A 108938-nucleotide genomic window follows, 5' to 3' on the forward strand; every position below is an offset into this window, starting at 1 on the left:
GCGCGGCCGCCGCGTACGCGACGAAGGAGCAAGCGGCGGTCGCGCAAACGCGAGCCACAATGGGGCCGCGAACACGCCGCGACGCAGTCGCGGCAAAACCAACACAGTAGGCTGTGGCCGTGTCGAGACGAGCCGATGGCAGGGCGGACGATGAGCTCCGCGAGGTCCGGATCACCCGTGGTTTCACCACGCATCCAGCTGGTTCGGTGCTGGTGGAGTTCGGGCAGACGCGGGTGATGTGCACCGCGAGCGTCACCGAGGGGGTGCCGCCGTGGCGGCGTGACTCGGGGTTGGGCTGGCTCACCGCCGAGTACGCGATGTTGCCCGCCGCGACGCACACTCGCAGCGGGCGGGAATCGGTGAAGGGCCGGATCGGCGGACGGACCCAGGAGATCAGTCGTCTGATCGGCCGCTCGTTGCGCGCCTGTATCGACCTCGCCGCGATCGGGGAGAACACCATCGCGATCGATTGCGATGTGCTCCAGGCCGACGGCGGTACCAGGACGGCCGCCATCACCGGTGCCTATGTGGCGCTGGCGGATGCCGTGAGCTATCTCGGCGCGGCGGGCGCGCTGGCCGATCCGCAGCCGATCTCCTGTGCGATCGCCGCGGTGAGCGTCGGCGTGGTCGACGGCCGGGTGCGGGTGGATCTGCCCTACGAGGAGGACTCGCGCGCCGAGGTCGACATGAACGTGGTCGCCACCGATACCGGAACGCTGGTGGAGATCCAGGGCACCGGCGAGGGCGCTACCTTCCCGCGCTCCACGCTGGACAAGTTGCTCGATGCCGCGCTCGCGTCCTGCGAGCAGTTGTTCGTCGTGCAGAAAGAGGCGCTGGCGCTGCCGTATCCCGGGGTGCTTCCCGAGCCCGCCGAGTCGAAGAGGAAGTGATGACCCGCCGTCTGCTGGTGGCCAGCCGCAACACCAAGAAACTGAACGAACTGCGCCGCATCCTCGACGAGGCCGGCATCGCCGGCATCGAGATCGTCGGATTGAACGATGTTCCCCCGTACGACGAGGCGCCCGAGACCGGCGCGACGTTCGAGGAGAACGCGCTGGCCAAGGCGCGCGATGGCGCCGCGGCCACCGGATTGGCCTGTGTCGCGGACGATTCCGGTATCGAGGTGGACGCGTTGAACGGCATGCCGGGTGTGCTGTCGGCGCGCTGGTCGGGCAAGCACGGCGACGACGCGGCGAACAACGCGCTGCTGCTGGCGCAGCTGTCGGATGTGCCGGACGAGCGGCGCGGCGGGCGGTTCGTGTCCACCTGCGCGCTGGTGGTGCCCGGCGGCGCGGAGACCGTGGTGCGCGGCGAATGGCCCGGCTCGATCGGGCGGAAGCCGGTGGGCGACGGCGGTTTCGGCTACGACCCGCTGTTCGTCCCGGAAGGCGGCGATGTCACCGCGGCCCAGTTGACGCCCGCCCAGAAGGACGCGATGTCGCATCGCGGGCGGGCGCTGGCCCAGTTGACGCCCGCGCTGGCGGCGCTCGCCGAAGGCTGACGCCTCAGACGCCGAAGGTCTGCTTGACCTGCTTGGCGTTGACGTGTTCGACGAAGAACGACAGCAACGGGATGGTGCCCGCGAGCAGGGTGCCGACGGTGCGCAGGACCGGCCAGCGGACCTTGACCGCGAGGTCGGCGGTGACCAGCAGGTAGACGAAGTACACCCAGCCGTGCACGACCGCGATCCAGCTGGGGGTGGCCACGTCGAAGCCGTACTTGGCGATCATCTCACCGGTGAGCAGCAGCAACCAGAGGCCGGTGATCCAGGCCAGCGCCCGATAGCGCAGCAGCGCCGGACCGATCTTGGCGGCGTTCCGGGCCGGGGCCGGGGCAGCGGTGGTCTCGGTGGAATTCTCGCTGGTGGTCAACCGGCGCTCCTCTCACGGGTGTGCATGCCTGCCGTGCGGACCTGTTCTTCGATGTCGTCGGCGTGCAGCGCGGCGAGGTATCGGTTGTACTCGGCGAGCACGGGGTCCTCATCCCGGACGGCCTTCGGGCGCTCGGGCAGCAGTCCCGCCGGGAGTTCGGTCGGCGCGATCGGCTTCGCGGCGCGCCTGGCGGTGGGTGAATCGCGCCGCGAAGCCGCGGCGGACTCGTTCTTTTCCTCTGATTCGCCTGCCTCGCGTTCCAGCCGCACGAACCGGAAGTAGGCGAAGACGGCGAAACCCGCGAACAGGGGCCACTGCAGCGCGTAGCCGAGATTCTGTGCGGTGCCGGTCGCGGACTCGTACCGTTCCCACTGCCACCAGGCCAGCCCCAGGCAGCCCAGCGCGGCGACGATCACCAGCGCGATGAGGGCCGGGCGGTTGTGTGCCGAGCGGCGGGGTGAGGCGGACACGGCTTCTACGGTACCCGTTCTACTACGCGGGCCGTAGAACAAGGTACGCCGTCCGGCGCCTGCTGTGACCACGGTCATCGCGGTGACGAACGGTGCGGAGCGGACCGGCGCTCGGGGCGGTGTCGGATGCCGAGACGAGCGGCCGCGCGCCCGCTGCCGGATGTGGCTTTTGATGTGGCAGCGGGCCGCTACGAATCACGCAGTCCAGTCGTCACGAGTGGTGCCGCTCGCCGCCATGTGGCAACGCGCATCGGGCGTCCGCTCCGGTGTTGCTCCGCTCAGAACGAGTAGGTGACGCCGGTCTTGCGCTCCGACTCGGCCCACAGCCGCTGCCACAGGTCCTTGTTCTGCGACAGGCGGGTGGACGACGAGGGTTTCACCGGGCCCTGGCTGCCGAAGAGCCGGGTCGGGCCCCAGTAGGTCTCGGGATCGGCGTCCGGCATGGTGGCGGCGAACAATGTCGAGTGCGCGGCCTTGGCGGGCGAGTGCCCGATCAGGCGGATGAACGGCTTGGAGATGTGGTCGAGCGGGGTCTCGGTGTGCGCGAAGAGGTCGGTGGCCGAGACACCGGGGTGCACCGCGTAGGAGCGCTTGCGCGAGCCGGATTCGCGCAGCCTGCGCTGGAGTTCGCGGGCGAACATCAGATTGCACAGCTTGGCCTGCGCATAGGCGAGATTGCGCTGATAGCGACGCTTTTCGTAGTCGAGGTCGTCGATCCAGAGCTTCGGCGTCTGCTTGTGCGCGATGCTGGAGAGGGTGACCACCCGATCGGTGATCCGGTCCAGCAGCAGGCCGGTGAGCGCGAAGTGCCCGAGGTGATTGACGCCCCACTGGGTCTCGAAGCCGTCTTTGGTCCGCGAGAACGGGATGTTCATCAGGCCGGCGTTGTTGACCAGGACGTCGAATTCGCCGCTGTCGTCGGCGAACTTGCGCACCGAGGACAGATCGGCCAGGTCCAGTTCCGCCACGCGGACATCGCCGTCGATGCCCGCGGCGACCTCCTTCGCCTTGACCGCGTTGCGGCAGGCCATGATCACGGTCGCGCCCTTGGACGCCAGGACTTTCGTGGTGACGGCGCCCAAGCCGCCGTTCGCGCCGGTGATGACAAAGGTGCGTCCCGTCTGGTCCGGGATCTCAGCTGGTTTCCACGCCATGCGCCAACCTTACTCTGGAGTAAGTTTCCGGGGAAGATATCGGCATCGATCGTCTCAGACGCAAGAGCTCGTGTCGCGGAACGCGCCCGCGACACGAGCTGTCGGCGGGGTCGTTCAGCGGCCGCTGCCGATGGGTTGCCCGAAGGCGGCCGCGAGTACGGCGCCCACCGTGTCGCTCCACACCTGCCAGGTGGCGGGGTCCAACGTCATCGAGCCGACATCGGTGATGGTGACGCCGTCGGCCACCGGCACGCCCGCGAAGCGGTCCTTCAGCCACAGCAGTGCGCGCGGCGCCGCGATCGGGTCGAGGGTCAGGTGCTCGCTGAAGTGGTCGCGGATGTACTCGACCCGCGCGCCCGGGTCAGCGGCATAGGTTCCGACGAGCTCGTTGACCGGTCCGACCGGGATCAACCAGTCGGCATTGGCCTGGTACATCAGCATCGGCATGTCCGGCACGGCCTTGCCGAGCTTCGTCTTGTTCAGCACGTCGTTGACGGCGGGGTCGGTGAAGGGGTTCTTCGCCAGCATTCCGAGGTTGTCGGCGAACGGGAACAGCGCGGCCTGGTAACTCGCGCAGAGTTGTTCCTTGCCCGCGATCATGAGCTTGCCCAGGCCGTTCGCGTTCTCGTCGAGAAATTTCCGCAGTTCGGGATATTCGCGCGAGACGCCGAGCGCGCCCGCGAAGATCAGCCCGGCGGAGAGATTGCCGTTGGCCATCCGCAACGCGGCCGAGAGGTCGGCGGGGATGCCGCCCTCCGCGGTGCCGACCACGTTCAGTTCGGGTGCGTAGTCGCGCTTCAGTTCGGCCGCCCAGCCGGTGGCGATCGCGCCGCCGGAGTACCCCATCATCCCGACCCTGGTCCCGGACCCGGACAGTTGCATCGGTGCGAAGTTCTCCGCGGCGCGAATGGCGTCGAGCGTGATGCGGCCCGCCAAAGGTCCTGCGGCGTAAGCCGAGTCGGGCCCTTGGTGGTCGGGGATCACCGCGGCCCAGCCTTGGGCCAGCGCAGCCTGCACCTCGAGGAACTGGGCGGCCACCAGGGTGGAGCCGGTCAAGGTCGCGGGGATGGAACCCATCTGGAGTTGATACGACGGCATGCAGTAGTTGCCGGTCGAGTCTTCGGCGATCTGGTAGGAGAACAGCGGCCGGTCGGCGACGTAGCCGCGCGGCTTGATCACCGTGGCCACGGCGGGGATGGCCTCGCCGCGGGAGTTGCTGGAGCGGAAGGACAACTGCCAGGCGTCCACGTTCACCGGGAGCAGCGACAGGTTCGCCAGATTGACCTGGCGTGCGGCGATGATCTGGCCGGGGGCCAGGTCGGTGTAGGTCTGCGCGGGCGGGCGATAGAACGCCGGGTCGAAGCCCGGCGGCAGCGGCGGAAGGGGGAACGGCAGTGCGGGCTGGACCACCGGATCGTCCGGCGCGGGCTCGGCGGCTGCCGAGGCGGGGAGGAAGGGCAGTCCCACCGCCACCGCGGCGAGCGCCGCGAGCAGCTTCGGTGCGTGCTTGCGGGAAATGACCACGCGAGAACCTCTTCGTTCGGTGAGCCACATTTGTGAGCCCCATCGGTTTCAGACTGGACCCGAGTATGCGGCGTCATGATCCGGATCACAAGTACGAATCGGGCGGCGGCCGAGGCATGCGGGGTAGTTCGTGGTCGCCGTGATTTCGCTACGGTGAGAGATATGACGGCGACAGTGGGCAGGCAATACGGCGGGCGTGCCGTCGTGGAGCGGAAAGCCGAGCGGCGTCAGCGGTTCCTCGACGCGGCCACCCGGATCTTCGCCGAGCGCGGTTACGCCGATTGCTCGCTGGCCGACGTGTGCGCCGCCGCGGGTCTGTCCAAGCGTCAGTTCTACGAGGAGTTCCAGACCAGGGAGGACGTTCTGGTCGCCGCGTACGACCGGATCCAGGACGAGGCCGCCGCGGCCGTGGTCGCGCGGATGGACGCGCTCGATCCGCGGTTCGACCTGCGCGCCGCGATGACCGCCGTGGTAACCGCCTATCTCGAATCGATCGGCGCCGATCCCTACCGCGCCAAGGTCGCCTTCATCGAGGTGGTCGGCGTGAGCGAACGGATGGAGCGGCACCGCCGCGAACGCAGGCACGCGTGGGCTTCCGTGCTGGAAACCCACGTGGTGCCGGTGGTTGCTCCCGGTTCGCGGGTGCGCGGCACGCCGGGGTGGGGGGCGAGCGCCTTGATCGGCGCGATCAACGGGCTGGCGCACGAGTGGGTGCTCGCCGACCCGCGTCCGTCGGTGGCCGAACTCGTCGATCTGCTCGTCCCCATCGCGATGTCGCTCATCGAGCGGCCGGAGGAAGCGCCGGAGGGCGAACCCGGCTGATTCGCTGCCGTGTCGCTGGATATCCATCGAAGCGGCAAAAGCCCATACTGGGCTGATGGCCGGTTCGGTTGCTGTCGCCGCGGACCCTGTTGCCCCGATGGGCAGGGCCAAGACCAACATCGTGTTCGGCACCATCGTGCTCGGCATGCTCATGGCGGCGCTGGACCAGACCATCGTGTCCACCGCGCTGCCCACCATCGTCGCCGACCTCGGCGGGGCGGGGCACATGGCGTGGGTGGTCACCTCGTACCTGCTCGCCGAGGCGGTGGCGACCGCCCTCGCCGGGAAGCTCGGCGATCTGTTCGGCCGCAAGCTGGTGTTCCAGATCAGTGCGGTGATCTTCATCGTCGGCTCGATGGTCGCCGGCCTGGCGAACGGCATGCTGGTGCTGGTCCTCGCCCGCGGGATCCAGGGCTTCGGCGCGGGCGGACTGATGGTCACGTCGATGGCGCTGATCGCCGACATCATCCCGTTGCGGCAGCGGGGCAAGTACCAGGGCGCGCTGGGCGCGGTATTCGGCGTGACCACGGTGATCGGCCCGACATTGGGTGGCCTGTTCACCGACCACGCCAGCTGGCGCTGGTGCTTCTACGTCAACGTGCCGGTCGCGGTGGTGATGATCGCGTTGGCGGCCCGCACCATCCCACGGGTGCGCGCGGCGGCCAGGCCGATCATCGATTACCTCGGCATCGGCTTGGTGGCGCTGGGCGTCTCCTGCCTGATCCTCGGCCTGGAATGGGGCGGGCAGCAGTACGCGTGGGGCTCGCCTACGATCATCGGTCTGTTCGCCGCGGCGGTTTTCCTGCTCGCCACGTTCGTCGGGGTCGAGTTGCGAGCAGCGGAACCGATGCTGCCGATGGGGTTGTTCCGCAGCCGGGTGTTCACGGTGTGCTCGATCCTCAGTTTCATCGTCGGCTTCGCCATGCTCGGGTCGATGACCTACCTGCCCGCGTATCTGCAATACGTCGACGGCGTTTCGGCCACCATGTCGGGTGTTCGCACGCTGCCGCTGGTGGTGGGCCTGTTCACCACCTCGATCCTGTCCGGGCAGGTGGTCGGCAAGACCGGCCGCTACCGATACTTCCCGATCGCGGGCACATTGGTCATGGCGCTCGGTCTGTATTTGATGTCGACGATGGGCCGCACCACCGGCACATTGCTGGAGTCGCTGTACATGCTGATCCTCGGCCTGGGGATCGGACTGGCGATGCAGGTGCTCACCATCGTCGTGCAGAACACCGTGCCCTACGCCCAGCTGGGTACCGCGACCTCCGGTGTCACGTTCTTCCGCACGCTCGGTAGCGCCTTCGGAACGGCCATCTTCGGCACGCTCTACAGCAACCAGATCGGCCCCAACCTCGCCGCCGCGCTGGCTCAGGTGCGCGTGGTGCCACCCGGGGTCGCGGCGGACCCGCAGGCGTTGCGCGCGTTGCCCGCCGAACAGTCGGCGCCGATCATCGATGCGTACGCGGACTCGATCGATTACGTGTTCTTCTGGGTCGTTCCGATCGTGCTGGCCGGATTCGTGGTCGCGTGGTTCCTGCCCGAGGTGCCGCTGCGTGACAGCGCGCGGGCGGGGGCGGGCGATGTGGGCGAAGGGTTCTCGGTGCCCGACTCGCCCGATCGGCTGGTGCAGCTGGAACGCGCCATCGCGGGCACCATGCACCGAGCGGGGGCGGAGGATCCGATCGGCGCGCGCATCCTCGCCGACGCGGACAGCGACCTCACACGCGGTGAGGCATGGGCGCTCGGCCAGGTGTATCTGCGCGACCGGGTGCGCGGTGACGCCACGCTGGCCGGAATCGCCTGGGCGCACCGAGTGCCCCAGGAGGTGATCGAGCCGATCTACGACCAGGTCGGCGCGGAAGGCTATCTGGCGCGCGAGGGACAACGCTTGCGGCTCACCGATTCCGGTGCGGCCGAGATGGATCGGATCAAGGCGGCCTGGCGGCGCTGGCTCGACACCAGGCTCGACGACTGGAACGAGGCCGACCCGGCCGATCGCGCACTGCTGGATCAGGCGCTGACGAACATCGCCACGAAGTTGCTGGAGGACCACGCGCGCGAGCAGGAAACGGTGCCCGCCTGACCGCTCTTGCGGCCAATTGCTCGTAGACGTATATTCGTAGACGAGTAAGGAGGTGCCGCGATGAAGAAACGCAAGGTCGACAACCTGCTGGCGCTCGCGGTGCTGTCCGTGATCGTCGAGCGCCCGATGCACCGCTACGAAATCGCCCAGACCCTGCGTGACCGGGGCAAGGACCACGACATGGCGATCAAATGGGGTTCGCTCTACACGGTCGTGCAGAACATGGCCAAGGTCGGGTTCCTCGAAGTCGTCGGCAGTGAGCGGGCTGGCGCCCGTCCCGAGCGAGTCATCTATCGGATCACCGACGCGGGCCGCGCCGAGATGGCCGATTGGACCAGGGAACTGCTGTCGACGCCGGAACCGGAACCGCACCGGTTCGTCGCGGGGCTGTCGATTCTCGCGGTGCTTCCCCCTGCCGAGGTGGCCGAACTGCTCGGCACTCGCCTGGAAGCGCTGGATCGAACCATCGAGACCGTCCGTCGCGAACTCGGCGAGCTCGCGAGCACGCTACCGCGGCTGTTCCTCATCGAGTCCGAGTTCGGACTGGCGATGCTGGAAGCCGAGGCGGCGTGGACGCGCTCGCTGCGCGCGGAGCTGACCGAGGGCACCTTCCCCGGACTGGCGCAATGGCGCGAGTGGCATGAGCGCGGCACGCTGCCGTCGGAGGTCGCCGAAATGGTGGAGAGGGGGATGGCCGAGGACTAGCCGAGAAACCGGACCCGGCGAAGGTGCGGCAACACCGCCGCCGGGCCCGATCGAACAGTCTCGAACCGCGCCCGCGAACGCGCACCCGGCTACAAGGCTGGCAACCACAGGATAACCGGGTGGGTGGCGCGTGTGTCGGTCCGGGAACCGAAACCCGTATCGCACGAATCCTGGAGACACCCATGTCCACAACACGTACCGCCCTGGTGATCGGTGGCGGCATCGCCGGCCCCGTCGTCGCGACGGCCCTGCGCAAAGCGGGCATCGACGCCCGCGTCTACGAGGCCTATCCCGGCCCTTCCTATGGCATCGGCAGCGGACTCGCGCTAGCGCCGAACGGCGTCGCCGCGCTCGACATCATCGGGGCGGGCGACCCGGTCCGCGCCATCGCGCTGCCGGTCCGCAACATGAACATGTCCATCGGCGCGAAGGTGCTGGCGATGCCCGGCATCCCCGATATGCCGCCGCTGCAACTGGTCGATCGCAGCGAGCTGCACCAAACGCTGCACCGGCACGCGGTCGCGGCGGGCGTTCCGTTCGAGTACGACAAGCGCCTGGTCGATGTGCGCGAGGACGCGTCGGGCATCACCGCCCAGTTCGCGGACGGCAGCACGGCCACCGCCGACGTGCTGATCGGCGCGGACGGCATCCGCTCGCGGGTACGCACGCTGATCGACCCGAAGGCGCCCGGCCCCGACTACACCGGCATGCTCGGCTTCGGCGCGACCACCGAGTGCGACGCCGACATCCCCCCGGACACCATGACCTTCGCGTTCGGCAAGCGGGCCTACTACCTGTACTGGCCGCTCGGGGATGGGCGGGTGGCATGGGGAGCGAACCTGCCGCACAAGGAGTATCTGTCGCTCACCGCGGCGCGGGCGGTGCCGAGCGCGCACTGGTTGCGGATCTTGCGCGAGGCCTACGGCGACGACACCCCTGGCGGCGAGCTCGCTCGGCGCACCACCGAGGAGCAGTTGGAGGTGGTCGGCGCGCTGCACATCATGCCGCCGGTGCCGCACTGGTATCGCGGGCGGATGGTGCTGGTGGGCGATGCGGTGCACGCTCCGTCCAACAGCTCCGGTCAGGGCGCGTCGCTGGCGATCGAGAGCGCCGTGCAGCTGGCTCGCTGTCTGCGTGATCTGCCCGCCCCGGAGGCGTTCGCGGTGTACGAGCGCTTGCGGCGCGAGCGGGTGGAAGGCGTCGCGGCCCGCGCGGCGAAGATCAATCACAGCAAGACGCCGGGGCCGGTGGGGCGCAAGGTGATGCAGTTGCTCATGCCGGTCATGGCCAAGACCGTGATGAAACCGGAGAAGACCATGGGACCGGAGCAGCGCTACCGGATCGACTGGGACGCTCCCGCCGACCACGAGCTCGCGTCGGTCTGAGTCGGCCGGAGGTCCCGCGGGTCCGAACGACCCCGCGGGACCTCCGGTGCAGCTATCGGCGGCAGAATAGACTTGCGCGGTGAGCGATAGAGATTCCGATGGAAATCTAGATCTGAACCAGTTGCGCACCTTCCTGGCCGTGCACCGGGCCGGTTCGATCACAGCCGGGGCGCGGCTGGTCGGCTTGTCCCAGCCGACCGTGACCGGCCAATTGCAGGCGTTGGAGAAGCGGCTCGGCGCGCGACTGTTCGACCGATTGCCGCGCGGCGTCGCGCCGACCGCGGCGGCGACCGAGCTGGCGGAGCGCATCGCCGCGCCGCTGGACGCGCTGGACACCGTGGCGGGTCCGGTCCACCGCGCCGAACCCACGCCACAGCCCGCCGTTCGTCTCGCCGGGCCCGCGGAGTTCCTCGCGGTGCACGGGCTGCCCGCGCTGGCGCCACTGGTCGAGCGAGGGGTCCGACTGGCGGTCCACGCGGGGCTGACCGACGACTTGCTCGGCGGGCTGCGGGCCGGGCACTTCGACCTGGTGGTGTCGACGGTCCGGCCCAGAGGCCGGACGGTGGTCGCCGAACCGCTGGGCGACGAGGAGTTCGTGCTCGTCGCCGGGCCGCAGATCGCCGCGCGCGTCGACGGCGACCTGTTGCGGGCCAAAGGTCCGGTCGCGTTGTCCGATGTTCCGCTGGTCAGCTACGCCCCGGATCTGCCGATCCTGCGCCGGTATTGGCGGCACGTCTTCGGCGTCCGGCTCGCCGCCGAGGCCGCGGTGGTCGTCGCGGACCTGCGCGCGGTCGCCGCGGCGGTCGCGGCGGGTGCGGGGATCAGTGTGCTGCCGCGGTATCTCTGTGCGGCCGAACTGGCTTCGGGATCGCTCGTCGCGCTGTTGGAACCGGAGGACCCGCCGATCAACACGGCATTCCTGGTGCGTCGGCCCGGACCCGCTGTTCGCCCGCACGTCGAGCTGGTCCGTCAGCGGCTGACCGCCGCGGCGCGGCACTGGTGAGCGCAGGCCCGCTCAGTATCGCGCCGCGCGGTCGCGCAGAATTCGCGCGGTCCGCTCGTCGCCGGGCAGGAACGCCTCCAATTGCAACTCGGCGAGCGTGACGTCCACCGCGGTGGCGAACGAGGTGAGCGTGGTGATCAAACGCAATTCCCCTTCGGCGCAGCGCAGGCGCAGCGGCACCGCGAAACCGAGATGGTCCGGTCCGGGCTCGGTCTGCGGAAGATAGGTCTCCAGTTCGTCGATCAACTCGTCCAAGCCGGGATCGGGGCTGCGGGCCATCCGGTTGCGCAGCGCCTCGGTGACGTGCCGTCCCCATTCCGGCAGGTTGACCACGCGGGCGGCCAGGCCCTCCGGGTGCAGCGCGAGCCGCAGCACGTTGACCGGCGGTTCCAACAGCCACGGCGCGGCGCCCTCGGTGAGCACCTCGAAGGCCGCGTTGGCGGCGAGCAGGATGCCGTGCGGCCGGACCACCAGCGCAGGGTAGGGCAGGTGGCCGTCCAGGATCGCCCGCAACGCCTCCAGTATCGGCGCCAATTCCGCGGTGTCGAGCGCCGATTCGGGGAAGACCGGCGCGTAGCCCGCGGCGAGCAGTAGTCCGTTCCGCTCACGCAGCGACAGCTCCAATGATTCGGCCAGCCGCACCACCATGGTGCGTCCCGGTCGTGAGCGGCCCTGCTCCAGGAAGCTGAGATGACGCTGCGTGGTGTCGGCGCGGATCGCGAGATCCAGCTGGCTGACCCGCCGCAGCGTGCGCCAATGCTTGAGCTGCCGGGCGAACCCGGTGGACTCGGCCGCCATCGTCATGGCAGCAGTATCGGGCGTCGGGCGGCGGGCTCGCCATACCTTGCGGGGAATCGCACAGGCTCCGAACGACGGCGAGACTCCGTCCCATGAGCAATCAATTCGATGAGCGGGAACTCTCCCGATTCGCCGAGCGCTACATCGCGCTGTGGAACGAATCCGACGCGGAGACCAGGCACAAGCGGATCCGGGAACTGTGGTCCGAGGACGGCGCCCAGGTACTGGTGGACCCGCCGCAGGAGATGCGGGAGGCGCTGGCCCGACTGTCCTTCCCGATCCCGACCGTGGAGATCCGCGGCTACGAAGCGCTGGACCGGCGCGTGGATCGCGCCTACGAGGAATTCGTCGCCCCCGGTGAGCACGTGTTCGTACCCGAGGGGCAGGCGGTTCGCCTTTCACTGAACCTGATCGGCCTGACCTGGCACATGGTGACGAAGACCGACGGGGCGGTCGTCGGCGGCGGATACGACGTCATCGCGCTCGACGACGCGGGCCGGATCCGGTGGGACCACCAATACATCGGCGTCGCGTGATGCGGGCCGTCGCCTACCATCTCGACCCGGCGCGCGGGGCGGACGCGCTGACCGTCGCGCCGCAGGAGGTGCCAGAGCCGGGGCCACGCCAAGTGGTGATCCGGATGCTGGCGGCGTCACTGAATCGTCGCGATCTGATGTTGCTGGACGGAACGTATCCGCTGCCCGCGACCCCGGGCGTCGTCCCGCTCAGCGACGGTGTCGGCGAGGTGATCGCCGTGGGCGAGGAAGTGACGCGCGCCGCGGTCGGCGACCGGGTGACCGCCTCCTACTTCGTCCGCTGGATCGACGGTCCACAGCGCCAAGCGCACGTGGTCGAGCAGTACGGCGCCACCTATCCCGGCATGCTCGCCACGTACGCGGTGCTGGAGGAGGATTCGGTGGTGCACGTGCCCGACCATCTCAGCGATGTGGAGGCCGCCACGCTGACCTGCGCCGGAGTGGTGGCGTGGGCGGCGCTGACCACGCCGCTGCCGGTGCTGCCCGGCGAGACCGTCTTGACCGTCGGCAGTGGATCGGTGGCCCTTTTCGGTGTGCAGCACGCGAAAATGCTGGACGCTCAGGTCATTTCGGTGACCTCGAGCGCGCGAAAGGCCGAGCGGCTGCGCGCGCTGGGAGCCGACGAGGTGATCGATCGGAGCCGGACACCGGACTGGGAGCTGGCCGTGCTGGACCGCACCGGAGGCGACGGCGTGGAACACATCCTCGACGCGGTGGGTATGCCGACCCTGGCGAAATCCGTGCGGTCGGGCGGATACAACGCGCGGATCACGATGATCGGCGCGATGCCCGCCACCGACGCGCCCGTAGGCAACCCGTTCGGGACGTCGTATCTGTCCATCCGCCGCATCGCGGTGGGCAGCCGGACGCAGTTCGAGGCGATGAACCGAGCGATCACCGCCCACGGGATGCGTCCTGTCATCGACCGCGTGTTCGCGTTCGAGGAAGCCGAGGCGGCCTACCGGTACTTCCGCACCGGAGACCCCTTCGGGAAGGTGGTGATCGAGTTTCCCTAGGACTCAGGGGCAGGCGGTGAGAATCCGCGTCATGGCGTCCTTTTCGGCCGCGGTGACCCAGAGTTGGTAGGCCGTCTTCACCTGGATCTGCCTGGTCACGTAGGCGCAGTGGTAACCCTTGTTCGGCGGCAGCCAATCGGCCGCGTCGGAGTCGCTCTTGGACTGGTTGGTCGGACCGTCCACGGCCTGCAGGTTCAGCGGGTCGTTGGCCAGGTCGCGGCGGCGTTCGGCGGAAAGCTTCTGTGCGCCTTTCTGCCACGCGTCCGAGAGCGCGACGACATGGTCGATCTGCACGTCGTCGGAGGACTTCGTGCCGCGCTTGAAGTCGATGGTCTTTCCGGTGTAGAAGTCGGCGAGCGTTCCGGTCGCGACGATGCACTTGCCCGACTTGAACGTCACGTCGGTCATGTCCCGCTGGAGGATGTCGTTGCGGGTGTCGCAGCCGTTGTTACCGCCGGGCACCGAGACGTTGTCGGACCAGGGCGGCCCGAATTCGTCACGGCTGTATCCGGTCTTGGGCGCACGGTCGGCCACGCGCAGCGCGTTCAACAGCCCGAGCGCGTCCCGCGAGGGAATCGGGGCGGGCGCGTCGGCGCAGGCCCGTCCGCCGGAACCGCAGCCCGACGCGGTCGACCGGCCGGGCGGAACGGTTGTGCAGGAGACCAGTCCGATGGAAGTCGCCACCATGATGCCGATCAGAGCCAGCCGTTGCACTGTGGACTTCATCGAACTTCCTAACGCCGAATCCACTTGAAACTGTAACCGGCGAAAAGGTATCCAGTGACCGGGTTCGCGCAACCGAGCGGCGCGTATGAGATTCGGCACAGCCGGCCGGTAACGGGCCGTGCGCCAGAGCTGCCGAGCCGGAGAACGGGGCCGCCCCCGAATCGCCGTGCCGGCGCCGATTCGGGGGCGGTGATCACGAGGAGGCCGGTGGAGCCGCGCGGTTGTGCGGATGGTTGTCCACTCCGAAACCCGCACTGGGACGACACCACGGGGCTGATGAGGGGGAGGTCCCGAGGTGTCGAGCCGCGCCTGCTCCGGACTCACTCGTGATGATCAGGGGTGATCGATGTCCGGCGGGCGCCGGTGACCAGGGAAGCCGTTTCCCGTTGCCGCACGCATCCGCTCCGTCTCGATCACGCTTCGTTCTACGTATCAAGACAGTAGATAGATGCCGTGCGAATTGGCAAGTTCGTTCGGACGGTTCGAAAAGTTTCTCAGCCGATCTTCAGTTTCGACCATATATCTACTGCATGAGTACGGATGTGTCCGAGAGTTGACGCCCTCGCGACGACCGGTTCGACAGGCCTGTGACGATGCTCACTTCATATCCGGTCACAGGCGGTGTGATTCGTGTGTCCAAACGGGTGCAGGCGAAAAGCCGGACCCGAAAGGACCACATCATGCCCACCGTCGACGTCATCGACTCGTTCATCAACTACCGCGATACCGGTGCGGGAGAGATCCCCGTCGTGTTCCTGCACGGCAATCCGACCTCCTCACATCTGTGGCGCAACGTCATTCCGCACGTGGCCGACCGGAGCAGGGTGCTGGCGCCGGACCTGATCGGCATGGGGGAGTCGGGCAAGCCGGACAGCGCCTACCGTTTCACCGATCACGCCGCCTACCTCGACGCCTGGTTCGACGCGCTCGGGCTGGACCGGGTGGTGCTGGTCGGACACGACTGGGGCGGCGCGCTGGGCATGGACTGGGCCGCGCGGCATCCCGGCCGCGTGCGCGGGATCGCGCTGATCGAAACGTTCCTGCGGCCGATGCGCTTCGACGAGCTGCCTCCGCTCGGGGCCGAGCTGTTCCGGAAGTTCCGCTCCGCGGAAGGGGAGCGGATGATCCTGGAGCAGAACATCTTCATCGAGTTCAACCTGCCGAAGGGCGTCGCCGACCTGTCGCCCGAGGACCACGACGTGTACCGGGCGCCGTATCCGACTCCGGCCTCGCGCAAGCCGCTGCTGGCGTGGCCGCGGGAGTTCCCGCTGGACGGCGAGCCCGCAGACGTGGTCGCCCTGGTGCGGCACTACGACGACTGGGCGGCCGCGACGCCCGAGGTGCCCAAGTTGCTGATGGCGTTGGAGAACGGCGTCGGGCTGGGATCGGCGGAGGCGATCGACTGGGCGGCGAGCACCTTCGCGGGCGCCGAGGTCGTCGCGATCCCTCCGGCGGGCCACCACGCGCCGGAGGATCGGCCGGACGAGATCGGCCGGGCGGTCGCGCAGTGGCTCGACCGGCACGCCTTGGTCGGTGCCGCCGCTCGCGCGTGATCTCGGCCGCGCTGTGATCCGGCAGTGCTTGCGCCGACCGCGGCGCGGGCCGAATGATGGCCGGATGAGCACGGAGCACGAGCGAGTGGCGGCGGACGAGAAGGCCATGGTCGCCCGCGCGGTCGCGGGCGACCGGGACGCCGTCGCCGAGGTGGTGCGCCTGTTGCAGGATCCGCTGTACCGGCTGGCGCTGCGCATGGTCTGGCGGCCCGCGGAGGCCGAGGACGCGACGCAGGAGATCATGGTGCGCGTCCTCGATCATCTGCACACCTGGCGCGGCGAGGCGAAGCTGCTCACCTGGGCCTACCGCATCGGCGTCAACCACCTGCTGAATCTGCGGCGGCAGACCCCGCAGGAGGCCGCGGAACTGAGCTTGGACGCCTACCGGGACGGGCTGGCCGACGGACTGTCGGAGGCGGACTATCGCGGACCGGAAGCGGTGCTTCTGACTGCCGAGGTGCGGCTCACCTGTAGTCAAGGCATGTTGCAATGCCTGGCCCGGGACGAACGGATCGCCTTCGTGCTCGGCGATGTGTTCGAGCTGAACTCCACCGAGGCCGCCTGGATCCTCGACATCACCCCCACCGCCTATCGAAAGCGGTTGGAGCGCGCCAAGAAACGGCTCGGGAACTTCCTGAACTCGACCTGCGGCCTGGTCGACCCGGCGGCGTTCTGCCGCTGCTCGCGCCGCGTGGACAAAGCTCTGGCGCTGGGACGGGTCGACCGGAGCCGTGCGGTGTACGCGCGCCATCCGGTCAGCGCGGGCGGGCGCACCGCGGCCGAGGCCGAACGGCAGATGATCCGGCTGCACGACGCGGCGTCGGTGCTGCGCGCGCATCCCGACTACGCCGCGCCGCAGGCGAAGATGGACGCGATCGCGGGGCTGCTCGGTTCGGGGCGTTTCCCCATGCTCGAGGAGACGTGAACCCGCCGCGTCGGTGATCAGCCCGGTGCTTCCGCGTCGGGTGAACCGGTGCCGGGCGGGGTTCCTCGTAGTTCCGTTGCCAGGCGTGTGATCTGTGCGGGGCCGACCCGGCAGCAGCCGCCGATGATCCGTGCGCCTCGGGCGAACCAGTCCCTGGCTTGTCCTGCGGTGAACCGGGTGGGGCCGGTCCAACGGTGGCGCGCGGCATCCCAGTCCTCACCGCTGTTCGGGTAGGCGACCACGGGCTTGCCGGTTCCGGCGGCGAGTTCGACCGCGGCGGCGACATCGGCGGGCGCGCAGCAGTTCACGCCGATCGCGACGATCGAGTCCGAGCCCGTGGCCACCGCGAAGGCGTCGGCGAGCGGTTGCCCGGCTCTGGTGCGCGCTCCGTCGACGGTGTAGCTCAGCCATGCGGGCACGCCGAGGTCGTTCACCAGGTCGACCAGCGCTTCGGCTTCGTCGACGTCGGGAACGGTCTCCATGGCCAGCAGGTCGGCGCCCGCCTCCGCGAGCACCTCCATGCGCGGTCGGTGCCAGGCCCGCAGTTCGGCTACGGTGCGCCCGTAGCGGCCACGGTATTCCGATCCGTCCGCCAGCGTGGCGCCGTAGGGGCCGATCGAGGCGGCGACCCAGCGGCGCCGATCAGCGGCCTCGGCGTCGCACGCGGCACGGGCCAGCGCCACGCCGCGTCGCCACAGCTCCACCGTCTGCGCCCTGGTCAGCCCGCGCGCGGCGAAGCCCTCGAAAGAAGCCTGGTAGGTGGCGGTGGTCGCGATGTCGGCGCCCGCCCGGAAATAAGCTTCGTGCACGGACCGGATCGCGGCGGGATCGTCCACGAGCAGGCGGGCCGACCACAACGCGTCGGAGAGGTCGTGGCCGCGCGCCTCCAGCTCGGTGGCCAGTCCACCGTCCGAGATCAGTGCCCCCGCCGCAGGGTCGAACAGCACGGCTCCACTGTAGGACGCGGATTCACTCGTCGTCGGTGGGCTGGGCGGTCGGGGGTACCCCGGTGTCGAGGAAACGGATGAGCCGCTCGATGCGCGCGGTGTGATCGGCACAGCGCTCCAAGTGGTGTCCCAGCAGTGCGTTGTCGATCGCGACTTCGGTGGACGGCTGGGACGCGGGGTCGCGCAGCGCGGAACGCAGTTGCCGGTGCAGCGTTTCCATCGAATGGTCCGCAGGCGTCTCCTCCTCCGGCAGCGGATGCCGACCGGCGACCGCTCGCCCGGCCAAAGCCGTACGCTCGGCCGCCAGCTTGCCCATCGCGGCGAGGATGTCCAGGATGGGTTGCTCGGCAGCGTGTCCGGGGTGACTCTGGTACACCTTGTCGGCGACCCGGCTGGCGAGCCAGCCGATGCGGGACAGCTCACCGGCGATCTGGATCGCGGTCACCACGTGCCGCAGGTCGCGGGCCACCGGAGCCTGTAGCGCCAGTAACACCACGGTGCGCGCCTCGCATGCGCCGTACATCTTCTGCAACTGCTCGTCGAGCGCGAAGACCTCGTAGGTCGCGGTGAGGTCGGCGTCGACGAGCGCGTCGGTGACACGCTCGACGGCGTCGTGGGCCAGCGTGCACATCAGCGTCAGATCATTGGTCAACGCGATGAGCTCGGCAGTGAACTGGGTGCGCACCGCCAAATTCTCACCTATCGACCGGGGCGGGGTCGATTCCTTGCCGGATGTTCTTCGGTAACGACATCGCCTCGACATGCCGTCGCGGACGGGAACGCGGGACCACGCGCGATCGCTTCGCCAGGAGGACGACGGGAAAACATAGTTCAAGCGGTGCTTTTCGCGGCCGGAACACGCTATGGCGGATCGGATGCACCGGCGCGCGCGACGGCGGGCGGCACTCGCGCACGCACGCATGCCGGCTGGGGCAGCGGAGGAGATGCATTGCCCGACCGGGCATCTATGCCGCGCATCACATTGCGCTGTTGCGGCGCATGGCGACTCGCGTGGTTGCTCACCGCGTGCCCTGTCCAGCTCGGTGCGGCGGCACGGACGGTCGATACTGCGCGACGCGATGGGCGGGCGTTTGCGTCCCGGTTCCTGTGGCTGCCGCGGTCCGCCGCGCGCGGGTCCGTGCCCTGGTCAACGCGCGAATCGCGCACGCGGCGAAGCCTGCCGACGGGTGCGCCCGGTGTTACGGTCGCGGCATGCCGAACTTGCGCGATATCCAGCATCGTGTGGTGACGACGTTCCAGCGCCGACTGGGCAATCCGATCCTCAGTACGCTGCCCGGGCAGACTCTGTTGGAGACCACCGGCCGGGTGAGCGGGCAGCCGCGGATCACTCCGATCGGCGGACGGAAGATCGGCCGGGAATTCTGGCTGGTCTCCGAGTTCGGCGAGCGATCCCAGTATGTGCGAAACATCAAGGCGAACAATCGAGTCCGGCTGCGGCTGCACGGCCGCTGGCACGCGGGCACCGCCCACCTGCTGCCCGACGACGACCCGCGTGCCCGGTTGGCGGCCCTGCCGCGCGCCAACAGCGCGGCCGTCCGGTTGGTCGGCACCGACCTGCTCACGCTGCGCATCGATCTGGACGACTGAACCCGCGGCGGGGCGGGGACATTGGTCGCCTGACCTGGATGCGAGCAATTTGCTGGGACCATGGTGGGCATGATCCGTCTGTTGATCGCCCGTTGGACCGTGCTCGTACCATTGCTCGCCGTTGTCGCCCTCGCGGTCACCTGGGGCCGAAGTCTGCCCGGTGTCGCGGTGACGGTTGTGGTGGTGGCGTTGATCGGGGCGGTGCTCTCGGCGGTTCATCACGCGGAGGTGGTGGCGCGCCGGGTGGGTGAGCCGTTCGGCTCGCTGGTGCTGGCCATCGCGGTGACCGTGATCGAAGTCGCGCTCATTCTCACGCTGATGACCCAGGGCGGTGACAAGACCGCGACCTTGGCCCGCGACACGGTCTTCGCCGCGGCGATGATCACCTGCAACGGCATCCTCGGTCTCTGCCTGCTGGTGGGGGCGTTGCGCAGGCGCGTGGCGGTGTTCAACGCCGAAGGCACCGGTGCGGCGCTGGCCACCGTCGCGACGCTGGCGACGCTCAGCCTCGTGTTGCCGACCTTCACCACGAGCAAACCCGGCCCGGAGTTCTCGCCCGCGCAGCTGGCCTTCGCCGCGGTGGCCTCGCTCGCGCTGTACGGCTTGTTCGTGATGGTGCAGACCGTGCGTCATCCGGACGACTTCCTGCCGGTGGAGGCGGACGGCGTCGTCGCCGAGGACGACGAGCGTGTCGAGCCGCCTACCGCGCGCGACGCCGTCACCAGCCTCGGTCTGCTGCTGGTCGCCCTGGTCTGCGTGGTCGGGCTGGCGAAGGTGGTCTCGCCCGCCGTGGAATCGGCGGTCCAGTCGGCGGGGCTGCCGCAATCGGCGGTCGGCGTGGTGATCGCGTTGCTGGTGCTGCTGCCCGAGACGATCGCCGCGGTGCGGGCCGCGCGCCGCGACCAGGTGCAGATCGGTCTCAATCTGGCGCTGGGTTCGGCCATGGCGAGCATCGGCCTCACCATTCCGGCGATCGCCGTGGCCAGCATCTGGCTGGAGGACCCCTTGGTGCTCGGCTTGGGGGCCACGCAGATGGTGCTGCTGGCGCTGACCGTCGTGGTCGGTGGGTTGACGATCGTTCCGGGACGGGCGACGCTGCTGCAGGGCGGCGTCCACCTGGCGGTGTTCGCCGCCTTCGTCGGCCTCGCCGCCAGCCCTTAGCGGACGGCTCAGACGAGCGCCTCGACGCGGGCACCGCCGAATTGGTGCGGCTCCGGCGGTGCGAACACGGGGGCGACACCCCGCCTTCGGTGGCCGCGAGCCGCGCGCTCAGTGTGGGTGCTGAGCCGCGTACCTGGCTCGTTCCAGCGCTCGGCGCTGCGCGCGCTGCGGATTCTCCAGATCCGCGGGCAAGCCGTGCTTCGCGAGCCGATGCGCGCGGTTCATCGGCATGAAAGCGATCGTGTAGAACAGGGCCAGCAGCAGCGCCAGCAGGACCATCGCGCCGCGCAGCCACAGCTCGCCGGGGAAGAGCAGGAACACCGCGAACAGCGGTGTGAACGGCACCATTCCGCGCAGCACGTGCCGGGTGGCGGCGAACCTGCCGGTCAGGTCGTCGCGCACCCACTCACGCATCGAATCGGGCAGGCGGCGGCCGAAGGCGTAGCCGATCCACTGGATCGGACCTGGCCGTCGTTGCTGTCGGGTCATGACCGGGCTCCTGGGTTCGAGGACGGGGCGTGGGGCTCGGCGAGTACCGACCGGCGGGCCGCCTCGTTCACCCGGGTGAGGACATCGCGCAACTGCTCGAGGTCGGCCAGGGTCACGCCGAGGCGTTGGACGACGGCGGGCGGTATCCGCTCGGCCTTCGCGCGCAGTTCGGCTCCGGCCGGGGTCAGGTTCACCACGAGGTTGCGCTCGTCTCGGCTGTCGCGTTCGCGACTGATCAGCCCGGCGGCTTCGAGGCGTTTGAGCAGCGGGGACAGTGTGGGGGAGTCGAGCTGGATGGCCTCGGCGATCGCTTTCACCGACATCGGCGCCTCGCCCCAGAGCGCCAGCATCACCAGATACTGCGGGTGGGTGAGCCCGAGCGGTTCGAGCAGCGGCCGGTAGACGGCCAGCACCGCGCGATTGGCCACGGCCAGCGCGAAGCACACCTGCCGGTCCAGGCGCAGCGGATCCTCGATCTCGGTCTCCATCGGTCCTCCTTGTCTTCCCCTAAATTAGCGCATGAATAGTTAGTGCGTTAATCAATGTGGGCGACATCTCGGCGCGAGATACCGGCTTCGGGGCCGTCGCTGGATACCGTGAATCCATGCACCACGACGCGGGTCCGCTACGCATCGAGGAACTCGACGCGGTTCGTGGCTTCGCGCTGTGCGGCATGCTGGTGGTGAACATCTGGCGGCTCACCGACATCCCGGCGACGGACGAATCGGGCGTGGTGCTACCGATCCGGCACACGCTGTCGGTGGTGTTCGAGGGACGGTTCTTCCCGATCTTCTCGTTCCTGTTCGGGATCGGCTTCGCACTGCTGCTGGACAGTGCCGAGGAACGGAGCGAGCGCCCGCGACTGGTCCTGATCCGCCGCTTGCTCGCGCTCGGGCTGATCGGCCTGGTCCATCAGCAGTTCCAGCCGGGTGAGGCGCTGCTGCCGTACGCGCTGGCCGGGCTGGCGATCCTGCTGCCCGCCTCGGCGCTGCCGAATTGGGCGGTGCTGCTGGCGGGACTGGTAGGAACATTCGGCGTAGCGCTGGCCCTCGGCGGCGGGCTGGCCCTCGCGCCGGGGTTGTTCCTGCTCGGCCTGGCCACCGCGCGCGCCGGGATCGTGGACACACTCGATGAGCGGGGCTGGCAGATCGCCGCGGTCTTCGCCCTCGCCGTGCCCGCCGCGATAGTGGCGGGCAGGTGGCAATACCGCACACCGTATCTGGAGCTGTGGTCCACTCCCGCGGTGGCTGTCGCGGGTCTACTGGGCGCTCTGGCCTATGTCACCGGGCTGCTGCTGTTGCTGCGCATCGAGCCGGGCCAGGTACTGGCGGAGGTGTTGCGGCCGCTGGGTCGCCTGGCTTTGACCAACTACGTCGGCGCCACCGCGCTGATCTTGCTCGCGGCACCGCGTCTCGGCCTGTCCGGCTCCGGGAGCTACGCGGCGGTGCTCGGGTTGGCGGTCGGGATCATCGCGGTGCAAGCGGTGTGCAGTGCCGTGTGGTTGCGGTTGTTCGAGTACGGCCCGCTGGAATGGGTGTGGCGCTGCGTCACCTGGTGGACGGTGGTGCCGATCCGGCGGACGCGCGTGCCGAGCCGCCCGTACTGAGTTCAGCGCGGGGCCGCCGGGTCGCCGGTGTTCTCCAGCTCGGCCAGGGTCGCCGAAACCAATGGCCCCGTATCGAATTGGACGGCGACCTCGACCAGCCAGGCCGACTCGGCGGCCAGCGTGGGTCGACTCGGTTCACGGAACGACTGGTCGTCGCCGGTGGGCGGCAGACCGAGCCGGTGCGCCCGTAGCGCCGCGGCGATGCGGGCGGCCTCGATCGCGGCGGCTCTGCTGCGATCCGGGATCGCCAGTTCGGTCGCCAAGCGCTCGGCGATCGCCACCGCTTCGGCGGACAGATGCGGTCGCAACCGCAACAGCCAGTCCCGTATCTCGATCACCCTGCGGTACACCCGATCTCGTGCCGCCGTGCCGCGCCGGTCCGGCAAATGCGCCAGTTCCGGATCCACCTCGCGCAGGGCCAGCCACAACGGGCGCAGCCGCGGCAGCGCCCGCAGCCGGGCGGTGGTGTGCAGCAGCCACGGCGCCAACGAGGGGCACAGGTAGCCGATCAGCATGACGGTGGCGCCCAGGCTCGCGAACGCGGGCGCGATATCGGTGTTGAGGCGGCGCAGATCGATACCGAACCACGCCGCGCCGATCGCGATCACCTTGCCCACGCTGTAGCCGAGCGCGACGGCACTGCCGAGCGCGATCAGTCGCAGGCCGCGGCGCAACCAGATTCGATCGACCTCGCCCATCCACCGGCGGCACAACACGATGATGCGGATCAGCGCCGCCGAGTAGACGGTGAGGTAGACGCCGAGGAACGCCACCGCCAGCGGGACTTTCGCGTAGTGGTCGTCGAAGTCGGTGGGATGACTCTCGTCGTGCACCGGCGCCGTCGTGAACAGCGCCGCCAGCACGACGGGCACGAGCAACGGCAGGACGAGCACGCGCCGTGCCGCGCTCGCGTCCGGTTCCCGCTCCGCCACCATGAACCCGGTCCAGACCACCTGGGTGAGCACCGCGCCCGCGATGGCCCCGTACACCACCAGGGACGCCAGGTTGGGCACGCCGGAGACGTCATCGATCCAGGTATAGGTGCGCGGCACAGCCGCTTCGAACCCGATGCCCGCCGCGAGGATGGCGAACGCGACCGCCCAGCGCGCGGGATTGCCCGGGTTGCGCAGGGCCAGACCGGTTCGCCACAGGAACGCCGCGAAGGCGAAGACGCCCACGCCGCCGTACACCAGCGCGAACCACATGCTCAGCCCTGCCCCGGCCCCAGCGCGTCCAGCAGTCGGCGCGCGGCGACCGGCGCGGAATCGGGCAGGACCCATTCCTCCCGTGCCGTCCACTGCGTGATGTGGTGCGTCATCAGCATATTCGCGATGTGTTCGGCCTCGCGTTCCTGTGGCTGCGCGTAGCCGGTGCGCCCGAGCATGCGCCGCACGACCGCGGGGTCGATGTTCGGCGCGAGCAGCCGCACGGCTTCCGCGCCGCGCACGTCGACGGTGCGGTGCCCGGCGAGCAGATGGCCGAGCTCGTGACAGACGATGTGATCCTGATGCATCTTGGAGGTGTTGCGCTGATAGGCGATGAAATCGATCGCGTCGGTGACCAGCAGGCCGCCGGACAGGCCGGTGACCGGGAAGCTCTCCGGGCGCAGCCGCAGGGGACGGGCGCGCCGCTCGGCGACGGCCTCGGCCAGCTCGGCGACGGTGCACCGGCCGGGCAGGCCCATGGCGCGCAGCTCCCGGCGCAGCCAGCGACGATCCAGCACCGGCTGGTCACCTCCGTCCTTGCTCCACGCCGCGATCCGCATCGCTCACCCGTTGTGCTCGTTCTCGATGCGCCGCAGGATGTCCAGCATCGCCAGCACCGATTCAGCGCGGACCGTACCCTGTTGCAGCCCGTCGCGCAGCACCAGTTCGAGGACCTCGTGTTCGGCATTTCCCTTGAGCGCGTTGATCAATGCCAATTCGCTGCCGCGCGATGCCGCCAGTCGCGGGTCGGTGAACGGATCCAGGCTGTCGAGCCCGAAGTAGCCGCGCAACACCTCCAGCGTCTCGTAGGACGGGTTCACCGCCTGCCCGGTGCGCAGCTTCCAGAGGTAGTTGGCGGACAGGCGCGTTCCGGTGGTGCGGTGGATGTCTTCGGCGAGCGCTCGGTGGGTGATCTCCTGCGGCCGCCCATCTTTGCCTGTGGGCGGGTGCATTCCGTTGATGAGTGTGTTGAGAGCCCGCGTAAACGGGTGTAAGCCGTCCCCCATGTCAGCGTGTCTCCTGTGGTTGACAGGGTCTGTGGCGTAGATCATACTCGTCCCTGCTCCGCCAGCACATGCCGGTGTGGTCGCCCCCGAAGGGGCGCCGACCACGAGAGGCCCGGCATCCCAGAGCGGTAGCAGGTGGGGCGATCATCGTCGCTCGCCCCATCTCATCGGAGCCGCACCGGTAGCGCCAGTGGTCCGCGATGGCGGAAACCGGAGCGCCAGTCGATCTCTCGTTCGTCCACCGCGAGCGCCGCATCCGGCCATCGGGTGAGGACGTGCTCGAGAGCGGCCGCGGTGACGGTGCGTACCAGCGCGTTCCCCAAGCAGGCGTGCATGCCGTAGCCGAGCGCGAGCTGGTCCGCGCGGTCCCTGGTGAGGTCCGGTTCCGCTGGGCGCGAGAAGATCTCGGGATCGTGGTTGGCCGATGCCAGACACAGCAGTACCGTCTGTCCCGCGGCGATCGTCGTGTCGCCGATGACCAGGTCGGTGGTCGCGAAGCGCGGTCCGGCCAGCACCTGCGGGGAGAGGTGCCGCAGCAGCTCGTCCACGGCTGATTGCTTGTCGCCGAGGGCGTACCACGTCTGCCGCAGGCCCCGACGGCCGAGCAAGGTGAGCACCGAACCGGCGATCAGATCGGCGAGCACTTCGTACCAGACGAACAGCAGATAGAACAGCAGTCCGGTCAGCTCCGCACCGGTCGGCGACCCGCAGGCCTGGTATGCGCCTACCCAGCGCCCTAGCGCGGTGTCGGAGCGCGGTGCCCGCGCGGTGGCGTCCGCGATGATCCCGAGCATGGTGGCTAGGGTGTCGCGGGCGCGCGGTGGTGCGGCCGACGGCAATAGCGTCGAATTCGCCCAGCCGCGAAGGCGTTCGGCAGTGTGGTCGTCGAGGCCGAGTAGTTCGCCCAGCACGGCGGCGGGAAGCGGCACGGCGAGACGCTCGACGAGATCGACGGTCTCGCCCGAATCATCCCCGTGCAGTAGCGAATCCACCAAGCGGGGCGCGCGGTCGGTCCACTCGGCCAATCGGCGTGGCGACAACTCGGAGGTCACCAGACTGCGCAGGCGTGCGTGGTCGGCCGGCGCGGCACTGAGCATCGCGTCCAGTGGTGGCGGCACCGAGAAGCCCCGGTAGTCGTCTCCCACGGCATACCGGACCCGGGTGGACAGCCGCTCATCCAGCAGTCCGGCCCGTACGTCGCGGTATCGCGTCACCAGCCAGGCCGGTGGCCCATCGGGCGTGCGAACGCGGTGAACGCCCCCTTCGATGCGCAGTCGCTCGAGCGTGGGCCACGGGTTGCGGGCGAAGTCGGAGTCGAACACATCCGTCACTCGGCCATCATCCCGCACCGTGTCCTGGGGACGGTGGCTGCCGAGGGCTGCCGGTGCCCGCGGCGGGCCGATCAGGAGGCGGCGGCTCCGGTCTGCCGGATCGCGTCGAGGACTTCACCGTAGGTCAGCGTGGTCGAGTTCACGAGCGCGCGCTCCGAGGCCACGTCGATGTCGACGGAATCGATACCGTTGACGCCGCGCAGTGACGATTCGATCGCGGACGCGGACTCCCGGGTAACGTTGTGCAGAGTAACCGTGTACGTCATGTAATTCGCATTGACCGATCGCGCTCGCTCAAACTTTCCGTTCCGTCCCGTTTGATCGTGGGGACCCCGGGAATAGCGGAGTTGTCAAACGACTCGACGCAACAGGGATTGCCATGATCATCATCATCGGGCTCATCGCCTTGATCGCGGCCGTGATTATCGGAGTAGCCGCGGTAGTGGGCAACACCGGCCCCGCTCAGCAACTGACGAGCGATTTCGCGGTATTCGACTATCACTTCCACGGTTCCACCGGAGCACTGTTCGGTTACGGAGTAACGCTCGGTGCGATCGGGGCGTTCGGACTGGCCCTCGTCCTATCCGGCGCCTGGCGGGTCACCCGCCGTGGCATGGCCGCGCGTCGTGAACTCGCACAGTCCCGTCGCGAGATGGCGGCGGTGCGGCGCGATCTGGCCGCAGGAACTACCGCGCCGGTGGAACGCACTTCGCAGGAGCCGGCTTGGCGGCGGTGGTTGCGCACACGCGGTTCGGGTACTGCCCGCACTGATCGCGGCGCCACGGTATCGACCTCGAAACCCGTGACCGCGAAATAATTGAGAAGAAAAGGAATACGACAATGATCATTCTCGGCCTCATCCTCCTGGTCTTGGGTTGGCTGCTCGGAATCGGGCTGCTCACCACGGCGGGCATCATCGTGCTGATCATCGGGCTCGTGCTGCTGGTGGCCGGTTCGGTGGGCCGTCCGGTGGGTGGCCGCCGCTGGTACTACTAGGGATTCCGCATGAAGTTCGAAGATCGCCTCGCGCATCAAGTGCAAGCGACCAGGGGCAGCGTGAAGAAATTCGTCGGCCGAGCGACCGGCAACTCCCGGCTGGAGGCCGAGGGGCGGCGGGAGCAGGCCCGCGGCAATCTGAGACGCGCCGCGGACAAGGTGCGGCACGCGTTCAAGCGCTGACCGCGCACCGCTCGACCGGTGCCGGGCGAAGGCCGATGGCCTCCGCCCGGCACCGTCGTGTTCTCGCGAAGGGAACGCCCGGATTCTCGTGTGCGCGTCATACTCCGGCGATTCCGGCGAGTTGTCCGATGCCGTAGGTGACGGCCATCGCCAGCGCGCCGCCGAGCACCACCCGGACCACCGCCCGGCCACGGGCACTTCCCCCCAACCGGGCGCTGACCGACCCCGTGAGCGCGAGCGCGGCGAGCACGGCCGCGAATGTCACCGGAATCCGCGCGTCGACCGGCGGGAGAAGGATGGCCAGCAACGGCAGCAGCGCGCCGAGGGTGAAGGCCACCGCCGAGGACGACGCCGCCAGCCAGGGGTTGGTCAGCTCGGCGGGATTCAGGCCGAGTTCGGCCTCCGCGTGCGCGGTGAAGGCGTCGTGCGCGGTGAGTTCCTCGGCGACCTTGCGCGCCGTTTCGGGCGTCAGCCCTTTTGCCTGGTAGATCCCGGTGAGCTCGATCAGCTCGTAGTCCGGCTCGTCGCGCAGCTCCCTGCGCTCTTTCGCCAGCAGGGCCCGCTCGGAATCGCGCTGAGTGCTGACCGAGACGTATTCGCCCACCGCCATGGAGATCGCGCCCGCCGTCAGACCCGCGATGCCCGCGGTGAACAAGGCCCGTGTATCGGTGGTGGCCGCCGCGACGCCGACGACCAGACCCGCGGTGGACACGATCCCGTCGTTCGCGCCGAGCACACCGGCGCGCAGCCAATTGAGTTTGGACGCGAAGCCGTTGCCGTGCGGTTCGTGCGGATGTGCGCCGGAGGCGTCGGTCGTGCGATCCATGAAACGCAACCCTAATCACCACCGTGCGACGCGGGCGGGAACCGCACAGCTCGAACGGCTAAGCGCGGGATCGGCGGGGGACCGCCAACGGATGCGGCGGCATCGTGCGGTGGATGATCTGGAGGATCAGCAGGAACAGCACCGAGAGTCCGGCGGTGGTGAAATCCCCGACCAGAACAGCCAGTACGGCGAACGCGCCGAACACCGGGAACTCCAGTACCGCGCACCAGCGCAGGATCCGCAGCCGCCTGGCGTTGGCGGCCAGCCGTTGCACACCGTCGTCGATGATGGTCAGCGCCGTCTCGTAGCGCACCATGCCGTCGCCGACCTGGACGAACATGTGCACGGCTTGGTCGCGGCTGAGCTCGCCGAGCCAAGCCCGGTCGATCAGCCGCTTGCCCTCCTCGGCGACCTCCTTGATAACCGCGTCCATGCGGCCCCCTTCCCAGTCGTTCGGAGAGTCTAGCGGCCGAATCGCGCCTTCCCAGTGACGATTCAAGCGGGCGGGAAGACGTAGACGCGCTCCGGCGCCATCCGCGCGATCACCCGCCGCGCCTCCGGTTCCGGTGGCGGCGTCGCGCCGCCCATGTACTTGGCCTACATCGCGGTGAGCAGGGTCTTGTCCGGGTCGTCGGTGAGCTCCACCCGGCCGCGCACCTCCGCGTAGCGGCCGTCGATCAGGGTGCGCACGATGTCATCGAGTTGCATCGGAAGTCTCCTCGGTCGGTGCGGAATCACGGTGATTCCCGAAATGCGGACTTCCGCCGCGATCGGAAGGAATCGCCGAGAGCCTCTACCGGATCGCCACGAACGCGTGCCTGACCGCGCTCGAGCACCACGGTCGGCGCGTGCTGCCGTCCGGACTCGGCGCCGCGGGCACGGACCCGTCGGCGCGGCCCGTGGCCGCGGCGGCCGTCCGGTGGCTCGAGCCGCTGCCGGACACCCTGGTGACGCCGGAGTCGGCGGACCCGGCGGGTGTCGCGGTGGCTCGCGACAGCCTGCGCCTGGCGCTGATCGCCTGTCTGCAACACCTGAACGGCAGGCAGCGCGCGGTGCTGTTGTTGCGCGACGTGCTCGGTATGCCCGCGGCCGAAGTCGCCGGAGTGCTCGATACCAGCACGGCGGCGGTGAAGAGCACGTTGCAGCGCGTGCGAGCCCGGTTGACTGAGGTCTCGGCGGCGGCCGAGCAGGCGGTGCCGCCGAGCGAGCCGGGGCAGCGCGCGCTGCTCGAGGAGTATCTGACGGCCTTCCTGCGCGCCGACCCGGCCGCCATCGAACGCCTGCTGCACCGGGACGCGGTGCTGGAGATGCCGCCGTCGGCCACCTGGTTCTCGGGTAAGCGGACGTGCGTCGCCTACCTGGCCGAGCACGTCCTCCAGGGGCAGTGTCGCGATACCGACCGCCTCCAGCGCCCCGGCGAGCCGCCCGGCCTCGTGCCGCGTCCGGGTGATTACGGCGATATCCGGCAACGGCTTTGCGCATCCGCGAATACCGTCGACCAGCGCGGCCTCCAGGTACTGATCCGGTCCGCGCCAGATCCGCACCACGCCGTCGGGCAGGGTGACGTCGGCATCGCGCAGCGCCACGACGGTCTTCCCGGTGCCCGCAGGGCCGGTCAGCCGGGCGGGACCGGTGTAGTTGCGCGCGACCAGGATCTCCTGTTCGGGATCCAGGAAGGTCATCCAGTGCTGGAACGGCCTCTGCAACGCCGTATTCCGCTGCGGCGCGAGCACCTCCGACCGATCGAGCAGGGCGGGATCCGGTGCGCCCTGCGCCGCTTCCTCGAACTCCAGCAAGTCGTATTCGCGGGCCGACTGGTGGGCGACGGTGTTCGCGATGGCTTGTGCCCGGGTGGGTCGCAAGTGCCGCTGTCGTGCGCGGATCACCCGATCGAGCTCGCCCGGCCCGGCCACGGCGAACCGGCCGTCCACGCGCACCCCGGTGCCGGCCGGCACGAGCAGGACGAGCTGCACGTCATGGGGGACCAGCTTCTCGCGCCCGAACTGCAATCGGCCGAACCGCGCCTCGACATCGCGGCGGATCTCGTCGAGTTCGGCCGGGACGCCCTCGGCGAAGCGCAACGCGAAAAGTCTTGTCCCGCAGACCAGCAACGCATGGGCGTGCGCGGCGGGCAGGTCCACCGGGTCGCGGTGGACGAGCAGGTATCGGCCCGGTTCGGCCAGCGCCTCGGCGAGAAATGTGCGCTGGTGCGATGTCAGGCCGGGGATGCGGGTCAGCGTGTCCGTGACACGTGAAAGCCAGGCGTTCATGGAGTCCCCCTTCCGGTGCACACCTACCCCGTCTTCGACGGTAAAGACACCGCGTCGAGGAGGGAATGCGCTGAGGGCTTTCCGGGACAACCGTTATCGAAAAGGGCGGATCGGACACCGGACCGTTGTCGGCCTGTCACCCGAAAGTGTTGTGCTGCTGTGTTCTTCCGTCGGATTCCACGCGGCGCAGGGTGGTCGGCGTTGTGCCCCACCATCTTCGGGCGCATCGGGTGAAGGTCGCTTGTTCCGACAGCCCGATCAGCGAGGCGACCTGACTCATCGGCATATCCGTCGTGGTCAGATAACGCCGGGCCGCGTCCCGGCGGACCTCGTCCAGGATCGCGGCGAACGAGGTGTGCTCGGCGGCGAGCCGTCGTTGCAAGGTGCGCGGGTGCACGGTGAGCAGCCGTGCCACCGCGCCTATCTCGGGCGCGGACGTACCGAGCAGCTGCTGGACGGCGGCGCGCACCTGCGGGGCGAGCGCCGCCGCCGCGTCACCGGACTGCTCCGCGAGGAAGGCCATCGCCAGCCGGTGCAGGTTCTCGTCACCGCCGGTCAGCGGCCTGCCCGCCAGGCTGCGCGGCATACGTAGCGCCGCGAAGGGCCGCTCGACCCGCACCGGTGCGCCGAAGAACTCCTCGTAACCGGCGAGCGCGGCCTCGGGCCGATAGGGCAGCTCCACCGAGCGCAACCCGTATCGGTCGCCCACCAAGCGCTGAATGGTGCGATGCACGAACGCCAAGCCCAGGTCGGTGCCCTGGACGGGGGTGGGAAGTCCCGGCCGCACGCCGTAGCGCAGCGCGATCACGCCGCGATCCCCGTAGGGGTCCGGTTCCAGCGTCAGGCTCAGCGACCGCGCGTGCAGGAACAGGTACCGCGCCGTGGACTCGAGCACGTCGGCCAGCGACGGCGAATTCCGGATGGCCAGCGCCAGCGGGCCGAGCATGTCCAGATCCTGCCGCTGGGAGATCCGCAGACCCAAGTCGGGGCAGCGCAGCTGCTGCGCGGCCAGTTCCAGGACGGCCGCGACGCGCTCGTCCGGCACGAGCAGATCGTCGGCGTCCAAGGCGGCCACCGGCAGACCGCACGCCGTGGCCAGCGCCTCCGCGTCGCCACCGAGTTCGGCCACGGTCGCGCGGAAACCGCGCAGCCCTGCGGATCGAATCACCGACATGTCGTCGAGAATCAAATAGTTGTCGCGCAAAGTCAAGATAGCGACCCCGTCAGGCTCGCACACTGGACACATGACGCAGACCGACGCAGCACCGGAACACCTCGATGTCGTGATCGTCGGCGCGGGACTATCCGGTATCGGCGCTGCCTACCGATTGCAGACCGAGTGCCGTGGCAAGACCTACGCCATCCTCGAGGCCCGCGACACGCTGGGCGGCACCTGGGACCTGTTCCGCTACCCGGGCATCCGCTCGGACTCCGACATGTTCACCCTCGGCTACCCGTTCAAGCCGTGGCGGGACGCCAAGTCGATCGCGGACGGTCCCTCGATCCTGCGCTACATCACCGAGACCGCGACCGAGAACGGCATCGACCGGCACATCCGCCTCCGCACCAAGGTCCTCGCGGCCGATTGGGACAGCGGCGCCGCGCGCTGGACGCTGACGCTCGAGCAGCGCGACGCGACCGGCTCCACCGAGACGCGCACGCTGACCTGCGGCTTCCTCTACGCCTGCGCCGGGTACTACAACTACGACCAGCCGCACGCACCGGAATTCCCCGGCATCGCGTCGTTCGCGGGCGAGGTGGTGCACCCGCAGTTCTGGCCCGAGGACATCGACTATCGCGGTAAGCGCGTCGTCGTGATCGGCAGCGGCGCGACCGCGGTCACCCTGGTCCCGGCGATGGCGGAGCAGGCGGAGCTGGTGACGATGCTGCAACGCTCGCCGACCTGGATCAGCGCCGTCCCGGGGCGGGACAAAGTGGCCGACAAGATCCGCGAGCTGCTGCCGCCGCGGCCCGCGCATCGCCTGATCCGAACCAAGAACATCCTGTTCGGCATCGGCTTCTACCAGTACTGCCGTCGCCGGCCGGAGGCGGCGCGCAAGCTGCTCACCGGCCTCACCACGCGCATCCTGAAGGACGAACAGGCCGTCGCCGAGCACTTCACGCCCAGCTACAACCCCTGGGACCAGCGTCTGTGCGCGGTCCCGGACGCGGACTTCTTCAAAGCCATGAAGAAGGGCAAGGCCGAGGTCGTCACCGATCACATCGACAGCTTCGTGCCGGAGGGCATCCGGCTGAAGTCCGGCCGGGTGCTGGAGGCGGACGTCGTGATCACCGCGACCGGGCTGCAACTGCTCGCCTTCGGCGGCATCGCGCCCAGTGTCGACGGCGTGCGGGTCGACTTGTCCGAGCAGTTCGTCTGGCAGGGAGCCATGCTCACCGGCGTCCCCAACTTCGCCGTGTGCATCGGGTACACCAACGCGTCGTGGACGTTGCGCGCCGACCTCACCTCTCGGCTGGTCTGCAAGGTGCTCAACCACATGGAGCGCAAGGGTTACGCCTCCGTGGTGCCAGAGCCACGGGGCACGCTCGAGGAGCACCCGCTGCTGGATCTGGCCTCCGGTTACGTCCAGCGCTCCATCGGCGACTTTCCCCGGCAAGGTGGCCGTCATCCGTGGAAGGTGCGCCAGAACTACCTGCTCGACTCGGCGACCACGCTGCGCACCGACTTGGACAAGACGCTCACCGCGACGCCGAAATCGGCCGTCCGGCGGCCGGTGCCCGTCGCCTGACCCGTAACGGAGGAGCGGGGTCAGCGCGCCCGGAGTACGACGATGCCCGGTGTCGACCGCACGTACTCGGCGAAGGGTGAGTCCACCACCTCGGCGTTGCCCGCGAGCGAGGACGCGTTGCGGAAGACCGGACCGGTGTCGGTCATGACGAAGATGCCGACGTGGGTGACGTCCAGCCCCGGTTGGTCGGCATAGGCGCCGATGTAGTCGCCGGTGCGCAGCCCGCTCACGACGTCCCGGCCGACGGCGGCGCTGGGAATGTAGGTGATCGCGCGATCGACCACGGGCAGCCCCGGAAGATAGGCGCCGCCGTCGGCTTTCGCGTTGAGGTGTTCGGTGACGGTCACCGCAGCGGTGCTCAACGTCGCCGTGATGTCGGTGGCCGCGACGTCGGGAACGTTCGACCAGTCGGTGAAGAAGTGCTTGCGCTGCTGGAAGTCCACGCGGCCGCCCGCGTAGCGCGTGCGGATCAGGTTCGTCGTGAACTGCTCGCGGTCGGTGGAGCGGGTGAGCGCCTCGACGTAATCGAGGAAGGTGAAGCAGTCCACCCGGCGCAAGTCGATGACCAGCTGTTCGGGCTGGGTCGCCGATCCGACGAGCATGTTCGCACCGTAGGGCGTGCCGAGGAACCGGCGCGACAGCAGCTCGATCAGTTCCGCCTTGCTCGCCGAGGCGGGCGCCTGAGCGCGCAGCGACAGCAATTCGTCGAGCTTTCTCGCGGTGACGTCGTCGAGGCGCACGGTCTCCGGAGCGCCGAGTGCCACGGTCGGTGTGGACACCGCGGCGCAGACCAGCGCCACGAGGACGAGCAATACACGAGCGATGGTGCGCAAGACGCCTCCAGCGGAGTGGGCTGGCCGATCCGTACACGACAGCGACACCCACGGTAGGTGATGAGGGTCGGCAAGACCTAGCGCCGTCCAAACACCCCTTCTGGTGGACTGAACGCCGGGTCACGAGGTGGTGGCCCCACGTCCCCACCGAAAGGGTTATCCGACATGACGAGAATCGTGCGAGCCGCCTTCGCTCTGGGCGGTCTGCTCGCCGCGGGCGCGCTGCTGGTTCCGGCGACCGCCTCCGCGCAGCCGCAGCCGGGCGGACTGCTGGAGACGACGTGCAGCTTCGCCCAGATCGATGCCGCCGTCCATGCCCAGTTCCCCGACGCCGCCGCCCGGCTCGACGCGCACCCGGACCGGAAGGCGAAACTCCAGGAATTACTCAGTCTCCCGGTCGAGCAGCGCAAGCAGCGCGCCAAGGAATTCCTGGACAAGCACCCGGAGGCCAAGGCCAGGTTCGAGGAGCGCCGCAACTCGCCGGAGGCGCAGCAGCACCGCGAGAAGCTGCGCGTCATCGCCGACACCTGCCACAACTACTGAGCACGCTGCGGGCGAGGTGTCGGGCTCGCCCGCACCTCGCTACGCCCGCGCGCGGGGGAGGTCGACGGTGACCGCCAGACCGCCCTCCGGGCGGGCCGTCGCGTGAACGGCGCCGCCGTGGGCCTGTGCGACCGAGCGCACGATCGACAAGCCGAGCCCGGCGCCGCGGGTATCGGAATCGGCCGAGCGTTCGGCGGTGGCGAGTCTGCGGAACGGTTCGAAGAGACTGTCGACTTCGAACGCGGGCACCGGGGGACCGCTGTTCGCGACGGTGAGCACCGCGCGCTCGCCTGCCGTCCTGGTCCGGATGCTCACCCAGCCGTTGACGGGCAGGTTGTAGCGCACGGCGTTGTCGAGCAGATTGTGGACGAGGCGTTCCAGCAAGAGCGGATCTCCCTGCACGGGCGCGGCTTCGAGATCGGCGGTGATCTCGGCCCCCGGCCGCTCGGCCCTGGTCCCTACCGCGTCGGCGGCGAGGTCGGCGAGGTCGGCGCGGCAGTGTTCGGTCAGCCGCTGTTCGCTGGTGGCCAGCACCAGGAGGCCGTCGATGAGCCGTTCGTGACGGCGGTTGACCTCGAGGAGCGTGGCGCCGAGCCTGCGGGTGGAGTCGGGAACCTCGGGGTCTTCCAACGCCACCTCGATCAGGGTCCGGTTGATGGTCAGCGGTGTGCGCAGTTCGTGAGAGGCGTTCGCCACGAATCGGCGCTGTCCGTCGAAGGCCCGGTCCAGGCGCTCCAGCATCGCGTCGAAGGTGTCGGCCAGATCCTTGATCTCGTCCTGCGGACCGTCGAGGGCGATGCGCTCGTGCAGGCTGGTGTCGGCCACGCGCCGCGCGGTCGCGGTGATCCGCTGCAAGGGATGCAGGGCGCGTCCGGCCAGCAACCAGCCGAATCCGCCCGCGGCGATCCCCACCGCGCCCAGGGATACCAGCGACCACACCAGCATGGCGCGCAAAGTATCCCGCCGATTCCGCTGGGCTTGCTCGCCGAGCGCCTTGAACAGTTCCGCGGACACCGGAGCATGGTTGCGCTCCGCCCGCTCGAGGAGATACTCCCGCACCACTTGCTGCGCACCGCCGCCGGGCCGTCGCTCCAGCGACTGATTCAGATAGAAGTACATCAACGCGATCAGTACCGCGCCGGCCAGGAAGAACGCCGTCGCGTACAGCAGCGTGAGCCGCAGCCGGATCGTGCGCCCGCTCATCGGATCCGGTATCCCACGCCGGGCTCGGTCTCGATCAGCCGCGGGTCGCCCAGCTTCCGCCGCACGTTCATGATCGTGTACCGCACCACGCCGGTGAACGGGTCGATGTGCTCGTCCCATGCCTTCTCCAGCAGCTGCTCGGCCGAGACGACGCCGCCGTCCGCGCGCAGCAGTTCGGCCAGCACCGCGAATTCCTTCCGCGAAAGGGTGAGCGGTTCACCGTTCCTGGTGACGGCGAACCGGTGCTGGTCGAGCCGGATGCCGGACCGCTCCAGTACCGGGGGAGCAGCGCTGCGGGCTCGCCGCCCGAGCGCTTGGATCCGGGCGACCAGTTCGGCGAAGGCGAACGGCTTGGTCAGATAGTCGTCGGCGCCCAGCCCCAGACCGGTTACCCGCTCCGCCACCGCGCTCGCGGCCGTCAGCATCAGGATCCGGGCGGAGCCGCCGGACTCGACCAGCGTGCCGCACACCTCGTCACCGGAGACGCCGGGCAGATCCCGGTCGAGTACCACCACGTCGTAGTCGTGCACGCCGGTACGTTCCAGCGCCGCGGCGCCGTCGTACACCACGTCGACCGCCATGGCATGCCTGCGCAACCCGTCGGCGATCGCGTCGGCCAGCAATCTCTCGTCCTCGACAACAAGCACCCGCACCCCGCCATCGTGCCCTCTCCCGCTGTTGGGTGGACGTTAGTCCGGCCACGGCGAGCAGATCTGGGTAGGCTCGCGGACGAACCGGCGCACCCGAATCCCAGGAGAGACAAGCCATGGCAGGCGACTGGAACACCCAGATCATCGAGGAATTTCGCGCCAACCAGGGCAAGGTCGGCGGCCCCTTCGCCGGTCGCGAATTGCTGTTGCTGACCAGCACCGGCGCGAAGTCGGGTCGCCCGCGCACCAATCCGCTCGCGTTCGTTCGCGACGGCGACGACATCGTGGTGATCGCCTCCAAAGCGGGCGCTCCGACCAATCCCGACTGGTTCCACAACGTGCGGGCGAACCCGGAGGTCACGCTCGAGATCGGCACCGAGACCCTGGCGGCGACCGCGACTCCGGTCACCGAAGGCGCGGAGCGCGACCGTCTCTACGCCGCGATGGTCGAGGTGATGCCCGGCTTCGCCGAATACCAGGAGAAGACCGACCGGGTGATTCCCGTCGTCAAGCTGACGCCGCACTGAGCGGAGCTGGGGCGGTGCCGTTCCCGGTCGTGGCCGAACGGAAGCGTCAGCCTGCCGCGATTCCGGTGATCAGCGTTTGATCCGTGCCGGTACGGGTCGTGATGAACTGCGTGAAGGTGTTCGCCTCCTCGCCGGGAAACTGCTGCGTCAAGCGGACTTCCCACCGTGCCTGGCCGTCGGGGCCGTCCCCGGCCCGGGAAATCTGCACGCAGTATCGGGTGCCCGCAGGTACCTGATTGATGCCGCGCTGGATCTGATCGGCGGGCGAAACCGCCGCGTCGGGGGCGACCACCGCGCGAGCTCGGTACCCGGATCGTTCGGCGTAGTAGGCGTACTCGAAGGCGAAGATGGCGTCGGGGCCGTTGCCGGTGCCGCCCGGATCGGTGCCGGAGACGACGTCGGCGGTGCGTTTCTGCTCGCATCCCGGCGTGGCGATGGCCCACGGCGGCCTGACCCGTGAGGTGGACGTCGAGGTGGTCGGCGCGGGTCCGGCCGCGCGCGGCGGTGACGTCGCCGCCGCTGTGCGCGAATTCGCCTCGGAGCCATAGATCATGGCCAGGCCGATCGAGACGGTGGAGATCACGATGGCGAGCACGATCAAGACGGTCAGCGAGCGGTTGCCGCGTTGCTGTTCGGTGCGCCGCGGGTGGCGCACCGGGGTGCCGGGATGGATGCCGGATCGGTTGACGATGGCGGGCGCCGTGACGTGGCCGTCCTCGGGCTCGGCCCGCACCGGCTCGGCGGGTGCGCTGCGCTGCTGCGGGGCAACGGGTTGCGGCGGTCGCGCGTCGGCGGGCGCGGGTTCGAGCCATTGCTCCCACTCGCCGAGGCGCGGCCGGGTGTCTTGCCGCTCCGGCGGGCGCGGTGGCTCCGGCGCCTCGTACTGCGGCTCACGACGACGAACCTGCTTGCGCCGACCGGGCGAACGACGTCGTTTGGACGGCTTTCCTGCCGGAATGCGCAGCATCGGCAGGCCCGTGTCGAACGGATTGGCCTGGCTCGCGCCCTGACTGGGATGCTCCCGGTCAGGGGGCGTCATCGTCGAATTCGCCCAGCACCGGTACGACCGCTGTCACGGCGGACGGGATGGTCACGCCGAGTTGTCCGTCGCGCGGCTTGTGCTCCTGGTTTTCGCCGCCCGGCGGCGGAGCGGGCGGTACCACCATGCCGCCGGTCGGGCCGGGATGAGCGGGATGGTCCGGGCTGCTCGCGGGCGCGGGCGGCGCGGAGTCGACGGCGGGCGGCGCGACCGCGGGCGCGGGCCTGCTCTCCGGCTTCGGCGCATCCGCTCGCGCGGCGGGCGACGAATTGCCGGGCGGGATCGGCGAACCCGGGCCGCTGGTCGACGACTTGTGCTCCGGCGATCCGCCGAAGTCGAACAACTTCGAGGAATTCTTCGAGTCGTCGCCTGTCGTGCCGGAGTTGGTGGTGGAGCCGGGGTTGATCAGTTCCGGGATCGCCTTGTCCGCGGCCGCGGCAACGGTGTCGATGCCGTGGATGCCGACTTCGGCGATCTTGTCGATGATGTGCGTGCCGATGTCGACGCCCGCGTTGATGGCCGTGGTGCCGAGGTCCACCCCTGCGGAGATGAGCTGCTGCTGCAATTGCAGTTGCGCGACCATGGCCGGGTCCATGGGCTGTGTGGTAGCGGGTGTCGTAGTGCCGGGCACGACTTGCCCGGTGCTACCGGGATAGACGGCTCGACCCTGGCTGACGCCGGACGGCGTGGTGACCGTGAGCGGTCCCATGTCGTCGAGTTTCCTGGTGTGGTCGTCCATTTCGGTGCGCGCGGCCGTCACGGTGGTGAGCGCGTCGCGCAGCGCCTGGGTGGCGCGGGTGATGACGGCGTCGGTCTCCGGTGCGGAGGTCGCGTTGTCCAGGATCTCCCGCGCGTCGCGCCGGAAGTCGGCGATGATCTGGTCGACGCGCCGCGCCGCGCGCCCGGAGGTGGCGTGCGCGTCGGCGAGAACGGACAGGTAGGCCGGACCTCGGTCGGAGATGTCGCCGATCTGTGTCTGCGTGGTGCGCATCGCGGGCACCGCGCTGTCGGCGGCCTGGGAGGTCCAGGTCGATTCCAGTGCGTGCAGCCCTTCGCGGTGTGGGCCTTCGGTGCCGGCCGCCTGGGTGGAGGCGGCCGAGAGCGCCCCGGTCGCGGCGGCGCTCGGCACGCCGACACCGGTGCCGAGTGCGGAGCGCAGCGTCAGCAGTGGCTTGACCAGCGCGGCGACGATCGGCGGATCGACGCCGGGTTCGGTACTCACCGGCCTGGTGGTCTCGGCGACGGGCTGGGTGGTGTGGGCGCGTTTGCGCAGTCCCATCAGGCTTCTCATGCCGGTGCCTCCCCGGACCGCGTAATCGCGCTCGCCGTCGCGGCGTCGACATCCTGCGCGTTCTCGCTGTAACCGCGCAGCACCCGGCCGTATGCGCTGACCAGCTGTCCGGCCGTCGACAACGCTTCGGCGTGTGCGGACACGGCCGCGGAGAAGCGCGCCGCGAATTCCGCGCCGACGACGCCGAGATCGGCGGCCAGCCGTTCCTGATCCACCGCGCCGGAGGCGACCGTGGCCGCCGACGCCAATTGTTCGGACACCGCGTCCGCGATCGCGGTGTAGGCGGCCACCGCCGCCGGGTCGAGCCTGAGCGTATCCACTGTTCCCCTCCCGGATCCCAGTCTGTCGCTACCGCGCCATGATTCACCGCCAAGGGTACTGTGCCGGAGCCCCGCCATGCGCCTGTTCCTCGGTGGTCGGTTTCGCGCGTAGGCCAACGCTTTCGCGTGTCCGACCCTCCGCGCGGCGCGGGCGCGATCTCGAAGCGTCCGCGGGCGCCTCGTGGCGCGGCGGCCGACATCCCTGTTCACGAGCCATCCTGTGTCCCCTCGCCGATCCGGCCGCGGTGGCGTCCACCTGAGCGAACGCGCGCGTGTCGAGATTGTTATTCGGAACAACAAATTAGCTGTTGTGCACTGCGTCACAGTCCAATATGTTGCTGTGAACAACATTTGATCCACTCCGACCGGCCGGGGCATCGTCCCGGCCGGTGATGAAAGGCCCACTTATGCGTAAGGGCATCTTCAGCGCCGCCGCGCTGTCGTTCGCGCTCCTGGCCGCCACGCTCACCGCGTGCGGCGACTCCGGGGACTCCGGCGGCAAAACCCAGATCGGCGTGATCCTTCCGGACAGCAAGACCTCCGCCCGCTGGGAGACGGCGGACCGCAAGTACCTGCAACAGGCGTTCGAAGCCGCGGGCGTCAAGGCCGATATCCAGAACGCCCAGGGCGACAAGAACGCCTTCCAGACCATCGCCGACCAGATGATCACCAACGGCGTCTCGGTACTGGTGATGACCAACCTGGACAGCGGCACCGGCAAAGCGGTGATCCAGAAGGCGAAGTCGCAGGGCGTCACCGTGATCGACTACGACCGGCTCACCTTGGGCGGCGGCGCCCAGTATTACGTCTCCTTCGACAATGTGAAGGTCGGCAGCCTGCTCGGTGAGGGAGTAGCGCAGTGCCTGACCGATCGCAACGCGGTGCGCCCGGTGGTCGCGTACCTGAACGGCGGACCGACCGACAACAACGCCGCCCTGCTGAAGGTCGGCTACGACGGTGTGCTGAAGCCACGATTCGACGCGGGCCAGTACGTCAAGGGCCCCGATCAGGCTGTCCCGGGGTGGGACAACACGACAGCGGGCACCATCTTCGAGCAGATGCTCACCGGCAGGCCGGATATCGGAGGCGTCGTCGCGGCCAACGACGGATTGGCCAACGCCGCGATCGCGGTGCTGAAGAAGCAGAAGCTCAACGGTCAGGTGCCGGTCAGCGGGCAGGACGCCACGGTGCAGGGACTGCAGAATGTGCTGGCGGGCGACCAGTGCATGACCGTCTACAAGGCGATCCGGAAAGAGGCCGACGCGACCGCGAAACTGGCGGTGGGCCTGGTGAAGGGGGAACCGGGCACGACCAACGGCACCGTGCGCGATCCGGAGGCGAACGCCGAGGTGCCGTCGGTGCTGCTGGAACCGAAGGTCATCTACCCACGCAATGTCAAGGACGTGGTGGCCGACGGCTACGTCACCAGAACCGAGTTGTGCACCGGCGAGTTCGCGAAACTCTGCGCGGACAACGGGATCTGATATCGCACGCCCCTTCCGCGGTTCGATGAGGGGATTGCGGAAGGGGCTCCATTCTTCGGAGGAGCCAACCCATGTCCGAACTGCCGGTCATCGAATTACGCGGAGTAGAGAAAAGTTTCGGCCCGGTCCACGTCCTGCACCAGGTCACCTTCAGCGCTTTCCCCGGCGAAGTGACCGCACTTGTCGGCGACAACGGCGCGGGCAAGTCCACGCTGGTCAAATGTATCGGCGGTACCCATCCGATCGACGCGGGCGAGTTCCTCTTCGAGGGCGCGCCGGTGCAGGTGCACAGCCCGCGCGACGCGGCGGCGCTCGGCATCGAGATCGTCTACCAGGACCTCGCGCTGTGCGACAACCTCGACATCGTCCAGAACATGTTCCTCGGCCGGGAACGCAAGCGCGGTCTCGTGCTCGACGAATACGCGATGGAGGAACTGGCCGAGAAGACGTTGGCGAGCCTGTCGGTGCGCACCGTCATGTCGGTCCGGCAGCAGGTCGCCAGCCTGTCCGGCGGCCAGCGCCAGACGGTGGCCATCGCGAAAGCCGTGCTGTGGAACAGCAAAGTGGTGATTCTGGACGAGCCGACGGCCGCGCTGGGCGTCGCGCAGACCCAGCAGGTGCTCGAACTGGTCCGCAAGCTCGCCGACCAGGGCCTGGCGGTGGTGCTGATCTCGCACAACATGAACGACGTCTTCGCGGTGTCCGACCGGATCGCCGCGCTCTATCTCGGCCGGATGGCCGCCCAGGTACGAACCTCCGACGTGACGCACGCGCAGGTCGTCGAATTGATCACGGCAGGCCGTAGCGGCGCGCTCGGCCTCGAGGCGAGCGGAGCGACCCGATGACCGCGGTGACCACCGAGCGGCGACCGGTGGCGGCGCCGGTGACCGACCTGATGAGCGACTACGTCGGCCGCGTGCGCGGCGGCGACATGGGGGCGTTGCCCTCGGTGATCGCGCTCGTCGTCCTGTCGGCCGTCTTCTGGGCGGCGCGCCCGGTCTTCATGTCCGAGGCGAATTTCGCCAATCTGTTCACGCAGGGCGCGGGGATCGCGGTGATCGCGATGGGGTTGATCTTCGTGCTGCTGCTGGGGGAGATCGACCTGTCGGCCGGGTTCACCAGCGGAGTCTGCGCGGCCGTGCTCGCGGTGCTGCTCACCGACGAAGGGTGGCCGTGGTATTCGGCGGTGCTGGTCTCGTTGCTCACCGGGATGGTGATCGGACTGGTGATCGGCACGGTCGTGGTGAAGATCGGGATCCCGTCGTTCGTGGTGACGCTGGCGGCTTTCCTGGCGTTGCAGGGCGTGGCGCTGAAGATCATGGACAACGGCCGCAACATCTCCATCCGCGACGAGACGATCGTCGCCATCGCGAACAAGAACGTGCCGCCCTTGCTCGGCTGGGCGCTGTACGCGGCACTGGTCGCGGGTTTCGCCCTCGTGCAGTACCGGAAGTGGCGGGCGCGCACGAAACTCGGGCTCACCGGCACGACGGCGCGGGTGGTCGTGGTGCGAGTCGTGCTGCTGGCGCTCGTGGCCGGCGCGGCGGTGCTGGTGCTCAACGGCGAGCGCAGCCGCAATCCCGCGGTGCACTCGCTGACGGGGATGCCCATCGTGGTGCCGATGATCGCCGCGCTGTTGCTGCTGTGGACGTTCGTGCTGGACCGCACCGCGTTCGGGCGGCACGTCTACGCCGTCGGCGGCAACGCGGAGGCCGCCCGGCGCGCGGGCATCGCGGTGGATCGAGTGAAGATCACCGCCTTCGTGCTGTGTTCGACGATGGCGGCGGTGGGCGGACTGATCGCGGCCTCGCGCGCCAACTCCGTCGACCCGAACACCGGCGGCAGCGACGTGCTGCTCACCGCGGTCGGCGCGGCGGTGATCGGCGGCACCAGTCTCTTCGGCGGCCGCGGGCGGATGCTGGACGCGGTGCTCGGCGCCGCGGTGGTCGCCGTGATCAACAACGGCATGGGGCTGATGGGCTACAGCGCGGGCACGAAATTCGTTGTGACAGGATTTGTGCTGCTCTTGGCGGCCGGAGTGGACGCCCTCTCCCGTAAGCGTGCGCTCCCGCGGCGATGAATCCCAGCCCTGTGACGAAAGCCCGGTGAATGCGAGCAGCACCTTCGCCCGATGAGATCCGCACGCGCAACCTCGCCGCGCTGCTGCGGCACGTCCACCGTGACGGGGCGGTGTCGCGTGCCACGCTCGCCGAGCGAATGGGATTGAATCGCAGCACGATTCTCGCCCTCACCACGGATCTGGCGGCGGCGGGCCTGGTCAGCGAGGAATTGCCGGGCCAGACCGGACGGGCGGGCAGGCCGTCGCTGGTGGTGCGTCCGCAGGCCGAGCGGGTCTACGTCGTCGCTCTGGACGTCGGCGCGGACCGGCTCGCCGCCGCGCGTGTCGGGCTGGGCGGGTCGGTGCTCGAGCGCACCGCGACCGCCCGTCCCGGCGGCGCGTTCGACCCGGACGACGTGATCGCCGCGCTGGCGGCGATGGCGCGGGAGATGATCGCGGCGGCCGCTCCGGACGCTCGGTGCGTCGGCGTCGGGGTCGCGTTCTGCGGCATGGTCCGCGAGGCGGACGGCGTCGTGCGGTACGGGCCGAATCTCGGCTGGGTGGATGTCGCGTTCGGCGCCGAGCTGACGCGGGAACTCGCACTCGGCCTCCGCGTCGCGGTCGGCAACAACGCCAACCTCGGCGCGCTGGCCGAACGCGAACGCGGTGTGGGCGAAGGCTTGGCGAACCTGATCTACCTGCACGGTGACGTCGGCATCGGCGGCGGCATCATCATGAACGGCGAATTGCTCGGCGGGGAAGGCGGTTACGGCGGGGAAGTCGGGCACATGATCGTGAATCCCGGCGGGCGGCCGTGCGCCTGCGGTTCCCGCGGCTGCCTCGAGGCCGAAGCGGGTGAACTCGGGTTGATCGCGGCGGCGGGACGGACCGATCCGGCGGGGCAGGCGGCGGTCGACGCGATCGTCGACTCCGCCGCCCGCGGCGACGCGGTGGCCCGCGACGCGCTGCACCAGGTCGGTGAATGGCTCGGCTACGGCGTCGCCAATCTGGTGAACATCTTCAATCCGTCGATGGTGGTGTTCGGTGGCGTGCTGCGGGAGATCTATCTGGCCTCGGCGGCCCAGGTGCGCAGCCGCGTCGCGGTGAACGGCCTGCAAGCCGTCCGCGAACGGGTCAGGTTGCGCACCAGCGCGCTCGCGGGCGACGCGACCTTGATCGGAGCCGCCGAACTGGCCTTCACCGACGTGCTCACCGATCCGTTGCAGACCTTGTCCCGCAAGCAGGCCGCGCGCGCTTGACGGGTTCAGGCGGCGCCCGCCGCGCTGAACTCCGACAGGTGGGTGGTGAGCAGTCGTACCCGCACCCGCTGCTCCTCGGTGGTTTCCTCGGGATGATGGATCTCTATGCTCAGCCGGTCGTCGAAGGTGCTGATGATGATGGTGCCGCTCGGCTGCTGGAGCCGGTGCCCGGTCTTGTCGGGCTTGCCGAGCATGATCGAGCGGAAGTCGGTGATCCGCAACTCGTCCGGCACCCTGGGCCTGCGCACGCGTCCCCAATTGGTGGCCAGCACGATTCCCGGTGCGCGCGGCGGGGGACCGGCGGCGATCTCGGGTATGTGCAGCGGGGTCTGCTGCACGATGCCGGTGTCCAGTCCGGCGCGCAGCGTGTCGCTGATGCCGCGGGCCAGTTCGACCAGCGTCGTGCCGGTCCGGAGCGCGGGGATGAAATTCGCGAAGCCGAGCACGTTGGTGCCTTCGGTCATCCCGATCGGCGGGGACACCCGGGTACGCAGGTCGACCGAGTAGGTGTAGGCCAGCTCGGTCAGCGGCAATCCGCGCAGCTCGGCCTCGGTGAGCAGGATCGCGGCCGAGGCGAGGCCGTTGATCGTGGTGTTCTCCCGGTGCCCGAGTTCGATCAGCGCGGCGGTCTGCTGCCGGGTCAGTCTGCAGCGCGCGGTGCGCGGGACGAGGTAGTCGGGATCGTCCGGGCCGGAGTAGCTTCGAGCGACGCCCACCGGGCGGTGCGGCATGACCGGTGTGTCGATCTTCCGCACGCCGCGCTCGCGCAGCAGGTCCTCCACCGAGCGCGGGAAGCCGTGCGGCGGCAGTTCGGCGGATCGCCTCCCGGTGCGGTCGGTGTAGCAGGACCACAGCTCGTCGAGCACGGCCAGCGAATGGTAGGCATCCGCGACGCTGTGGTGGGTCACCAACGTGATTCCGGCGGTATCGCCGTCCCGGACCACACACAGCGAGGAGAGCGCCCTGCGCTGGTCGAGCCTGGCTCCGGTGAGCAACCGCTCGGGATCGCCCGCGGCGACCGTCAGCTCCGGTGTGGCGCCGGGCGATTCGAGCAGCAGGTGGCCGCCGCGGCCGTCCGCCTCGAGGCGGGCGCCGAGGATCGGACGAGAGCGGACCACGGCTTCGAACGCCGCCGACAGCGCGGCGATATCCAACCGACCCGCCACCCGAATCGAGTAGCCGACGAGGACTTCGCTGTTGGCGAAGATCGCCTCGCTCGGCGCCAGCGGGCGGATGACGGTTGCTGCGGTCATGTCGCTTCCTTCACCTGAGCCTGTCCCGAGGCTAGTCCGAAGCCCGGACGCACCAGGCTTTTTCGGCAGCATCGTCTGGTTCATGTATCGGGCGATCATGGGCCGCTGTTTCGTGTCGTTGCCACAACGCCACCTCGTCCGGATCCGGTCGTCCGGCCCCGCAGCTCGTGGTTAGCCAGCGGCTCCTAGAGTGATACTCTAGAGTCCTGCTCTAGAGGAGGCTGTCATGACCGAACTCGTCACCTACCGGCTGGACGGCGGCGTCGCCACGATCACGCTGGACGACGGTAAGGCGAACGTGATGTCCGAGAACATGCTCGGCGCCATCGCCGCCGCCCTGGACCGGGCCGAGGCGGACCGGGCGGTCGTCCTGTTGACCGGCCGCGCGCGCGTGTTCTCCGCCGGCTACGACCTGGCGACGTTCTCCCGATCCGCCGACGACATCCGCCGCACCTTGCGTGCCGGCGGCAACCTGGTACACCGGCTGCTCGGGTTCCCGTATCCCGTCGTGGCGGCATGCCCTGGGCACGCCATCGCCCAAGGCGCGTTCACGTTGCTGGCCACGGACGTACGGTTCGGCGTAGCGGGGGATTTCAAGCTGGGTCTCAACGAGGTCGTGATCGGGCTGACCATTCCGCACTACGGTGTGGAGCTGGCGCGGCACCGGCTCACCGCGCCGGGCTTCGACCGGGCGGCGAACACCGGGATCCTGGTCGCGCCCGAAGAAGCCAGAGAACTGGGCTTTCTCGACGTGCTCACCACCGATGCCGACGACCTGCGCACGCGCGCGACGGCCGAAGCGCACCGGTTGGCCGGAATCGACTTCGCGGCGCACACGGGTACGAAGCTGCGTGTGCGCGCGCAGGTGCTCGCCGCGGTCCGTTCCGGCATCGATGCCGAGTTCGGCGGGTAGCCTGCCGTGCGCACCCGCGAGCGCATTTTGGCCGAAGCCACGGAACAGCTCCTGGCCAAAGGGTATGCGTCGTTCACAGTGGCTGGTGTGCGGGATCGGCTCGGTTTGTCCAGCGGCAGCATGTTCCACGCGTTCGGTTCGAAAGCCGAATTGGCCGCCGCGGTCTATGTCTCCGGGATGCTCGACTACCAGCGGACGATGCTGGCGTGCCTCGACGCGCCGGATGTCGGCGCCGAGCAAGCGATCCGCGCGATGCTCGCGGCCCATCTCGGCTGGGTGGAAGACCATCGCGACCTGGCCCGGTTCCTGTTCGCCACCTTGCCGGACGAGGTGGCCGGCTTCGCGGAAACCGAACTCGCCCAGCACAATCGGGTCTTCTTCGATGCGCTGGAACGCCGGTACCGAGAGCTGATCGGAACCGCGGAGCCGGGCGGCGGCTATCCGATGGCCCATGCGATCTGCGCCGGACCGGCGCAGGAGTACTGCAGGCAATGGGTGCGCGGACGTGTCGCGGCGCGGCCGCGCACGCTGACGGCGACCTTTCAAGAGGCCGCCATCGCCGCCCTCGCCACGCTGACTCGCTAGGCGGCGGCGCGCCGTAGGCGAACCGGCGCAGCGGGTTCGGGTGGCGATGCGACGAACACCGCGATTCCTACGGCTCCGGCCGAGTGGCGCGTCCCGCCGCGGCGCGCCCGAGATGTGCAGCCGTCGATGACACCGGTCCGCCGGGTCGGTCTCGCGTGCAGTCGGACCGCGCGGGGCGGCGCGGAGTCAGGAGCATCGGCGCCCGGTCGATGCGCGGCGAAGCGGTTGCGGAACGGCGACGGGTGATCAACAGTGGTTGTCGAGTTACGGTGCGGCGACGGGAGGCCACCATGGACCGTACGGACGTCGTTGTCGTCGGTGCGGGATATGCCGGGCTGTGCGCGGCACGGGCGTTGCGAGCGGCCGGCCGGGATGTCGTCGTCCTGGAGGCGAGCGATCGCGTCGGCGGTCGCACCCGGACCGCGCGGGTCGGCGCCGGATGGGCCGTCGACCTCGGCGGCCAGTGGATCTCGGGCGCGCACACGCGATTCGCCACGCTGGCCGAAGAGTACGGCGCCGCGACCTACCCACCGCCAGAAGGAGTCGACCTGCTGGTCGAGGGCGTGGTCCGGCGGCCCTTCACCGGAGCCCGCCCACCGCTTCCGACGTTCGTCCTCGTCGTGCTCGCCCAGGCGATGTGGCGGCTGGAACGGATGGCCGCACGGGTGGATCTCACGCGGCCATGGGCCACACCGGGCGCCGATCGGCTGGACGCGATGACGGCGGCCACCTGGTTGCGCCGGAACCTGCCGGAGCGGCGGGCGCGGAACCTGGCCGAGGTGATGATCGGCGAGGAGTTGTGCGTGGACGTCGGCAGCATCTCGATGCTCGGTCTGCTCACCACGATCCGTTCGGCGGGCGGCGTCGAGGCGGGGGTCGCCGCCGAGACGGTGAACCGCCTGTTCGTCGACGGCGCCGACGGGCCCGCGTTGGCCATCGCCGCCGAACTGGGGGATGCGGTGCGCCTCGGCGCGCCGGTGACACGTATCCGCAGGCAGGCGGATGGTGTCGGGGTGAGTGCCGACTCCGGTGACGTGCACGCCGAGCACGTGATCGTGGCGGTGCCGCCCACCCTCGCCGGACGTATCACCTACGATCCGCCGCTGCCCGCCGCGCGCGACCAATTGACCCAGCGCATGCCGATGGGCTCGGTGCTGAAAGCGTTCGCCGTCTACGAGCGGCCGTTCTGGCGGGACGACCTGCTCACCGGCCAATCGCTGAACCTGCACGATCCGGTGCCGGTCACCTTCGACGCGACCCGGCCCGGCGGTCCGGGCGTACTCGGCGCGCTGGTGCCCGGCCGGGCCGCTCAGCGGCTGGCCGCCCTGCCCCCGGCCGAGCGACGCGCCATGATCATCGGTTCGCTCGTCCGTGCCTTCGGGCATGCCGCCCGCGAGCCGATCGAGTGGCACGAGAAGGTCTGGGCGGACGATCCGTACACGCGCGGCGGCTACGGGGCCTTCTTCCCCCCGGGCGTCCTGACCACCGCGGGCTCCGCGCTGCGCGACCCTGTCGGTGCGATCCACTGGGCCGGAAGCGAAACCGCGACGGAGTGGTCGGGCTACATCGAGGGAGCGATCCGCTCGGGCGAGCGCGCGGCCGCCGAAGTGCTCGCGGCGGATCGCTCCACGGCCACGGCGTGATTGCCATAGTGTTGCTGGAACGCTGGCTCTGACCCAGTCGAGGGATCACAATGGAGAGGTGTTCCAGCGGATCGTGGTGGGTTACGACGATTCACCGGGCGCCAGGGCCGCCCTGACGATGGCGCTCGAGTTGGCGACGGTGCACCACGCCACGCTCACGGTCGTCGCGGTCGAGGAGTACCTGCCGCACTACGGACCGGTGGTCGGCGAGATCGAGGACGAACGCTCGATCGGCGAGTTGACCTGCCGCCGCTGGCTCACCACGGCCGCCGAGGCCGCCGAACGGCACGGCATAGCGGTGCGGGCCGAGGTGCGCGCGGGTCAGGCCGCGCGCGAACTGGCCACGGCCGCAGCCGATCACGATGCCGACCTGCTGGTGCTCGGGCGCACCGGGCACTCGGGCATCTGGGGGCGGTTCATGGGCAGCACCGCGGAGAAGGCCGCCCGGCACGTCGGTTGCTCGGTTCTCGTCGCGCACGACGGCGACGGAGGGGCCGAGCGCCGATGAGTGCGGCGGCGTGGTGACCGGCGGTGGCGCCGCCGCGGACGGTCGGGTAGAAGATCTGCGTGGCGGGTGAACTGACCGAGGAACCGACCGGCATCGCCGATCGCGCGCGTGGCCGCGCTCGCCGGTGGGAATTCTGGCGTACCCACGGCCCGGTATCGGTCGTCGTCGCCTTCGGCGGGGCGCTCGGCGCGCTCGCCCGCTACGGCCTTTCGCAGGGGTTGCCCGCTCGCCCCGGGCATTTTCCGCTGGCCACCTTCGTCACGAATGTCGCGGGATGTTTCGCGATCGGAGTGCTCATGGTCGCGGTAACCGAAATCTGGGCTGCTCATCGGTTGCTGCGCCCCTTTCTCGGAGTGGGTGTGCTGGGCGGGTTCACCACCTTCTCCACCTACGTCAACGAGATCCGCGCCCTACTGCGGCCCGGCACGATCGTCGTCGCGGCCGGTTATCTGGCGGGCACGCTGATCTGCGCCCTGTCGGCGACCCTCGCCGCCATGTGGCTCACCAGGGCGGGATACGAACGCCTGCGACGCGCGCGAAAGGCGGCTCGATGACGGTGTTGCTGGTCCTGGTGGGCGGCGCGATCGGCGCACCGCTGCGGTATCTCATCGATCGCGTGGTGCAGGATCGCCGCGACAGCCTGTTCCCGTGGGGCACCTTCATGGTCAACCTGCTCGGGTGTCTCGTCCTCGGCGCCCTCAGCGGAGCGGGATCGGCGCTGTCCTCGCCGCTTTTCCTGCTGCTGGGGACTGGGTTCTGCGGAGCGCTGACCACGTACAGCACGTTCAGCTACGAAACCGTGCGCCTGGCCGAGCGGGCCGCGTATTTCTACGCGGCGATGAACGTGGTCGTCAGTGTCTCCGCGGGGTTGGTCGCCACCGTGTCGACTTATGCGTTGGTGCACGCCCTGTTCGGGTGAGGCGTTCCGTCGATTACCTCTGCGACGTGATCCAGCTCACTTGGCTCCTCTGTCGCGCGCCCCTGGTGGTGGGTTAAGCTGACGGAACAGATGCAGATATGCGCATACATCAGGTGTGGGAAGGGCTGGGTCGATGGGACACGAACACGGTCACGCGCACGGGCACGCGCTCTCCGGTCAGGCCGATCGCCGGTGGCTGACCATCGCGCTGGCCCTCATCGTCGGCTTCATGTCGGTCGAGGTCGTGATCGGTCTGCTGGCCAACTCGCTGGCCCTGCTGTCCGACGCGGCGCACATGCTCACCGACGCCGCGTCCATTGTCCTCGCGCTCGTCGCGATCCGGCTCGCGGCGCGTCCGGCGAACGGGAAGTACACCTATGGCTACAAACGCGCCGAGATCCTGTCGGCGCAGGCCAACGGCGTCACGTTGCTCGTGCTGGCGGGCTGGCTCACCTACGAGGCCGTGCGCCGCCTGCTGGAGCCGCCCGAGGTGACCGGCGGGCTCGTGCTTGCGACCGCGCTGGCCGGTGTGGTGGTCAACATCGCGGCCACCTGGGCGATCAGCAAGGCCGATCGCGCCAGCCTCAACGTGGAAGGCGCCTTCCAGCATGTGCTCAACGACCTGTACGGATTCATCGCCACCGCCGTGGCCGGCCTTGTCGTGCTGACCACCGGCTTCGCGAGGGCGGACGCTATCGCCACGCTCATCGTCGTCGCGCTGATGGTCAAGGCGGGGCTCGGGCTGGTGCGCGAATCCGGCCGGATCTTCCTGGAGGCCGCTCCCGCGGGCGTCGATCCGGACGCGTTGGGGCGCGGGGTGGTGGGCATCGATGGCGTCGACGAGGTGCACGATCTGCACGTCTGGCAGATCACCTCCGGTGACATCGCGCTGTCGGCGCATGTGCTGGTCCGGCCGGGCGCCGACTGCCACGGCCTGCGCCAGCGGATCGAGCACCTGCTCGACCACGACTACGGCATCACCCACACCACGTTGCAGGTCGACCACTCCCATGCCGTTGCCTCCTCGCCCGAGGTGGACGCGCAGCGCCTGCTGCCGGTGCTGGAGGACCACTGCGACGACGCCCACGGCCCGGTGCACCGCGACCGTCCGTCGTCCGCGGCGAATGTCGTCTGACGCACCGACCGCCACGCGCACGAACGGCGCGAAGATCGGATGGCTCAGCGATCCAGGCGGGGGAACGGCCGTTCGGCCTCGATCAGGTAGGCCAGTTCCAGCAGGGTGCGCTCGTTGCCGCGGGTGGCGGCGAACTGTACGCCGATCGGCAGTCCGGCGTCGGTCAGGCCCGCCGGAACCGTGATCGCCGGCGTTCCCGTGATGTTGTTGATCGGCGTGAAACAGACGTAGGCGCGCAACCGCTCGATGAGTTCGTCGAACGGCACGGTCGGGCTGAGATAGCCGAGCTCCGGCGTGGTGTGACCGAGCGTGGGGAGCAGCACCGCGTCGTAGGGTCCGAGCGCCCGCTCGTAGGTGGCCGCCGCCGCGCGGAGCCGGTAGAGCGTGAGCGGGGCGTGCAGTGCCCGGCGCAGGAACAAGGCGCGGAGACCCACGGTCAGGTCGTCCACGCGGCGCGCGTCGAACCGGCGGTCGAGGAAGCGGCCCGTCGTGGTGATCGCGGCCGCGAGCAGGCCCCAATAGTGCAGGAAGGCGCTCTCGATCGCGGCGTCGAACGGCAGCGGCACCGGCTCGACCGAGTGGCCGCCTGATTCGAGTGTGCGCGAGACATTTTCGACGGCCGCCCGGGTGGGCCCGGCGGCCAGCGGCCCCGCGAGATTGTCGAGCACCAGCGCTACCCGCATGCGCCGGGTCGGGGGACCGTCGACGCGGCCGATAGGCTGGAGCGCGGGATTGCGCCAATACTGTTCGGCCGCAGCGGCGTACGCGGCCGTATCGCGCACCGTCCTGGTCAGCACACCTTCGCTGACGATGTCGACCGGCAGCGTGCGGGCCAGCCCGGACACCACGTGCCGCCCGCGGGTCGGCTTCAAACCGACCAGCCCCGCGCACGCCGCCGGAATACGGATCGAACCGCCGCCGTCGTTGCCGTGCGCGATCGGGACGACACCCGCCGCCACCAGCGCGGCCGCCCCGCCCGACGAGCCGCCCACGGAATGGCCCGTGTGCCACGGATTGCGCGTTGGCGCGAGATGCGGGGTCTCGCTGCTGGCGTTGAAGCCGAATTCGGGCATGGCGCTCTTGCCGAGCACGGTGAGGCCGGTGCTGAGGAACTGCCGGGTGTAGCCGCTGTGCGCGCGGGCGGGCCGCGCGTGGAACGCGGCCGTGCCCTGATTGGTCGGCATGCCCGCGACGTCCGTGTTGTCCTTGACGAAACTGGGCACGCCGTAGAAGGCGCCGGTCGGCTCGGCGGGCAGCAGCGGCTCCGCGTAGCTCCGGTAGGCGACGGCCGCCAGCTGTTCCACCTGCTCGGCGCGCGCCACCGCGGCGGCGGCCAGTTCGCGCGGCGACACCGTACCATCGCGCACCAGCGTGGCCAGGGCGACGGCGTCGTGATCACCGAGTGCGTCGTCGCCGAAGGCGTGGACGCGCGGGGGTAGCGGAAGATGAGCGTCGGCGGTCATGACCCGAATCTAATGTGTCCAGCAGGTATATCGTCCAGAACAGAAAGGACAGCAGGTGGCCGCGACATACCCGGATCCGGTGCCACCGAAGGGCCGAGTCGGCTCGCTGTTGTTCGCTTTGCCGCCCGCGGGCCGGCGGTGGAGCGTAGCGTTGCGTGCCGCGCTCGCGTTCGCCGCTCCCGCCACGATCATCACCGGTCTCGGCCATCCGGATGCGGCGGTGTTCGTCATGTTCGGCGCCTTCGCCGTGCTCTACGGCGAGGGGCGGCCGTTCCGGGTGCGCGGCCGGGTGGTCCTCGCCGCAGGCTCGGCGCTGCTGGCCGCCTGCGGTGTCGGTGCGGTGGTCGGCAGCCTGCTGGACACCGGGTTCGGGTCATCGCTGCTCATGGTCGTCGTGGTGTCGGCGATCGCGGTCGTGGCCGTGTTCGTCATCGACGCGCTGCGGCTCGGTCCGCCCGGTGCGCTGTTCTTCGCCCTCGTCTGCGCGGGCGCGATGAGAGCCGCGGAGGTCGGGACCTCGGTGCTGACATTGTTGTTCTGCACGGCCTGCGGTGTCGTCGCGTCGATCGTCGTCTCGATGGCCGGGGTGCTGCGGGATCGTCGCAAGCCCGAACGGGTGGCGGTCGGCGCGGCGGTCCGGGCGGTCGACGCCTATGTCGCGGCGCGGGAGGCGGGAACGCCCGCCATCGACCTGCGCCACCGGGCGGGAGCCGCGATGGCGGACGCGTGGGCCGCGGTCTACGACGCGGGCTTGCCCTCGGACCCGGGGGAAGCCGAGCTGCTGACGACCTTGCAGGAGGCGCGGCGCAACCTCGCCGGGCACGCCCCCGACGACGACACCGACGATCTGCTGGTAGATCCCTTGGTCTCGTTCGCCCGCCCGGGCATCGGTTTTCGGCTCGAGCGGTCCCTGTCGTTCTCCTCGCACGCGGCGATCAGCGCGATGCGCGTCGCCGTGGGGTGCCTGGGCGCGGGTGCGCTGAGCGCGCTGCTCGGTCTGGAGCGGCCGCACTGGGCGGTGCTCAGCGCCCTGATCGTGTTGCAGACCGGACCGGACCGAGTGCGCGGACAGGTGCGGGCCATTCACCGGTTCGTCGGCACCGTCGCGGGCCTGGGCCTGTTTGCGCTCATCTACCAGCTGGGGCCGACCGGTTACGCGCTGATCGCGCTGGTCGCCGCGCTGCAGTTCTGCATCGAACTGTTCGTGCCGCGCAATTACGCGCTGGCCGTCGTCTTCATCACTCCGGTCGCCCTGATCGCGGGCGGCGTCGCCACGACGGGCGGCCCGATCGGACCCGTGATCCGGGATCGGTTGTGGGAGACACTGCTCGGTGTCGCCGTCGCCGTGCTCGCGCTGCACGGCGTCGCACCCCGCGGGCACCGGCGCACTTTTCGCCGGCTGGAAGACCGGGTGCGCACCACCGCGCGCGCCCTGCTCGACCGGCTGCGCCGTAAGCCGATGGACGCCGAAGCGTGGGTGCTGGTCCAGCATCTGCAATTCGAGTTGGTCGGCGTGGTGCGCAGCGGCATCGACTCGGCGACCGACGACCCGGAGTGGACCCGCGAATACTGGCCGGAGCACACGGCCCTGGCCCACTTCGGTCATGATCTGCTCGCTGCCTGCTGGGTACTGCGGCCGGGCCAGCGGCTGGCGGACGTGGACGGCTGGGCGGCCCGCTTGGCCGCGGCCCGGTCGGAGCCGGGAGCGGCGTACGGACCGCCTGCTAGCGTTCGGCGCATGCACGACAGCGTCACGGTCCGGATGGCCGCCCCGGCCGACAAGATCTGGGAACTGGTCAGCGACATCGAGAACACCGGGCGATTCAGTCCGGAGACGTTCGCCGCCGAGTGGCTCGGCGGCGCGACCGGGCCCGCGGTCGGCGTGAAGTTCCGCGGCCATGTCAACCGCAACGGCTGGGGACTGAAGTACGCGACGGTGTGCCGCATCGTCGCCTGCGAGCCGGGTCGCGAGTTCGCCTTCACCGTGCTCGGACCACAGGGCATGCCGATCAACACGTGGCGCTATGTTTTCCGGCCGGTGGACGGCGGCACCGAGGTCACCGAGTCCTTTCAGCTGCACAGCAATCCGGTGCTGCGGCTGTATTGGTTGCTGGCCGGGTGGGCGCGCGGCAAGACGAACGTCGAGGGAATGCGCGAGACCCTCAACCGGATCAAGGCCGTCGTCGAATGATCGGGACGCAAGACCCGAGGCGGGAAAGCATGACCGGTCCCGTACTCCTCGTGCTCGGCGCCGGTCCCGGCGTCGGGCCGTCGGTCGCCCGCCTGTTCGCCGCCGACGGCTTCACCGCCGTGCTGGCCTGCCGGTTGTCCGAAGAAGCCGAGCCGCTGGCCGAACAGTTGCGCGAGCAGGGCTTCGACGCGGAGGGCGTCGGCGTGGATCTGCGCGATCCCGCCGACGTGGCCCGAGTCGTCGCGGGGGTGGGCGAGCGGCACGGCCGCATCGACGTGCTGCACTTCAATCCCAGCGTCTTCCGCGAGGCCGATCCGTTGCGGCTGTCGGTCGCCGAGTTGCTCGAGGACCTCACCGTGGGCGCCGGGGCGCTGCTGCCCGCCGTGCAAGCGGCGCGCCCCTTCCTGTCCGAGGGCGCCCGCGTGCTGGTCACCGGCAGCGCGGCAGCGGACAAGCCCTGGTATCGGGCCGCTTCGCTCGGTGTCCAGAAGGCGGCGGTGCGCAACCTGGTGACCAGTGTGGACGCCACCCTCGCGCCCGAGGGCATCCGAGCGGTCGCGGTGCAGATCAACGGCGTTCTCGGCGAGGGAGCGTTCACCCGGGACCGGGTCGCCGGGGCGCTGTACGCGGCGGCCACGCGCCCCGCCGAGGGATGGACGCCGCACGTGTCCTACGACGGCTGACCTACCTGGGGCGGATCGCCGCGAACTCGATGGGCAAATGCGCGGGCCCGCGCAGATTGACGTGCTCCCGATACGGTGGCGGGTCGACCGTCAGCTTCGGCGACTCGACTCGTTGCGCGAACCGGGTCAACGCCACCCGCGCCTCCAGTCGGGCCAGGGGAGCGCCGACGCAGAAGTGAGCCCCGAGGCCGAAGGCCAGATGGCGGTTCTCGCGCGCCGGGTCGAATCCGTCGGGGTCGCCGAACATCGCGGGGTCACGGTGCGCGGCGGCGATCAGCAGCACCACCAGATCGCCGCGCTGAATGCCCGTGCCGCCGATGGTCAGATCGTCGGCGGCGATGCGCGGGATCAACTGGACCGGCGGGTCGAAGCGCAGCGTCTCCTCGACGACACCGTCCGCGCGGTCCGGGTCCGCGCGGAGGGCGGCGAGTTCGTCCGGCCTGCGCAGCAGGGCGAGGGTCGCGTTGGCGATCAGGTTGACCGTCGTCTCGTGCCCGGCGACCAGCAGCAGCGCGCAGGTCGAGATCAGTTCCGCGTGGGTGAGCACGTCTCCGGCGTCTTCGGCGGCGATGAGTTCGGACAGCAGATCGGGGCCGGGAGTGTGGCGGCGGCGGTCGGTGAGTTCTTCGAAGTAGGCGTACAACTCGGTCCCGGCGCGCTGGATCTCCGCCGGGTCGGCGCGGAACTGGGCGGCCGCGCGAGAAGTCGGGTCGAGCGTGCGGGACAGCAGGGCGGACCAGGCGCTGAGCTTGGCTTCGTCCGCCAGCGGGACGCCGAGCAGTTCGCAGATCACGGTCACCGGCAGGGGATAGGCGAAGTGATCGACGGCGTCGAAGCTCCCCGCGCGGGCGCGCTGGTCGAGCAGGTCGTCGACGATCTCGATGATCCGAGGCTCCAGTTGCCGCACCACGCGCGGGGTGAACGCCTTGGACACCAGGCGGCGCAGGCGAGTGTGATCGGGTGGATCCAGGAACAAGAACGAGGGTTTCGCTTGGGCCGCACCGTTTTCCCGCGTGCCGTCGTGGATCGGCATCGAGCCCAGCTGCAACCGGGCCAGCGACCTGTCGACGCTCGCGCGCGGATCGCGCAGCACGGCGGCGCAGTCTGCGTAGCGGGTGAGCACGACGACCGGAGCCGTACCGATCCGGAACGAGCCGGAGTCACGCAGCCGCGCGAAGACGGGGTACGGATCCGGCCGCACGGCGGGGTGGAGCAGGCGCACGTAGTCGTCGGTCGGGTGGTTCGTGGTCGTCATCGACACTCCCAGCGGTCCGGCCCGGAGCGGGCACCGGTCTTGCTCGGTATTATTCCGATACCGTCGGTAGGAAAGCAATACCGTTGCGGGATGCGAAAATGTCGCCATGACACTGCGGCGCCCGGTCGACGATTCGGTCACCCGCGTCGTCGAACTACTCGGCGACCGGTGGACCATCCTGCTCATCGCCGAGGCGTTCTTCGGGGTGCACCGCTTCAGCGATTTCGCGCGCAATATCGGCATCACCAACCGCAACCTGCTCACCAGCCGCCTGCGCATGCTGATGGACGCGGGCATCTTCACCCGCACCGACCACGGCGGCGGCCGGATCGACTATCACCTCACCGCAGCGGGCCGCGAACTGTATCCGATCGTCACCGCGATGATGGTGTGGGGCGACAACCACCTGACCGGGCCGGAGGGCAGGCCGATCGTCCTGGAACATCGCACCTGCGGACACGAGACCTCACCCATGCTGGTCTGCGACCACTGCCGCGAACCCATCGATCCGCGCGATGTGGAACCCAAGGCCGGGCCCGGCTTCCACCAGCCACCCGGGGCCGAACAAGCCGGTTGAGGGATGCGTGAGCCCGGACTCGCTCCGCGCTCAATCCAGCAGGTTGACGAATCCCTCGGCCAAGTACAGCGGGAGGAGTAGGTAGTACAGCAGCATCGCCATCGAGCCGGCTCCGATCGTCAACGCGGGTCCCACGCGGTGCCGTCGCGGGAACGTCGCGCGGGGATGGGAGACCGGGTGGTCTCGCGAGTGCAGGAATGTAGTGCAGCTTCCCACCATCGGCAACACCGGGCAGCGTGTCGGCTCTAGTGGAGCGCGCTGCCCTGGACCCACTGCTCCCAGGGCACGCCCCAGTCGCCGTTCTGCCAGACCTCCAGCGGGGCTCCGCCGGTGTTGCGGATCTCCACCACGTCACCGGGGACGGCGAAATTGAAGAACCACTGGGCGTTCTCGCCGCTGAGGTTGAGGCAGCCGTGCGAGACGTCGGTGTTGCCCTGGGCCCAGACGGTGGAGTCGAGCTGGTGCAAATAGATGCCGTCGGTGCTGATCCGGGTGGCCCAGCCGATGGCCTCCTTGTAGCCGAGCCGGGAGTTGATCGGCAGGCCGTAGGTGGAGGAATCCATGATCACCGGATTGGCCTTGTCCATGACCGTGTAGATCCCGGGCTGGGTCCAGAACGTGATCGTCTTGCCACCGACGACCTCGCTGCCGCCCCTGCCCATCGAGGTCGGCATGGTGCGGATCAGCCTGCCGTTCTCGAAGACCTGGACCTGTTTGGTGTTGTCATCGGCGATCGAGACGTGCGCCGCGCCGATGGTGAACGTGGTCTTGGTGTCCTCCTGGCCGTAGAGCCCGCGGCCGAGTTCCTGGCCGTAGACGTTCGCCGCCACGCTGACCTTGGTGCCCGGCGCGTAGTACTCCCTCGGGCGCCAGTGCGCGTTGCGGTCGTCCAGCCAGTACCAGGAGCCCTCCACCGGCGGATCGGTGGTGACCGCGAGGTGCTTCTCGGCGGCGGCGTGGTCGGGAATGTTCTCGTCGAAGTGGGCCACCACCACGGTGCCCACGCCGAAAGTGCCGCCGTCGGACAGTGGGGTGCCGCCCGTGGTGGCCAGTGACACCTTCGTCTGATTGTTGGGGGTCAGCGTGGAGAAGGTCGAGGTGGCCGGGCCGGTTCTGCCGGTGATGCTCAAACCCTCCGCGGTCACCTTGTAGGTGCGGCCGTAGCCGAGCGGCTCGACGGGTTTCCACGCCGTCTTGTCCGGCGTCATGATCCCGTCCACCGTCTTGCCCTGCTCGTTGGTCATGGTGACCCGGGTCAGCTGGCCGTCGGCGGTGCTCACCTGCACCGGCGCCAGCGGATCGACATTGCCCGCGCCGGAGGATGGGGTGATCGTGATCGGCGCGGGCGCTGGGCCCGCCGCACCCGGTGTCTTCCCCGGCCCCGACGAGGACGAGCACGCCGCCACGAGCACCGCCATGATCAGGGCGAACCCCGCGACGATTCCGGATCGGACGCGACTGGTCGCCATGAAATCTCCTGTATCCGCCCAGCGCAACGAATGGCGCATTCGCGCCTGTCTATCCCTCTCGCAGTTTACCGACCCGTCTCGCGCGCGAACCCGTGCGGAGCGGCGCCCACCGCAGACTCCCAGCCACTCCACAGGAAGGGCCTCGGCGGAAAACCGCTGGCTCCCGGGCGGTCGACCTTTCTATCGTCGCGGCGTATGGAGATCGACTACCGATGGCGAGGCGCTCTGACCGACAGCGAACTGGCCGATTTGACGAGATCGCACGGCGGCGACGCGGACCCGGGATGGTGGGACCGCGCGGCGCGGCACAGCCTCGGCTGGGTCACCGCCCGGACCGGCGATAACGCGCTTGCCGGTTTCGTCAACGTGGCGTGGGACGGCGGCGACCACGCGTTCCTGCTCGACCCGAAGGTGCGGTCCGAGTGGCAGCATCGGGGCATCGGCACCGAACTCGTCGCCACAGCCGCGCATGGCGCCAGGACGGCGGGCTGCACCTGGTTGCACGTCGATTTCGAGGATCGCCTCGCGCCGTTCTACTTCGATGCCTGCGGTTTCCGCGCCACGACAGCCGGACTTTTGCGACTGCGCGGCCACGGGTGACGGCCGAAAGTACCGATCGGGACCGCGTCGGCGCGTGCCATGCTGAGGGCCGGAGTCGACCGAGGGGAACGAATGGAGAATCGCCCATCGGCAGCGGAGTTGCTGGACTCGCTCGCCGAGCTGCTCGAGGAGACGCTGCTACCGGCCCTGCCCGCGGGGTTGCGGCACACTGCGAAAGGGTGACTGCCCGATGGATTTCGAGCTCCCTGCGGAACTGGTCGATTACCTCGCCGAACTCGACGCGTTCATCGATCGGGAGATCGCCCCGCTCGAGCAGGCCGACGACAACATCCGCTTCTTCGACCACCGCCGCGAGGACGCCCGCACCGACTGGGAGCGCGGCGGCCTGCCGAACGGGGAGTGGGAGGAACTGCTGGCCGAGGTCCGCAGGCGCGCCGACGCAGCCGGTCACCTGCGCTACGCGTTCCCCGCGCACTACGGCGGGCGGGACGGCACCAACCTCGGCATGGCCGTGATCCGCGAGCACTTGGCCCGGCGCGGCCTCGGATTGCACTGCGATCTGCAGAACGAGCACGCGATCGTGGCCAACAACGTCGGTCTGCTGCTCATGCTCGAGTACGGCACGCCCGAGCAGCAGGCGGAGTGGGTGGACGGACTGGCCTCGGGAACGAAGTTCTTCGCCTTCGGCATCACCGAGCCCGAGCACGGCTCCGACGCGACGCACATGGAGACCTCGGCGGTCCGCGACGGCGACGACTGGGTGATCACCGGGCGCAAGACCTGGAACACCGGCGTGCACATCGCCGACGCCGACCTGATCTTCGCGCGCACCTCGGGCGGCCCCGGCGACGCGACCGGCATCACGGCGTTCCTGGTGCCCACCGACGCACCCGGGTTCGTCGTCGAGGAGTACCTCTGGACCTTCAACATGCCCACCGACCACGCCCGGGTCGCGCTGGACGGCGTCCGGGTCCCGGACTCCGCCGTCTTCGGCGGCGAGGGACGCGGCTTGGCGGTGGTCCAGCACTTCTTCAACGAGAACCGCATCCGCCAGGCCGCGTCCAGTCTCGGCGCGGCGCAGTACTGCATCGACCAGTCGGTGGCGTACGCCAAACAGCGCAAGCCCTTCGGCAAGCCGTTGGCCACCAACCAGGCGATCCAGTTCCCCTTGGTGGAACTGCACACCCAGTGCGAGATGTTGCGCGCCCTCATTCACAAGACCGCGTGGTCGATGGACACCTACGGCACGTTCGCCGTCTCCGAGCAGGTCTCGATGTGCAACTACTGGGCCAACCGGCTGTGCTGCGAGGCCGCGGACCGCGCCATGCAGGTGCACGGCGGCCTCGGCTACTCCCGGCACAAGCCGTTCGAGCACATCTACCGCCACCACCGGCGCTACCGGATCACCGAGGGCGCCGAGGAGATCCAGATGCGGCGCGTCGCGGGCTACCTGTTCGGCTTCATGGGCGGCAAAGCGCCGAAGGGGGTGTGAAGCGGACGGTTCAAAGGCGGCGGATGCGGGCCAGCCAGGCGGCGGCGTCGACCTTGCCGGACTCGGAGATGTCCAAGTCCGCCGCCTCTTGGGCCACCAGTTCGGTGATCCGTCCGCGGTACTCGGTGGCTCGCAGGTCCTCCAGCGTCCAGCCGTCGCGGAACGAATCCCGGATCACGGTGTCGCTGATCCGTGGGCCGAACCCCGGCTCGGCATCCGAAAGCGCGAGGACATAGACCGTGCCGCCTGGCTTGCAGACCGCGTGCAAGCTGCGGACGTATGCGGCGCGCGCCTCGTCCTCGGTCCCGAAGACGTGGAACAACGCGCTGTCGACGACCGTGTCGAACGCGGGCGCGGAGCCGGGCGGGTCACCGGAGAAGTCCGGGCGGTCGCCGAGGGCCAGCGCGTCGGCCACCTCGAACGAGGCGGAGGGCACACCCTGCTCGGCCGCGTTGGCGCGCGCGCACGCCACCGCGCTCGGCGACATATCTATTCCGAGCACGTCGTATCCCAGTCGGGTCAGCAGGATCGTGTGCTCACCCGTGCCGCAGCCCGGGTCGAGCACGCGGCCGGTGATGCCGCCCTCCCGCTCCAGCGCGACGATGGCCGGTTGCGGCTCGCCGATCACCCAAGGGGCGGTGTCATTGTCATAGACGATGTTCCATGCTTCAGCTGGACGAGTCATGCCACCATGCTTCATCCTCAACCGCCGTTGAGGTCAACCCGACACGGTCGGGAGTTGTGCCAGGTCCGGAGCATGTGGACTGCGTCGACGCGATGGTCGCGGGTACGCGCTGGGTATGAGCACACCGAATATCGATCCCGAAACGGCGGAGTCGATGCAGCAGGACGCGGATTTCGCCGAGGAGCACACCAAACCGACGCACGCCGACGAGCACCCCGCCGGTGAGCAGCTCGAGACCGACGAGTCGACCCCGCGCGGCCACGGCGGAATGGACCGGTGAGCACGGCGTGGCACGGTTCCACGCGGAAACCGTGCCACGCGACCGCGCTCAAGCGATGGCGACCATACGGGCCGCGTTGGCGGATTCGTCGTCGGCCGCCTGATTGGCGGCCAATTCGGCGCGCACCCGCTCGCGGTACCGGGTGATCTCCCGCTCGGTGGCGGCGGCGTCCCAGCCGAGGTGCGCGCCGATCAGCCAGGCCACCTCGGGCGCGGCGGCCAGACCGCGGTCGGCGGCCTCGATGGAGACGCGGGTGCGGCGGGTGAGCACGTCGTCCAGGTGCAGCGCGCCTTCGTGCGTCACCGCGTACACCGCCTCCGCGCCGAGGTACTCCGGCGCGCCGGTGATTGGACGGCCCAGGTCCGGTTCGCGGGCGATCAGGTCGAACAGGTCGGTGATCGCCGAGCCGTAGCGGCCGAGCAGGCGCTCGACCGTCGCCCGCGGCAGGCTCGCGCGTTGCGCCAGGCTGTCGAGATCGGCCGCGAGTTCCTGGTAACCCACCGCGCCGAGGATCGGCAGGTGCTCGGTCACCGACGGCGCGACCGCGCGGCCCAGTCCCGCCACCGCCGCGTCCACGACGTCGGCGGCCATCACCCGGTAGGTGGTGTACTTGCCGCCCGCGATCACGAACAGACCGGGAGCCGGTTCGGCGACCGCGTGCTCCCGCGAGAGCGTCGCGGTGTCGGCCGACGCGCCGGACAGCAGCGGGCGCAGCCCCGCGTAAGTGCCGACGATGTCGTCGCGGGTGAGCGGCTCGCGCAGCACCTGGTTGACGTGGTCGAGCAGGTACTGCACGTCGGCGTCGCTGGCGGCCGGATGGTCCTTGCTCAGCGACCAGTCCGTATCGGTGGTGCCGATGATCCAGTGGCCGTGCCACGGGATGACGAACAGCACGCTCTTCTCGGTGCGCATGATCAGGCCGGTGTCCAGATGCAGGCGATGACGCGGCACCAGGATGTGCACGCCTTTCGACATGCGGACGTGGAACGGGAACTCGACGCCGGTCATCCGGTTCATCTCGTCGGTCCACACGCCGGTGGCGCTGATCACCCGGCGCGCGCGCACCGTGTGCACCCGGCCGGTTTCCAGGTCGGTGACCTCCGCGCCCACGACGCGCTCGCCGTCGCGCAGCAGCGCCGTCACCTTGGTGCGGGTGAGCACGGTCGCGCCGTGCTGAGCGGCGGTGCGCGCGATCATCATCGTGTGTCTGGCATCGTCGACCTGCGCGTCGAAGTACCGGATCGCTCCGGTCAGCGCGTCCTCGCGCAACGCGGGCGCCAGCTCCAGCGCGCGGGTGTGCGACAGGTGCCGATGCATCGGCAAGGCGCGGGCGCCGCCGATCGTGTCGTACAGGGCGACGCCCGCGCCGATGTAGGCGCGTTCCCAGACGCGATGCCGCAGCGGCAGCAGGAACGACACCGGCCGCACCAGGTGCGGGGCCAGCCGGCGCAACAGCAGGCCGCGTTCCTTCAGCGCCTCGCGCACCAGCCAGAAGTCCAGCTGCTCCAGGTAGCGCAGCCCGCCGTGGATGAGCTTGCTGGAGCGGCTGGAGGTGCCTGCCGCGAAGTCCCTGGCCTCCACCAGGGTCACGGTGAGGCCGCGTGCGGCGGCGTCGAGGGCGGCGCCCGCGCCGACCACGCCGCCGCCGATGACGAGTACATCGATCTCGGTGTCGCCGAGTGCGTTCACCGCGCGGGCGCGGTACTGGGCGTCCAATCGTGCGGACACAGCGGTATCTCTCCTTGTTTCGGGGTTATTCGGGTAGGACGGCGTCGCCCCTCATTCGTCGACGTCGATCCAGTCGAGGGTGCGGGCGACGGCCTTCTTCCAGCGCGCGTAGCCACGCTCGCGCTGTTCCTCCGACCAGGTCGGATGCCAGCGCTTGGCTTCGTTCCAGTTCTGTTCCAGCTCGTCGGTGTCGTTCCAGAAGCCGACCGCGAGCCCCGCCGCGTAGGCCGCGCCGAGCGCGGTGGTCTCGGCGACCACCGGACGCGACACCGGCACACCGAGGAAGTCGGCCTGCAGCTGCATGCACAGCTCGTTGGCGGTGACGCCGCCGTCCACCCGCAGCACGTCCAGCCGCACGCCGGAGTCGGCCTGCATCGCCTCGACCACGTCGCGGGTCTGATAGCAGATCGATTCCAGCGTCGCCCGCGCGAGATGGGCGTTGGTGCTGTAGCGGGACAGACCGACGATCGCGCCGCGCGCGTCCGAGCGCCAGTACGGCGCGAACAGTCCGGAGAACGCGGGCACGAAATACACCCCGCCGTTGTCCTCGGCCTGCCGGGCGAGCGATTCGCTCTGCGCCGCACCGGAGATGATGCCCAGCTGGTCGCGCAGCCACTGCACCGCCGAGCCGGTCACCGCGATGGAACCTTCCAGCGCGTACACCGGCTTCTCCCCGCCCAACTGGTAGGCCACCGTGGTCAGCAGGCCGTGCTGCGAGCGCACGATCTCGGTGCCGGTGTTGAGCAGCAGGAAGTTGCCGGTGCCGTAGGTGTTCTTCGCCTCGCCGGGACGGAAGCAGACCTGTCCGACGGTGGCGGCCTGCTGGTCGCCGAGCACGCCCGCCAGCGGCACCGCGCCGCCGAACGGTCCGTCGGCGCGGGTGGTGCCGAACAGTGCCGGGTTCGCCGAGGGAGCGATCCGGGGCAGCATCGCGCGCGGCACCCCGAACAGGGACAGCAGTTCGTCGTCCCAGTCCAGGGTCTCCAGGTTCATCAGCATGGTGCGGCTGGCGTTGGTCGGGTCGGTGACGTGCACGCCGCCGTCGACACCGCCGGTCAGCTGCCACAGCAGCCAGGTGTCGGTGGTGCCGAACAGCGCGTCGCCGCGTTCGGCGTCCTCCGCCACCCCGGGGACATTGTCCAGGATCCAGCGCAGCTTGCCGCCGGAGAAGTAGGTGGCGGGCGGCAGGCCCGCCTTGCGCCGGATGATGTCGCCGTGCCCGGCTCGTTCCAGCTCGGCGGCGATCCGGTCGGTGCGGGTGTCCTGCCAGACGATCGCGTTGCAGTACGGCCGCCCGGTCTTGCGGTTCCACACCACCGTGGTCTCGCGCTGGTTGGTGACGCCGACCGCGGCCAGGTCGCTCGCGACCAGATCGGCCTTGGTCAAGGTGGTCTGGATGACCGCGCGGGTGCGCTCCCAGATCTCGGTCGGATTGTGCTCCACCCAGCCCGGGCGCGGCAGGATCTGCTCGTGCTCGAGTTGGTGGCGGGCGACCTCGTTGCCACCGTGATCGAACACCATGAAGCGGGTGCTCGTGGTGCCCTGGTCGATGGCGCCGACGTACTGGCTCATCGCGGTCCTTTCGGGAAACTGCTGGGAAAGAGAAGGATTCAGAACAGGAACTGCGCGGCGAGTCCGGCCAGCGCGCCGCCGAGCAGCGGGCCGAGCACCGGCACCCAGGCGTAACCCCAGTCGGAGTCCTTGCCGTGCGGTGCGGCGTCGGGCGATTCGGCCGGAGCGGGCGCACCCGCGCCCACGGGGACCAGGACCGCGTCGGCGGGGGCGGGCTTGCTCACCGGCAGCAGCGCGTGCGCAATGCGCGGACCGAGATCGCGAGCGGGGTTGATGGCGTATCCGGTCGGCCCGCCCAGGGAGGCGCCGATGCCGACGACCAGGAGCGCGGCGGCGGCCGGGCCGAGCCCGCTCGGGGTGTGACCGAAGGTGAGGATCACCAGGACGAGGATGAAGGTGCCGATCACTTCGGTGACGAAGTTCCAGCGCAGGGCGCGAATCGCGGGGCCGGTGGCGAACACCGCGAGCTTCTTCTCCTGGTCGGTCTCGGCGTCGAAGTGGCGCTTGTAGGCGACGTAGGCCACGGTCGCGCCGAGGAAGGCGCCGGCGAATTGGCCGCTCAGGTAGGCGAGTGTCGTCGAGCCGGAGATCGCGATGCCGGGGGCGAACTCGTCGGCCCCGCTGAACAGGATGCCGACGGTGACCGCGGGGTTGAGATGGCCGCCGGTCTTGTAGGCGACGTAGACGCCAGCCAGGACCGCGAACCCCCATCCCACGTTGATCAGCAGCCAGCCGCCGTCCAATCCTTTGGACTTCGCCAGCAGTACGTTCGCGACCACGCCGACCCCGAGCAGCACCAGCACGCCTGTGCCGAGTGCTTCACTGAGGAAGATCGAGCCGAAGTTCATCGTTGAGCCTCCGTTCGCCCCCGCAGGTCGCGGACGCGACCGTGCGTGAAACGGAAACTACGGCGGGATGCGGAACCCGGATACAGCTGCCGTTCGACAATGTCGAACGCCTCGACTGGTTGCCGGAAGGCGGCGACGCTACCGTCCGACGCGCGAGGAGGATGTATGGCGCAGCTCACACTGGGTTTCAATGATGTTGCTCAGGTATCACCAGCCGTTCGACATTGTCGAATCACGACACGGGTAGGTTCCCCGATATGCCAGGTGCGATCCAATCGATCGAGCGGGCGGCGGCCGTTCTGCGGCTGCTGGCCCGCGGCTCCGGGCGGCTCGGCGTCGGCGACATCGCGGGCGCGCTCGACCTGCCCAAGCCGACCGCGCACGGCATCCTGCGCACGCTGCAAGGCGTCGGCTTCGTCGAACAGGATCCGGCCACCGGCAAGTACCAACTCGGCGCGGCGCTGCTGCACCTGGGCACCAGCTACCTCGACGCGAACGAGTTGCGCTCCCGCGCGATCAACTGGGCCGACGCGCTGGCGGCGCGCACGGGCGAGTCGGTGCGGATCGGCGCGCCGATGGACGGCGCGGTGGTCGTGGTGCATCACGTGTTCCGGCCGGACAATACCCAGCAGGCGCTCGAACTCGGCGAACTGCTGCCGCCGCACGCCACCGCGCTGGGCAAAGTCCTGCTCGCCTACGACGCCGAGCTGGCCGCCACGACGCGCCGCGCCGAGCTGGCCCCGCTCACACACCGCACCCTGGTCGACCGCACCGCGCTCGCCAGGGCGCTGGGCGGCGTCCGGCAGGCCGGATGGGCGGGCGACACCGAGGAATTCCGGACGGGCGAGGCGGGTATCGCGGCGCCGATCCGGGCGCCCGGTGGCCTCGTGGTCGGCGCCATCGGCATCACCGGCGCGGTGGACCGGCTCTGCGACGCCCAGTTGCGGCACCGGCCCGCGCTGGTCGGTCAGGTGCTCGACGCCGCACGGGCGGTGTCGCGCGATCTCGGTACGAGTCACTGACTTTCGTCCCCGCGGTGACCGTCCGATGTCGATCAGGAGCAGCCGAGCATGAAGCAGCGTTACGTGCTGGCGATCGACCAGGGCACCACCTCCACGCGGTGCATCCTGTTCGACCAGCGTGCCCGGCTCGTCGGCGTCGCGCAGCGCCCGCACCGGCAGCACTATCCGCGGCCGGGCTGGGCGGAGCAGGACGCGCTGGAGATCTGGCGCAATGTCGAGCGGATCGTGCCGCAGGCCCTGCGGGATTCCGGTGTGACGGCCGACCGGATCGCCGCGCTCGGCATCGCCAACCAGCGCGAGACCACCGTGGTGTGGGACCGCCGCACCGGCACGCCGATCGGACGCGCCATCGTCTGGCAGGACGTGCGCACGGAGGAACTGGTCCGCGAACTGGGGAACAAGCCGGGCGCCGACCGGATCCGCGAGCTGTGCGGCCTGCCACTGGCCAGCTACTTCGCCGCGCCGCGGCTGCGCTGGATGCTGGACTCGGTGCCAGGTCTGCGCGAGCGCGCGGAACGGGGCGAGGTGCTGTTCGGCACCATGGAGACCTGGCTGATCTGGAACCTCACCGGAGGCCCCGACGGCGGGCTGCATTGCACCGACGTCACCAACGCCAGCCGCACCCTTCTGATGAACCTGCGCACCCTCGCCTGGGACGACGAACTGCTGGAGTTCTTCGGCATCCCCGCCCGCATGCTGCCGCGCATCCAGCCCTCGATCGCGTCCTACGGCAACACGCGCCGGGTGGTGCCGGGCATCCCGATCGCCGCCGCCCTCGGCGACCAGCACGCCGCGTTGTTCGGCCAAACCTGTTTCGCGCGTGGGGAGACCAAGTGCACCTACGGCACCGGCGGCTTCCTCATGATGAACACCGGTCGCGACCTGGTGCGTTCCGAGCACGGCCTGCTCACCACGATCGGCTACCAGATCGGCCCGGAGCCGGTCTACGCGCTGGAGGGGCCGATCGCGGTCACGGGATCGCTCGTGCAGTGGGTGCGCGACAACATCGGACTGGTCACCAGTGCGCCGGAGATCGAAACCCTCGCGCGCACCGTCGAAGACAACGGCGGCTGCTACGTCGTGCCCGCGTTCTCCGGGCTGTACGCGCCGCATTGGCGCAGCGACGCGCGCGGTCTCATCGCCGGGCTGACCTCCTACATCACCAAGGGCCACATCGCGCGCGCCGTGCTGGAGGCGACCGCTTGGCAGACCCGGGACGTGGTGGAGGCGATGAACGCCGACTCCGGCCTGCAAGCCGCGGCACTGCGCGTGGACGGCGGGATGACCTCGAACAACCTGCTCATGCAGATCGTGGCCGATGTGCTGGATGTTCCGGTGCTGCGGCCGTTCGTCGCCGAGACGGTCTCACTGGGCGCGGCGTACGCCGCGGGCCTCGCCGTGGGGTATTGGCCCGACCTAGAGGGATTGCGCAACAATTGGCGCCTTGCCGCCCAATGGGTTCCGCGCATGGACGCGGAGCTGCGGGAGGACGAGTACGAGAACTGGAAACGCGCGGTCGAGTTGACCTTCGGCTGGGTGCGGTCGAAGAAGCGGGCGCGGCGGTGAGTCCGGTGCCCGGCGCTCGTGTCGGGAGCGTGGGTTAGCGTCGAGAGCATGCGGCTTCACGTGGGATGTGCGATGTGGACGCACGCGGCCTGGCAGGAACGGCAGCTCTCCCCGGGGGAGCGGTTGCGCTGGTACGCCACGTGGTGCAACGCGGTCGAAGGCAATACGACGTTCTACGCCACGCCGTCGCGGCGCACAGTCGAATCATGGGCGGCGCAATGCGATCCCGCGTTCCGATTCGTCCCCAAGCTGCCCAAGCCGATCACCCACGAACGCAGGCTGACCGGCGTCGAGCAGGAGCTGCGGTCCTTCCTCACCGCGATGGAACCGCTCGGCGAACGCATCCACGCCCTGTGGATCCAGCTGCCGGGCTCGTTCGGACCCACCGATCTCGGTGTGCTGGCCGGTTTCCTGCGCGACTTCCCGCGCTCGTACCGGGCCGCCGTCGAGGTGCGTCACCCCGCGTTCTTCGAGGACGAGCAGGCGGCGCGCAGGCTGGAATACGTGCTGTCCAGGGTCGGCGCCGAATGGGTGCCGTTCGACACCACCGTGCTTTTCGACGGTCCGCCCGTCAGCACGGCGGAACAGGAAGCGGCCGCGAAGAAGCCGCGGGTGCGGCGCAGGATGCGCGCGCTGACCGAATACCCGATCGTGCGCTATCACGGCCGCGACGATGTCCAGCGCACCGTCGACGGCTGGCGGCCGTGGGTCGGGACGGTCGCCGAATGGCTGCGTGAAGGCCGCTCGCCCACGGTGTTCGTGCACACGCCGGACAATGCGGGCTCGCTGGAGCTGGCCCGCCGTTTCCACGACGCGGTCAGGGCCCGGCTGCCCGGGCTCGAGCCGCTGCCCGAGCCCGCCGCCGCCGAGCCCATGACGCTGTTCTGACGGAAAACGCCTCCCCGCGGCATCGCGCCGCGAGACCGCGCGGATCAGGCCTGCAGGCCGACCTCGACCTCGAGGGTGAGCGTGATCTTGTCGCCGATCACCGCGCCGCCGTCGGGCAGCGGCATGTCGATGGTGATGCCGAAGTCGCGGCGGTTGATCACGGTCTTGGCCTCGAAGCCCGCGACCGGCCCCTGGCCCATGCCGGGGTTGACGCCGAGGAACTCCACCTCGAGCGATACCGGCTTGGTGACACCGCGAATGGTGAATTCGCCGTCCACCACGAAATCGTCACCGTTCACCCGGAAACCGGTGGACTTGAACGTGGCCACCGGGAACTGCTCGGCCTGGAAGAAGTCCGCGGTGCGCAGGTGGGCGTCGCGCTGTTCGTTGTCGGTGGTGACCGAGTCGACCCGGATCTCGGCCTCGGCCGAGGCGCTGCCGTCCTCGCCGATCACCAGCTTGCCGGAGAAGTCGGTGAAGCGGCCGCGCACCTTGCTGACCATCAGGTGGCGCACCGAGAAGCCGAGCGTGGAGTGGGCGGGGTCGATGGCCCAGGTGCCCGCGGTGAGAGCGTTGGTGGTTCCGGTCGACATGACGTTCTCCTTCATAGTTGAGATTTGAACTACTTGGGTGTGAATGGGGGTGGGATCGGTCGGGGGAAGATCAGTGAGTGCCGAGCAGCTGTGCGAACGGTACCGGGTCGTCGTACGGATCGGTGGCACGCGCTCGCGGCGTGTTGGTCAGCGCGGCGGCGAATTCCGCTGCGGCGCGGTCGATCCGAGAGCTCAACCCCTCGGTCGCGGCGGAGGCCCAGTCTTCCGACGCCGCGTACACCGCGGTGGGCGCGACCACCGCGTGCAGGTAGCTGAACATCGGCCGCAGCGCGTGCTCCAACGCGAGGGAGTGGCGCGCCGAGCCGCCGGTCGCGCCGAGCAACACCGGCATTCCGGCCAGCGAGTCCGGTTCCAGCACGTCGAAGAACGTCTTGAACAGGCCGCTGTAGGAGGCGTTGAAGATCGGCGTGACGGCGATCAGGCCGTCGGCGCCCGCCACGGTGTCGAGCGTCGCGCGCAACCCGGCCGGCGCGAATCCGGTCAGCAGGTTGTCGGCCAGATCCCGCGCGTGCTCGCGCACCTCGACCACGTCGACGGTCACGTTCGCGCCGGACGCGGACAGCGCCGCCGCGGTGGCCGCGGTGAGCCGGTCGGCGAGCAGCCGGGTCGACGAGGGCTGCGACAGGCCCGCGGAGACGACGGCGATGCGGGTCATCGGGTCGCCTCCACGGCAGCGTCGCGGGCGGCGACCAGGCTCGCGTGTGTCGGGGCGTCCGGCACGTGCGCCGGGCGCAGGGCCGCGAACTCCTTGCGCAGCACCGGCACCACTTCCTCGCCGAGCAGGTCCAGCTGCTCCAGCACGGTCTTCAGCGGAAGGCCCGCGTGGTCCATCAGGAACAGTTGGCGCTGGTAGTCGCCGAACGTTTCGCGGAAGGTGAGCGTCTTGTCGATGACCTGCTGCGGGCTGCCCACGGTGAGCGGGGTCTGCTCGGTGAACTCCTCCAGCGACGGTCCGTGTCCGTACACCGGCGCGTTGTCGAAGTAGGGGCGGAACTCGCGCACCGCGTCCTGGGAGTTCTTGCGCATGAACACCTGTCCGCCCAGGCCGACGATCGCCTGGTCGGCGGAGCCGTGACCGTAGTGCTCGTAGCGCTGCCGGTACAGCCCGATCAGTCGCTGGAAGTGCTCTTTCGGCCAGAAGATGTTGTTGGCGAAGAAGCCGTCGCCGTAGTAGGCCGCCTGCTCGGCGATCTCGGGGCTGCGGATCGAGCCGTGCCAGACGAACGGCGGAACGTCGTCCAGCGGGCGCGGTGTGGAGGTGAACGACTGCAACGGCGTCCGGAATTTGCCTTCCCAGTCGACCACGTCTTCGCGCCAGAGCCGGTGCAGCAGGTGGTAGTTCTCGATGGCCAGCGGGATGCCGTCGCGGATGTCCTTGCCGAACCACGGGTAGACCGGGCCGGTGTTGCCGCGGCCGAGCATGAGGTCCACCCGCCCCTCGGCCAGGTGCTGCAACATCGCGAAGTCCTCGGCGATCTTCACCGGATCGTTCGTGGTGATCAGGGTCGTCGCGGTGGAGAGCTGGAGCCGCTCGGTCCGCGCCGCGATATAGCCGAGCATCGTCGTCGGCGACGACGGCACGAACGGCCGGTTGTGGTGCTCGCCGGTGGCGAACACGTCCAGACCGACCTCCTCGGCCTTGCGCGCGATCGTCACCATGGCGGTGATGCGCTCGTGCTCACTCGGCGTCCGGCCGGTCGTGGGGTCGGTCGTCACATCACCGACCGTGAAGATTCCGAACTGCACGACGCCTCCTTACGTTCTCAGTCTGACCCAATTTGGTGGATATGGCAACCAAAGGAACCGGGTGGGGTGCCCGGGTATTCCCCGCGCGGCGGTGTGACGCTGGTTACGGCAGGTATTCCGCCAGCCAGGTCCTGGTGAGTTCGCGGGTGACCCGCGCGCCAGTGTCGAGTTCGGTGGTGCCGAAGGCGTGCTCCACGTAGGGCAGCTCGACGTAGCGCTGCGGGACGCCCGCGGTCTCGAGCGCGGCGGCGTAGGCGGCGGTGTGCTCGGCGCGCACCAGGTGATCGCTGGACCCCTGGATCAACAGGGTGGGTGGGGAGGCTGCGTTGACGTGCGGAGCGGAGCTCGTCGCGGTGTAGCGCTCGGGATACTGGTCGGGCGTACCGCCGAGATACTGCCGGGCCGCGTCGACGCCGAGCGCGGTCTCGGTGCCGGAAGCGGCGAGATCGACCGCCGGGTACAGCGCGACCGCGGCGCGCACCTCGGGCAGTTCCTCCGCGCTGCCACAGCTGGGCCGCAAGGCGCTCGCGTTGATCTTGTTCGCGACGTTGACAGCCAGATTGCCGCCCGCGGATTCGCCGAACGTGGCGATCCGCCGCAGGTCCCAGTTGTACCGCTGCGCGTTCGCGGCGGCCCAGGTCAGCGCGCAGGCGACGTCGGCGTCCGCGGTGTCCCAGCGGTGCTCGGTCGCGCCGGAGAGGCGGTAGTCGACGTCGAGGACGGCGTATCCGTTGTCGGCCAGCCAGGTCGTGTAGGCGTCGGTGCCGCGGCTGCCCGCGACGAACGCACCGCCGTGGATGCTCACCACCAGTGGGGCCGGGGCCGTTCCCGGGGCAGGCAGATACAGATCCGCCTGGATCGGCTGCCCGTCGACGGTCGCGTAGGTGACGGTCTCGTCCGGCGCGTCACCGACGGTGCTGAACGGGACGACCGGGGCGAACGGAACCCAGACGCCCGCCGCGTCGTGCGCCGCGAACACCAGCGTCGCGCTGGTGACGACGGACATCACCAGGCCGACGACGGCCACGCCGGTCACCGCGGCCGCCGGGCGCCGTCCCCGCTCGCGGGAGCGAAGCGCGGTGAGCGCCAGCCCGGTCGCGACCACCGCCAGAACCATGTTCCACGAGCCGAGCGCGTCACGGACCGAGCCGAGCAAGAGCACCGCCGACTGCGCGATCGCGTTGTCCAGCAGCGGCATCGTCCAGGAAACCGGCAGGATCGCGATCAATTGGCCGAGCACGAGATACACGGCGAGGACTCCGGCGGATACCAGCAGCGCGAGGCGGGCCAGGCGACGCGGGGTCGCGGATTCTCCGGGCGCGGTCACATCTACTCCTGGCTCGTCGGTCATCCATGGTCTCCGTTTCCGGGTCGGGGCTGCCCTCCAACCTAGGTCGGTCTTCGCGCGTGCCGGATGCGGGTGCTGGTTAGCCGGGGCGGAATCGGGTAGCCGACTACGCGCGTTTTCCCGTGTCTCGTCCGCAGAATCGGGCGCCACAGGGTTTCGACATCGGGGTTTCGAAGGGATTTGCATGGCTGGATATCACGATTGGTTGGCGCCTGCTCCGAATCCGGAGCCGCCCTTGGACAGCCGCGGGCGCGCCGAAGTTCGCGATCCCGCGTCCGCTCGAGCGCTACCTTGCCGCACTCGGCCGCGCGCCGTGTCCGGCCGGTCGAGTGCCGGGATACGTAGCGCGGTGCGGCGCAGTCATGCGTCCTCCGCGCAGGCGGGGGACGAAACCCGCTCGGCGGCACGCCGGTTCGCCGAGTCGGCGGTGCGCATCGTCCTCGAGGTACTCGACCGTAGGAGACCCGTACCGCAACTGGCCGCGGTTGCCGACGCCACGGTCGTCGCCGCGGTGCGCACATTGCTCGACGCCGGTCTCGTGCCCGGTCGCGCACTCGGCGTCGCGATGCCGATCCGGGTGAGCGTGGCGCTCGTGGATGCCAGGACCGCCGAGGTCTTCGCCGCATATGCCCGCGGCGGTCGCCGTTTCGCCGTGGCGGCGCGGATCGTCCGGACGCGCTCGGCAGGCTGGCGGCTGACGGCGCTGCGCATCCGATGACGTGGTGCGTCAGCCGAGCTGGACGGATCGGCGCGCCATGCCGAACCAGTAGCCGTCGATGACTGTGCGCAGCGCGCCGAGGTCGTCTTCGCCCGCGCCGAGTGCGACGAACAGCGGTGCGAAGTGCTCGGCGCGGGGATGGGCCAGGCGCGCGGCGGGCGCTTTCCGCTCGAAATCGAGCAGTGCGTCCAGATCGTGTGCGGCCAGCGCCTCGCGGCCCCACTCGTCGAATTCGGCGGTGAAGGAGTGCACGTGTTCGTCGTCGGCCGTCAGGGCGTGCAGGTTGTGGGTGAAGAAACCGCTGCCGACGATCAGCACGCCCTCGTCGCGCAGGGGCGCCAGCTTCCGTCCGATGTCCAGCAGCGCCCCAGGGTCCAGCGTGGGCATGGACAGTTGCAACACCGGGACGCCGGCGTCCGGGTACATCTCCTTCAGCGGCACGTAGGCGCCGTGGTCGAGCCCGCGCTCCGGGACGTCCGCCACGGCGACACCGGGTCCGCGCAACAGGTTTCGCACCTTCGCGGCCAGCTCCGGCGCGCCCGGCGCGGGATAGCGCACCTGGTAGTACCGCTCGGGGAAGCCCCAGAAGTCGTAGACCAGCGGCACCGTCTCGGTGGCGCCGAGCGCGATCGGCGCGGCCTCCCAGTGCGCGGAGACGATCAGGATCGCCCGGGGGAGCGGCAACGCGCGCGACCACGCCGCCAGCTCGGCGGGCCAGCTCGCGTGATCGGCCAGTGGCGGAGCGCCGCGGGAGAGATAGAGCACCGGCATTCTTTCGGTGTGCACGCTGGTCATGGCGCTCCTCCTTGCTCGTCCGCGCAGGTAGTTCAAATTCGAACTCAACTCTAGCTGATTGTTCAAATTCGAACAATATGGTTAGGGTGGAGCCGTGGAGACCAGGTGGCTGAACGCGCGCGAGATGCAGGTGTGGCACAGCTTCCTCGCGGCGGGCGCGCTGGTGGGCCGTGAGGTGGAACGGCAGCTCAAGCGGGAAGGGCTGTCCCACACGCAGTACGAGGTGCTGGTGCGGCTCGCGGACGCGCCGGAGGGCCGCCTGCGGATGACCGAACTCGCCGACGCGCTCTACACCTCCAAGAGCGGGCTGACCTACCAGGTGACGCAGTTGGAGAAGGCCGGACTGCTGATGCGCGAGGCCTGCCCGACCGACGTGCGCGGGGTCATCGCCGTGCTCACCGGCGCGGGCCGGGAACGGCTGGCGCAGATCGCGCCGGACCATGTCGCGACCGTCCGCCGCGTCCTCGTCGACGTGCTCAGCGCCGCGCAGCAGAGCGCCGTCGCGGAGGGGCTGGGCGAGGTCGCGCGGCGGCTCGCGCCCTGACTCAGGCCAGCGACGCCAGCCAGTCGTGCATCCACGACAGCGCGGTCGCGCCACCGCCGACGCGGTAGCTGCCGTAGGCGGTGTGCGCCTCGGAGCGGTAGAACTGGTCCAGCAACCGGGCCCGTTCCTGGTTCGCCGACTCCGACAACTGGCTCTGCAACAACGGGATCCCGCCGTTGGACATCAGATCGCCGACGATGGCGCCCATTTCCATCTGGTAGCGCCAGAGATTGGCCGGGTCGGGATGGGAGGTCTGGGCCAGGAAGCCCGCGAACCGGGTCACGAAATCGTCCGACGCCGTGGTGCAGTACAGATCGCCGACCGCGCAGATGGTGCGGGTCTGCGGGCTGACGAAGCCGAAGCCGCCGATGCGGGGACCGCCCGCGCCCGCGCCACCCACCGGCGGACCGACCAGCGCGTCGGTGGGGGAGCGGCGCGGATCGGAGATGAGTCCGACCGCCGCGATCCGGTACGGCGGCACGACGCCGATCCCGGTGCCGATCTCGGCGGCCAGATCGCCCGCGGCGTCCGCGCCCTGGCTGTAGCCGAGCAATGCGATCTTGGTCGCGCCGCACGCCCTGGCCATCGCTCCGATCATGCCGCGCGCGTTGTCGACGGCCTCGCGTTTGGACGCGCCGTAAACCTCGCTCTCCCAGGGGAAGGCGGTCGCTGCGTAACTGACGTAGTCGACCCGTACCGAGGACGGCAGGCCGTTGGTGACTCCGGCCAGCATCCCGGGGCCGGGAGGCTCGCCGTCGGTCCGGGTCTCCCAGGTGCCCGGGATCGCCACCACGTACATGCTCGGGCACTCCGGCTCGGCGACGGCGGGCCCGCTGCCCGGTCCTACGCACGACAGCGCCATCGCCGTGAAACCGATGGCCGCCGAGATCCGCTTCGATCGCATGGCGTTTGCTCCTGGTAGTACAGGCGCCGCAGGCGCTCCCCGGCAGGAAAGGCCTTCGCCGGGCGCCGCGCGGTGGTCGAACCCGGCCCCGTCGAAGGCTGCATTGAGACTCGGTGGTCTCAAAGTGCAGCCAGGATAGCGAGAGTGTGTGAGACAGCACAATCCGGAGCATAAGTGACGCGTATCACAGCTAGTCGGTCGCCTCGACGCTCCCTGATTGCTAAATGCCCGGTGCGAGCAGAACTGCGATGGCCTGCGCCCATCGGTTGATGGTTGCCGTGGCGGCGCGCTCCGAAGTGCGCAGCGGACGGGACATCGCGGTGCCGCGCAGGATCGCGATGGTGAGATCGCGGACGGCCGGATAACCGGGGTGGGCGACGAGGCTCGGGCCGAACAGTGCGTCCACCACGCGCCGCAAGTCGCGCCCGGCTTCTCGTTCGGCCACGCGCAACGCCTCGGTAAGCGCCGGATCGGTCCGCGCGGCCGTCCACAGTTCGAACTCGGCTTGCGCCGCCGGTCGCGCCATCGATTCGTAGAGGGCGGTCAAGGCGCGCAGCACGGGATCGGCTCCGTCGCCGAGTCCGGCCGCGATCTCTCGTGCCGCCGCTTCGTTGCGGGCGACCAGATGGCCGACCAGGTCGGTGATCAACGCGCCGAGGGTCGGGAAGTGATGCAGCAGCGCTCCGCGGCTGACCTGCGCGGCACGCTGGACGGAGAGGGTGGACAGCGCCCGGTAGCCCTGTTCGGCCAGCAGGTCGGCGGCGGCGTCGAGGATGCGGGCGCGGGTCGCCCGTTTCTGTTCCTCGCGTAGTCCGGCCATTCCGGCTCCCTCCGTCGACGCGACATTTTCACAGTCAATATTGACTGTCAATCGGCGTTTGCGCCAGACTGCGGAGACGGGTTCGGGACCAGCGTCGAAGGGAAAGCGATGACCGACAGTGACATCAGGGCCGATGGCGACTCGGGCGCGTGGTATCGCGGGTGGACCGAGCAGCCGGACTCACCGTGGGCCGGACGCCCGGACCCGGACGACGCACGCGAGTACCGGACGCTGACTTACGAGCGGGACGGCCGCATCGCGCGCATCACCTTCAACCGGCCGGAGAAGGGCAACGCGATCACGCCCGACACACCGAACGACCTGGCGCACGCGGTGGAACGCGCGGATCTGGACCCGCGGGTGCACGTGATCCTGTCGTCCGGGCGCGGCAAGGGATTCTGCGGCGGATACGACCTGAACATGTTCGCCGAGCAGAGTTTCGCGGTGGCAGGCGGTCCCGGCGACGCGGCGGGGACGGTCGTCGACCCGGTGGTGCAGGGCCGCAATCACGATCCGGCGCGGACCTGGGACCCGATGATCGACTACGCGATGATGAGCCGGTTCAACCGCGGTTTCGCCAGCCTGATGCAGGCGAACAAGCCGACCGTGGCCAAACTGCACGGCTTCGCCGTGGCGGGCGGCAGCGACATCGCCCTGTTCGCCGATCAGATCATCTGCGCCGACGACACCAAGATCGGCTACCCGCCCACCCGGGTCTGGGGTGTCCCGGCGGCGGGCATGTGGGCGCATCGCCTCGGCGACCAGCGCGCCAAGCGTCTGCTGTTCACCGGCGACTGCCTCACGGGCAGGCAAGCGGTGGAATGGGGCCTGGCGATCGAATCCTGGCCGGCCGGCGAACTCGACGCGCGCACCGAGGAATTCGTCGCGCGGATCGCGCGCATGCCGATCAACCAGCTGATGATGGCCAAACTGGCGCTGAACTCGGCGCTGTACGCCCAGGGTGTGGCGAACTCCGGCATGATCAGCACCGTCTTCGACGGGATCTCCCGGCACACCACGGAGGGTTACGCCTTCCAAACCCGCGCTGCCACCGCCGGTTTCCGCACAGCGGTCCGGGAACGCGACGAACCATTCGGCGACCACAAACGCGACCGGCCGGAGGGATGATTCGCTTCTGAGCCGAGTGAGAATCGGCCGAATCCGACGGCGCGAACGGCGAGGGGCGGTGGTCCGGTGACCACCGCCCCTCATCCGTACGCCGGAAAATCCGTCAGCGGACGGGCGGGACCTTCCCGGTCGCCTCGTCCTCGAGGTCGTAGCCCAGCCGCACGTCGTGGGCCACCTCGCCGCCGCTCACCGTGATCCGGCTGGTCACCGCGGGATAGCCCCGGGCGACGACCGTGTAGTCGCCTTCGGCGAGATCCGCGACGACATAGCGGCCGTTCTCGTCGGTGCGCGTCGTCGCGGTCAGCACGCCCGCCGCATCGAGCACGCTGATCTGCACGTCCGCGACCGCCCGGCCGCCGTCCGCCCACGCCGACCCGGCCAGCACCGCCATCGGCGTGAGAACGATGTCGTGGTGCAGCAATCCGCTGTCCGGCACGGTCAGCGCGGTCGCGCTGGGACGCATGTGCTCGGCGACCGCCACGAGGGTGTATGTGCCGGGCACCACGCCGTGGCAAACGTAGCCGCCGTCGCCCTCGGCGGTCGCGGATCCGACGACCTCGCCGTCCGGATCGGTCAGCGTGATGGTCGCGCCCGGCAGCGGCTCGCCCAGGGTGCTGGACCGGACCACGCCGGACACCTCGCCGGAGCCGAGCAAGGTGATGTCGAATTGCTGCGGCCGGTCTGCGACGGTCACGTTGACCGCGGCGGGCTGATGTCCCGCGGCCGACACGATCAGCACGTAGTTGCCCGCGTCGGGCGCGCCGACGAGGTAACGGCCGTCCGCGCCGCCGTTCGTCCGCGCGGCCTGCCGCCCCTGATGGTCGATCAGCGTGAGTGCGGCGGCGGGCACCGGCCTGCCGTCTTCGCGATGGACGTAGCCGTTGAGCGAACGGCCTTCGTACTCGGCGCCATCGAAACTCGCCCGCGGCTCGCGCAGGTACGCGCCGTTGGCCGCCGGTTCGCCCGAGGCGTAGCCGCCCGCGGCCGCGGCGAGCACCGGTTCCGGCTCCGACAGCGCCTGCGCGGCGCCCTCCCACACCTGATCCGCGTCCCAGTGCGATTCGGCGGCCTCGGTCTGCTCGGCCGGAGTCTGCGCGGCGGGCGCCGGAGTGTCCTGGAGCGGGATCTCTTTCATGAACATCAGCACTACGCAGGCCAGCAGCGCGACCGCGCCCGCGGCGTAGAACACCCCGTGCATGGAGTTGGTGAAGCCGGTGAGGATCGGCACCTTCAGCGCGTCGGGCAGCGCCGCGATGCCGCTGGTATTGGACTGCATGCCGCTGAGCTGCTCGGCCCCGAACCCGGGTGGCAGCGCGCCGCCGAACGCATCGGTGATCCGGTGCGGCAGCAGATTGAACAGAATGGTCAGGAACACCGCGACGCCGAGCGTGCCGCCCATCTGCCGAAAGAAGGTGGCCGACGCGGTGGAAACACCCATGTCGGAGCGCGGACCGGCGTTCTGCGCGGCGATGATCAGCGTCTGCATACAACAGCCGAGCCCGAGCCCGATCAGTCCGCCGATGGCCAGCGGCTGCCACAGCGGGCTGTCGTAGTGCACCTGCGCGTACAGGACCGCGCCGACCGCGACGATGAACGTGCCCGTCACCGGCAGGATCTTGTAGCGGCCCGTGCTCTTGGTGATCCGCCCCGCGGTCTGCGAGCCGATCATGATGCCGAGCACCAAGGGCAGCATCAGCAGACCGGCCTTGGTCGGCGAGTAGCCGCGCACGACCTGGAAGTACTGCGGAACCATGGTGATCGCGCCGAACATCGCGACGCCGACGATGAATCCGCCCGCGATGGTGACGCTGAAGGTCGAATTCTTGAACAGCCGCAACGGGATCAGCGCGGAGTCCTTCATGAAGAACTCGACCAGGAGGAACAGCACCAGACCCGCCGCGCCGATGCCGTAGCAGAGCAGCGAGCGGTGCGATGACCATCCCCAGTGCCTGCCTTGTTCGGCGACGATCAGCAGCGGCACCACGCAGATGGTCAGCGTCAGCGCGCCGAACCAGTCGATCCGGTGATGCTGGCGCTGGTGCGGCACGTTGAGCACCTTGGCGACCACGAGCAGCGCGAGCACGCCGACCGGGACGTTCACCAGGAACACCCACCGCCAGCCCTCGATGCCGCCGAGCTGTTCGTAGTCGGAGAAGAAGCCGCCGAGCACCGGGCCCAGCACCGTGGCCGTGCCGAAGACCATCATGAAATAGCCCTGGTAGCGCACTCGTTCGCGCGCCGGGACGATGTCGCCGATGATGGTGAACGCCAGCGACATCAGACCGCCCGCGCCCAGGCCCTGGAACGCGCGGAACGCGGCGAGCTGGTACATCGAGGTGGCGAAGGTGCACGCCACCGAACCGATGACGAACAGGCTGATCGCCGTGAGGTAGAACGGCTTACGGCCGTAGATGTCGGCCAATTTGCCGTACAGCGGCGTAGTGATCGTGGCGGTGATCAGGTAAGCGGTGGTCGCCCAGGCCTGTTCGTCGAAACCGTGCAGGCTGTTGGCGATCTTGACGATCGCGACGCTGACGATGTTCTGGTCGAGCGCGGCCAGGAACATGCCGAGCAGCAGCCCGGACAGGATGGTCAGGATCTGCCGGTGCGACAGTGACGTGTCCGCAACTGCGGCCGGGTTCCGCGGAGCCCGGGTGGTGGAAGTCGTCATGAATGAGCCCTATTTCGGATCGGCTGGGTGTCGGGTGGTGGTCTCTATTCCTGCGGTGAGCCGGTCGAGCAGCGCGGTCAAGGTGTCGCGGTCCGGTGCGGGCCAGTCGGCCAGGATGTCGGCCAGCCACCGGTTGCGCTGGGCGCGATTCTCCTCGAAGACGCGAACGCCTTCCGCGGTGGCCGCCAGCACGCACGCCCGGCCGTCGACCGGGTCGGCCCGGCGCTCGACCAGGCCGTGTGCCACGAGTTGTCTGCTCTGTCTGCTGATGGTGGATGCCTCGGCGTGCAGCACTTCGGCGAGCCTGCCCGCGCGCTGCGGTCCCTCGTGCACGAGGGAGAACAGCACGGCGTAGGCGAGTCGCTCCAGTCCGTCCGGACCGGGCCGGACGGGCTGCCATTTCGCCCGGTTGACCGCGCGCATGAACCGGACCAGCCGCTGACCGAGTTCGTCGGCGGCCGCGAGTTCGGCCGCCGTGATCCGGCGCTCGCGAGCGGTTGCGGACATGACACTCACCTCGATGTTCCCCACCAGCACATTGATTGGCAACCACAACTAGTTGCTTTAAGCAACTATACATCCGGGTTGCGGGAGGTCTGCGAGGTGGGTCACGCGCTGGTTCCGTTGCTACCGTCGATGGCGTGTCCGAGTCGCTTGTCCGCTTCCGCGCCGCCTTGCCGTCCGATTGCCGATGGGCGCCGGTCGGCAGCGGGGAGTCCGGCGCCGAGGTGTTCCGGTCCGCCGACGGCTCCCGCTACGCCAAGTGCGTCGACCCCGGCGGGGTCGCGGACCTCGCGCTGGAGCGGGACAAGATCGTCTGGCTCGACGGCCACGGTATCCCCGGCCCCCTGGCGCTGGACTGGCGGGCCTGCGACGATGGCGCCTGCCTGGTGACCAGCGCGGTCCCTGGCGTGCCCGCGGACGCGGTGTCCGGCGAGATGCTCGGCCGCGCGTGGGAATCCATCGCGGACACCGTGCGGCGCCTGCACGAGGTGCCCACCGAGCAGTGCCCGTTCGATCGTGGCCTGGCGCGGATGTTCGCTATGGCCCAGGACGTGGTGGTCCGGGGTGCGGTGCACGCCGAGTTCCTCCCGGAGGAACAGCAGGGCACTCCGCCCACCGTCCTGCTCACCAGGCTGGCCGGTGAGCTGGAGCCGAGGATGACCCAGGAGTTCGCCGAAGCCGTGGTGTGCCACGGCGACCTGTGCCTGCCCAACATCATTCTCGATCCGGAGACGCACACGGTGGCCGGTTTCGTCGACCTCGGGCGTCTCGGCATCGCCGACCCCTACGCCGATATCGCCCTGCTGCTCGCCAATTCCCGGGAGTCATGGCAAGACGAGCGGCGCGCCGAACAGGCCGACCGGACATTCGCCGCCCGCTACGGCATCGAACTGGACGCCGATCGTCAGCGCTTCTTCCTCCATCTGGATCCGCTGACCTGGGGTTAGCCCGATCACGCAGGGGGTTTGAGCAGAACGGCGGTGCCGTACGCCGCCACCTCGCTCATCGTCCCGGCGATCTCGTTGCAGTCGAAGCGCATCGCGATGACCGCGTTCGCGCCGAACGACATGGCGTGCTGGCACATCCGCATGATCGCCTCGTGCCGGGACTGGTAGAGCAGTTGGGTGTACTCGGGGATCTCCCCGCCGCCCAGCGAGCGGAAACCGGCGCTGAAGTTCGAACCGAAGCTGCGGCTGCGCACGGTCAGCCCGGCGACCTCGCCGAACACCCGGGCGATCTCCTGTCCTGGAACGTCGTTCATGGTCGAGACCAGGATGGGGAACTGCGGTCCGGGTGGCGGGGGCGGAGGATACGGCTGCGGCGGCTGGTGCGCGGGATGTTGCGGATAGGGCGGCGGCATCGGCTGGCTCATGTGCGGGATGCTACGGCGACAGGGCGGCCGCGTCGCTTCCGTCCGCGGCGAGATCGCCCCGGAGGCCCGGAATCGCACCGACCGCCCGGTCCCGATCGGCCGGTTTCGCGTGTTCCGGGGACTGTCGTGGCGGAGTTCGTCCTTGCCTGTTGAGCATTCGACCGACAGAATCCGAAGAGATATGCAATGTTGTTATTGCGCAACGGCATTGAGAGGGAACCCACGGTGGCCGAATAGGCACCGGTAAAAGGGGGTGCGGCGAGATCATGTCGTCGAACACGTCCGAGCCCGGCGGCCGACGCGCCCGCCCAGGCCGGGCCGGGGCCGAACGCGTGCCCACGTGGCCCGGGATGATCTCCGCCCACGAGCCGCCGCCGCGCCGGGAACGCGACCGGCATCGGACCCACCGCGATCGACGCCGTGCCCGGCGCGGCGCTCGGCGCGCGTGGCTGGTCGGCGGCGCCGGGCTGGCCGCCTCGCTCGCCGCGGCCGCGCTGGTCCTGGTCTACACCGACGCGGCGTCGGCTCCCCGGCAATCGGCCACGGTAGCGGACCCGGTGCTCGGCGGCGGTCCCGGCTGTGAGCCGACCCGAGGCGCACAGTTGGTGCGCGGCAACGGGACCGGCTCCACCGCCTCGGGACCGGACGTGATCCTGGCCTTCCAGCACGCCTACTACGCGACGCGGTCCGGAGCGGTAGCGCGATCGTTGACGGCGCCCGACGCCGTGGTGCCGCCGGTCGCCGTGATCGATGCGGGCATCGCCTCCGTCCCCACCGGAACGCAGCACTGCGTCATGATCACCCCCATGCTCGACGGACGCTACGACGTGGTCATCACCGAGTTGCGCCCCGACGCCACGAGCCGTACCTACCGGCAGTTCGTCACCGTGGTCACCGCCGACGGCGGATCCACCATCGCCAAGATCACCGCACCGAACTGAGTCCGATCTCCCGTTCGACTGCGGGGACTTTCGCTACGATGCCACTGCCGGGGCGGTCGATCGGCGCGAAATGCGGTGCATAAGCGATCGATTCCAAGGGGAGGTCGTCGGTGGTGTTCGCACGGTGCTGCGCGGTTGTCGGAACGGCTCTTTCGGTGCTGCTGGCGATACCGGGCCCGCCGTCGCGGGCGGAGCCGGAACTCCCGGCGGTCGCGGCTCCGGCGCCGCCGGAGCAGGACCCCTTCTATCGGCCGCCCGCCGAGCTGGTCGGCGCGCAGCGGCCCGGCGGGATCCTCGCCGCGCGGCCGGTCACCATCATGAATCAGGTGCCCGGGGCCCTGGATGCCGAGGCATGGCAGATCTCCTACCGGTCGAACAACAGCGCCGACCAGCCCATCGCCGCCGTCGCGACGCTGCTGAAACCGCGTGCGGCGAACGGGAAGCTGGTGTCGCTGCACGCCGCCGAGGACTCCACCGGGTTGTTCTGCGCGCCGTCCTATCAGGTGCGCCGGTCGATGCAGGCCGGTCTGCTGGACGGGCAGCTCGACCCGTTGCGTAGCGCTCCGGCGCTGTTGGCGCAGGGGTGGACGGTCGTGGTGCCGGATCATCAAGGGCCGAACTCGGCGTTCGCCCACGGCCCGCTGGCCGCGCGGATCGCCCTGGACGGCATCCGCGCCGCGGAGCGGTTCGGTCCGCTGGGACTGCCCGGACCGGATACCGAGGTGGCGATGTGGGGCTATTCCGGAGGTTCGGTCCCCACGTTGCACGGCGCCGAGTCGCGCAGCTCCTACGCGCCGGAGGTGAACCTGGTCGGCGTCGTCTCCGGCGGCACCGACGTCGACCTCGAGGCGTTGTCGCTGGCGGCGAACAAGGGCCCGGGCGCGGGCCTGGTCGCGGCCGCCATCATCGGTCTGGCCCGCGAGGAGCCGGAATTGGACGCCTACCTGCGGGCGAACGCGACGCCGCCGGGACGGCGGTTGCTCGACGCGAAGGACAGTGGCTGCGTACTGTATCAGGCCGCGACGGAACCGTTCCTCGACGTCGACAGCCTGGTCCAGGGCGGTCTACTGCACACGCCGGTGCTGCGCGCGGCCTTCGACCGCACCAGAATGGGCAAGTCGGTGCCCGACGCACCGGTCTTCCTCTACCACGCGACCGCGGACTGGCTCGTCCCGATCGGTCCCGCCGACGCACTCGCCGCCGCCTACTGCCGCGACCCCGCCGCTCGCGTCACCTACATCCGTGATCACGCGAGCGAACATCTGACCCTCAACACCCTTGCCGAGCAGAGCGTGGTCGCTTGGCTGCGCGACCGATTCGCCGGGATACCGGTCGCCAACGGCTGCGCCGTCACGGATATGGGGTCCATCGCGCTCGGTCGATGACGGAGTTCGCGTGACGCGTTACTCGAGGCCCGCGACCTTCCGGCAGCGGAAATCCAGGTAGTTGATCATCATCCAGAAATCCTTGAACGCCGGGTTCGTGGTCTGGCCGTGGTGGTAGCGGTAGTAGATCTGCTGGGCGATGACGGCCAGGCGGAACAGCCCGAAGACCTCGTAGAACGGCCAGTTCTCGGCGGAACGGCCGGTGCGCGCGCGATAGTGTTCGACGATCTGCGCGCGGGTCAGCATGCCGGGCAGGTGACTCGGCTGGCGTCGGGAGGCTCGCATGACCTCGTCGTCGTCCGCCTGCACCCAATAGGCCAGCGCGCCACCGAGATCCATCAGCGGGTCGCCCAGCGTCGCCATTTCCCAATCCAGCACACCGACGATCGCGCCGGAGCCCGACGGATCCAGCACCAGATTGTCGAGCCGGAAGTCGTTGTGGATGACGGTGGTGGCGACGTCCGCGGGCTGGTTGGCATCGAGCCAGGCCATCACAGCGGCGAAATCGCTGACATTGTCGGTGCGCGCGTTCACGAAGCGCCGCGACCACCCCGCGACTTGGCGGCCGACATAGCCCGCGCCTTTGCCGATTCCGGTGAGACCGGCCGCCTCGGGGTCGACCTGGTGCAATTCGATCAGGCAGTCGAAAGCCGTGGTGGACAACCGCTTCGCCTGATCAGGGGACAGGCTGGTGCCCTCCGGTAGATCGCCGCGCAGGATCGTCCCCGCGACCCGCTCCATCACGTAGAAATCGCTGCCGATCACGTCCGGATCGGCGCACCGGGCCACCATCCGCGGCACGTAGCGATAGTGCGGACGCAACCGCTCCTGCACCAGGAACTCACGGCCCATGTCGTGCGCGGAAGCCGCCTTCGTTCCGCTCGGCGGACGGCGCAGGATCAGGTCACGATCCGGGTAGCGCAGCAGATACGTCAGATTGGACGCGCCGCCGAAGAATTGGCGCACCTCGGGCGGCTCGCTCAGACCGGAAACCCGCTCGGCGAGCCAGGTGTGCAGGGCGGCGACGTCGAAGGCGTCCTCCGCGCGGACGGCGGTGGCCTCCGGAGCACTCACCGGTCGGTCCCGTATTTACGCAGCTCCTGACGGGCGATCACGCCGAGGTGCACCTCGTCGGGGCCGTCGGCGAAGCGCAGCGAACGAATGCCCGCGAACGCGCGCGCCAGCGGGAAGTCATCGGAAAGCCCCGCCCCGCCGTGCAATTGGATCGCCATGTCCAGCACCTCTTGGGTCATCCTCGGCACGACCGCTTTGATCTGGGAGACCTCGCTGCGCGCGCCGGCCAAGCCCTTGGTGTCCAGCAGCCAGGCGGTGTGCAGGACCAGCAACCGCGCTTGATCGATCGCGACGCGCGCGTTGGCGATGCGCTCGCGGTTCCCGCCGAGGTTGGCCAGCGGCTTGCCGAACGCGGTGCGCGACAGGGCGCGGCGGCAGCCCAGTTCGAGCGCGCGCTCGGCGAGGCCGATGGCGCGCATGCAGTGGTGGATGCGGCCGGGACCGAGACGGCCCTGCGCGATCTCGAAGCCACGTCCCGGCCCGGCGATCACGGCGTCCAGCGGCAGCCGCACGTCGGTGAAGGTGACCTCGCCGTGGCCGAAGGGCTCGTCCAGGTAGCCGAAGGTGGTGAGCATCCGTTCGACCCGCACGCCCGGCGTGTCCAGCGGAACCAGCACCATCGAATGCCGCTGGTAGGGGTGCGCCTCCGGGTCGGTGAGGCCCATGAAGATGACGAACTTGCAGTTCGGATGGCCGATGCCGGTGCTCCACCATTTGCGGCCGTTGAGCACGATCTCCTCACCGTCCACCACGGCGGTCGCGGCCATATTGGTCGCGTCGGAGGAGGCCACCTCGGGTTCGGTCATGCAGAACGCCGAGCGGATCGCGCCGTCCAGCAGCGGTCGCAGCCACTGCTGCCGCTGCTCGACGCTGCCGTAGTGCAGGAGCACCTCGGCGTTGCCGGTGTCGGGCGCGTTGCAGTTGAACACTTCCGGCGCCCACCCGGAACTGCCCATCGCCTCCGCCATCGGGGCGTAGTCGACGTTGCTCAGGCCCGCGCCGAGTTCCGGATCGGGCAGGAAGAGGTTCCACAGACCCGCGTCCCGCGCCTTCTTCTTGAGCTCCTCGACCACCGGCGGAACCGCCCATGGCGATTCCCGCAGGGCGGCGGCGTGCTCCTCGTCGCGCGGCTCGATCTCCTCGCGCACGAACTGCCGCACCTGATCGGTGAGGCGGACGGCTCGATCGGAATGCGTGAAGTCCATACCCATCCTCGAGGTCTGCTGAGCATTGCTCAACTTCCGGTCAGGTCATTGGTAGCATACTGTTGAGCATTGCTCAATAGAGGAGGGTGGATGACCGAGGTCGCCGTGGAGCCGGGTGGCCGCCGCTCGGCGGACGACCGGCGCAGGCAGCTGATCGGAATCGGCCTGGGCATGCTGATCGACCGGCCCTGGCATCGGATCACCGTCGACGCGGTCGCGCAGCAGGCGGGCATCTCGCGCGGGCTGCTGTTCCACTACTTCCCGACCAAGCAGGACTATTACGCGCAACTCGTCCGCGCCGCGTCGCAGCGATTCCTGCGCGCCACCGGCCCGGACCCCGACGCCGCGGACCCGCTCGCGTCGATGATCGCGAACTTCGTGAGCTACATGCGCAAGCGCAGCGGACCGCTGGTGGGGCTGCTGCGCGCCGCCGGGCAGGACCCGGTCCTCGAATCGATCATGGAGCGGATGCACGACGAACTGACCGATCGGGTGTTCGCCGCGCTCGGCAGGCCCGCGCGGTCGACCGCCGAGCGCCTGGTGGTGCGTTCGTGGTGGGCGATGGCCGAGGACCTGACGGTGCAGTGGTTGTCCCGCGACGACGTCGACCAGGACCGGCTGGACTCGTTGCTGTTCGACACGTTGTCGCGGGTGCTCGACTCGGTGGACGCCGAATGCCGGGCGGATCCGCCTGCGGAGTGAGCCGCCCGGCGCGAGAAGGTCTCCGCGATTCGGCGGGCCGGAATGGCCGCGCGAAATACTCGGTGCGCGGAAATGGCGGAACGCGGTCGGCCCGGTGCCGCCGAGGGGCGAATCTCGACGGCACCGGCGTATCCGAACGCGCTGCGGGAGCGCACGCGCCGCCGCGAAGGGAAAGCGCGCCAGTTCAGCATAGAGCGATCAATGGTCTGACGCGCGGGGAAGGAAGCGCTTGCGACCGCCGGGAATCACGCCGCACAGCGTGTGTCGTCCGCGGCACGCCGAATAGTTTTGCGAGATGGCAAATGAACAGTTTCGCCGGTAGCGGTGGATCGACTATGAATAAAACGTGCCGTTGCCATACGTGATCACTTGTCTGCCATCGAGTCTCCCGTGCGGGGAGCGCTGATGGTCATCGAACATCCCATCGAGGACGAGGTTACACAGCTGGCGAGGCGGGTCGAGAAGGCCCGTGGACGGCTCGCCTACCAGTTCGATCCCGCGCTCACCGAGGCGCTGTCGGAGGACGAACTGTATGCCGAACGTGAGCTCGCCGAACGGATTCGCACCCAGGAGCGCGGACAGCGCTGGAAAGAGGCGCAGGCTGCCGCCGCGGCATCCGACCGCGCCAGGCAGACCACAGAAGCGATCGAGAAGGCCGATATGCGAGATCTCCTGCTCGCCCGCAAGGCGATTGCCGCGCAGCGACGCGAATCCAGTCCGCACGCGAAGCTGGCCTCGCTGTATCGGCATCGGTCCTGGTCGCTGCGCGCGCTGGCGGGTGTCGTGGCGGCGGGCATGTTGTGGTCGGCGGTCAACGTCCAGCACAATATCGCTCCCGGCGGCGCGACCGATCCGCTCTACTGGTTCAGCTACCTGCTCGAAGGCATGATCAGCGTCTGCCTGATCATCATCATGATCGGCACGAACAAGGTCGCCGAATGGGGTGTGATCGACAACCGCCGCCAGGTCGCGACCGCCGAAGTCGCTCTGCTGGCGCTGACCGTCAGCCTCAACACCTACCCCTACTTGCGCGCGGGCGCCTGGTACGACGCGGCCGTGCACGCCATCGCGCCGGTGATGATCGGTGTCGCGCTGCTCATCCACGACGCCGCGAGCGCTCGCTACGGCCTCGCCATCGCCAGGGCCACCGAGCAGGTCCGCGACCTGCCCGACCCGGCCGAGCAGATCCGGCTCACGCTGCCCAGATACCGCGCGCCGGTCGCGCCCGAGGCGCCGAGCGCTCCACCCGAACAGGTGCACTACGAACCGCCTCCTGTTGTCGCGGCGCCCCCGGAGGAGGTCGTCGAGCAGGACGTGGTCGAGGTCGCCGAAATCCAGTTCCTGTCGGAGGTCTCCGACGAGCCGCCCGTGGCCACGGTGAAAGCCGAGAAGAAGCGGCCGCCGGTCGAGGCGCCGCGCAAGCCCGTGCTGCCCGAGTCCATCGAAGATCTCGACGCGATGGTGGCTTTCGACGCGCGCCCCGCGTCGCCGGTGCAGGTCAAGGACACCGACGTCATCGTCACCAATGGCGGTGTGCCCGCCGCCAACGGGAAGAAGCTCGCTGCGAGCGAGCCCGCACCGGTATCGGCCGCGAAGGCCGAGTCCCGTCCGGCCGCGCGCGTGCCCGCAGAAGACTCCGCCGCGGCGAAGGTGGTCGTCCGGCAGACGCCGCCGGCCAAGCCGCGTACGCCGGTGGCCGAGACGGAGGTCTCGACGGCCGAGATCCCGGCCGTCACCCGGGAACCGCTGGCGGACAGCAAGAGTGACAGCTCGACGCCGGAGCCGAAGAACGGCAAGGACAGCCCCGCACCCGACGTCGCGCAAGCGCCGACGGCTCGCCCGCCGGACATCTACGACACCGGTTCGTTCCGCGTCGCCGACATCCTCGAGCAGGAACTCGCCGAACTCCAGGCCGAACGCCGCCGCGCCCGCACCAGCAGGCAGCGTTCCGCCTCCACCGCGGGTCGCGAGTCCTAGCGAGCTCGCCCCCGGTAAGGATGCCCGCCGGTGCCCACGCGCCCGGCGGGCATCGGCGTCTTTCCGGCCGGAATGCGCTCGGAGCGTTAGGATTCCGGGTCGGACAAAGGCGCTGTCTTCGCCCACTCCGCCCACTCGGCGAGGGCGTCGTACAGTCGGACCGCGGCTTCGACCGTGACACGCATCGAGCGGGTCTGCGGGGAGTCGCCGAAGTCCCCGCGGTCCTTGGCGTTCGCGTACTCGCGATAGGTTTCCGCCTTCTCCCGATAGAACCGGGCTTCCCTGGTGAGGTGCGCCTCCAGCTCGTCGGAGTTCAACAGCCAGAAGAACAACGAGCGCAGGACCGGTTCCAGACGGATGGTGTGGTCCACATCGACGTGCACCAGCCAGCGGCGCAACTCGGCGACGCCGTCCTCGGTGATGCGGTACTCCTTACGCCGGCGCGGGCCCTCCGCCGCCGCCTCGACCAGTCCTTCTTCCGCGAGCCTGGTCAGCTCCCCGTAGATCTGGGGATGCTTGGCGGGCCAGATCGCGCCGAGCATCTCCTCGAATCGGCGCGTCAGGTCGTAGCCGCTACCGGGCTGGTCGGCGAGAAGTCCGAGTAACCCGTGACGCAGTGACATCGACGCTCCCTATTCCGTGATCGGTGGCCCGGCTGGAGCGTACCTCTGTCGTTCTGCCGCAGTTCACCGTCTTGACTGTACCAACATGTAGCTTCATACATGTTGAAAGAAACATGTAGCTGGTTACTTATGGAGGCTGATATGACGACTCAGGGTTCGAAGGCGGTGCTGATCACCGGTGCGGGCGGCGGAATCGGTTCCGCCACCGTCGAGGCGTTCGCCGCGCGGGGCTACCGCGTCTACGCCGGAGTGCGGACGCTGCGAAACGCCCCCCGGTTCGGGCACGCGAACGTCGTGCCGGTGGAACTCGATGTGACCGACAGCGCGGGCGTTCGCCATGCGCTCGACGAGGTCGCGACCGACCGTGGCCCAGCCGGGTTACAGGTGCTGGTGAACAACGCGGGCGTCATCGTGCAGGGGCCGCTGGAGCTGGTCCCCGACGCGGAACTGCACCGGCAGTTCGACATCAACGTCTACGGCCCGCACCGGGTCCTGGTGGCCGCACTTCCGCTGTTGCGGGCGGGCGGCGGCCGGGTGATCAACATCAGCGCGGCGAGCGCTCGCACCGCGATGCCGTACCTGGGACCCATCTCGGCGAGTAAGGCCGCGCTCGAATCGTTGTCCTACGCGGCCCGCGTCGAGCTCGCGCCCTGGGGCATCCCGGTCTCGGTGGTGGAACCGGGCGCGCTCGAGACGACGATCTTCTCCAAGGCCGAATCGGCTGCGCGCGAAGCACTTTTGCTGGCCGACGCCGACCGTGTCGAGCTCTACCGCGCACAATTGACCGCCGTCGAAAAGGCGCTGGCGGAACAGAAGACACGGCCGGTCGGCACGGTGGTCGACGCGATCGTGCGGGCGGCCGAGGCCAGGCGGCCCAAAGACTGCTACGTCGCGAGTTCGGACGCACGCATGCTGCGGATGCTCGCGTATCTGCCTTTCCGCCTGCGCGATCGGGTGATCGCCGGTGCATTGGGCTTGGGCAAATCCGACGTGGCGGCCGGAGCGGCGCGATGAGCCGGATCGTGTTCGCCGGGGCCACGTCCGGGCTGGGACGGCAAGCGGCACTGCGGCTGGCGAAGGACGGCCACGAGCTCGTGCTGGTCGGCCGCGACGCGGAAAAAGGCGCGCGGCTGGCTCGCGAGACCGGTGGCCGGTTCGTGCGCGCGGATCTGGCGGTCTCGACGGGTATCGACCACGTCGCGGAGCGGGTCGCCGAGCGGTTCGACGGCGTGGACATCTTGATCAACAACGCCGGTGTCATGACGCCCGAACGTCGCGTGACCGGCGAGGGAATCGAGCTGAATCTCGCCGTCCATCATCTCGCGCCCTTCTCGCTGACCGGACGACTGCTGCCGTTGCTGTGTCGCGGCGGCGGCCGGGTGGTCAACGTCAATTCCGAAGGGCACCGGCAGTCGATGTTCCGCGCGGGCCCGGTGCGCATCGACTTCGACGACTTGCCGAGCGAGCGGAACTTCGACCCATTCGTGACCTACAGCCGTACCAAGTTGGCCAACCTGTTGTTCACCTACGAACTGCGTCGCAGGTACCCGCAATTGACTGTGGCCGCACTGCATCCCGGCTTCGTGCGCACCGACCTCGGCCGAGAATTTCCACGGGCGCGGGTGGCGATGCTGCACCTGACGGCGTTGTCCGCGCGGCAAGGCGCGGCGCCGGTCGTCCACCTGGCGACGACGCGGGATCTGGTGAACGGGGCCTATTACAACCGCTTCACCGAGACGCGCAGCTCGGACGCGTCCTACGATCGGGATACCGCGCTGCGGCTGTGGGAGGTGACCGAACGGCTGCGTGGCCCCTTCGCCGCGCCGGTTCGGGATCCCTCGCTCGACTGCTGAGAGCGGATCTGCCGAGGGCAGCAGGAGAACGGTCCGGCGCCACGCATGCGGCACCGTGGAGCCATGGCTCACGATGACAAGACTCCGATGTTCAGCTGGCGGGCACGCGAGCAACTGCTCAGTCGCCGCATCGTCGTGCTCGACGGCGCGCTCGACGACGACAACGGGACGCTGCTGATGACCCAGCTGCTCACGCTCGCCGCCGAGGATCCCGAGGCGGGTATCTCACTGTGGATCCATTCACCGGGCGGATCGGTCCCCTCGATGCTCGCCATCCGCGACGTCATGCGGCTGGTGCCCTGTGAAGTCTCCACGCTCGCGCTCGGATTGGCCTGCAGTGCGGGGCAATTCCTCTTGTCGTCGGGCACCAAGGGTAAACGTTTCGCATTGCCGCACGCCCGGGTGCTGATGCACCAGGGATCGGCGGGCATCGGCGGCACGGCCGTCGACGTCGAGGTCCAGGCCGACGATCTGCGCTACACCGTCGACACCGTGCTCGGGATCATCGCCGAGGACACCGGTCAGCCGTTCGATCGGATCTACGAGGATTCGCTGCACGACCGGTGGTTCACGGCGGCGCAGGCCAAGGAGTACGGCTTCATCGACCACATCGTCGACTCGTTCGGGCAGATCGTCCCGCAACGCCAGCGAATCGGGATCTCGGCATGATCGGTCAGCCCCGGAGGCGGCAGCGCAGCGTGACCACGGAGGGGCCCGATCGTGCCGGAAAGGACACAGCATGATCGGTCAGCCCCGGAGGCGGCAGCGCAGCGTGACCACGGAGGGGCCCGATCGTGCCGGAAGCGGGCACAGCATGATCGGTCAGCCCCGGAGGCGGCAGCGCAGCGTGACCACGGAGGGGCCCGATCATGCCGGAAAGGACACAGCATGAGCACTTACACCATCCCGAATGTGATCGCGCAACATCCGCGTGGCGGGGAGCGGATCACCGACATCTACTCCCACCTGCTCGCCGAGCGCATCGTCTACCTCGGCACGCCGATCGACTCCGGGGTCGCCAACGCGCTCATCGCGCAGCTGCTGCATCTGGAATCGGAGAGCCCGGAGCAGGAGATCAACCTCTACATCAACTGCGAGGGCGGCGATCTGTCCTCCATGCTCGCCGTGTACGACACCATGCAGCACATTCGTTCGCCCATCCAGACCACCTGCGTCGGCCAGGCGATCGCGGTCGGCGCGGTGCTGCTGGCGGGCGGCGAGCCGGGCCGTCGTGCCATGCTCCCGCACGCCAGGGTGGTGCTGCACCAACCCGCCGCACGTGGACAGGGCGCGATTCCCGATCTGATCCTGCAGGCCGACGAGCTGGTGCGGCTGCGGGCGGAGATCGAGTCGATCCTGTCCCGGCACACCGGGCAGTCGGTGGAGCGACTACGGCACGACACCGACCGCGACCGGGTCTTCACCGCGCCGGCCGCGATCGAGTACGGCCTGGTCGACCAGGTTCTGGGACGGCGCGACTGATCAGGCCGCCAGCGCCATGAGCGTGGGCCCGGTGCCGGAACGCGGCGCCGACCGCGGCAGGAGGGCGATCCGGCGGCGCGCGCGGAGTTCGTCCGCCACCTGGCCGGTGAGCTCACCCAGCGTGGTGCCGAGCGATCCGGCCAGGGCGGCGATCATCTCGCTCGACGGCTCTTTGCGTCCCCGCTCGACCTCCGACAGATACTGCGGGGAGATGCCCGCCCGCCGGGCCGTCTCGACCAGCGTCTCGCTGCGGTCCTGCCGCAGGGTGCGCAACTGTTCGCCGAGCACCTCGCGCCACAAGGGTTCCGGCGGCGTTCGCGAGTCCGGTTGCGGGGTCCGGTCGTCGCGTCCACCGGGAATCGAGTGCAGTCTCGGGTGCTCGCTCATGAGCTGAGCGTACGGTTCCGGGCCGCCGGAGTGCCCGGCATTACGCTCAGGGCGGACGAGCGGCGGGTCTTCGCGAATTCGGCGTGGTCGTCGCGGCAATCGGCGCGGAGGCGAGCATGATGGGAAACCGTGCCCGAGAACTCGAAAGTCCCAGATCTGAAACCGCGCAGCCGTGACGTCACCGACGGGCTGGAGAAGACCGCCGCTCGCGGGATGTTGCGCGCGGTCGGCATGGGCGACGACGACTGGGAGAAGCCGCAGATCGGCGTGGCCTCCTCGTGGAACGAGATCACGCCCTGCAATCTGTCTCTGGAGCGACTCGCCCGGGGCTGCAAGGACGGCGTCTTCTCCGGCGGCGGCTTCCCCATGCAGTTCGGCACCATCTCGGTGTCCGACGGCATCTCCATGGGACACGAGGGGATGCACTTCTCCCTGGTCTCACGTGAGGTGATCGCCGACTCCGTCGAGACGGTGATGCAGGCCGAGCGGCTCGACGGTTCGGTGCTGCTGGCCGGCTGTGACAAATCGCTGCCCGGGATGCTGATGGCCGCGGCCCGGCTGAACCTGGCGAGCGTGTTCCTGTACGCGGGGTCGATCCTGCCCGGAATCGCGAAGCTCTCCGACGGCAGCGAACGCGAAGTGACGATCATCGACGCCTTCGAAGCGGTCGGCGCCTGCGCCCGAGGGTTGATGAGCCGTGACGACGTCGCCGCGATCGAGCGGGCGATCTGTCCCGGCGAAGGCGCATGCGGCGGCATGTACACCGCCAACACCATGGCCAGCGCGGCCGAGGCGCTGGGCATGTCGCTGCCCGGCAGCGCGGCGCCGCCCGCGACCGACCGGCGCCGCGACGGTTACGCCCGGCGCAGCGGCGAGGCCGTGGTCGAGTTGATCCGCCAGGGCATCACCCCGTCGGACATTCTCACCAAACCCGCATTCGAGAACGCGATCGCGGTCGTCATGGCGTTCGGCGGCTCCACCAATGCCGTGCTGCACCTGCTGGCCATCGCGCACGAGGCGAATGTCGACCTGTCGCTGGACGACTTCGCGCGCATCGGTCGCCGTGTGCCGCACCTGGCGGACGTCAAGCCCTTCGGCAACCACGTGATGACCGATGTGGACCGGATCGGCGGCGTGCCGGTCATGATGAAAGCCTTGCTGGATGCCGGTTTGCTGCACGGCGACTGCCTGACCGTGACGGGACGGACGGTGGCGGAGAACCTGGCCGACATCACTCCGCCGGACCCCGACGGCAAGGTGATCCGCGCGATGGCCGCGCCGATCCATCCGACCGGTGGCATCACCATCCTCTCCGGTTCTCTCGCACCGGATGGCGCCGTGGTCAAGTCGGCGGGTTTCGACTCCGACGTGTTCACCGGCACGGCACGGGTTTTCGATCGGGAACGGGCCGCGATGGACGCCCTGGAAGACGGCACGATCGCGGCAGGCGACGTGGTCGTCATCCGGTACGAGGGGCCGAAGGGCGGTCCCGGGATGCGCGAGATGCTGGCCATCACCGCGGCCATCAAAGGCGCGGGCCTGGGCAAGGACGTGTTGCTGCTCACCGACGGGCGGTTCTCCGGCGGCACCACGGGCCTGTGCGTCGGGCACGTCGCGCCCGAAGCCGTCGACGGCGGCCCGATCGCCTTCGTGCGCGACGGCGACCCCATTCGGCTCGATGTCGCCGAGGGCACGCTCGACCTGCTGGTCGATGCCGACGAACTGGCCCGCCGCCGCGCAGGCTGGGAACCGTTGCCGCCCCGCTACACCCGGGGCGTCCTGGCCAAGTACACGAAGCTGGTGGGCTCGGCTTCGACCGGGGCCGTCTGCGGCTGACGGATGCTCGATGCCGCGCACGACAGGGCCGAGTATCGAGGCCGCGCAGGCTGAGAACCGTTGCCGCCGATTGCATCGCAATGTCGTATCGAAGTACGCGGAGCTGGTGGGCCGGGCTCGATCAGGGCTGTGCGGCTGAGGAATTCGGTGCAGCGCAAGGCATCCGGTCCAGTACTGCGACCGTGCCTTGCTCTGTGAACTGGTTGTACGGCTCGACGGCTCGCCGCCAGTCGAGCTATGGAGGACGGGATGGGTCGGGCCCGCGCGGGGGAATCTCCCACCGCGCGGGCCGCTTTGCGTGACCGCGCGGATCCCTAACCGGCGGCGGCTCGGGCGATCAGCTCACCGACCACGTCGGGAGCGGACACCGAGACCGCGTGCGAGGCCGAGACCTCGACGATCTCGGCGCTCGCACGTTCGGCCATGAACCGCTGCGCTTCCACCGGAATGTTCTTGTCCTCGCCGGTGACCAGCGCGAACGACCGGATGCCCCGCCAAGCGGTGGCGGTCGCGGGCTGTTGCAACGCGTCGAGGGCGACCGGTCGCTGGGTCGCGGCCATCAGCTCGGCCGTGGCGGCGGGCACGTCGGCGGCGAACTGCCGGTGGAATTCCGCCTGCCGGATGTAGAGCTCGGTACCGGTGCCTCCGTCGGGAAGCGGATAGGACGCGGCCCGGGTGGTGGGCCCGAGCGTCGATCCGGGGAACTTGTCGGTCAATTGGAGTGCGCTCTCGCCCACATCCGGAATGAACGCGGCGATATAGACGAGCGCTTCGACGTCGCTCCTTCCGGCGGCGGCGACCGTGATGACGCTTCCGCCGTAGGAATGGCCGACCAGAACGTTCGGCCCTTCCACGGAATCGAGTACCGACGCGACATAGGCCGCGTCACTGTCCAGACCGCGCAGTGGATTAGCGGCCGCGATCACGGGATGTCCCTGGGCGCGCAGCCGCTCGATGACCCCGTTCCAGCTGGACGAGTCGGCGAACGCGCCGTGGACCAGCACGATGGTCGGCGTGGAAGGACTGGCGGGCTCGGTGCTCACAAGTGTGGTTCCTTCGAATCGGGTGGTCGGGGACCGGTCAGTCGGTGTACAGCGCGGACCGCAACGTCGCGACGGCCTGCGCCACCGCGGCTTTGGCGGCATGGGTGTCGTGCAGCGAGTTGACCATCACGAAGTCGTGGACGATCCCGCCGTAGCGCACCTGGGTGACCGGCACGCCCGCGGCGCGCAACTTACCCGCGAAGGCCTCGCCCTCGTCGCGCAGCACGTCGGCTTCGGCGGTGATGACCAGCGCGGGCGGCAGCCCGGCCAGTTGCTCGGTGGTCGCCCGCAGCGGTGAGACGGTGATCTGCGCGCGCTCGTCGGCGCTGGTGGTGTACTGATCCCAGAACCACTTCATGCCCTCGCGGGTGAGGAAGTAGCCCTCGGCGAACTGCTGGTAGGAGCCGGTGTCGAAGTTGGCGTCGGTGACCGGGTAGAACAGCACCTGCTGAACGAAGGAGACGTCGCCGCGCTCCTTGGCCATCAGGGTCAGCGCGATGGCCATGTTGCCACCGACCGAGTCACCCGCGATCGCGATCCGGGACGAGTCGAGGCCCTTCGCCGCGCCCTCCGCGGCAACCCACTGCGCCACCCGGTAGGACTGCTCGTTGGCCACGGGATACCGCACATCGGGCGACCGGTCGTATTCGGGGAAGACCACGGCGGCGTGCGTGCCGACGGCCAGGTCGCGCACCAGGCGGTCGTGGGTGTGCGCGTCGCCGAATACCCATCCCGCGCCGTGGGTGTAGATGATCACCGGCAGCGGTTCGGTGCTGCCCTGCGGCTTGACGATCCGAACCCGCACCGAGCCCGTCGGCCCGCCCTCGACCGTGATCCACTCCTCGTCGACCTCGGGCTTGAAGATCGGCGCGTCCTGCACGGAGTCCACCGCCTTGCGCCCTTCCTCGGGCGGGAGCTGGTAGAGGAACGGCGGCTGCGAGGTCGCGTCGACGAACTCCTGCGCCGCCGGTTCGAGCGAGATGCCCAGCGGGTTACCTGACATGATCGTGCCTCTCGTAGAAGTGGTGGAAACTGCGGTGATTCAGGCGGATTGATCGATCGCGTCGGTGATGACGGCCACGACTTCGTCGGGGTGGGTCTGCATCACCAGGTGTGGTCCGTCGATCTCGACCACCGCGCGCATTCCGGCTCGCTGGTAGCCGAATCGTTCGACGTCGGGATGGATGGTGCGGTCGGCGCTGGACACGATGCCCCAGGCCGGTTTCGTCTTCCACGCGGCCGCCGAGGCGGGCTCGGTGAACGCGAACGCCGACAGCGGCCGCTGCGAGACCGCGAGGACCGCGGCCTTCGCCGGGTCCAGGCCCGCGGCGAAGACGTCGGGGAATGCGTCGATGGCGACCGAGACGTCCGTGCCGGGCTCGTCACCGTCGATCGGGTACGGCGCGTAGACGAGGTTGGTCGCCAGATCGGAATCCGGGAATCCGCCCTGTAATTGCCCGAGGCTCTCGCCTTCTTCCAGGGCGTAACCGGCCACGTAGACCAAGCCCACCACGTTGTCGGCGACGCCTGCGACGGTGATGACGGCACCGCCGTAGGAGTGGCCGGCCAGCAGGACGGGGCCGTCGATCCGTTCCACGAACGACTTGATGTAAGCCGCGTCCGCCGACAGGCTGCGGTTGAACACCGGGGGAACCACGACGCGATGGCCGTGGTCCAGCAGCCGTGCGGTGACGGGGGACCAGCTCGAGGCGTCGGCGAAGGCGCCGTGCACCAGAACGATGGTCGGACTTGCCGGGGCGGACATCGTTTTCCTTTCTCCAGCGCTCGGTGAGCGGCGCTGTGGCCGACTCAGTCTCGGCCGTAGGCCCCGCCGCGCGCCCCTCCCCACCGGCCACAAAAGCCTCCGTTCAGGACACGGCCTGCTCCAGCGCCGGATCGATCCGGGCGGTCGACCGGAAACGCTGCTGGTACTTGCGCGGGGAGATGCCCACGCGTGCCACGAAGGCCCGGCGCAACGCCTCGCTGGTGCCGTACCCCGCGGCCATGGCGGTCTCCGTCACGCTGTATCCGGCGTGCAGCATGTCCCTGGCCGTGCCGAAGCGGATGAACGCTACGTATTCCGCGGGCGAGCGTTCCAGTTCCGCGCGGAACAGCCGGGTCAGATGCCGGACGCTGACCCGCGCGTGGGCGGCCAGCGTCTGCACCGTATGCGGATACGCCGGGTCCGCGCAGACCAGATCCACCACTCCGCGCACCAGCGGGCTGCGCGGCGCCGGTCCGGCCAGCGACGCGGAGAACTGTGACTGGCCGCCCGCGCGCTGCATGTAGACCACCAGCGCCTGCGCGACACTCCGCGCGACGCCGGCGCCGTGGTCCTCTTCGACCAGCGCCAGCGCGAGATCGACGCCCGCGGCGACCCCGGCCGAGCTGTACAGATTGCCGTCCCGCACGAAGATCGCGTCCGGGTCCACCTCGATCGATGGATAGCGTCGCGCGAGCTCGGTCGCGAATTTCCAGTGCGTGGTCGCGCGGCGCCCGTCGAACAGGCCCAGATCGGCCAGAACGAAGGCACCGCTGCAAATGGACGCCAGCCTGCGGGTGTTGCAGGAAAGATGCCGCGCGGCCGCCAAGACCTCCGGCGTCATGAACTTCCCTGGTGGCAGCTCGCTGCCCGGAATCACCACGGTGTCGAAACGGCCCGCGTCGGCTGCCGCGCAGCTCACCTCCACCCGCGCGCCGATCGAGGTCTGCGCGTCCTTGCCGTCGGCCGAGACCAGCACCACCTCGTACCCCGCCACCGACTGATTGGCCTCGACGAACACCTCTGCGGGCCCGACGAAGTCGAGCATCTTCACGCCGTCGAAGACCAGGATGCCCACCCGTTTGCTGGGCGAGGCGGCGAAGTTGTTGGACATGTCACCATTATTGTGGAGGCACGGCTCCAGAACAAGCGATGTGCCGCAGTTCGCACGCCGATTGGTACGGTGAGCACATGGGACGGCCGCGACGATTCGACGAGTCGAACCTGCTCGACGCCGCAACCGAGTTGTTCTGGTCGAAGGGTTTCGACAGCACTTCGGTGGAAGACGTCTCGCTCGCGACCGGCGTCGGGAACGGGAGCATCTACGCCGCCTACGGCAGCAAGCGCGGACTGTTCCTGGCCGCGTTCGAACGCTATTGCGAGGGCCGTGCGCGTCTGGTGCGCGATGCCATCGGTTCGGCGGGCGGTTCGGCGCGCTCCGCGGTGCGCGCGCTGTATCAAGCCATCATCGAAGACTGTGCGGCGCAACCGGATCGGCGCGGTTGCCTGATGATCAACAGCATCGCGCAGCTCGGCACCCGGATCCCCGAAGTCGCCACCATCGGCAGCCGCACCACCACCGAGATGGAGCGGGGCGTCGCCGACCGGCTGCGGCCCGCGATGCACGACGCGGGAGACGACGACGAAGCCACGCTCTCGGCGGTCAGCGCCGCTGTCGTGGTGGTCGCCCAAGGCCTGATCCAGCTCAGCCGTCAGGGATTTCCCGCACAGCGGCTGCACGAGATCGCCGATGTGTCGAGCGCGGCCTTACCGCGGGAATGGGCCGATCAGCTCGTGCACTGACCCGGGACGTCGGTCGCCGTGCGTTCAGGGCAGTGTGCCCGCCGCGCGCCCGTTGGTGACCCGCAGGAGGTCGAGCTTCCCCGCGTCCTCGCTGCCGCCTGCCGCCGTGTAGGTGACCATGCGGAGATCGGCGCCCGGAACGACGAGGACGTCGCAGTCGAGGGTGATGTCGCCGAGTTGGGGAACCGTGGCGTCCGCGGGCGCGAGACGATCCCGCCAGGCGTGCAGGAGCGCGCCGAAATCGGCGCGAGCGGAAGCCATGCGCTCATTCTCGCCGCCGCGCGCCGCATCAGCCTGGGTACTGTCAGTCCTGGTAACGGGCGCGGCACTGGTTGCCGAGGGCCGCGGCGGTGACCATCGAGGTGACCGACGGGCTGTCATCCAGCGAAGGAGCCGCTATGCCCTCGACCATCGTGATGACCGGGGCGAGTCGCGGGATCGGCCGCGTCGCCGCGGAGCGCATCGTGCACGCGGCGCCGCAGGCGCATCTCGTCGTCGCCGCACGCGGGTCCACCGGTGCGCGACTGGCGGCCGAACTCGGCGCGGGCGGACACCGGGTCTCGCACGTCCCGGTGGACCTCGATTCGCTGGACAGCGTGCGATCGGCCGCGGACGAGATCCGCAGCGGGCTCGACCTGGGCGAGCTGCCTCCGCTGCACGGTTTCGTGGGCAATGCGGGAATCCAGTACACGAACGCGCTCACCGAAGGGCCGGACGGATTCGAGTCCACCTTCACCGTCAACGTGCTCGCCAACCACCTGTTCATCCGCCTGCTCGAGGATCGCTTCCGCACCCCGTCCCGCATCGTGATCACCGTGAGCGACACTCACTTCGGCGACTTCCGGCACAACTTGGGCATGGTGCCCGGCCCGGTCTGGCGGTCCGCGGACGTCCTCGCCCGCCCCGGCGCGTTCCCCGAGCCGGGCACCACCGCCGCCGGGCGCACCGCGTACTCGACGAGCAAACTCGCCGCCATCCACCTCCTGCACGAGTACGCCCGCCGCCTGCCGGACGGCATCGATGCCATCGGCTTCAACCCGGGCTTCGTCCCCGGCACCGACCTCGCTCGCAACGCGGGTGCGGTCTCCCGCTTCGCGATGCGCCGCGTCCTGCCGGTACTGACCCGCACGCCGTTCGCGACCAGCCGCGCTGCCGCCGGGCGCCACCTCGCGGACGTTGTCCTCGGCGCCACCGCCGCGCCGACCGGCTCCTACGTCGACCGCGACCGGGTCACCCGCTCGTCGGAGGAGTCGTACGATCCGCCGCGCGAAGCCGAACTCTGGGACGCCGTCGAGCGGCTCATCGCGCCTTAAGCGGCCTGAGCCTGCTCCGCGCCACCCGGCCGGAAACGATAGCTTCCAGCGCTCACAGGTAAGGGAAGCAATCGATATCGCGGTGCGTCAGGCAGGGCTGCTCGACGGGCCGCAGCCAGCGGGCGGGGACTCGCAGCGGTTCGACCTCGGGCAGGCGCACGGGCCGATCCTCGCCGTCGAACAAGGTCCCGCGCACCCGGAACACACCCATCGGCAGTCCGAGCGCGTCGGCTTGCTCGCTGGTCAGCACCACCGCGATGCGGGAGTTCGCGGTGATCCGCAGCCCTTCGACGGTGGTCGGCTCGCTGGTGTGGTCGATGTCGGTGACGGTGAGCCGGAACCGGCCGCCGCGCAGCCACGACCACGCCCACGTGAGCGAACCCGGCTGGTCGCAGTCGGGGTAGCGACTGCGTGGCAAGCGCTGCGGGACCAACACCATATAGGTGCACCCGACCTCGATATCGCGGGTCCGCATACCTTTCAGGGTGGCCGCAGCACCGGCTCATCGCAAGGAAACCGGCAAATCAGCGCTACACCGGGGCGGACCCGAAGGCGTAGGCGCAACCGGCCGCCGAAACCGCGCCGGAGTCGGGTATGAAAGCCGCCGCGCAGGGTAGGCGACAGGTGTGCGACTGGGTGTGCTGGACATCGGTTCGAATTCCGCGCAGTTTCTGGTGGTGGATGCCTCTCGCGGGGCGCCTCCGTTGCCACTGCGCGCGTTGAAGGAGCCGGTGCTGCTCGGCGACGACATCGACGCGGCCGGGGTGATCACCGCGGACGGAGCGCAGCGGGTCGCCGACGCCGTCGAGCGGGTGCTGTCCGAGGCCACGCGCTACGACATCGACAGCTTCTACGCGTTCGTCACCGCGGCGATCCGCGACGCGCCGAACCAGCAGGCGGTGCTGGACAAGATCGAGGCCGCCAGCGGCATCCGGCCCCAGTCCCTCAGCGGCGTGCAGGAGGCGCGACTGACGTATCTGGCCGTTCGCCACTGGTTCGGCTGGTGTGCCGGCACCCTGCTCATGCTCGACATCGGCGGCGGCTCCATGGAGATCGCACTCGGCCGCGACGCCGAGCCGAGCCTCGCGCTGTCGCTGCCGCTCGGCGCGGGCAGGCTCACACGGGCGTTCTTCGCCCAGGACCCACCGCGGCGGTCGGAGCTCGAGCTGATGCGCAGGCACATCCGCGACTGCCTCGGACAGGTGCGCGACCGCTTGCTGTGGGAAGGCCCCCCACGACACGTGATCGGCAGCTCGAAGACGTTCAAACAGCTCGCCCGCCTCTCAGGAGCCGCACCGCAACGCCACGGACCCTTCGTCGCGCGCACCTTGCGGCGGGGCCAAGTGCATGGCAGCGTCCGCAAGCTGGCCGTCATGCCTGCCGAGAAGCGGGCGGCCCTGCGCGGGGTCTCCCCGGCACGCGCGAGTCAGATCCTGGCCGGAGCGATGGTGGCGGACGCGACCATGGCGGCACTGGACATCGACTGCCTGGAAGTGAGCCCGTGGGCCTTGCGAGAAGGGGTCGTTCTGGAACACATCTCCACGCGCGTCGACAGCGACCGGACGCTGCCGTTGCACGCGCTCGAGCTGCCGCGGCACGGCCCGGAGTCCCCGGTCAGCGTGCTCCCGCGGCGGGTGTGATCAGGGCATCAGCGGTTGCCGAACGCTTTGCCGCCGAATCGTCCGAATGTGGCATTCATCAGTGGCGAGCGGGTGACCGTGACTTTGAGGCGGTTCAAAATGGGGGCGATGGGGCGGGGGTCGACGTCGCGAAGCGCCTCGGTGAGCAGGCGGACGGGTTCGGCGCAGGAGTCGTAGCGGTCACCGGGGGCTTTCGCGAGTGCCCGGTGCAGGATCGCGTCGACTTCGGGCGGGATCCAGCGGTGCTGTGCGGAGAGCGCCGGGGGCGGCTCGTGCAGCTGCGCTTCGGCGGTGGCCATGAGGTTCACGCGAGAGAACGGCGTGTGGCCGGTGAGCAGCTCGACGGCGGAACAGGCCAACGCGTACAGGTCGGTGGCCGGTGACACCGTCTCCGCCCGCAGCAGTTCCGGCGCGGCATACGGCACCGATACGACGACGAACCCGTTGGTGGCCAAAGGCGGTTCCGGCCGATCCAGCCACCGCGCCGAATCGAAATCCGAGATCTTCACCGTCGGCTCGTCCGTCCCGACCAGCATGTTCGCCGGTTTCACGTCGAGATGGACCACTCCGTTGGCGTGGGCGAAATCCAATCCCGCCGCGACGTGCGTCAGTACGTGGAGCACCCGCCGCAGGTCCGGGTAGCGATGCGGTGAACGCACCAATGTCGAACCCGTCGCGCCCGCCACGTACTCGTGTGCCGACCACAGCCTGCCGTCGGTTTCCCCGTGCGTGTACATCCGCACGATGTCGGGGTGTCGCAACGCCGACAAGATGTCGAACTCGTGCACGAATCGGGCCCGCGCCTCGGGGGATCGACTGTCCTCGGGCCCCAAGATCTTCAAGGACACCGGGCGTGACCACTCCGGATCCTCGGCCAGGTACACGTGGCTGCTGCCACCGTGTCCCAGCGGGGCCCGCACGACGAAGCCCGCGAACTGGTCACCTGGTTCTAGCAGCACCGCCTCACCATAGTGCGATGGCCCCAGCCGCACGCCGGTGTTTGCCTTCGGTGTGCTCAACGGCACTGCGCTCGCGCGGTAAGCGCGATGATGCCCGCCGACGCGCAGCCTGCGGGACGCGAGACTTCTCCCGCCGGCCCGAAGGTCGTGGCACGACACATCAGGCCGACGGGCAGCACAGCGGTGGATCAGACGAGGGTGATCTTGAGGGTGTAACCAGCCGCCGAGCCGTCGGCGGAGGAGACGAGGATCTGGTAGTCGTTGCCGTCGGCGACGAGATCGGCGTGCGGTACCTCGTTGGCGACCTGCGGCCCGATCAGCGGGGCCACCGAGATGCGGGCATTGCCCGCGACGTCCAAGCTCAGGCGCTGCCCAGGCGCGGTGGCGATGGAATAGCTGTCGGCCTTGCCCTGCGCGACGTTGCCGTTGATCTCGGCGCTGTTCTGGCCGGGAGCGATCTGCAGGCGTTGCACGACGCCGGGAACCGAAGGAATACCGGGCGCGGCCTGGGCGGTCGCGGCCCCTCCGGCCGCGGTGAAGCTGACGACGGCGAGCACCGCGGGCACGGTACCCACCAACGAACGAATCAGTCGAGAAGCGGTCATGGGCACCATCTTTCCTCAGCGCGTGTGCGAGATCTCACCAGGCTGCGGTAAATCGATGGCTACGCCCGGGGATCGAGCGTGATCACCGCACCGACGAAGGCGCCACAGTGACCGATCATGGATGGAACACCGGCAATGGACGGGAAGATGTCGGTGCCTCATGCCACACTGGCGGTGTAGTCACCTGGCCAGAGGAGAACGAATTGGCCGACATTGATGACCGCCCCGTGGTGCGACTGGTCGCGCATTGCCGTCGCTGTCACGGTTGGCTGCTGTCGCCACAATCGGTCGCACAAGGAATCGGCCCCACCTGTGCGATCCGTGAACGCGCGGAGTTGCGCGCCCAATCTACCCGAGAGCTCACTCTTTTCGATGTCGCGGCGTAGCCGGGGTTCGGTACGTTGTCATCGACTCCATAGCTGAGCTGTGGCATGGGGAGCGAGACGGCCCGGCGGACCGATGCGTTCAGGTCGTCGCGATCAGAATCTGTTCCGATTCGGCCGGTCGCAGCCCGTCGGTCCGGTCGGCGAAGTAGCGGCCGGTCAGCTCCGCGGCGGAGACGTGCCGGGTGGCGGCGAATCCCGCGTCTTCGGCCAGCCGCACCATGTCCTCGGGACGGAAGAAACTGATGAACGGCGTGCCGGATCGGCGGGCGCCCTCCTCGGCGAATCCGCGCATTACCTGTTCCTCGGCGTCGACGAGTTCTAGCGGCAGCAGGAAGGTCGTGACCAGAGCGGAGCCCGGCGCGAGCACTGAAAGTTGCTGCAGAGTAGCGATGTTAGCCTCGCGGGTCAGGTACATCGAGACGCCGGCTGAGGCGACGAGCGCCGGACGAGCGGGGTCGAAACCGGCCTCGAGGAGCCGTTGCCACCACGCGTCCACTTCGAAATCGACCGGGACCAGCCGCAACCACGGCGGGATGTCGAAGCCGAGTTCGGTGAGGCGCTGCCGTTTCCATGCCTGCGGTCCGGGTTGGTCGACCTCGAAGACGGTGAACCGTGCGGCCAGCTCGGGTCTGCGCTGGGCGAAGGTGTCCAGCCCCGCGCCGAGTACCACGTACTGATCCACGCCGCGCTCGGCTTGCTCGGCCAGCAGATCCTCTACGAAACGCGCCCGGGACACGATGCCCGCGCGCATCGGCGCGGTGGACTGCGGAGCCATGTCCGGACGGTCCCGCCAGCCGTCCTCGGGCGCGGCCAGGCGTAGGCCGACGCGGTCGTCGAACACGTGCGGTGCCCCGTCGTGCAGCACGTGCACGGCTCGCCACAGCGCTACCCGGACCGCGGTGCTGTCCGGCGCGATCGTCTCGGGTGTCATAGGCTCACTCCTCTCCCGGCGCTTGCAGGCTCCAAACCCGCCCGTCCGGGTCGTAGACGGTCATTTCCCTCGTCCCGTAATGGGTCGGCTCGAAGTCGGTGCGGATCTCGACGCCGTCGCCCGGACGTACCTCTGGGCTCGCCACCTTCAGCACCAACCGGGTGCTCGTCTGCTGTGTCGGCGGCACCTCGGCCACGAAGACGTAAGCTCCCTCGCCGTTGCGGAATTGGCCGGAGTTGTGATCGGTCTCGAAGTCGACCGTGAAGCCCAGCCCTTGCAGGAATTTCGCCATCCGGCCCCAGTTGTGGGTCTCCAGGAACACGGCCTCGATGCCATCGGTGGTCATTGCCGATCCTCTCCTTGGTCGTCGAGGTAGGCGCGCAGCGCGGCGGTGACCAGCGCCGACAACGACATCTCCGACTCGATCGCCCGGTACTTGACCTGCTTGATCAGCTCGATCGGCAGGTAGACGTTGAACTGCTTCACTTCCTCGGCCACGAGATGATGCTAGCAAACTAGCATGCTAAGGGACAGGGTCCCGGCATCCACCGTCGAGCGGGTCATCGAACCCGAGTTCGAGCACGACGCCGGTGGCTGTGGTTAAGATGAGCGACGCTCATTTTCCGTGGACGGGCGGGAGGAAGTCATGCCGCCGAAGGCTGTCGGTCAACGTCGTCGCCCCTCGCAGGCGCGGGCCAAAGCGACCAGGGAGCACATCCTGGACACGGCGGCGCGGCTGTTCGGCGAGCGCGGTATCGCCAATACCTCCACGAACAAGATCGCGGCGGAAGCGGGCGTGAGCATCGGCACGGTCTACCGGTACTTCGCCGATCGCGGTGTCCTGGTCGAAGAACTGCTCGAGCGGTTGCTCGAAACGGTGGAGCGGCGTTTCACCCAGCGCGTCTTCGACTTGTCGGGAAAAACGATGCATCAGGTCGCCGCCGACATCCTGGGCGTGATCACCGAAGAGCTGGTGGCCAATGCGAAGTTGGTGCGCGCGCTCGTCGCCGGCGTGCAGTTCTACAGCAGTGGCATTCCCGAGTTCGAACCGCGGCTGCGCCTGCTGGTGAAAGTGATGCTGATCCAAGTGCTCGGTCCGGGCGACGATCACGAGTACGACGTGATGACCTTCGTCGTGATCAATACCGGTTTCGCGGCGGTTTTGCGCGCGTCCGCCCTCGAGGTCGACGACCCCGCGCGCGCGGAGGCGATCGACATGACAGCGCGGATGATCGGCGCTTGGGCCGAAGCCGAGGCGGCGGCGCGCGCGGCCGTTTGAGCAGCTGTGGCGCTCTGCGCAAAAAAGTGAGCACCTGACCATGTATGTGGTGTGCATGAGCTTCCCAAATCGGGCTTTCCCTCATGATCTTTGCTGGTCAAAGCCCATTTTTTCGTTACCTCCCCAGTCGCCCGAAGCGGAGTAGCAGCTGAGTCGGCCTGCGGTTTACCGTTTTTCCACGGACCGAACGGCAGAAAGCGCCGCAGACACCGCGAGGTAGTCACGGTCGCCGATCGAGCGCGAACCCGGCGCTCCATCGGTTCCACGGCGACAAGGAGGTCACCAGTGACGATCGAGAGCATCGCCCACGTCGAATCGAACAAGCCGCGGCGCGTCACGTCGCATGCACCGAAAACCCATCGGGCAGCCGCGAAGGTCGTCGCGCACCTCATCGATTCCGCCGCGTTGCCCGGCGGCACGCCCGAGGCGGAAGCCGCTGCCGTGGTGCGGATGTGCTTGGAGTGGGCCGTCCAGCGATTGAACGGGCAGGCATCTGCCGGACGAACCGACATTCTGCAGACAGCGGCGGCGGGATGGGCCAGGAAGGGGATCCCGATCGACGGCATCCTCCATGCGATCCACGCCGGGTTCAAATTCGGATTGGGCATGCTGTTCGCCGACAAAGACGGCCGCGCCGACCTCATCGCGGGCACCGCCGTCACGCTCGAGCTCTTGAACCTGATCACCGCGACGGTCAGCAAAGCGTATGTGCGAGAGTGCAAAGCCGTGGCGGCCGAGGACCACACCGCGACGCACACCTTGACTTCGGCGCTGCTCGGCGGGCACGCGTCCTCGATGATGGCTCGCGAATGCGGAATACCGGTCGCCGACGAGTATTTCGTGCTCGCCGTCGCCGTGCCCGCGCATCCCGACGAAAGCCTTCCCCAGCTCGACAGCGGAGTCGTCGCCCGGCGTAAGCTGCGCCGCCTGCAGTCCGGCCTCGCCGACCTGTTCGACGGCCGGGCGCTGTCGCTGCTGTCGGTCGACGGAGGAACGATCCTCATTCCCGCCACCCAGCTCAGCGCCCTCGATCTCGACAGCGTGGTCGACAAGCTGTCCGCTGCGGCACGCGTGCCGGTCACCGCCACCGTCGTGACCGCGGGTCCCCGGCAGGTCTCCGTCGCCGCTGCCCAAGCCCATGAGTTGCTCGACACCGTAGAGCAACTCGGACGCGAACCCGGGTTGTAC

At 69.3% G+C, this 108938-nt stretch carries 117 protein-coding genes and 1 pseudogene (1 of these 118 running past the window's edge); 61 read left to right on the top strand and 57 right to left on the bottom strand.

The window, feature by feature from the left end; translation table 11 throughout:
* Positions 1–119 precede the first annotated feature (119 nt).
* Both rph and rdgB read left to right on the top strand, forming a co-directional pair.
* A complete protein-coding gene (gene rph / locus ACWEH3_RS19315; protein ID WP_450026372.1) occupies positions 120–890 on the top strand; it encodes a ribonuclease PH in 771 nt (256 codons plus the stop codon).
* The gene (rdgB, locus tag ACWEH3_RS19320) at positions 890–1501 is read left to right on the top strand and encodes an RdgB/HAM1 family non-canonical purine NTP pyrophosphatase (RefSeq protein WP_450026370.1); all 612 of its coding nucleotides are present in this window, start codon (positions 890–892) and stop codon (positions 1499–1501) included. The genes rph and rdgB overlap by 1 nt, the downstream gene beginning before the upstream one ends.
* 4 nt (positions 1502–1505) lie before the next feature.
* Here the strand turns inward: rdgB and ACWEH3_RS19325 are convergent, their stop codons facing one another.
* The 4 genes from ACWEH3_RS19325 to ACWEH3_RS19340 all read right to left on the bottom strand — a co-directional run bounded on the left by ACWEH3_RS19325 (position 1506) and on the right by ACWEH3_RS19340 (position 5049).
* The gene (locus tag ACWEH3_RS19325) at positions 1506–1871 is read right to left on the bottom strand and encodes a DUF3817 domain-containing protein (RefSeq protein ID WP_450026368.1); all 366 of its coding nucleotides are present in this window, start codon (positions 1869–1871) and stop codon (positions 1506–1508) included.
* Entirely contained in the window at positions 1868–2341 is a 474-nt protein-coding gene (locus tag ACWEH3_RS19330) for a transcriptional regulator (protein ID WP_450026366.1), read from the bottom strand. The genes ACWEH3_RS19325 and ACWEH3_RS19330 overlap by 4 nt, the downstream gene beginning before the upstream one ends.
* Positions 2342–2619: 278 nt before the next feature.
* The gene (locus ACWEH3_RS19335; RefSeq protein ID WP_356966897.1) at positions 2620–3495 is read right to left on the bottom strand and encodes an oxidoreductase; all 876 of its coding nucleotides are present in this window, start codon (positions 3493–3495) and stop codon (positions 2620–2622) included.
* A 114-nt stretch (positions 3496–3609) separates the two neighbouring features.
* Positions 3610–5049, bottom strand: coding sequence for a lipase family protein (locus tag ACWEH3_RS19340; RefSeq protein WP_450026363.1), 1440 nt, complete (start codon positions 5047–5049; stop codon positions 3610–3612).
* 132 nt (positions 5050–5181) lie between these two features.
* Between ACWEH3_RS19340 and ACWEH3_RS19345 the strand changes: the two genes are divergently transcribed.
* The 5 genes from ACWEH3_RS19345 (at position 5182) to ACWEH3_RS19365 (ending at position 11023) form a co-directional block, all read left to right on the top strand.
* Entirely contained in the window at positions 5182–5841 is a 660-nt protein-coding gene (locus ACWEH3_RS19345) for a TetR/AcrR family transcriptional regulator (protein WP_364430135.1), read from the top strand.
* Between the two features lie 55 nt (positions 5842–5896).
* Positions 5897–7930 carry a DHA2 family efflux MFS transporter permease subunit gene (locus tag ACWEH3_RS19350; RefSeq protein ID WP_450026361.1) on the top strand — a complete coding sequence of 678 codons (2034 nt, stop codon included), beginning with the start codon at positions 5897–5899 and terminating at the stop codon, positions 7928–7930.
* Between the two features lie 60 nt (positions 7931–7990).
* Positions 7991–8635: a PadR family transcriptional regulator gene (locus ACWEH3_RS19355; protein ID WP_450026359.1), complete on the top strand. Its 645-nt coding sequence runs from the start codon at positions 7991–7993 to the stop codon at positions 8633–8635.
* Positions 8636–8817: 182 nt separating this feature from the next.
* Positions 8818–10020: an FAD-dependent oxidoreductase gene (locus ACWEH3_RS19360; RefSeq protein ID WP_450026357.1), complete on the top strand. Its 1203-nt coding sequence runs from the start codon at positions 8818–8820 to the stop codon at positions 10018–10020.
* 79 nt (positions 10021–10099) lie between these two features.
* The gene (locus ACWEH3_RS19365; protein ID WP_450019905.1) at positions 10100–11023 is read left to right on the top strand and encodes a LysR family transcriptional regulator; all 924 of its coding nucleotides are present in this window, start codon (positions 10100–10102) and stop codon (positions 11021–11023) included.
* Between the two features lie 12 nt (positions 11024–11035).
* On the opposite strand, the gene ACWEH3_RS19370 is transcribed toward ACWEH3_RS19365, so the two are convergent.
* Entirely contained in the window at positions 11036–11827 is a 792-nt protein-coding gene (locus ACWEH3_RS19370) for a helix-turn-helix domain-containing protein (RefSeq protein WP_450019907.1), read from the bottom strand.
* 86 nt (positions 11828–11913) lie between these two features.
* Between ACWEH3_RS19370 and ACWEH3_RS19375 the strand changes: the two genes are divergently transcribed.
* Both ACWEH3_RS19375 and ACWEH3_RS19380 read left to right on the top strand, forming a co-directional pair.
* Positions 11914–12357, top strand: a complete 444-nt coding sequence (locus tag ACWEH3_RS19375; protein WP_450019909.1) for a hypothetical protein — start codon at positions 11914–11916, stop codon at positions 12355–12357.
* Positions 12357–13373 carry a zinc-dependent alcohol dehydrogenase family protein gene (locus ACWEH3_RS19380; protein ID WP_450020036.1) on the top strand — a complete coding sequence of 339 codons (1017 nt, stop codon included), beginning with the start codon at positions 12357–12359 and terminating at the stop codon, positions 13371–13373. The genes ACWEH3_RS19375 and ACWEH3_RS19380 overlap by 1 nt, the downstream gene beginning before the upstream one ends.
* Before the next feature lie 3 nt (positions 13374–13376).
* Here ACWEH3_RS19380 and ACWEH3_RS19385 read toward each other — a convergent pair whose 3' ends face one another.
* A complete protein-coding gene (locus tag ACWEH3_RS19385; protein ID WP_450019911.1) occupies positions 13377–14099 on the bottom strand; it encodes an HNH endonuclease family protein in 723 nt (240 codons plus the stop codon).
* 593 nt (positions 14100–14692) lie between these two features.
* On the opposite strand from ACWEH3_RS19385, the gene ACWEH3_RS19390 reads away from it, so the two are divergent.
* Together ACWEH3_RS19390 and ACWEH3_RS19395 are read left to right on the top strand one after the other, a co-directional pair.
* The gene (locus tag ACWEH3_RS19390; RefSeq protein ID WP_450019913.1) at positions 14693–15652 is read left to right on the top strand and encodes a haloalkane dehalogenase; all 960 of its coding nucleotides are present in this window, start codon (positions 14693–14695) and stop codon (positions 15650–15652) included.
* A gap of 64 nt (positions 15653–15716) precedes the next feature.
* On the top strand, positions 15717–16577 hold the full coding sequence (locus ACWEH3_RS19395; protein WP_450019915.1) for an RNA polymerase sigma factor: 861 nt from the start codon (positions 15717–15719) through the stop codon (positions 16575–16577).
* Positions 16578–16594: 17 nt separating this feature from the next.
* Here ACWEH3_RS19395 and mmuM read toward each other — a convergent pair whose 3' ends face one another.
* Both mmuM and ACWEH3_RS19405 read right to left on the bottom strand, forming a co-directional pair.
* Positions 16595–17497 carry a homocysteine S-methyltransferase gene (gene mmuM / locus ACWEH3_RS19400; RefSeq protein ID WP_450020038.1) on the bottom strand — a complete coding sequence of 301 codons (903 nt, stop codon included), beginning with the start codon at positions 17495–17497 and terminating at the stop codon, positions 16595–16597.
* A gap of 49 nt (positions 17498–17546) precedes the next feature.
* Positions 17547–18209 (bottom strand): phosphate signaling complex PhoU family protein, encoded by a 663-nt coding sequence (locus ACWEH3_RS19405; protein ID WP_450019917.1) that lies wholly within the window; start codon positions 18207–18209, stop codon positions 17547–17549.
* Positions 18210–18736: 527 nt separating this feature from the next.
* Here ACWEH3_RS19405 and ACWEH3_RS19410 point away from each other — a divergent pair.
* Positions 18737–19132, top strand: a complete 396-nt coding sequence (locus tag ACWEH3_RS19410; RefSeq protein ID WP_450019919.1) for a nitroreductase/quinone reductase family protein — start codon at positions 18737–18739, stop codon at positions 19130–19132.
* Positions 19133–19201: 69 nt separating this feature from the next.
* Positions 19202–20293, top strand: a complete 1092-nt coding sequence (locus ACWEH3_RS19415; RefSeq protein ID WP_450019921.1) for a calcium:proton antiporter — start codon at positions 19202–19204, stop codon at positions 20291–20293.
* Positions 20294–20401: 108 nt separating this feature from the next.
* Here the strand turns inward: ACWEH3_RS19415 and ACWEH3_RS19420 are convergent, their stop codons facing one another.
* Both ACWEH3_RS19420 and ACWEH3_RS19425 read right to left on the bottom strand, forming a co-directional pair.
* Positions 20402–20782 (bottom strand): DUF5313 family protein, encoded by a 381-nt coding sequence (locus ACWEH3_RS19420; protein WP_355075633.1) that lies wholly within the window; start codon positions 20780–20782, stop codon positions 20402–20404.
* Complete coding sequence (locus tag ACWEH3_RS19425; protein WP_356966920.1) at positions 20779–21270, bottom strand: MarR family winged helix-turn-helix transcriptional regulator; 492 nt, start codon at positions 21268–21270, stop codon at positions 20779–20781. The genes ACWEH3_RS19420 and ACWEH3_RS19425 overlap by 4 nt, the downstream gene beginning before the upstream one ends.
* Positions 21271–21386: 116 nt before the next feature.
* On the opposite strand from ACWEH3_RS19425, the gene ACWEH3_RS19430 reads away from it, so the two are divergent.
* The gene (locus ACWEH3_RS19430; protein WP_450019924.1) at positions 21387–22388 is read left to right on the top strand and encodes a DUF418 domain-containing protein; all 1002 of its coding nucleotides are present in this window, start codon (positions 21387–21389) and stop codon (positions 22386–22388) included.
* 2 nt (positions 22389–22390) lie between these two features.
* Here the strand turns inward: ACWEH3_RS19430 and ACWEH3_RS19435 are convergent, their stop codons facing one another.
* The 5 genes from ACWEH3_RS19435 to ACWEH3_RS19455 form a co-directional block, all read right to left on the bottom strand.
* Entirely contained in the window at positions 22391–23593 is a 1203-nt protein-coding gene (locus ACWEH3_RS19435; protein WP_450019926.1) for an MAB_1171c family putative transporter, read from the bottom strand.
* 2 nt (positions 23594–23595) lie between these two features.
* A complete protein-coding gene (locus ACWEH3_RS19440) occupies positions 23596–24153 on the bottom strand; it encodes a hypothetical protein (RefSeq protein WP_450019928.1) in 558 nt (185 codons plus the stop codon).
* A gap of 3 nt (positions 24154–24156) precedes the next feature.
* Positions 24157–24546, bottom strand: a complete 390-nt coding sequence (locus ACWEH3_RS19445; RefSeq protein ID WP_450019930.1) for a hypothetical protein — start codon at positions 24544–24546, stop codon at positions 24157–24159.
* Positions 24547–24764: 218 nt separating this feature from the next.
* The gene (locus ACWEH3_RS19450) at positions 24765–25931 is read right to left on the bottom strand and encodes a cytochrome P450 (RefSeq protein ID WP_450019932.1); all 1167 of its coding nucleotides are present in this window, start codon (positions 25929–25931) and stop codon (positions 24765–24767) included.
* A gap of 71 nt (positions 25932–26002) precedes the next feature.
* Positions 26003–26197, bottom strand: coding sequence for a heavy-metal-associated domain-containing protein (locus tag ACWEH3_RS19455; protein WP_067802986.1), 195 nt, complete (start codon positions 26195–26197; stop codon positions 26003–26005).
* Positions 26198–26310: 113 nt separating this feature from the next.
* On the opposite strand from ACWEH3_RS19455, the gene ACWEH3_RS19460 reads away from it, so the two are divergent.
* Genes ACWEH3_RS19460 through ACWEH3_RS19470 form a run of 3 tightly spaced genes read left to right on the top strand, consistent with a single transcriptional unit; the run spans position 26311 to position 27110 of the window.
* Positions 26311–26748: a hypothetical protein gene (locus ACWEH3_RS19460; protein ID WP_450019934.1), complete on the top strand. Its 438-nt coding sequence runs from the start codon at positions 26311–26313 to the stop codon at positions 26746–26748.
* A gap of 23 nt (positions 26749–26771) precedes the next feature.
* Positions 26772–26927 (top strand): DUF6131 family protein, encoded by a 156-nt coding sequence (locus ACWEH3_RS19465; protein ID WP_086006372.1) that lies wholly within the window; start codon positions 26772–26774, stop codon positions 26925–26927.
* A gap of 9 nt (positions 26928–26936) precedes the next feature.
* Positions 26937–27110: a CsbD family protein gene (locus ACWEH3_RS19470; protein WP_450019936.1), complete on the top strand. Its 174-nt coding sequence runs from the start codon at positions 26937–26939 to the stop codon at positions 27108–27110.
* 97 nt (positions 27111–27207) lie between these two features.
* On the opposite strand, the gene ACWEH3_RS19475 is transcribed toward ACWEH3_RS19470, so the two are convergent.
* Both ACWEH3_RS19475 and ACWEH3_RS19480 read right to left on the bottom strand, forming a co-directional pair.
* On the bottom strand, positions 27208–27936 hold the full coding sequence (locus tag ACWEH3_RS19475; RefSeq protein WP_450019938.1) for a VIT1/CCC1 transporter family protein: 729 nt from the start codon (positions 27934–27936) through the stop codon (positions 27208–27210).
* A gap of 58 nt (positions 27937–27994) precedes the next feature.
* Positions 27995–28369: a hypothetical protein gene (locus tag ACWEH3_RS19480; protein WP_450019940.1), complete on the bottom strand. Its 375-nt coding sequence runs from the start codon at positions 28367–28369 to the stop codon at positions 27995–27997.
* A 619-nt stretch (positions 28370–28988) separates the two neighbouring features.
* Between ACWEH3_RS19480 and ACWEH3_RS19485 the strand changes: the two genes are divergently transcribed.
* Positions 28989–30191, top strand: a complete 1203-nt coding sequence (locus ACWEH3_RS19485) for a sigma factor-like helix-turn-helix DNA-binding protein (protein WP_450020040.1) — start codon at positions 28989–28991, stop codon at positions 30189–30191.
* Between the two features lie 151 nt (positions 30192–30342).
* On the opposite strand, the gene ACWEH3_RS19490 is transcribed toward ACWEH3_RS19485, so the two are convergent.
* Complete coding sequence (locus ACWEH3_RS19490; RefSeq protein ID WP_450019942.1) at positions 30343–31380, bottom strand: AraC family transcriptional regulator; 1038 nt, start codon at positions 31378–31380, stop codon at positions 30343–30345.
* A gap of 70 nt (positions 31381–31450) precedes the next feature.
* On the opposite strand from ACWEH3_RS19490, the gene ACWEH3_RS19495 reads away from it, so the two are divergent.
* On the top strand, positions 31451–32956 hold the full coding sequence (locus ACWEH3_RS19495; RefSeq protein ID WP_450019944.1) for a flavin-containing monooxygenase: 1506 nt from the start codon (positions 31451–31453) through the stop codon (positions 32954–32956).
* A 20-nt stretch (positions 32957–32976) separates the two neighbouring features.
* On the opposite strand, the gene ACWEH3_RS19500 is transcribed toward ACWEH3_RS19495, so the two are convergent.
* The gene (locus tag ACWEH3_RS19500; protein WP_450019946.1) at positions 32977–33789 is read right to left on the bottom strand and encodes a DUF1460 domain-containing protein; all 813 of its coding nucleotides are present in this window, start codon (positions 33787–33789) and stop codon (positions 32977–32979) included.
* Between the two features lie 165 nt (positions 33790–33954).
* On the opposite strand from ACWEH3_RS19500, the gene ACWEH3_RS19505 reads away from it, so the two are divergent.
* The gene (locus ACWEH3_RS19505; RefSeq protein ID WP_450019948.1) at positions 33955–34332 is read left to right on the top strand and encodes a hemophore-related protein; all 378 of its coding nucleotides are present in this window, start codon (positions 33955–33957) and stop codon (positions 34330–34332) included.
* Between the two features lie 39 nt (positions 34333–34371).
* Here ACWEH3_RS19505 and ACWEH3_RS19510 read toward each other — a convergent pair whose 3' ends face one another.
* Both ACWEH3_RS19510 and ACWEH3_RS19515 read right to left on the bottom strand, forming a co-directional pair.
* A complete protein-coding gene (locus ACWEH3_RS19510; protein WP_450019950.1) occupies positions 34372–35535 on the bottom strand; it encodes a sensor histidine kinase in 1164 nt (387 codons plus the stop codon).
* Positions 35532–36188: a response regulator transcription factor gene (locus ACWEH3_RS19515; protein ID WP_450019952.1), complete on the bottom strand. Its 657-nt coding sequence runs from the start codon at positions 36186–36188 to the stop codon at positions 35532–35534. Before ACWEH3_RS19515 ends, ACWEH3_RS19510 begins: the two co-directional genes overlap by 4 nt.
* Before the next feature lie 113 nt (positions 36189–36301).
* Between ACWEH3_RS19515 and ACWEH3_RS19520 the strand changes: the two genes are divergently transcribed.
* Complete coding sequence (locus ACWEH3_RS19520; RefSeq protein ID WP_355075669.1) at positions 36302–36712, top strand: nitroreductase family deazaflavin-dependent oxidoreductase; 411 nt, start codon at positions 36302–36304, stop codon at positions 36710–36712.
* Positions 36713–36758: 46 nt separating this feature from the next.
* Here the strand turns inward: ACWEH3_RS19520 and ACWEH3_RS19525 are convergent, their stop codons facing one another.
* Genes ACWEH3_RS19525 through ACWEH3_RS19535 form a run of 3 tightly spaced genes read right to left on the bottom strand, consistent with a single transcriptional unit; the run spans position 36759 to position 39362 of the window.
* On the bottom strand, positions 36759–37751 hold the full coding sequence (locus ACWEH3_RS19525) for a hypothetical protein (protein ID WP_450019955.1): 993 nt from the start codon (positions 37749–37751) through the stop codon (positions 36759–36761).
* Entirely contained in the window at positions 37738–39042 is a 1305-nt protein-coding gene (locus ACWEH3_RS19530) for a hypothetical protein (RefSeq protein ID WP_450019956.1), read from the bottom strand. Before ACWEH3_RS19530 ends, ACWEH3_RS19525 begins: the two co-directional genes overlap by 14 nt.
* Positions 39039–39362 carry a hypothetical protein gene (locus ACWEH3_RS19535; RefSeq protein WP_450019958.1) on the bottom strand — a complete coding sequence of 108 codons (324 nt, stop codon included), beginning with the start codon at positions 39360–39362 and terminating at the stop codon, positions 39039–39041. The genes ACWEH3_RS19530 and ACWEH3_RS19535 overlap by 4 nt, the downstream gene beginning before the upstream one ends.
* Positions 39363–39769: 407 nt before the next feature.
* Between ACWEH3_RS19535 and ACWEH3_RS19540 the strand changes: the two genes are divergently transcribed.
* The 4 genes from ACWEH3_RS19540 to ACWEH3_RS19555 all read left to right on the top strand — a co-directional run bounded on the left by ACWEH3_RS19540 (position 39770) and on the right by ACWEH3_RS19555 (position 44164).
* Positions 39770–40846, top strand: a complete 1077-nt coding sequence (locus tag ACWEH3_RS19540; RefSeq protein ID WP_450019960.1) for a sugar ABC transporter substrate-binding protein — start codon at positions 39770–39772, stop codon at positions 40844–40846.
* Positions 40847–40917: 71 nt separating this feature from the next.
* Complete coding sequence (locus ACWEH3_RS19545) at positions 40918–41691, top strand: ATP-binding cassette domain-containing protein (protein ID WP_450019962.1); 774 nt, start codon at positions 40918–40920, stop codon at positions 41689–41691.
* Positions 41688–42926 (top strand): sugar ABC transporter permease, encoded by a 1239-nt coding sequence (locus ACWEH3_RS19550; protein ID WP_450019964.1) that lies wholly within the window; start codon positions 41688–41690, stop codon positions 42924–42926. Before ACWEH3_RS19545 ends, ACWEH3_RS19550 begins: the two co-directional genes overlap by 4 nt.
* 29 nt (positions 42927–42955) lie before the next feature.
* Positions 42956–44164: an ROK family protein gene (locus ACWEH3_RS19555; protein WP_450019966.1), complete on the top strand. Its 1209-nt coding sequence runs from the start codon at positions 42956–42958 to the stop codon at positions 44162–44164.
* A 5-nt stretch (positions 44165–44169) separates the two neighbouring features.
* Here the strand turns inward: ACWEH3_RS19555 and ACWEH3_RS19560 are convergent, their stop codons facing one another.
* Entirely contained in the window at positions 44170–45417 is a 1248-nt protein-coding gene (locus ACWEH3_RS19560) for a phthiocerol/phthiodiolone dimycocerosyl transferase family protein (protein WP_450019968.1), read from the bottom strand.
* Positions 45418–45643: 226 nt separating this feature from the next.
* On the opposite strand from ACWEH3_RS19560, the gene ACWEH3_RS19565 reads away from it, so the two are divergent.
* From ACWEH3_RS19565 to ACWEH3_RS19595, 7 genes are all read left to right on the top strand, one after another.
* Positions 45644–46330, top strand: a complete 687-nt coding sequence (locus tag ACWEH3_RS19565; protein WP_450019970.1) for a crotonase/enoyl-CoA hydratase family protein — start codon at positions 45644–45646, stop codon at positions 46328–46330.
* A gap of 6 nt (positions 46331–46336) precedes the next feature.
* Positions 46337–46915, top strand: coding sequence for a TetR/AcrR family transcriptional regulator (locus tag ACWEH3_RS19570; protein ID WP_450019972.1), 579 nt, complete (start codon positions 46337–46339; stop codon positions 46913–46915).
* A gap of 290 nt (positions 46916–47205) precedes the next feature.
* Entirely contained in the window at positions 47206–48558 is a 1353-nt protein-coding gene (locus tag ACWEH3_RS19575) for a flavin monoamine oxidase family protein (RefSeq protein ID WP_450019974.1), read from the top strand.
* A 58-nt stretch (positions 48559–48616) separates the two neighbouring features.
* On the top strand, positions 48617–49066 hold the full coding sequence (locus ACWEH3_RS19580) for a universal stress protein (protein ID WP_450019976.1): 450 nt from the start codon (positions 48617–48619) through the stop codon (positions 49064–49066).
* 59 nt (positions 49067–49125) lie between these two features.
* Positions 49126–49620 (top strand): fluoride efflux transporter FluC, encoded by a 495-nt coding sequence (locus tag ACWEH3_RS19585; RefSeq protein ID WP_450019978.1) that lies wholly within the window; start codon positions 49126–49128, stop codon positions 49618–49620.
* A complete protein-coding gene (gene crcB / locus ACWEH3_RS19590) occupies positions 49617–49985 on the top strand; it encodes a fluoride efflux transporter CrcB (RefSeq protein ID WP_450019980.1) in 369 nt (122 codons plus the stop codon). Before ACWEH3_RS19585 ends, crcB begins: the two co-directional genes overlap by 4 nt.
* Before the next feature lie 133 nt (positions 49986–50118).
* The gene (locus ACWEH3_RS19595; RefSeq protein ID WP_450019982.1) at positions 50119–51120 is read left to right on the top strand and encodes a cation diffusion facilitator family transporter; all 1002 of its coding nucleotides are present in this window, start codon (positions 50119–50121) and stop codon (positions 51118–51120) included.
* Positions 51121–51164: 44 nt separating this feature from the next.
* Here ACWEH3_RS19595 and ACWEH3_RS19600 read toward each other — a convergent pair whose 3' ends face one another.
* Complete coding sequence (locus ACWEH3_RS19600) at positions 51165–52583, bottom strand: amidase (protein ID WP_450019984.1); 1419 nt, start codon at positions 52581–52583, stop codon at positions 51165–51167.
* A 943-nt stretch (positions 52584–53526) separates the two neighbouring features.
* Here ACWEH3_RS19600 and ACWEH3_RS19605 point away from each other — a divergent pair.
* From ACWEH3_RS19605 to ACWEH3_RS19615, 3 genes and pseudogenes are all read left to right on the top strand, one after another.
* Positions 53527–53922: pseudogene (locus ACWEH3_RS19605) on the top strand (FUSC family protein); the annotation flags it as partial.
* 399 nt (positions 53923–54321) lie between these two features.
* Entirely contained in the window at positions 54322–54774 is a 453-nt protein-coding gene (locus ACWEH3_RS19610; RefSeq protein ID WP_355075977.1) for an SRPBCC family protein, read from the top strand.
* A 29-nt stretch (positions 54775–54803) separates the two neighbouring features.
* Entirely contained in the window at positions 54804–55457 is a 654-nt protein-coding gene (locus tag ACWEH3_RS19615) for an SDR family NAD(P)-dependent oxidoreductase (protein WP_450019986.1), read from the top strand.
* A gap of 1 nt (position 55458) precedes the next feature.
* Here ACWEH3_RS19615 and ACWEH3_RS19620 read toward each other — a convergent pair whose 3' ends face one another.
* The gene (locus ACWEH3_RS19620; RefSeq protein WP_450019988.1) at positions 55459–56712 is read right to left on the bottom strand and encodes a cytochrome P450; all 1254 of its coding nucleotides are present in this window, start codon (positions 56710–56712) and stop codon (positions 55459–55461) included.
* 106 nt (positions 56713–56818) lie between these two features.
* Here ACWEH3_RS19620 and ACWEH3_RS19625 point away from each other — a divergent pair, with 106 nt between their 5' ends.
* The gene (locus ACWEH3_RS19625) at positions 56819–57289 is read left to right on the top strand and encodes a winged helix-turn-helix transcriptional regulator (RefSeq protein ID WP_450019990.1); all 471 of its coding nucleotides are present in this window, start codon (positions 56819–56821) and stop codon (positions 57287–57289) included.
* 245 nt (positions 57290–57534) lie between these two features.
* Here the strand turns inward: ACWEH3_RS19625 and ACWEH3_RS19630 are convergent, their stop codons facing one another.
* Complete coding sequence (locus tag ACWEH3_RS19630; protein ID WP_450019992.1) at positions 57535–58758, bottom strand: L,D-transpeptidase; 1224 nt, start codon at positions 58756–58758, stop codon at positions 57535–57537.
* A 195-nt stretch (positions 58759–58953) separates the two neighbouring features.
* Between ACWEH3_RS19630 and ACWEH3_RS19635 the strand changes: the two genes are divergently transcribed.
* Entirely contained in the window at positions 58954–59358 is a 405-nt protein-coding gene (locus ACWEH3_RS19635) for a GNAT family N-acetyltransferase (RefSeq protein ID WP_450019994.1), read from the top strand.
* Positions 59359–59548: 190 nt separating this feature from the next.
* The gene (locus ACWEH3_RS19640) at positions 59549–60811 is read left to right on the top strand and encodes an acyl-CoA dehydrogenase family protein (protein ID WP_450019996.1); all 1263 of its coding nucleotides are present in this window, start codon (positions 59549–59551) and stop codon (positions 60809–60811) included.
* 10 nt (positions 60812–60821) lie between these two features.
* Here ACWEH3_RS19640 and ACWEH3_RS19645 read toward each other — a convergent pair whose 3' ends face one another.
* Positions 60822–61496 (bottom strand): class I SAM-dependent methyltransferase, encoded by a 675-nt coding sequence (locus ACWEH3_RS19645; protein ID WP_450019998.1) that lies wholly within the window; start codon positions 61494–61496, stop codon positions 60822–60824.
* A 115-nt stretch (positions 61497–61611) separates the two neighbouring features.
* On the opposite strand from ACWEH3_RS19645, the gene ACWEH3_RS19650 reads away from it, so the two are divergent.
* Complete coding sequence (locus tag ACWEH3_RS19650) at positions 61612–61776, top strand: hypothetical protein (protein WP_355075720.1); 165 nt, start codon at positions 61612–61614, stop codon at positions 61774–61776.
* A gap of 48 nt (positions 61777–61824) precedes the next feature.
* On the opposite strand, the gene glpD is transcribed toward ACWEH3_RS19650, so the two are convergent.
* The 3 genes from glpD to ACWEH3_RS19665 are packed head-to-tail and all read right to left on the bottom strand — an operon-like array spanning position 61825 to position 65924.
* The gene (glpD, locus tag ACWEH3_RS19655) at positions 61825–63504 is read right to left on the bottom strand and encodes a glycerol-3-phosphate dehydrogenase (RefSeq protein WP_450020001.1); all 1680 of its coding nucleotides are present in this window, start codon (positions 63502–63504) and stop codon (positions 61825–61827) included.
* A 51-nt stretch (positions 63505–63555) separates the two neighbouring features.
* Complete coding sequence (gene glpK / locus ACWEH3_RS19660; RefSeq protein WP_450020003.1) at positions 63556–65076, bottom strand: glycerol kinase GlpK; 1521 nt, start codon at positions 65074–65076, stop codon at positions 63556–63558.
* A 38-nt stretch (positions 65077–65114) separates the two neighbouring features.
* Entirely contained in the window at positions 65115–65924 is an 810-nt protein-coding gene (locus tag ACWEH3_RS19665; RefSeq protein WP_450020005.1) for an MIP/aquaporin family protein, read from the bottom strand.
* Positions 65925–66181: 257 nt separating this feature from the next.
* Here ACWEH3_RS19665 and ACWEH3_RS19670 point away from each other — a divergent pair, with 257 nt between their 5' ends.
* The 3 genes from ACWEH3_RS19670 to ACWEH3_RS19680 are packed head-to-tail and all read left to right on the top strand — an operon-like array spanning position 66182 to position 69400.
* A complete protein-coding gene (locus tag ACWEH3_RS19670; RefSeq protein ID WP_379254154.1) occupies positions 66182–66946 on the top strand; it encodes an IclR family transcriptional regulator in 765 nt (254 codons plus the stop codon).
* A 48-nt stretch (positions 66947–66994) separates the two neighbouring features.
* Positions 66995–68512: a glycerol kinase GlpK gene (gene glpK, locus ACWEH3_RS19675; RefSeq protein WP_450020007.1), complete on the top strand. Its 1518-nt coding sequence runs from the start codon at positions 66995–66997 to the stop codon at positions 68510–68512.
* Between the two features lie 48 nt (positions 68513–68560).
* Positions 68561–69400 (top strand): DUF72 domain-containing protein, encoded by an 840-nt coding sequence (locus ACWEH3_RS19680; protein WP_450020009.1) that lies wholly within the window; start codon positions 68561–68563, stop codon positions 69398–69400.
* A gap of 44 nt (positions 69401–69444) precedes the next feature.
* Here the strand turns inward: ACWEH3_RS19680 and ACWEH3_RS19685 are convergent, their stop codons facing one another.
* The 4 genes from ACWEH3_RS19685 to ACWEH3_RS19700 form a co-directional block, all read right to left on the bottom strand.
* Entirely contained in the window at positions 69445–69993 is a 549-nt protein-coding gene (locus tag ACWEH3_RS19685; protein ID WP_397077069.1) for a YceI family protein, read from the bottom strand.
* 70 nt (positions 69994–70063) lie between these two features.
* Positions 70064–70669, bottom strand: a complete 606-nt coding sequence (locus ACWEH3_RS19690) for an FMN reductase (protein WP_450020012.1) — start codon at positions 70667–70669, stop codon at positions 70064–70066.
* A complete protein-coding gene (locus tag ACWEH3_RS19695; protein WP_450020014.1) occupies positions 70666–71760 on the bottom strand; it encodes an LLM class flavin-dependent oxidoreductase in 1095 nt (364 codons plus the stop codon). The genes ACWEH3_RS19690 and ACWEH3_RS19695 overlap by 4 nt, the downstream gene beginning before the upstream one ends.
* Positions 71761–71863: 103 nt before the next feature.
* On the bottom strand, positions 71864–73111 hold the full coding sequence (locus ACWEH3_RS19700) for an alpha/beta hydrolase (protein WP_450020016.1): 1248 nt from the start codon (positions 73109–73111) through the stop codon (positions 71864–71866).
* A gap of 346 nt (positions 73112–73457) precedes the next feature.
* On the opposite strand from ACWEH3_RS19700, the gene ACWEH3_RS19705 reads away from it, so the two are divergent.
* Entirely contained in the window at positions 73458–73826 is a 369-nt protein-coding gene (locus tag ACWEH3_RS19705; RefSeq protein ID WP_450020018.1) for an Rv3235 family protein, read from the top strand.
* A gap of 9 nt (positions 73827–73835) precedes the next feature.
* On the opposite strand, the gene ACWEH3_RS19710 is transcribed toward ACWEH3_RS19705, so the two are convergent.
* Entirely contained in the window at positions 73836–74621 is a 786-nt protein-coding gene (locus tag ACWEH3_RS19710; RefSeq protein WP_450020020.1) for a DODA-type extradiol aromatic ring-opening family dioxygenase, read from the bottom strand.
* Positions 74622–74715: 94 nt separating this feature from the next.
* On the opposite strand from ACWEH3_RS19710, the gene ACWEH3_RS19715 reads away from it, so the two are divergent.
* Complete coding sequence (locus tag ACWEH3_RS19715) at positions 74716–75165, top strand: MarR family winged helix-turn-helix transcriptional regulator (protein ID WP_450020022.1); 450 nt, start codon at positions 74716–74718, stop codon at positions 75163–75165.
* A gap of 1 nt (position 75166) precedes the next feature.
* On the opposite strand, the gene ACWEH3_RS19720 is transcribed toward ACWEH3_RS19715, so the two are convergent.
* Both ACWEH3_RS19720 and ACWEH3_RS19725 read right to left on the bottom strand, forming a co-directional pair.
* Positions 75167–76069 (bottom strand): cutinase family protein, encoded by a 903-nt coding sequence (locus tag ACWEH3_RS19720; protein WP_450020024.1) that lies wholly within the window; start codon positions 76067–76069, stop codon positions 75167–75169.
* Between the two features lie 220 nt (positions 76070–76289).
* Positions 76290–76889, bottom strand: coding sequence for a TetR/AcrR family transcriptional regulator (locus ACWEH3_RS19725; protein WP_450020026.1), 600 nt, complete (start codon positions 76887–76889; stop codon positions 76290–76292).
* 108 nt (positions 76890–76997) lie between these two features.
* On the opposite strand from ACWEH3_RS19725, the gene ACWEH3_RS19730 reads away from it, so the two are divergent.
* On the top strand, positions 76998–78017 hold the full coding sequence (locus ACWEH3_RS19730) for a crotonase/enoyl-CoA hydratase family protein (RefSeq protein WP_450020028.1): 1020 nt from the start codon (positions 76998–77000) through the stop codon (positions 78015–78017).
* 103 nt (positions 78018–78120) lie between these two features.
* Here the strand turns inward: ACWEH3_RS19730 and ACWEH3_RS19735 are convergent, their stop codons facing one another.
* Positions 78121–80688, bottom strand: coding sequence for an MFS transporter (locus ACWEH3_RS19735; RefSeq protein ID WP_450020030.1), 2568 nt, complete (start codon positions 80686–80688; stop codon positions 78121–78123).
* Between the two features lie 9 nt (positions 80689–80697).
* Positions 80698–81195 (bottom strand): MarR family winged helix-turn-helix transcriptional regulator, encoded by a 498-nt coding sequence (locus ACWEH3_RS19740; RefSeq protein WP_450020032.1) that lies wholly within the window; start codon positions 81193–81195, stop codon positions 80698–80700.
* A 134-nt stretch (positions 81196–81329) separates the two neighbouring features.
* Here ACWEH3_RS19740 and ACWEH3_RS19745 point away from each other — a divergent pair, with 134 nt between their 5' ends.
* The gene (locus tag ACWEH3_RS19745) at positions 81330–82139 is read left to right on the top strand and encodes an APH(3'') family aminoglycoside O-phosphotransferase (RefSeq protein WP_450020034.1); all 810 of its coding nucleotides are present in this window, start codon (positions 81330–81332) and stop codon (positions 82137–82139) included.
* A gap of 5 nt (positions 82140–82144) precedes the next feature.
* Here the strand turns inward: ACWEH3_RS19745 and ACWEH3_RS19750 are convergent, their stop codons facing one another.
* Positions 82145–82468: a YbjQ family protein gene (locus tag ACWEH3_RS19750; RefSeq protein ID WP_450020042.1), complete on the bottom strand. Its 324-nt coding sequence runs from the start codon at positions 82466–82468 to the stop codon at positions 82145–82147.
* Between the two features lie 362 nt (positions 82469–82830).
* Here ACWEH3_RS19750 and ACWEH3_RS19755 point away from each other — a divergent pair, with 362 nt between their 5' ends.
* On the top strand, positions 82831–83505 hold the full coding sequence (locus ACWEH3_RS19755) for a hypothetical protein (protein ID WP_452358365.1): 675 nt from the start codon (positions 82831–82833) through the stop codon (positions 83503–83505).
* Between the two features lie 110 nt (positions 83506–83615).
* Entirely contained in the window at positions 83616–84890 is a 1275-nt protein-coding gene (locus ACWEH3_RS19760; protein WP_450023991.1) for a lipase family protein, read from the top strand.
* Between the two features lie 18 nt (positions 84891–84908).
* On the opposite strand, the gene ACWEH3_RS19765 is transcribed toward ACWEH3_RS19760, so the two are convergent.
* Positions 84909–85964 (bottom strand): phosphotransferase family protein, encoded by a 1056-nt coding sequence (locus ACWEH3_RS19765; protein ID WP_450023989.1) that lies wholly within the window; start codon positions 85962–85964, stop codon positions 84909–84911.
* Complete coding sequence (locus tag ACWEH3_RS19770) at positions 85961–87169, bottom strand: acyl-CoA dehydrogenase family protein (protein WP_450023987.1); 1209 nt, start codon at positions 87167–87169, stop codon at positions 85961–85963. Before ACWEH3_RS19770 ends, ACWEH3_RS19765 begins: the two co-directional genes overlap by 4 nt.
* Before the next feature lie 90 nt (positions 87170–87259).
* Here ACWEH3_RS19770 and ACWEH3_RS19775 point away from each other — a divergent pair, with 90 nt between their 5' ends.
* On the top strand, positions 87260–87871 hold the full coding sequence (locus tag ACWEH3_RS19775) for a TetR/AcrR family transcriptional regulator (RefSeq protein WP_356967033.1): 612 nt from the start codon (positions 87260–87262) through the stop codon (positions 87869–87871).
* Positions 87872–88276: 405 nt separating this feature from the next.
* On the top strand, positions 88277–89848 hold the full coding sequence (locus ACWEH3_RS19780; RefSeq protein ID WP_450023985.1) for a hypothetical protein: 1572 nt from the start codon (positions 88277–88279) through the stop codon (positions 89846–89848).
* Positions 89849–89934: 86 nt separating this feature from the next.
* Here ACWEH3_RS19780 and ACWEH3_RS19785 read toward each other — a convergent pair whose 3' ends face one another.
* The gene (locus ACWEH3_RS19785) at positions 89935–90471 is read right to left on the bottom strand and encodes a helix-turn-helix transcriptional regulator (protein ID WP_450023983.1); all 537 of its coding nucleotides are present in this window, start codon (positions 90469–90471) and stop codon (positions 89935–89937) included.
* A gap of 141 nt (positions 90472–90612) precedes the next feature.
* On the opposite strand from ACWEH3_RS19785, the gene ACWEH3_RS19790 reads away from it, so the two are divergent.
* The 4 genes from ACWEH3_RS19790 (at position 90613) to ACWEH3_RS19805 (ending at position 93806) form a co-directional block, all read left to right on the top strand.
* Positions 90613–91485 (top strand): SDR family NAD(P)-dependent oxidoreductase, encoded by an 873-nt coding sequence (locus tag ACWEH3_RS19790; protein WP_450023981.1) that lies wholly within the window; start codon positions 90613–90615, stop codon positions 91483–91485.
* On the top strand, positions 91482–92324 hold the full coding sequence (locus ACWEH3_RS19795) for an SDR family NAD(P)-dependent oxidoreductase (protein ID WP_450023979.1): 843 nt from the start codon (positions 91482–91484) through the stop codon (positions 92322–92324). Before ACWEH3_RS19790 ends, ACWEH3_RS19795 begins: the two co-directional genes overlap by 4 nt.
* A gap of 63 nt (positions 92325–92387) precedes the next feature.
* On the top strand, positions 92388–92993 hold the full coding sequence (locus ACWEH3_RS19800) for a ClpP family protease (protein WP_450023977.1): 606 nt from the start codon (positions 92388–92390) through the stop codon (positions 92991–92993).
* A 219-nt stretch (positions 92994–93212) separates the two neighbouring features.
* A complete protein-coding gene (locus tag ACWEH3_RS19805) occupies positions 93213–93806 on the top strand; it encodes a ClpP family protease (protein ID WP_450023975.1) in 594 nt (197 codons plus the stop codon).
* Here ACWEH3_RS19805 and ACWEH3_RS19810 read toward each other — a convergent pair whose 3' ends face one another.
* The gene (locus ACWEH3_RS19810; RefSeq protein WP_450023973.1) at positions 93807–94193 is read right to left on the bottom strand and encodes a helix-turn-helix domain-containing protein; all 387 of its coding nucleotides are present in this window, start codon (positions 94191–94193) and stop codon (positions 93807–93809) included.
* Positions 94194–94322: 129 nt separating this feature from the next.
* Between ACWEH3_RS19810 and ilvD the strand changes: the two genes are divergently transcribed.
* Positions 94323–96029 carry a dihydroxy-acid dehydratase gene (gene ilvD / locus ACWEH3_RS19815; protein ID WP_450023971.1) on the top strand — a complete coding sequence of 569 codons (1707 nt, stop codon included), beginning with the start codon at positions 94323–94325 and terminating at the stop codon, positions 96027–96029.
* Between the two features lie 314 nt (positions 96030–96343).
* Here ilvD and ACWEH3_RS19820 read toward each other — a convergent pair whose 3' ends face one another.
* The 4 genes from ACWEH3_RS19820 to ACWEH3_RS19835 all read right to left on the bottom strand — a co-directional run bounded on the left by ACWEH3_RS19820 (position 96344) and on the right by ACWEH3_RS19835 (position 99948).
* Positions 96344–97072 (bottom strand): alpha/beta fold hydrolase, encoded by a 729-nt coding sequence (locus ACWEH3_RS19820; protein WP_450023969.1) that lies wholly within the window; start codon positions 97070–97072, stop codon positions 96344–96346.
* Positions 97073–97109: 37 nt separating this feature from the next.
* Positions 97110–98075, bottom strand: a complete 966-nt coding sequence (locus tag ACWEH3_RS19825) for an alpha/beta hydrolase (protein ID WP_450023967.1) — start codon at positions 98073–98075, stop codon at positions 97110–97112.
* A 39-nt stretch (positions 98076–98114) separates the two neighbouring features.
* Positions 98115–98837 (bottom strand): alpha/beta fold hydrolase, encoded by a 723-nt coding sequence (locus ACWEH3_RS19830; protein ID WP_450023965.1) that lies wholly within the window; start codon positions 98835–98837, stop codon positions 98115–98117.
* Between the two features lie 103 nt (positions 98838–98940).
* Positions 98941–99948, bottom strand: coding sequence for a GlxA family transcriptional regulator (locus ACWEH3_RS19835; RefSeq protein WP_450023963.1), 1008 nt, complete (start codon positions 99946–99948; stop codon positions 98941–98943).
* Positions 99949–100025: 77 nt separating this feature from the next.
* On the opposite strand from ACWEH3_RS19835, the gene ACWEH3_RS19840 reads away from it, so the two are divergent.
* A complete protein-coding gene (locus ACWEH3_RS19840; protein WP_397279212.1) occupies positions 100026–100637 on the top strand; it encodes a TetR/AcrR family transcriptional regulator in 612 nt (203 codons plus the stop codon).
* A 24-nt stretch (positions 100638–100661) separates the two neighbouring features.
* Here the strand turns inward: ACWEH3_RS19840 and ACWEH3_RS19845 are convergent, their stop codons facing one another.
* Positions 100662–100898, bottom strand: a complete 237-nt coding sequence (locus ACWEH3_RS19845) for an MmyB family transcriptional regulator (RefSeq protein WP_450023960.1) — start codon at positions 100896–100898, stop codon at positions 100662–100664.
* Positions 100899–101035: 137 nt separating this feature from the next.
* On the opposite strand from ACWEH3_RS19845, the gene ACWEH3_RS19850 reads away from it, so the two are divergent.
* Positions 101036–101950 carry an SDR family NAD(P)-dependent oxidoreductase gene (locus ACWEH3_RS19850; RefSeq protein WP_450023958.1) on the top strand — a complete coding sequence of 305 codons (915 nt, stop codon included), beginning with the start codon at positions 101036–101038 and terminating at the stop codon, positions 101948–101950.
* Between the two features lie 52 nt (positions 101951–102002).
* Here ACWEH3_RS19850 and ACWEH3_RS19855 read toward each other — a convergent pair whose 3' ends face one another.
* Positions 102003–102425, bottom strand: coding sequence for a hypothetical protein (locus ACWEH3_RS19855; protein WP_356967057.1), 423 nt, complete (start codon positions 102423–102425; stop codon positions 102003–102005).
* Positions 102426–102576: 151 nt separating this feature from the next.
* Here ACWEH3_RS19855 and ACWEH3_RS19860 point away from each other — a divergent pair, with 151 nt between their 5' ends.
* Positions 102577–103590: a Ppx/GppA phosphatase family protein gene (locus ACWEH3_RS19860; RefSeq protein WP_450023956.1), complete on the top strand. Its 1014-nt coding sequence runs from the start codon at positions 102577–102579 to the stop codon at positions 103588–103590.
* A gap of 8 nt (positions 103591–103598) precedes the next feature.
* On the opposite strand, the gene ACWEH3_RS19865 is transcribed toward ACWEH3_RS19860, so the two are convergent.
* Together ACWEH3_RS19865 and ACWEH3_RS19870 are read right to left on the bottom strand one after the other, a co-directional pair.
* Positions 103599–104549: a serine/threonine-protein kinase gene (locus ACWEH3_RS19865; RefSeq protein WP_450023954.1), complete on the bottom strand. Its 951-nt coding sequence runs from the start codon at positions 104547–104549 to the stop codon at positions 103599–103601.
* Between the two features lie 188 nt (positions 104550–104737).
* A complete protein-coding gene (locus ACWEH3_RS19870) occupies positions 104738–105154 on the bottom strand; it encodes a hypothetical protein (RefSeq protein ID WP_450023952.1) in 417 nt (138 codons plus the stop codon).
* Positions 105155–105384: 230 nt separating this feature from the next.
* Between ACWEH3_RS19870 and ACWEH3_RS19875 the strand changes: the two genes are divergently transcribed.
* Complete coding sequence (locus ACWEH3_RS19875) at positions 105385–105540, top strand: DUF6011 domain-containing protein (protein ID WP_355075981.1); 156 nt, start codon at positions 105385–105387, stop codon at positions 105538–105540.
* A gap of 79 nt (positions 105541–105619) precedes the next feature.
* Here the strand turns inward: ACWEH3_RS19875 and ACWEH3_RS19880 are convergent, their stop codons facing one another.
* Genes ACWEH3_RS19880 through ACWEH3_RS19890 form a run of 3 tightly spaced genes read right to left on the bottom strand, consistent with a single transcriptional unit; the run spans position 105620 to position 106969 of the window.
* Positions 105620–106471, bottom strand: coding sequence for a class I SAM-dependent methyltransferase (locus ACWEH3_RS19880; protein WP_450023948.1), 852 nt, complete (start codon positions 106469–106471; stop codon positions 105620–105622).
* A gap of 4 nt (positions 106472–106475) precedes the next feature.
* Positions 106476–106817, bottom strand: coding sequence for a VOC family protein (locus tag ACWEH3_RS19885; protein ID WP_450023946.1), 342 nt, complete (start codon positions 106815–106817; stop codon positions 106476–106478).
* Positions 106814–106969: a CopG family transcriptional regulator gene (locus tag ACWEH3_RS19890; RefSeq protein WP_450023944.1), complete on the bottom strand. Its 156-nt coding sequence runs from the start codon at positions 106967–106969 to the stop codon at positions 106814–106816. Before ACWEH3_RS19890 ends, ACWEH3_RS19885 begins: the two co-directional genes overlap by 4 nt.
* A gap of 148 nt (positions 106970–107117) precedes the next feature.
* On the opposite strand from ACWEH3_RS19890, the gene ACWEH3_RS19895 reads away from it, so the two are divergent.
* Positions 107118–107750 (top strand): TetR/AcrR family transcriptional regulator, encoded by a 633-nt coding sequence (locus ACWEH3_RS19895; protein ID WP_379254201.1) that lies wholly within the window; start codon positions 107118–107120, stop codon positions 107748–107750.
* 285 nt (positions 107751–108035) lie between these two features.
* A protein-coding gene (locus ACWEH3_RS19900; protein ID WP_450023941.1) for a PucR family transcriptional regulator crosses the window boundary here: on the top strand, positions 108036–108938 show its 5' portion. 339 nt of this gene lie beyond the right edge of the window; the window shows 903 of its 1242 coding nt (coding positions 1–903); its start codon is at positions 108036–108038; its stop codon lies beyond the right edge, outside the window.

The sequence above is a fragment of the Nocardia sp. NPDC004718 genome (assembly GCF_053601535.1).

Excerpts from the sequence above, each read along its gene's own strand:
- rdgB (WP_450026370.1), top strand. The coding sequence starts at position 890 with ATGACCCGCCGTCTGCTGGTGGCCAGCCGCAACACCAAGAAACTGAAC.
- ACWEH3_RS19335 (WP_356966897.1), bottom strand. The coding sequence starts at position 3,495 with ATGGCGTGGAAACCAGCTGAGATCCCGGACCAGACGGGACGCACCTTT.
- ACWEH3_RS19340 (WP_450026363.1), bottom strand. The coding sequence starts at position 5,049 with ATGTGGCTCACCGAACGAAGAGGTTCTCGCGTGGTCATTTCCCGCAAG.
- ACWEH3_RS19345 (WP_364430135.1), top strand. The coding sequence starts at position 5,182 with ATGACGGCGACAGTGGGCAGGCAATACGGCGGGCGTGCCGTCGTGGAG.
- ACWEH3_RS19350 (WP_450026361.1), top strand. The coding sequence starts at position 5,897 with ATGGCCGGTTCGGTTGCTGTCGCCGCGGACCCTGTTGCCCCGATGGGC.
- ACWEH3_RS19355 (WP_450026359.1), top strand. The coding sequence starts at position 7,991 with ATGAAGAAACGCAAGGTCGACAACCTGCTGGCGCTCGCGGTGCTGTCC.
- ACWEH3_RS19360 (WP_450026357.1), top strand. The coding sequence starts at position 8,818 with ATGTCCACAACACGTACCGCCCTGGTGATCGGTGGCGGCATCGCCGGC.
- ACWEH3_RS19370 (WP_450019907.1), bottom strand. The coding sequence starts at position 11,827 with ATGACGATGGCGGCCGAGTCCACCGGGTTCGCCCGGCAGCTCAAGCAT.
- ACWEH3_RS19375 (WP_450019909.1), top strand. The coding sequence starts at position 11,914 with ATGAGCAATCAATTCGATGAGCGGGAACTCTCCCGATTCGCCGAGCGC.
- ACWEH3_RS19380 (WP_450020036.1), top strand. The coding sequence starts at position 12,357 with ATGCGGGCCGTCGCCTACCATCTCGACCCGGCGCGCGGGGCGGACGCG.
- ACWEH3_RS19385 (WP_450019911.1), bottom strand. The coding sequence starts at position 14,099 with ATGAAGTCCACAGTGCAACGGCTGGCTCTGATCGGCATCATGGTGGCG.
- ACWEH3_RS19390 (WP_450019913.1), top strand. The coding sequence starts at position 14,693 with ATGCTCACTTCATATCCGGTCACAGGCGGTGTGATTCGTGTGTCCAAA.
- ACWEH3_RS19395 (WP_450019915.1), top strand. The coding sequence starts at position 15,717 with ATGAGCACGGAGCACGAGCGAGTGGCGGCGGACGAGAAGGCCATGGTC.
- ACWEH3_RS19410 (WP_450019919.1), top strand. The coding sequence starts at position 18,737 with ATGCCGAACTTGCGCGATATCCAGCATCGTGTGGTGACGACGTTCCAG.
- ACWEH3_RS19415 (WP_450019921.1), top strand. The coding sequence starts at position 19,202 with ATGATCCGTCTGTTGATCGCCCGTTGGACCGTGCTCGTACCATTGCTC.
- ACWEH3_RS19420 (WP_355075633.1), bottom strand. The coding sequence starts at position 20,782 with ATGACCCGACAGCAACGACGGCCAGGTCCGATCCAGTGGATCGGCTAC.
- ACWEH3_RS19425 (WP_356966920.1), bottom strand. The coding sequence starts at position 21,270 with ATGGAGACCGAGATCGAGGATCCGCTGCGCCTGGACCGGCAGGTGTGC.
- ACWEH3_RS19430 (WP_450019924.1), top strand. The coding sequence starts at position 21,387 with ATGCACCACGACGCGGGTCCGCTACGCATCGAGGAACTCGACGCGGTT.
- ACWEH3_RS19435 (WP_450019926.1), bottom strand. The coding sequence starts at position 23,593 with ATGTGGTTCGCGCTGGTGTACGGCGGCGTGGGCGTCTTCGCCTTCGCG.
- ACWEH3_RS19440 (WP_450019928.1), bottom strand. The coding sequence starts at position 24,153 with ATGCGGATCGCGGCGTGGAGCAAGGACGGAGGTGACCAGCCGGTGCTG.
- ACWEH3_RS19445 (WP_450019930.1), bottom strand. The coding sequence starts at position 24,546 with ATGCACCCGCCCACAGGCAAAGATGGGCGGCCGCAGGAGATCACCCAC.
- ACWEH3_RS19455 (WP_067802986.1), bottom strand. The coding sequence starts at position 26,197 with ATGACGTACACGGTTACTCTGCACAACGTTACCCGGGAGTCCGCGTCC.
- ACWEH3_RS19460 (WP_450019934.1), top strand. The coding sequence starts at position 26,311 with ATGATCATCATCATCGGGCTCATCGCCTTGATCGCGGCCGTGATTATC.
- ACWEH3_RS19465 (WP_086006372.1), top strand. The coding sequence starts at position 26,772 with ATGATCATTCTCGGCCTCATCCTCCTGGTCTTGGGTTGGCTGCTCGGA.
- ACWEH3_RS19470 (WP_450019936.1), top strand. The coding sequence starts at position 26,937 with ATGAAGTTCGAAGATCGCCTCGCGCATCAAGTGCAAGCGACCAGGGGC.
- ACWEH3_RS19475 (WP_450019938.1), bottom strand. The coding sequence starts at position 27,936 with ATGGATCGCACGACCGACGCCTCCGGCGCACATCCGCACGAACCGCAC.
- ACWEH3_RS19480 (WP_450019940.1), bottom strand. The coding sequence starts at position 28,369 with ATGGACGCGGTTATCAAGGAGGTCGCCGAGGAGGGCAAGCGGCTGATC.
- ACWEH3_RS19490 (WP_450019942.1), bottom strand. The coding sequence starts at position 31,380 with ATGTCGGTGATTCGATCCGCAGGGCTGCGCGGTTTCCGCGCGACCGTG.
- ACWEH3_RS19495 (WP_450019944.1), top strand. The coding sequence starts at position 31,451 with ATGACGCAGACCGACGCAGCACCGGAACACCTCGATGTCGTGATCGTC.
- ACWEH3_RS19505 (WP_450019948.1), top strand. The coding sequence starts at position 33,955 with ATGACGAGAATCGTGCGAGCCGCCTTCGCTCTGGGCGGTCTGCTCGCC.
- ACWEH3_RS19510 (WP_450019950.1), bottom strand. The coding sequence starts at position 35,535 with ATGAGCGGGCGCACGATCCGGCTGCGGCTCACGCTGCTGTACGCGACG.
- ACWEH3_RS19520 (WP_355075669.1), top strand. The coding sequence starts at position 36,302 with ATGGCAGGCGACTGGAACACCCAGATCATCGAGGAATTTCGCGCCAAC.
- ACWEH3_RS19525 (WP_450019955.1), bottom strand. The coding sequence starts at position 37,751 with ATGACGCCCCCTGACCGGGAGCATCCCAGTCAGGGCGCGAGCCAGGCC.
- ACWEH3_RS19530 (WP_450019956.1), bottom strand. The coding sequence starts at position 39,042 with ATGAGAAGCCTGATGGGACTGCGCAAACGCGCCCACACCACCCAGCCC.
- ACWEH3_RS19540 (WP_450019960.1), top strand. The coding sequence starts at position 39,770 with ATGCGTAAGGGCATCTTCAGCGCCGCCGCGCTGTCGTTCGCGCTCCTG.
- ACWEH3_RS19545 (WP_450019962.1), top strand. The coding sequence starts at position 40,918 with ATGTCCGAACTGCCGGTCATCGAATTACGCGGAGTAGAGAAAAGTTTC.
- ACWEH3_RS19550 (WP_450019964.1), top strand. The coding sequence starts at position 41,688 with ATGACCGCGGTGACCACCGAGCGGCGACCGGTGGCGGCGCCGGTGACC.
- ACWEH3_RS19555 (WP_450019966.1), top strand. The coding sequence starts at position 42,956 with ATGCGAGCAGCACCTTCGCCCGATGAGATCCGCACGCGCAACCTCGCC.
- ACWEH3_RS19560 (WP_450019968.1), bottom strand. The coding sequence starts at position 45,417 with ATGACCGCAGCAACCGTCATCCGCCCGCTGGCGCCGAGCGAGGCGATC.
- ACWEH3_RS19565 (WP_450019970.1), top strand. The coding sequence starts at position 45,644 with ATGACCGAACTCGTCACCTACCGGCTGGACGGCGGCGTCGCCACGATC.
- ACWEH3_RS19575 (WP_450019974.1), top strand. The coding sequence starts at position 47,206 with ATGGACCGTACGGACGTCGTTGTCGTCGGTGCGGGATATGCCGGGCTG.
- crcB (WP_450019980.1), top strand. The coding sequence starts at position 49,617 with ATGACGGTGTTGCTGGTCCTGGTGGGCGGCGCGATCGGCGCACCGCTG.
- ACWEH3_RS19595 (WP_450019982.1), top strand. The coding sequence starts at position 50,119 with ATGGGACACGAACACGGTCACGCGCACGGGCACGCGCTCTCCGGTCAG.
- ACWEH3_RS19600 (WP_450019984.1), bottom strand. The coding sequence starts at position 52,583 with ATGACCGCCGACGCTCATCTTCCGCTACCCCCGCGCGTCCACGCCTTC.
- ACWEH3_RS19610 (WP_355075977.1), top strand. The coding sequence starts at position 54,322 with ATGCACGACAGCGTCACGGTCCGGATGGCCGCCCCGGCCGACAAGATC.
- ACWEH3_RS19615 (WP_450019986.1), top strand. The coding sequence starts at position 54,804 with ATGACCGGTCCCGTACTCCTCGTGCTCGGCGCCGGTCCCGGCGTCGGG.
- ACWEH3_RS19620 (WP_450019988.1), bottom strand. The coding sequence starts at position 56,712 with ATGACGACCACGAACCACCCGACCGACGACTACGTGCGCCTGCTCCAC.
- ACWEH3_RS19625 (WP_450019990.1), top strand. The coding sequence starts at position 56,819 with ATGACACTGCGGCGCCCGGTCGACGATTCGGTCACCCGCGTCGTCGAA.
- ACWEH3_RS19630 (WP_450019992.1), bottom strand. The coding sequence starts at position 58,758 with ATGGCGACCAGTCGCGTCCGATCCGGAATCGTCGCGGGGTTCGCCCTG.
- ACWEH3_RS19635 (WP_450019994.1), top strand. The coding sequence starts at position 58,954 with ATGGAGATCGACTACCGATGGCGAGGCGCTCTGACCGACAGCGAACTG.
- ACWEH3_RS19640 (WP_450019996.1), top strand. The coding sequence starts at position 59,549 with ATGGATTTCGAGCTCCCTGCGGAACTGGTCGATTACCTCGCCGAACTC.
- ACWEH3_RS19645 (WP_450019998.1), bottom strand. The coding sequence starts at position 61,496 with ATGACTCGTCCAGCTGAAGCATGGAACATCGTCTATGACAATGACACC.
- ACWEH3_RS19650 (WP_355075720.1), top strand. The coding sequence starts at position 61,612 with ATGAGCACACCGAATATCGATCCCGAAACGGCGGAGTCGATGCAGCAG.
- glpK (WP_450020003.1), bottom strand. The coding sequence starts at position 65,076 with ATGAGCCAGTACGTCGGCGCCATCGACCAGGGCACCACGAGCACCCGC.
- ACWEH3_RS19665 (WP_450020005.1), bottom strand. The coding sequence starts at position 65,924 with ATGAACTTCGGCTCGATCTTCCTCAGTGAAGCACTCGGCACAGGCGTG.
- ACWEH3_RS19670 (WP_379254154.1), top strand. The coding sequence starts at position 66,182 with ATGCCAGGTGCGATCCAATCGATCGAGCGGGCGGCGGCCGTTCTGCGG.
- glpK (WP_450020007.1), top strand. The coding sequence starts at position 66,995 with ATGAAGCAGCGTTACGTGCTGGCGATCGACCAGGGCACCACCTCCACG.
- ACWEH3_RS19680 (WP_450020009.1), top strand. The coding sequence starts at position 68,561 with ATGCGGCTTCACGTGGGATGTGCGATGTGGACGCACGCGGCCTGGCAG.
- ACWEH3_RS19685 (WP_397077069.1), bottom strand. The coding sequence starts at position 69,993 with ATGTCGACCGGAACCACCAACGCTCTCACCGCGGGCACCTGGGCCATC.
- ACWEH3_RS19690 (WP_450020012.1), bottom strand. The coding sequence starts at position 70,669 with ATGACCCGCATCGCCGTCGTCTCCGCGGGCCTGTCGCAGCCCTCGTCG.
- ACWEH3_RS19700 (WP_450020016.1), bottom strand. The coding sequence starts at position 73,111 with ATGACCGACGAGCCAGGAGTAGATGTGACCGCGCCCGGAGAATCCGCG.
- ACWEH3_RS19710 (WP_450020020.1), bottom strand. The coding sequence starts at position 74,621 with ATGACCAGCGTGCACACCGAAAGAATGCCGGTGCTCTATCTCTCCCGC.
- ACWEH3_RS19720 (WP_450020024.1), bottom strand. The coding sequence starts at position 76,069 with ATGCGATCGAAGCGGATCTCGGCGGCCATCGGTTTCACGGCGATGGCG.
- ACWEH3_RS19725 (WP_450020026.1), bottom strand. The coding sequence starts at position 76,889 with ATGGCCGGACTACGCGAGGAACAGAAACGGGCGACCCGCGCCCGCATC.
- ACWEH3_RS19730 (WP_450020028.1), top strand. The coding sequence starts at position 76,998 with ATGACCGACAGTGACATCAGGGCCGATGGCGACTCGGGCGCGTGGTAT.
- ACWEH3_RS19735 (WP_450020030.1), bottom strand. The coding sequence starts at position 80,688 with ATGACGACTTCCACCACCCGGGCTCCGCGGAACCCGGCCGCAGTTGCG.
- ACWEH3_RS19740 (WP_450020032.1), bottom strand. The coding sequence starts at position 81,195 with ATGTCCGCAACCGCTCGCGAGCGCCGGATCACGGCGGCCGAACTCGCG.
- ACWEH3_RS19755 (WP_452358365.1), top strand. The coding sequence starts at position 82,831 with ATGTCGTCGAACACGTCCGAGCCCGGCGGCCGACGCGCCCGCCCAGGC.
- ACWEH3_RS19770 (WP_450023987.1), bottom strand. The coding sequence starts at position 87,169 with ATGGACTTCACGCATTCCGATCGAGCCGTCCGCCTCACCGATCAGGTG.
- ACWEH3_RS19775 (WP_356967033.1), top strand. The coding sequence starts at position 87,260 with ATGACCGAGGTCGCCGTGGAGCCGGGTGGCCGCCGCTCGGCGGACGAC.
- ACWEH3_RS19780 (WP_450023985.1), top strand. The coding sequence starts at position 88,277 with ATGGTCATCGAACATCCCATCGAGGACGAGGTTACACAGCTGGCGAGG.
- ACWEH3_RS19785 (WP_450023983.1), bottom strand. The coding sequence starts at position 90,471 with ATGTCACTGCGTCACGGGTTACTCGGACTTCTCGCCGACCAGCCCGGT.
- ACWEH3_RS19790 (WP_450023981.1), top strand. The coding sequence starts at position 90,613 with ATGACGACTCAGGGTTCGAAGGCGGTGCTGATCACCGGTGCGGGCGGC.
- ACWEH3_RS19795 (WP_450023979.1), top strand. The coding sequence starts at position 91,482 with ATGAGCCGGATCGTGTTCGCCGGGGCCACGTCCGGGCTGGGACGGCAA.
- ACWEH3_RS19800 (WP_450023977.1), top strand. The coding sequence starts at position 92,388 with ATGGCTCACGATGACAAGACTCCGATGTTCAGCTGGCGGGCACGCGAG.
- ACWEH3_RS19805 (WP_450023975.1), top strand. The coding sequence starts at position 93,213 with ATGAGCACTTACACCATCCCGAATGTGATCGCGCAACATCCGCGTGGC.
- ACWEH3_RS19810 (WP_450023973.1), bottom strand. The coding sequence starts at position 94,193 with ATGAGCGAGCACCCGAGACTGCACTCGATTCCCGGTGGACGCGACGAC.
- ACWEH3_RS19825 (WP_450023967.1), bottom strand. The coding sequence starts at position 98,075 with ATGTCAGGTAACCCGCTGGGCATCTCGCTCGAACCGGCGGCGCAGGAG.
- ACWEH3_RS19830 (WP_450023965.1), bottom strand. The coding sequence starts at position 98,837 with ATGTCCGCCCCGGCAAGTCCGACCATCGTTCTGGTGCACGGCGCCTTC.
- ACWEH3_RS19835 (WP_450023963.1), bottom strand. The coding sequence starts at position 99,948 with ATGTCCAACAACTTCGCCGCCTCGCCCAGCAAACGGGTGGGCATCCTG.
- ACWEH3_RS19840 (WP_397279212.1), top strand. The coding sequence starts at position 100,026 with ATGGGACGGCCGCGACGATTCGACGAGTCGAACCTGCTCGACGCCGCA.
- ACWEH3_RS19845 (WP_450023960.1), bottom strand. The coding sequence starts at position 100,898 with ATGGCTTCCGCTCGCGCCGATTTCGGCGCGCTCCTGCACGCCTGGCGG.
- ACWEH3_RS19850 (WP_450023958.1), top strand. The coding sequence starts at position 101,036 with ATGCCCTCGACCATCGTGATGACCGGGGCGAGTCGCGGGATCGGCCGC.
- ACWEH3_RS19855 (WP_356967057.1), bottom strand. The coding sequence starts at position 102,425 with ATGCGGACCCGCGATATCGAGGTCGGGTGCACCTATATGGTGTTGGTC.
- ACWEH3_RS19870 (WP_450023952.1), bottom strand. The coding sequence starts at position 105,154 with ATGACCGCTTCTCGACTGATTCGTTCGTTGGTGGGTACCGTGCCCGCG.
- ACWEH3_RS19880 (WP_450023948.1), bottom strand. The coding sequence starts at position 106,471 with ATGACACCCGAGACGATCGCGCCGGACAGCACCGCGGTCCGGGTAGCG.
- ACWEH3_RS19885 (WP_450023946.1), bottom strand. The coding sequence starts at position 106,817 with ATGACCACCGATGGCATCGAGGCCGTGTTCCTGGAGACCCACAACTGG.
- ACWEH3_RS19895 (WP_379254201.1), top strand. The coding sequence starts at position 107,118 with ATGCCGCCGAAGGCTGTCGGTCAACGTCGTCGCCCCTCGCAGGCGCGG.